Raw genomic sequence first — 112,219 nt, forward strand, 5'->3', positions numbered from 1 at the left:
CCTCCCGATGGGCCCGAAGCAGGCCGACCGGGCCGCCGCCGACCACTGGCTCGGCCTGGGCGCGGACCTGATCAGCTTCGGCCGCGCCTTCATCGCCAACCCCGACCTGGTCGAGCGGCTGCGCACCGGCCTGCCGATCGCGCCCGCCGACGAGACCACGTACTACCAGGGCGGCGACGCGGGCTACCTCACCTACCCGGCCTACCAGTACACCGCCTGACCCCGGTGCCCTCCGCCCGCACGGACGGAACGGTGTGTTCCCGGCCGGGCCCCGCGCTCCGCGGGGCCCGGCCGGGTCTCCGGGCGGCCCTCGCCGGAGGCCTCGCCCCCCGAGGGGCCGTCCCGTCAGCCGAGGGACTGCATCAGGTCCTCGCACGCCTGCTCGCAGGAGCGGCATGCCTCGGCGGACAGCCGGCAGTGCTCGTGCGCGTCGGCGTGGGCGGCGCACTCGTCGCCGCACGCCTTGCAGGCGGCCGCGCAGGCCGCCAGCATCGCGCGGGTGACGTTGGCGTCGTAGCCGGTGTGCCGGGACAGGACGCGGGCCGTCGCGGCGCAGACGTCGGCGCAGTCCATGTCGGTGCGGATGCACTTGGTCAGCTCGCCGACCGCGCCCTCCGACAGACAGGAGTCCGCACAGGCGGTACAGGTCTGCGCACAGGCCTGGCACTCCTCGATGCAGCGGGTGAGCCTGTCCCGGTCCACGTCCCCGAGGTCGGCCGGATAGGCGGCGAGCATGTCCTTCACGGTGGTCCTCACGGTCGCTCCTCCTTCGCGGGGCAGGGGGCGCCCGGCCGGACCGGTCGGATGCGTCACCCCCGGTATGGCGTGTGTGCGGACTCACCATCCCGCACCGGGGACGAGCGGGAGCGCCCGGCTCCGGAAGACCGCGCGGGCCCGGCCCGCCGGTCCTGCTCCGCCGGGGGCCGCGGGTGCGCGCGGACGGCGGTGGGGCGGCTGCCTCGACCCGCCGTCCGCCGTCCGGACGGGGTGGTGCTACGGCCCCCGTCCGGTCAGGCCGCCCGCGGTTGCAGCAGCCGTGCCAGCAGGTCGTCCAGGCTCACCATGCCGGTGAGGCGACCCGACCCGTCCCGGACGACGGCCAGCGAGGAGCGGCGGCGGCGCAGGACGTCGATCGCGTCGGCGACCGTCGTGTCCTCCGTCAGCTCCGGCACCGGCCGAGCCAGGTCGCGGGCGTTCACGGCGCGTCCGTGCGCGCGGGCGACCAGGGCGTCCCGGGCGTGGACCGAGCCGAGGACGGTGCCGTCCCCGCGGACCAGCAGCCGGGTGCGGTCGGTGCGCGCGGCGACGCGCAGGATGTCGTCGACGCCCGCGCCGCCGTCGACCGAGGTGATCCCGGAGGCCGGGACGCGCAGCTCGCGCACCGGGGTCCCGGGTTCGGTCAGCGAGCGGGTGAGCAGCTGCGAGTCGGTCTCGCTGATCAGCCCCAGGCGCCGCGACTCCGCCACGAGGTGGGTGAGCTGCTCCCGGTCGTGGACCGGGGCCAGCTCGTCGCGCGGGGTGACCCGGCACAGCCGGACGAGTCCGTTGCTCGCCTTGTTGAACACCAGGATCAGCGGCCGTACGACCGTCACGACGGCCCGGAACGCCGGGGCGAGCAGCATCGCGGACCGCTCGGGGTGCGCGATGGCCCACGACTTGGGCGCCATCTCGCCGACCACCATGTGCAGGAAGACCACCACGACCATCGCCACGGCGAACGCGACGGCGTAGCTGAGCGCGGTGGGCAGACCCAGGCTGTGCAGCAGCGGGTCGAGCTCGTGCGAGATCGCCGGCTTGGACACGGAGCCCAGGCCCAGGGTGCACACGGTGATGCCGAGCTGGGCGCCGGCCAGCATGAGCGACAGTTCGCGCATCCCGGCCAGTGCCGCCCCGGCGCCGCGCCGGCCCTCGGCCGCCGCCCTCTCCATCCGGTGCCGGCGGGCGGCCACCAGGGCGAACTCGGCGGCCACGAAGAAGCCGCTGCCGATCAGCAGCACAACGGTGACGAAGAGTGCCATGGGGAAGCTCACGCCTGTTCCTCCTTCCGCTCCACCGCGGGCAGCCGCGTGAGGCGGACCCGCTCCGGCACGTGCCGGTCCAGGGTCAGTACGTCGATCACCGCGCGGCCGCCGCCCGGCAGCTCGGCCGTGACGCGGTCGCCGACCGCGGGGAAGCGGCCCAGCCGGTCCACGATCAGTCCGGCGACGGTGTCGTAGTCCTCCTCCTCGGGCAGTCCCACGCCCGTGGCCCCGGCGACCTCGTCGAGGCGGCGGCCGGCGTCCACCAGCCAGGCATCCTCGCCGCCGGTCCCGGCCGGCACGGCCAGTTCGGTGACGGTGTCGGACTCGTCGGCGATGTCGCCGACCAGCTCCTCGGCGATGTCCTCGTAGGTGACGACGCCCGCGACGCCGCCGTGCTCGTCGAGGACCACGGCGAACTCGTCGTCGCGGCGGCGCATCTGCTCGACCGCTCGCGGCAGCGGCAGCGTGTCCGGCAGCAGCAGCGGGGAGCGGGCGAGCGCGCCCGCGGTCGCCCCGGCCGGCCGGTCCGCGGGCAGCCGCATCAGCTCGCGCACGCCCACGACGCCGGTGACGTCGTCGGGGTGGTCGCCGACCACGGGGTAGTTGGAGTGGCCGTGCCGGGCGATGAGGCCGACCGCCTCGTCGGCGCCGGCGTCCGCGCGGACGAAGACGGTGTCGGCGCGCGCCACCATCACCTCGCCCACCGTGCGCTCGGAGAACTCCAGGGCGTGGTCGAGGAGCGCGGCGGTGTCCGCGGGCAGTCCGCCCCGCTCGTGGGACTCGCCGATCAGGTGGCCCAGCTCCTCCAGGGTGGCGCCGTGGTGCAGCTCCTCGACCGGTTCGATGCCGACCCGGCGCAGCAGCTTGTTCGCGGCGCTGTCGAAGACCCGGACCACCGGGCCGACGACCTTGAGGTAGGCGAGGGTGGAGGGCGCCAGCGCCTTGGCCAGCCGCTCGGGCACGGCGATGGCCAGGTTCTTCGGGGCCAGCTCGCCCAGCACCATCTGCACCACCGTGGCCAGGACGAAGGCGAGCACGACGGAGATGCCGGAGACGGCACCGCCGGGCACGCCGGCGCCGGCCAGCAGCGGCTCGAGCAGCGCGGACACGGACGGTTCGGCGATGAAGCCGACGACCAGGCCGGTCACGGTGATGCCCAGCTGCGCGCCGGACAGCATGAAGGACAGCCGTTCGAGGACCGTCAGGGCGCGGGCGGCCCGCTCGTCCCCGGCCTCGGCGTCACGGGCCAGCGCGAGCCGGTCGGCGGAGACGTAGGCGAACTCCTGGGCGACGAAGTAGCCCGTGCCGGCGGTCAGGACGAAGACGGCCAGCAGGCCCGGCAGCGCGCTCGCGGCACTCATCGAACACCACCCCGCCGTGTGCCGTGCTCACCTTCGCCATGGCGGGATGGTCGGGGACTGTGCCCCGGGGGGTCCGTCGGTCTGGCGGACAAAGGGGTGACTCCTCTTGTTCGGTGCGTACCGGTCCAACGATCCGGGCCGGACGCGTGTTCCCGGCTCCGGCCCGGCCCGCGATGTCACACCTTTCGCGGGTCCGGATCACACCTTCGGAGCGGTCCGCCGGGGCCCGGCCGCCCGTGCCGTCGCCTCCGGGGACACGGGACGACGGTACGGGCGGCCGGGAACGCGCGGGACCGCCGGACGCCGTGCCGCCGGGCGCCGCACCGCCGGACGGTGTGCCGTCAGACGTTCACACCGAAGTCGGCGGCGATGCCGGCGAGGCCGGAGGCGTAGCCCTGGCCGACGGCGCGGAACTTCCACTCGGCGCCGTGCCGGTAGACCTCGCCGAAGACCATCGCGGTCTCGGTCGAGGCGTCCTCGGACAGGTCGTAGCGCGCGATCTCCTGGTTGTTCGCCTGGTTGACGACCCGGATGAAGGCGTTGCGGACCTGTCCGAAGCTCTGGCCGCGGCTGTCGGCGTCGTGGATGGAGACCGGGAAGACGATCCTGTCGACCTCCGCCGGCACCTCGGCGAGGTTCACCTTGAGGGACTCGTCGTCGCCCTCGCCCTCACCGGTGAGGTTGTCACCGGTGTGCTCGACCGAGCCGTCCGGGCTGGTCAGGTTGTTGTAGAAGACGAAGTGCCGATCGGACAGGACCCGGCCCGACGCGTCCAGGAGCAGTGCGGAGGCGTCGAGGTCGTAGTCGGTCCCCGTGGTGGTCCGCACGTCCCAGCCCAGACCGACCAGCACCGCGGTCAGGCCCGGCGCCTCCTTGCTGAGCGAGACGTTGCCGCCTTTGGACAGGGAAACTCCCACGCTGTTCTCCTCCTCGGTGAGCCGTGCGCCGGGGACCCGGCGGGTACGCCACCGGGTCCGTACGCCAAATCTACAACATTGTAGAAGTTACCGGTGGGGCGGAGGAGCGGAGCGGGCCGGGCGCGGCCGACATGACAGGACGGATCACGGGTACCGGGAGCCACTGTGGCGAGAAGAGGCGTCCCGGGTGCCGGAGGAGACGGCCTCGGGAGGAGCCGCGATTCCGGCCCGAAGGAAGGCGGGGGCGGTGTCGACGTCCTCCTGCGCGCGGCGGGGCCCCGGCTCTCCGACGGCCGCGGCGGCCGCCGTCCGGGCGCCGAAGCCGCCGGGGTCCGGACCCGCTCCCCCGCGAGGACGCGGACGCCCGCCTCGACGGCGCCTGCCGTGCGGGCAGCGCGATGCGGCTCGGAAGCACCAGGGAAAGGAAGGCGGACATGGCGTCACGCCTGTACGCGTGGGCCCAGTGGGTCGTACGCCACCGCGGTCCGGTCGTCGGGGTCTGGCTGTTGCTGCTCGCCGTGGTCGGCGGCCTCGGAGCCACCCTGCACGGCAAGCTGACCAACGAGTACTCGATCCCGGGGATCGAGTCCCAGCAGGCCCAGGACCTGCTCAAGAGGGAGCTGCCGCAGGCGTCGGGCGGCGTCGTGCGCGTGGTGTTCGCCGCCGACGGCAAGGGCGGTCTCACCGGGGCCGAGGCCCAGCGGGCCGTCAGAGCCGGCCTGAAGGAGGCCGCCGGGATATCGGACGTCAGCAAGGTCTCCGATCCCTTCGAGGCCAGGACGGTCTCACGTGACGGCACCGTCGCCTATGCGGACGTCGGCTTCAGCAGGACCGCCGAGGATGTCCCGCAGTCCGCCAAGGACGACCTCGTCGACGCCATGGAGCCGGCCCGCGACGCCGGCCTGGAGGTCGAGTACGGCGGTTCGGCCATGTCGTCCCAGGTCGAGGTCGGCGGCCCGGCGGAGATCGTCGGTGTGGTCGTGGCCTTCGTCGTGCTGGCGGTGACCCTCGGCTCGCTGGTGGCGGCCGGGCTGCCGCTGGCGACCGCGGCCGTGGGCGTGGGCATCGGCGTGCTCGGCGTGCAGTTCGTCTCCCGGTTCGTCGACATGACCGGCACCGCCACCGTGCTCGCCCTGATGATCGGCCTCGCCGTCGGCATCGACTACGCGCTGTTCATCATCGCCCGCCACCGCGAGCAGCTGGCCGAGCCCGGCGCGGACCTGAGGGACTCCATCGCCCGGGCCGTGGCGACCGCGGGCAGCGCCGTCGTCTTCGCCGGTGCGACCGTCGTCGTGGCCCTGGCCGCGCTGTCCGCCACCGGCATCCCCTTCCTGACCGTCATGGGCCTGGCCGCGGCCGGCACCGTGCTGCTCGCCGTCCTCGTCGCCCTCAGCCTCGTACCGGCGGCCCTGGCCCTGCTGGGCGAGCGGCTGCGGCCGCGCGCGAAGAAGGGGCGGGCCGGGAAGGCGGAGGAGACGGAGGAGACGGGGAAGGCCGGGGCGAAGCGCGGACGCGAGCCCGGAGCGTGGGGGCTCGCCTGGGGCCGCCTCATCACCCGCGCGCCCGTCGTCGTCCTCCTCGTCGGCGTCCTCGGCCTGCTGGCCGTCGCGCTGCCCGCCCGCGAGCTGCGCCTGGGCCTGCCCAGCAACGCCTCGCAGCCCGCCGAGACCACCCAGCACAAGAGCTACGACCTGCTGACGAAGGGCTTCGGGCCGGGCTTCAACGCCACCCTGACCGCCGTCGTCGACGCCGAGGACATCCCCGCCGCCGAGCGCCCCGACGCGCTGAAGGCGCTGCGCGCCACCCTGGCGAAGGAGAAGGGCGTCGCCGCCGTCGCCGCGCCGGTCGCGAACGAGGACGGCTCGCTCGCCGTCATCGGCATCGTCCCCACCACCGGTCCCGACGACGAGGCCACCACGGACCTCGTGCACCGGCTGCGGGACAACGCACCCTCGGTCGGCGAGGCGGGCGGCACCCTCCACATCGCCGGGGCCACCGCCGCCGCCATCGACGTCTCCGCCAAGCTGTCCGGCGCCCTGCCCCTGTTCATCGCCATCATCGTGATCCTGGCGCTGGTCCTGCTGGCCGTCGCGTTCCGGTCGCTGCTGGTGCCGCTCAAGGCGGTCCTCGGGTTCCTGCTGTCGATCGCGGCGGCCCTCGGCGCCACCGTGTGGGTCTTCCAGCAGGGGCACCTCAACGGCCTGCTGGCCGTCGCCGCCGCCGCGCCCGTCACCGCCTTCCTGCCCGTCCTCCTCATCGGTGTGCTCTTCGGCCTCGCCATGGACTACGAGGTCTTCCTCGTCAGCCGGATGCGCGAGCACTACGAGCACACCGGTGACGCGGCGGAGGCCGTGACACACGGTCTGGCACGCAGCGGCCGTGTGGTGTGCGCCGCCGCCCTGATCATGGTGTCGGTCTTCGGCGGCTTCGTCTTCAACCACGACCCGATCATCAAGTCCATCGGCTTCGCCCTCGCGTTCGGCGTCGCCGTCGACGCCTTCGTGGTGCGCATGACGATCGTGCCCGCCGTCCTGGCGCTCCTGGGCCGCCGCGCCTGGTCGCTGCCCGGCCGGCTCGACCGCGTGTTGCCGCACATCGACATCGAGGGGACCGGGCTGCCGCCGCGTGACACCGGCGCCCGTACGGCGGAGGCGGCCGACGCGGCCGGCACCACGGACACCACCGACACCGCCGACACCCGCTGAGAACGGCGGTTCCCGAACGCGCCGGCGGTCCTCTCCGGGACACGCCGGCGCATTCGCCGTTCCGGCCCGGTCCGTCCCTTCCGTAAGCGTCGAACGCGTCGAACGCCCCGGCCGGGCCGTCACCGGCCTGCCGGGACTCCCCTCCCCCGCGGGCGGGGCGACGGCGCGCACGGCCGGACGACGCCACCGGTCACCGGGCACCGGGCACCAGCCCCCGGCACCGTCTTGTCGGCGCGCGCCCGCGGTGCGACGATGCCACGCCACTGCCGCACCGCACCCGGGGGAGACACCGTGACCGACGACGAGCGCACACCACCGGCCGCGGCGGCGGTCTTCGACGCGCTGGGATCCGCGTACGAGGAGGCGTTCGCCGGTTCGGAGACCCACCGCGCGTCGCTGGAGTGGCTCCTGGCCCGGCTCGCCCCGGGCAGCCGCGTGCTGGACGTGGGCAGCGGCACCGGGTGCCCCACCGCCGCGACGCTCGTCTCGGCGGGCCACGACGTGCTGGGCGTCGACGTCTCCCCCGTCATGGTGGACCTGGCCTCCCGGCGGGTGCCCGGGGCGACCTTCCGCCGCGCCGACGTCCGCGGGATGCCGCTGGAGGACGGGGCGTTCGACGCGGTGTGCGTGTACTTCGCCCTGCTGCAGATGTCCCGCGAGGAGCAGGCCCGGCTCGTGGGACGGCTGGTGCGCGCGCTCACGCCGCAGGGCCACATGGTCCTCGCCACCGTCCCCCTGGACGTCGAGGACGCCGAAGGCGTCTTCATGGGGCAGCCCGTGCGGGTGACCAGTTACGCCGCCGGGGACTTCACCGCCATGGCGGAGGCGGCGGGCCTGACCGTACTGGACCGGCGCACGGTGGTGTTCACCCCCGCCCGCCCGGACGCCGTCCCCGAGCCCCACCTCTTCCTGCACTGCCGTCGCACCCTTCCGTAAGCGTCGAACGCGTCGAACGCCCCGGCCGGGCCGTCACCGGCCTGCCGGGACTCCCCTCCCCCGCGGGCGGGGCGCAGCGGCCGGGCGGAGAAGGACGGAGCGTCCGCCGCCGGGCGGACCCGCGGCGGACGCCGCGGGACGGCGGGTCCCCGCGAGGCCGCGGGACGGACTCGTACGGGGGCCGTGCGGCGGCCCGTGCGATGCCGCGGGCCGTGCGGACGCTCCCCGAAGACGTCCGCGCGGCCCGCTCCGCCCCTGTACGGCCGCCCCGTCGGGCGGCCCTGCCGCCGCGTCAGGCGGTGGCGCGCACCGCCTCGCGGATCAGGTCCGCGACCGCCGCCGGACGGGACACCGCGACGGCGTGCGAGGCCCCTTCGATCTCGACGGTGGTGGCACCCGCCCGCTTGGCCCCGAAGCGCTCCACCTCGGGGTTGATGGCCCGGTCCGCGGTGGCGACCAGGGCCCAGGAGGGCTTGGTCCGCCACGCGGCGGCGGAGGCCTGCTCGGTGAAGGCGCCGGCCGCGAGCGGGCGCTGCGTCACCGCGAGGACCTTCGTGACGTCGGCGGGCACGTCCGCGGCGAAGACCGACGGGAAGGCGTCCGCGGCGATGGTGACCTCGGTCGCGTCCTCGCCGCCCTCGACCGGGTACGTCCACTGCTTGAGGTTGCTGACCAGCGGGGAGTCGGGGAAGCGGCCCTGCAGCTCGCCGAGGCTCTCGCCCTCCTCCAGGACGTAGGCGGCCACGTAGACCAGGCCGACGACGTTCTCGGCCGTGCCGGCCACCGTGATCAGCGCACCGCCGTAGGAGTGGCCGACCAGGACGACCGGGCCGTCGATCTGCGAGGTGATCGCGGCGACGTACGCGGCGTCCGAGGCCAGACCGCGCAGCGGGTTCGGCGGCGCGACGACCGGGATGCCGTGGGACTGCAGCTCGGCGACGACGCCGGACCAGCTCGCCGCGTCGGCGAACGCCCCGTGCACCAGGACGACGGTGGGAGTTGAACCAGACATGTTTTCCTGTCTCCTCGTCGGCCACGCGGACGTGTGTCCCCGTGGCTCACGGTCTCGTGGTGGTGCGGATCAGCCGGCGTGCAGGGCCGAACGCAGCGTGGTGACCGCCAGGTCGATGGCGGCCTCGGCGGCGTGGGTCTCGCGCAGGGCGTTGAGCATCACGAAGTCGTGGATGATGCCCTGGAAGCGCACCGCGGTGACCGCGACGCCCGCCTGGCGCAGCTTGTTGGCGTAGGCCTCGCCCTCGTCGCGCAGCACGTCGGCCTCACCGGTGATGACCAGCGCCGGAGGCAGCCCGGTGAGCTGCTCGGTGGTGGCGCGCAGCGGGGAGGCGGTGATCTGGGCGCGCTCGGCCTCGTCGGTCGTGTACTGGTCCCAGAACCACTGCATGCCGTCGCGGCGCAGGAAGTAGCCTTCCGCGAACTGGTGGTAGGACGGCGTGTCGAAGGCCGCGTCGGTGACCGGGTAGAACAGCACCTGCTGCACCAGCGGCACGTCGCCGCGCTCCTTGGCCTGCAGGGTCAGCGCGGCGGTCATGTTGCCGCCGACCGAGTCGCCGGCCACCGCCAGGCGGGTGCCGTCCAGGTTCTTGCCGGCGCCCTCCTTCACCACCCACTGGGCGACGGCGTAGTTCTGCTCGACGGCCACCGGGTAACGGGCCTCCGGGGAGAGGTCGTACTCGGGGAAGACCACCGCGGCACCGGCCCCCACGGCCAGCTCGCGCACCAGGCGGTCGTGGGTGTGGGCGTTGCCGAACACCCAGCCCGCGCCGTGGATGTACAGGACGACCGGCAGGGTGCCGGTGGCGCCGGCGGGGCGGACGATCCGGGCCCGGACGCTGCCCGTCGGACCGCCGGGAACGGTGACCCACTCCTCGTCGACCGCGGGCTTCTCGATGTCGCCCGACTGCACCTCGTCGACCGTCCTGCGGCCCTCCACCGGCCCGAGGTCGAACAGGTACGGCGGGTTCGCGGTCGCCTCGACGAAGGCCTGCGCGGCGGGCTCCAGGACCGGTACGACCGGCTCGACGACATCGGACATGGGAATCTCCTGAAAAAACGTGTGCGTGCGCCGGACCTTTCCGGCGCGGCGGCCCGGACCTCCGTGACACGGGGTCCTCGGTGCCGCCGCCCCCGACGCTAGGGCCGTCCGGCCGTCCGGAGTTGACCGCCCGCGCACCGCTGGTGGCCCGACCGCGCACCGAGGGCCGCGCACGCCTTCGGCGAGGCGGCGGGCGGCATCCCGCGGGCGTACGTCCCCTCGTCGCCCCGCTTCCACTGTTCCGGGCTCCGCCGCTGGTCAGGCAGGTCGTCCGAGTCCGGCGCCCCCGCTCCTCCGATAAAATGTGGTCTCACAGTCGAAGGGAACGTGCTGCCGTGGTCGGTACACCACCACCGGAAGCACTGGGCCCGCTGCTGCGCGGGCTCAGGCATGCCGCGGGGATGACGCTGGAGGAGCTGGCCGAGGCCTCCGGGGTCAGCGACCGCGCGATCGGCGACATGGAGCGCGGCCGCAGCCGGGGACCGCGGGCCCGTACCGTCCAGGCCCTCGCCGACGCGCTGCGCCTCTCCCCCGAGGACGCCGACCGGCTGCTGGGCGCGGCCCGCGACGGCCGCCGGCGGGTGTACCGGGAGAAGGACGGGAGCCGCGGGCTGTGCGATCTGCCGCCCCGGGTGGCCGACTTCACCGGGCGGGAGGAGGAACTGGCGTGGCTGGCGCGGGACGGGGGCGCGGACGCGGGGGCGCGGGCCGCGATCGTCTCCGGCGGCCCCGGCCTCGGCAAGACCAGCCTCGTGGTCCAGGCCGCGCACCACCGGGCCGGCCGCTTCCCCGGCGGCCGCTTCCACGTCGACCTCCGCGGCCTGGACCCGCGCCCGCTCTCCCCGCACGACGCCCTGGCCCGCCTGCTGAAGTCCCTCGGCGTACGGGAGGACGACCTGCCCTCCGACCCCGACGAGCGGACGGTGCTGCTGCGGCGCACGGTGCGCGACAGGAACCTGCTGGTGATCCTGGACAACGCGGCCGACGAGGCCCAGGTGCGGCCGCTGCTGCCGGGCGAGGGCGCGTGCACGTTCTGGGTGACCAGCCGGCGCGCCCTGACCGGCATCGAGCACGCCCGGCGCCTCGCGCTGGCGCCGCTGCCGGCCGGGGCGGCCGCCTCGCTGCTGGCCGGGATCACCGCCGGCCGCCCCACCCGCACCCCGGCCTCCGACCCGGCGGCGCTGGCGCGGATCGCGGAGCTGTGCGGCGGACTGCCCCTGGCCCTGCGCATCGCCGGCAACCGCCTCGTCAGCCGCCCCTCGTGGAGCGCCGCCAACCTCGCCGACCGGCTCGCCGCCGAGGACCTCCGGCTGGACCGCCTCGCCGCCGGCGACCTGCGGGTCAAGTCCGCCTTCACCCTCTCCTACGAACAGCTCACCCGCCCCGCCCGGCTCCTCTTCCGCCGCCTCTCCCTCGTCCCCGGCCCCGACTTCTCCCCCGCGCTCGGCGCCGCGCTCACCGGCCTGCCCCTGGACCGGGTCGAGCAGATGCTGGACGAACTCGTCGAACTCGGCCTGCTCGACCCCGCCGTCGACGACCGCGCCCGCTTCCACGACCTCGTCCGCCTCTACGCCCACCAGCGCCTCGTGGAGGAGGAGACCGCCGGGGCGCGCGAAGCCGCCCGTACGGCGATGAACGCCTGGCTGCTGGCCACCGCCCGGGCCGCCGGACAGTGGTTCGAGCCCCGCGTCACCCCGCCGCCCGCCCCCGGCGGCCTGGCCGACCTCACCGACCGGCAGACGGCCGAGGCCTGGCTGCGGACCGAGAGCGCGAACTGGTTCGCCGCCCTCCAGGACGCGGCCGCCGCCGGACAGTGGCGCACGGTGGTGGACGTCGCCGAGTCCATGCACTGGTTCTCCGACCGCTGGGCCTTCTGGGGCCACTGGCACACCGTGTACCGGCTCGCCCGCACCGCCGCCCGCGCCCTCGGCGACCCCGCGCTGGAGGCCACCCACGCCAACTACCTCTCCTGGGCGTACACCTACTGCCTGCGCCGGCCGGGCGACGGCCTGGCGGTCGCGCTGGAGGCCGCCGAGCTGGCGCGGACGGCGGGCGACACCGTCCAGGAGGCGTGGGCGCTGGCCTACGCCGCGTACGCCGGACGGTGGCTGGGGAAGTTCGACCGGGCGCTGCCCTGGGCCGAGCGGGCCGCCGAGCTCTTCGCCCTGGCGGGGGACAAGGAGGGGCATCCGCAGGCGCTCATCACCCTGGCCCGCCATCAGCACGCCCTGAGACGGTTCCGGGAGTCGCTCGACGTCATGAACCGCGTCGTGGACCTGGTCACCGACCCGCGCACCGCCCCGGCCCCGCACATCGCCGACTACACGGCGATGAACGCCTCGGCCGGCGCCGCGCGCGCCCTCCTGGGCCTCGGGCGCTGGCGGGACGCGGTGCGGGCCGCGGACCGCGCCCTCGCCCTCGACCCCCGCGTCGGCGTCCCCTCCCTGCACGGCACGGCCGCGCTGTACAAGGCGCGGGCCCTGTGGGCGCTGGACGAGCGCGCGGAGGCGCTGCGGGTGCTGGAGGACGCCCTGGAGTCCTTCACGGCGGCCGAGGACTCCGGCTCCCTGGAGGAGGGCCGGGACCTCAAGGAGCGGTGGACGGCCGCCGGCCTGTCGCCCTGACCGGCGCGCGCGGCGGTGCGCCACCGGGCATCGGGGGGGTGCGCTGCGGGACGACCCCGGCCCGCGGGAGCGCCCTACCGTCGCTCCCATGTCCCGTACCGCCGCAGAACCCGCCGCCACCGCCCCTGTGCCCGTGCCGGGCGGCCGCCGCTGCGTCAGGAGGGCGAGGCGGTCCGGGAGTTCGGCACCGTGCCCGGCGGCGACGGGACCGGCGGCCTCCCGGTGTCCCGGGCGGTCGGGCCCGGCGGACCGCGGGCGTGGTGCCCGGCCGGGCGTCTCGTCGGCACCCCGCTGGTCCGCGCCTGACCCGCTCCCCGGAGGGCGGGCGGCACCGCCGCCCGCCGCGCGAGGAGGACTCCCCCATGCCCCGTCCCGTCGGCCCGACGGTCGTCCTGTGCACGGCGCCGCCGGCTACGCCGCGGTGATCCCGCTGCTGCTGCGGGCGGGGCCGGGCGTGGTGGCCCCGGCGGTGCCCGACCGCCGCCTCGGCGGCGACAGCGCCTACGTCGTCTCCCTCGTCCGCGCGATCCCCGGCCCCGCCGTCCTGGTCGGGCACGCCTACGGCGGCGCGGTCGTCACCGTGGCCGGCGTCCAGGACGACGTGACGGCCCTGGTGCACCTGGCCGGGTACGCGCCGGACGAGGGCGAGTGCCTGGCCGGACTGCAGGCCGAGTTCCCCGCTCCCCCGCCGGCCGGCGCCCTGGTGCGCACCCGGGTGCCCGGCCGCGGGCCGGACGGGACGGGGACGGAGGTGTCGGTGGACGCCGCGCGGTTCCCGGCGCTGCTCGCGGCCGACGTGGACCCGGCCGTGGCGCCGCCGCGTCACACCTTGACGCGCGCCGTGGCCTGCCACTGCCTCGGGGACATCCCGTAGGCGGTGCGGAACACGCGGCTGAAGTGCGCGGGGCTGACGAACCCCCACCGCTGGGCGACGGCCGCCACGCTCGACCCCACCGGTGCGCGCGCCAGGTCGCGCCGGCACATCTCCAGGCGCCGCCGCTGGACCCACCGGCCCACGGTCACGCCCTCCCGCTCGAACAGCTTGTGCAGGTAGCGCACCGAGATGTGGTGGGCGGCGGCGACGGCCTCCGGCGAGAGTCCGGGGTCGGGCAGGTGCCGCTCCAGGTAGTCCTTGATCCGTGCCAGCACGGCCCGGACCGCCTCCGGGGCCTCGGGCGCCGGCCGCCCCCGCCGCTCCTGGACGAGGACGGCCAGCAGGTCGCACGTCGTGGCGGCGAGCCTGCTGCCCACGCCCGGCGCGAAGTCCCCCGCACCCCGCGCCAGGCACTCCAGGTACGTCGCCACGACCGCGGCACCGGGCGAGTCCTCGGACAGCGCGGTCGCCGTGAGCGTCCGCAGGTCGCCGTCGGACACGCCGAGGGCGGCCCTCGGCAGCCGGAACGCGGTGAAGCTGAACGCCTCCCCCATCTCCTTGGTGAAGGGGCGCCCCGAGACCGACAGCGACAGCTCGCCGGGGCGCACCAGGACGCTGCGGCCGTCCTGGTCGAGCCGGGCGGTGCCCCGGTGCTGCATCGCCAGGGTCAGGTACTCCACACCGTCCCGGGCGATCATCCGCCGGCTGCGCACGACCGTCTGCGGCCCGGCCGAGACCCTGGAGATCTGCAGCGGCCCGAGCCGGTGGCTGACGATGGTCCCGGCGGAGGGTCTCTCCTCGTGCAGTTCGACGTCGAGCGGGACGAACGTCGCGGCGACGGCCCTGCGCCAGAACGCGGCGCGTTCCGGTACGGCGATCGAAGCGGTCGACAGGACGGAGGGCACGGCGTCTCCTCACCCACTCGTGCGGACGGAGCGGCACGCCGGCGTGCGGGTCGCCGGACGCACACGGTCCGGCCGGGCGACCTCATCGTCACGGACCCGCACGGCCGTCCGGACACACGGTGCGCGCACCGTGCCGCCGACCCCTCGGTCGCCGTGTCGCACGGTCCCGGCCTGCCGCCCCCATCACACCGTGCCGGGGCGGCGGGCACCAGGAAGAACAACAAGAAGAACCGCTCCTCCGCCGGGCGCCCGGCCGGGGCTCCGGGCGCCGCGTCCCCGGTGCGCCGGCTCCGCGTCCGGCGCGGCGGCGGTCCGCACGTCCGTGTGCCCCCGGTCCCGGCGTCCATGCGCGCGGCGCTCAGGACTTCCTGACGACGGTCAGCCGGACGCTGCCGCGGTGGCTGCCGTAGAAGCCCCAGGCGTCGTTGGCGTACGCGTAGAAGTAGCCGGGCCGCTTCACCTCGTGGGTCGTCCCGCGGCCGATGGGGATGCGCTCGTGGCCCTTGCCGCCGGGCACTCCGCGGACCCGCTCGGCGTCGTTGGCCACGTACCCGACGAGGTACATCCACGGCAGGTCCACCTCGCGCGACGCGCCGACGACGGTGGCCTCCCGCTGGCCCGTCAGGGCCCGGTAGACCCGCACGCCCTGGTCGATGACGTCGCCGATCCGGCGCGGGAGGGCGGTGGGCTCGAAGCGGCGCAGGCCGCGCACGCCGCCGGGGTCCGACCAGGTCCAGGCGGCCAGCCACTGGCCCTCGGCGCGGAAGGTGTAGCTGCCGGGTTCGAGGTGGAGGCCGGTGTCGTTCCACAGGTCGCGGGCGTGGATCTCGACGGTCGCCGTGTCGCCGGGCGTCAGGACGCGGGTGGGCCGGTAGGACCCGCCGGTGATCGGCTGGCGCTGCTGCCGCTCCCGCACCGAGGGGTCCAGCGTCTGGGTGGGGGGCAGGGGCTGCACGGAGTTGCCGGCCGGGAGGACGGGCGGCACGGCCCGCGGCCGCGACTGCCACACGACCTGCTCCAGCGTGCCCAGGACGGGTTCGGCCAGGAAGGGCACCGCTCCGGACACACCGCGGTGGTCGTCGTGCAGGACGTCGGCGGGGTCGGGGCGGATCTGGCTCAGCGCGTACTGGGAGAACCGCAGGCCGACGGTCTTCTCCGCCTCCTCGACCATCCACTTGAGGGCCCCGTCGCTCAGTCCGGCCCGCCGGTGCCCGCCGCCGACGTCCATGTGGCTGCCGGGGAACCAGCGCTGCTCGACGTCCTGGTGCGCCTCCGCGGGCTCCCACAGGGTGGCGGTGAAGGGGCGACGCGGCTCGTCCAGGGCGAGTGCGTGGCGGGCGTGCTTGACGTGCCGGTTCAGCCGTACGTCGTGGAAGCGCAGTCCCCGCGCCGGAGTCAGCAGGCCGATCCCGGCCAGGTTGCCGGGGATGCCGCGGGCGCCGACCGTGTCCCACACCCCGATGAAGTCCACCGGGAAGGCGGCCTCGTCGTCGGGGTCGAACCGGAAGCGCAGCCCCTTGCGCCAGCGCCTGCCGCTGTCGCCCGCCCGGTAGTGCAGGTGGGCGCGGGTCAGGTGCCGGCCGGCGGTCGGCGCGTCGTACGCGCCGATGTCGATCAGGCCGGACGCGGCGATCAGACCGGCGAGGCTGCGGGCGGTGTAGGCGCCGCGGCTGAAACCGAACAGCGCGACGGAGTCGCCCGGCCGGTAGGCGGCGGACAGCCACTGGTAGGCGTCGAGGACGTCGTTGGAGAGGCCCACGGCGAACCCCGCGCCGAGCAGCCGGCGCAGCACGCCGCCCTCGGTGCCCGCTCCCGGTTCGTAGTGGCTGAGCTGAGGGACTCCGTTGACGTCGGTGGGCATCAGGGCGTTGTACACACGGCGCACGTTGGACACCGACGCGACGTCCGGACCGAGCCAGGTGCCGTCGCAGCAGACGATGAGACGTTGGGGCATGGCGGTCGTCCCCCCTAGGTGACATCCCCTTACGCTCCCGGTCTATCGGAGGCGGTGTGCCCCCGTACAGTCGAGTTCGCGTGGATCTGCGACCCGGCGGTCCGGGGCGGAAAGGGCGTGCCGCCGCGGACGTCCGGGCGGGCGGCGCCCCCGCCGTCCGCGCCCCGGCCCGCGGCGGACACACCGTGTGCGCCGTGCGGGCGGCGCCCGTACGGGCCGCGACGTGACCGGCTCCGGCCGCGCTCGACCGCCGGGTGCGGGCCGCCCCGGAGCCGGTCGTGGTCCCGGAGCCGGTCGTGGCTCCGGACGCGCAGCGTCTTCGACGGGCCGGCGCGTCCCACCGGGGACGCGTGCCCGGCCGGGGCGCCACCGCCGCCTCCGAGGGCGGCGAGCGCGTCGCGCGGTCACGGTCCTGCGGCGCCGCGCCGGACGGCTCACCGGCGCCGTCCGTACGGCCGCGCGCCTGAGATCATGCGGAGGCGCCCGGGCGGGCGCGTCCGCCTCCGCCCCGGCCGCGCACGGCCGGGGCGGCGCCACCGCGTCCGCCGCGGCCGCGCGGCGCCGGACTCGGGACGGCGCCGCCGCATCGCACGAACACAGCGAACACAGGGAGCCGACCGCATGTCAGACAAGCGCACCGTGAGCGTCCTGGGCACCGGCATCATGGGGGCCGCGATGGCCCGCAACCTCGCCCGCGCCGGACACGCCGTCCGGGCCTGGAACCGCAGCCGCGACAAGGCCGAGCCGCTGGCCGCCGACGGGATCCACGTCGCCGACAGCCCCGCCGAGGCGGTGGAGGGGGCCGACGCCGTCCTCACCATGCTGTACGACGGCGAGGCGGTCCTGGAGGTCATGCGCCGGGCCGCGCCCGCCCTGCGCCCCGGCACCGTGTGGGTGCAGTCGACCACGACGGGCGTGGAGGCGATCGGCACGCTGGCGGACCTCGCCCGCGAGCACGGCCTGGTCCTCTTCGACGCGCCGGTGCTCGGCACCCGCCAGCCCGCGGAGGCCGGTCAGCTGCTGGTCCTCGCCGCGGGTCCCGAGGAGCACCGGGCGGCCGTCGCCCCCGTCCTCGACGCGGTCGGCTCCCGTACGGTCTGGACGGGCGAGGACGCCGCGGCCGGCAGCGCCAGCCGCCTCAAGCTGGTGGCCAACAGCTGGGTGATCGCCGCGACCACCGCGACCGGCGAGGCGCTGGCCCTGGCCGAGGCCCTCGGCGTCGATCCCCGGGGCTTCTTCGACGCGATCGCGGGCGGCCCGCTGGACATGGGCTACCTGCACGCCAAGGCGGACCTGATCCTCCAGGGCCGTCTGACGCCGGCGAGCTTCGCGGTGAAGACGGCCGCGAAGGACGCCCGCCTGATCGCCGAGGCCGGGGAGCGGTACGGCGTCCGCCTCGACGTGGCCGCCGCGAGCGCGGACCGCTTCGCCCGCGCCGAGGCCCAGGGCCACGGCGAGGAGGACATGGCCGCCGCGTACTTCGCCAGCTTCGACGAGCGGCCGTCCTCCTGAGGGCGGGCCGCCCCCGGGCGCCCGGGGGCGGTCAGCTCTCGGGGTGGCGGCGCGCGGCGGTGAGGACCGTGTCGAGCAGGCCGGGGAACCGTGCGTCCAGGTCCTCGCGCCGCAGCCGGTTCATCTTGGCGGTGCCCCGGTAGACCTGCCGCAGCACGCCGCTCTCGCGCAGCACCCGGTAGTGGTGGGTGCAGGTGGACTTGGTCACCGGCAGTTCGACGTCCGAGCAGGACAGTTCGCCGCCGTCCTCGGCGAGCGCGCGCACCACGCGCAGCCGCATCGGGTCGGCGAGCGCGTGCAGGACGGCGGTGAGCCGGATCTCGGCGCGCTCCGGATGGGGCAGCGGTCGCCGTGCCGTGGCGCGGGGGACGGCCACTGCCTGCTGTTTCGTCATGGTGGGTCGGCTCCCGGTGGGTGACGGACGCCTCATTGTACGAGGCTTCCCGTAATTTGACGCATGACGTACTACGAGGACTATCGTAGAAGGCCGCCGGCCGCGTACCGCAGCACGCGGCCGGCGGCCTTCCCCCCCTCTGAACCACGGGAGTCCTCTGTGAGCGCCCTGTTCGAGCCGTACACCCTGCGGTCCGTGACGATCCCCAACCGCGTGTGGATGCCCCCGATGTGCCAGTACTCCGCCGCCCCCGCGGGCGACGCGGCGGGCGTGGCCACGGACTGGCACTTCCAGCACTACGCGGCGCGCGCCGCGGGCGGCACCGGCCTGATCATCGTGGAGGCCACCGGTGTGGTCCCCGAGGGACGCATCTCCCCCAACGACCTGGGGCTGTGGAACGAGGAGCAGACCGCGGGGCTGAAGCGGATCACCGAGTTCCTCAAGGGGCAGGGCACCGTCCCCGGCATCCAGCTCGCGCACGCCGGGCGCAAGGCCTCCACGAGTCAGCCCTGGGAGGGCGACCGCGCGGTGGGCCCGGACGAGCACGGCTGGACGCCGGTCGGCCCGAGCGCGGTGGCCTATCCCGGCCTGCACCTCCCGGAGGAGCTGAGCACCGAGGGGATCCGCGAGGTCGTCGACGCCTTCCGCGCCTCGGCGCGGCGCGCCCTGGAGGCGGGCTTCCAGGTGATCGAGATCCACGGCGCCCACGGCTACCTGATCCACAGCTTCCTCTCCTCCCACAGCAACAAGCGCACCGACGCCTACGGCGGCTCCTTCGAGAACCGCATCCGCCTCGCGGTGGAGGTCGTGGACGCCGTGCGCGAGGTGTGGCCCGAGGAGCTGCCCCTGCTCTTCCGCGTCTCCGCCACCGACTGGCTCCAGGAGGGCGGCTGGACCCCGGACGACACCGTCGCCCTCGCCCGCGTCCTCACCGAGCACGGCGTGGACCTGATGGACGTCTCCACCGGTGGCAACGCGGACGGTGTGACCATCCCGGTCGGCCCGAACTACCAGGTGCCGTTCGCCGCCCGCGTCAGGAACGAGACCGGGATGCCGGCCGCCGCGGTCGGCGAGATCACCGACCCGGAGCAGGCGGAGAAGATCCTCGCCAACGGTGAGGCCGACGCGATCCTCGTCGGCCGCCAGCTCCTGCGCGAGCCCACCTGGGCCCGCCGTGCGGCCCGCGAGCTCGGCGGCGACGTCCGCATCCCGCCGCAGTACGGCTGGCGCCCCTGACCCCGGCGGACCCGGCGTGACGTCCCGGCGCGCGGTCCTTCGGGACCGCGCGCCGGACGCGTCCGGTCAGCGCGCCGCGCCGCGCTCCGCGGCCTCGTCGAGGAAGTCGGCCGACGGGACGAAGAAGAGGGTGCCGGTCACCGCGCGGGAGAAGTCCAGGATCGGGTCGTGGCCGGTCCCGGGCAGCCCGAGGAACATCCGCCGCAGCATGGTCTCGGGGACGTGCGGGTCGCGGGCGTAGCTGATGAAGTACGTGCCGAACTCCCCCTGGCCCGGCCGTCCGAACGGCATGGCCGCTCTCACGACGCGCTGCTCCCTGCCGTCGCCGTCCAGCACGGTGTTCACCTCGACGTGGGAGCCGGGCACGCCGAGTTCGAGGTTGGTCAGCTTGGTGCGGCCGATCACCTTCTCCTGCGCCTCGACCGCCAGCGCCTCCCAGGAGTCCACGTCGTGCAGGTACTTCTGCACGACGGCGTAGCTGCCGCCCGCGAACCCCGCGTCCTCCTCCCCCGTCAGCACGGCGTCCGCCGCCCCCTGCCCGACCGGGTTCTCGGTGCCGTCGACGAAGCCGAGGAGGTTGCGGGAGTCGAAGTACTTGAACGCCTGCACCTCGTCCACCACCACGACCGCGCCCCGCAGCCGCCGCAGGACCTCCGCGGCCAGCGCGAAGCAGAGGTCCGGGCGCCCCGCGCGGATGTGGAACAGCAGGTCGCCCGGTGTGGACACGGCGGTGTGCCGGGGCCCCCTCAGCTCCTCGAACGGGTGCAGCGCGGCGGGCCGCGGCGCGCCGAACAGGCGGTCCCACGCGTCGGAGCCCACCCCCGCCACGCAGGTCAGCGCCGCCTCCGGGCTGGCGAAGCCGATGGACCGCTGCAGTCCCGCGAGGTCCGGCAGCAGCCCGCGCACCGTCTCCTCGCCGCCGGGCGGGACGGTGACCACGAGGAAGAGGGCCGCGGGCGCCGGCGGGCCCAGCACCGGCTGGGGCTGCGGCCGTGACGGCGACCGGGGCACGGGCGGCGCCGGTCGCCGCGGCTGGAAGGGCGGCTGCGGCTGGGCTCCGGCCGACGAAACCGGCGACGACATGGCTCCTCCTCGTACCGACGAACACGGGCATCGGCGTGCGCACCGGGCGGCGAGGGCGGCCTCTCGGCGCGGTTCGTCCGTGGTCCCCTTCCCATCGGACGGCTTCACCATCCGTGACCCTGCCCTTGTCGTGGAGAAACGATGCGGACACCTACACGGCACATACACGTGATGCGTCCGCCAGCCGCCCCGCCGGTCCGTGCGCCGCTCCGGGCGGAGGCCGGGGACGGTGCGCGGCACCGCGCGCGACGGCGGCCCGGCCGTGCCGCGCGGTGCGCACGGGCCGGTGCGGCGGACTCCCCCCGGGGGGCGCGGGAGAGGCGGGCGGTCAGCCGCTGCGGTACAGCGTGGTGAGCAGGTCGACCACGGCCTGGGTGGCGGGGTGCGCGTCCTCCCGCCACCAGGCGAGACGCACCGCGACGGGCTCGGCGTCGCGCACCGGCCGGTAGACGACCCCGGGCCGCGGGTACTGGTGCGCGGTCGCCTCGGCCGTCATGCCGACGCAGCGGCCCGTGGAGATCACGTTCAGCCAGTCGTCGACGTCGTGGACCTCCTCGGTCGCCGGACGGATCTCCCGCGGCCACAGCTCGGCCGTGGTGGTGCCGGTCCGCCGGTCGATCGCCAGGGTGCGCCCGCCGAGGTCGGCGAGGCGCACCGAGCGGCGCCGGGCCAGCGGGTCGTCGGCGGCCAGGGCGCACAGGCGCCGCTCCAGGCCGACGACGGCGCAGTCCGTGCCGCGGTGGTCGGGCGCACGGCGGACGACGGCCAGGTCGCAGGCGCCCTCGGCCAGGCCCGCGGTGGCGGAGTTCACCCGGACCAGCTGCAGTTCCGTACCGGGGTGCGCCTGGGCCCAGCGGCGCTGGAAGGCCGGCGTGTGCCGCCCGAGGGCCGACCAGGCGTAGCCGATCCGCAGGAGCGTGTGCCCGGAGGTGGCCTCCCGGACCAGGTCGTCCACCTCGCCGAGCACCCGGCGGGCCCGCGCCAGGACGCGCAATCCGGTCGCCGTCGGCGTCACCTCGCGGGAGGTCCGCCGCAGCAGCCGTGCGCCCAGGGCCCGTTCGAGGGAGGCCAGGGTGCGGGAGACGGCCGCCTGGGAGACGCCGAGGGCGATGGCCGCGTCGGTGAAGGTCCCTTCGTCGGCGATCGCGACGAGACAGCGCAGCTGCCGCAGCTCCACATCCATGACGCCAGCGTATAGACGGCACCGCCGGCACATTTTGCGCAGGCGCGGGCCGCGCGCACGATCGGGCCATGTGCGCCGTCCCCGCACCTGCCGCCCCGCAGGAACCCTCGAATCCGCATCAGCGTCCGCATCCGTGCCCCGTCCCGCCGTCACGGCCCGCAGCGCGCTCCGCGGCACGGCCGCGCTCCGGACCGCGGCAGGAGGCCGGAGTGCGGCCGCGGGCCGCGGGCCGCCGCTTCGCCGGTGTCGCCACGATGGTCGGCAGCGGTCTGTGCAACCAGACCGGCGCCGCGCTCGGCTCCCTGGCCTTCCCTGTCATCGGACCCGTCGGCGTCGTCGCCGTGCGCCAGTACGTCGCCGCGGCCGTGCTGCTGGCCGTCGGCCGTCCCCGGCTGCGCGCCCTCACCTGGTACCAGTGGCGGCCGGTCATGGCGCTGACCGCGGTGTTCGCCACGATGAACCTCTCCCTCTACAGCGCGATCGACCGCGTCGGCCTCGGCCTGGCGGTGACCCTGGAGTTCCTCGGCCCGCTCACCGTCGCCCTGGCCGCCTCGCGCCGCCGGACGGACCTGTGCTGCGCCGTGGCCGCCGGAGCCGGTGTCGTCGTCCTGATGCGCCCGCAGCCCTCGGCCGACTACGTGGGCATGGGCCTCGGGCTCCTCGCGGCGGTCTGCTGGGCGTCGTACATCCTGCTCAACCGCACCGTCGGCCGCCGCGTCCCCGGAGCGCAGGGATCGGCGGCGGCCGCGGCCCTGTCCGCCGTCCTGTTCCTGCCGGTGGGCGTCGTCCTCGCCGCGCACCGGCCGCCGACCGCAGGGGCCCTGGGGTACGCCGTGGCCGCCGGTGTCCTCTCGTCCGCCGTGCCGTACCTCGCCGACCTGGTCACCCTGCGCCGCGTGCCGGCCCCGGCCTTCGGACTCTTCATGAGCGTCAACCCCGTCCTCGCGGCCGTCGTCGGGTGGCTCGGGCTGGGCCAGGGGCTGGACCGGACGGAGTGGTCGGCCATCGGCGCGATCGTCGCCGCCAACGCGGTCGCCGTCCTCGCGCGGCCGGCACCGCCCGCCCCTCAGGCCCGCTCCCCCCGGCCGGCCGCCGACAGCTGACGGAGCGTCCAGCCGCGCCCGTCCGGGTCGAGCGGGCGGGTGGCCGCCCCGAAGAGCTCCGCCGCCCGCCGGTACGAGAGCCGGCCGCGGCGCGTGGCGAACAGCGGCCCGCCGACCCGGCCGAGGGCCAGCAGGGGCAGCAGCCGGGCCGAGCCGTCGCCCCAGCGCAGGGGCGGGTGGCCGCGGACACGGGCGCGGCGCCCCGGCAGGTCGAGGTCGTCGACGTCGAGGGCGAGGACGCGTTCGATCGGCGCCCCGGTCTCGTACAGCAGGTGCCAGAAGGCCTGTTCGCGCAGGTCGGCGGGGAGCCGCAGGACCGCACGGACCTGGTCGGGCTCCAGGCGCGCGCCGCCGGGGCCCGGTCGCGGCGCGGCGCGGGGGCGCAGCCCGGCCGTGGGGTCGTGCCGCAGCCAGCCCTGGGCCCGCCACCACGTCACGGCGCCGACGAGGACGGACAGTTCGCGGTTGGCGGTGCGCGCTCCGACGGCTCCGGTCCGCGCGTCCAGGGCGGCGCGCAGCCGGTCCGCGGCGGCCGGTCCGTCCAGCAGGCCGAGCGGGAGGACGGGCGGCACGGCGTTGCGGCGGTCGTGCCCCGCCGGCGGCGTGCGGTCCGCCAGGGCCCAGGCCCAGGTGGTGAGGGCGATGCGGTAGACCCGGCGCGAGCCCTCGCCCAGGGGGACGGCGGACAGGAACCGCTCGGCGGCCACGGCGTACTCCACCGGCTCACCCATACGGCCGTCCTCCCCCTCGCCCCGTCGACGATGCACCGCAGTAAATCACGCATATGCCTGCGCCTCCTCCAGCATAAGTTGAGGAGAGGTGGCTCAACTTCTTTTCGCCTCGGTTCTGGCGTGTCGCGTCCGGGGCGCCGCACCCTGCGTCCATGCCCCTCGAACGACGACGCCTCTCGGTGCTGCGCGTACGCGACTTCCGCCGCTTCTTCATCGGTTACACCACCTCCCTGCTGGGGTCGGCGATGGCCTCGGTCGCGCTGGCCTTCGCCGTCCTGGGGACGGGCGGTTCGGGCACCGAGCTGGGCTGGGTGCTGGCGGCGCGGATCGTGCCGCTGGTGCTCACCCTGCTCGTCGGCGGGGTGGTCGGCGACCGCGTGGGCAGCCGGCCGGTGATGCTGGCGGCCGACGCCGTGCGCTGCCTCACCCAGCTCGGCCTGGTCGCGGTCCTGCTGGACGGCGCGCCCGAACTGTGGGCGCTCGTCGCCCTCGTGGCGCTCTGGGGCGTCGCGGAGGCGCTGTTCACACCGGCCCTCGGAGCCCTCGTCCCGCACACCGTGCCCGCCGGCCTGCTGGCGGACGCCAACGCGGTGCTCGTCCTGGCCCGCTCGGCCGCCTCCGTCGCGGGTCCCGCGCTCGCCGGTCCGCTGACCGCCGTGGCGGGCGCGCCGGCCGTCCTCGCCCTGGACGCCGCGAGCTACGCCGTCGGCCTCGCGACGCTGCCGCTGTTGCCGCGGACGGCGCGCACCGCCGCCGCGGCCCCGTCGTTCCTGCGCGAACTGCGCGAGGGGTGGGCGGAGTTCACCGCGCGGACCTGGCTGTGGGTCACCACCGTGCACGTGTGCTGCTTCAACCTCTTCGTGTGGGCGCCGTTCCTGGTGCTCGGCCCGGTCGTCGCCGACGCGCGGTTCGGCGGCGCGGCCGCGTGGGGCCTGGTCATGGCCCTGTACGGTGGCGGAGCGGTGGCCGGCGGGCTCGCCCTGCTGGGCCGCCGGCCGCGCCGTCCGCTGCTGACCGGCACGGTGGCCACGCTCGGCTGGGCGTTCCCCGCCGGTGCCCTCGCCGCCGGGGGGTCACTGCCGTGGATCTGCGCCGCCGCACTGCTCGCCGGTGTCGGGACCGCGGTCTGCAACACCCTCTACACCACCGCCGTCCAGCACACCGTCCCCGCGGACAGGCTGGCCCGGGTCGACGCCTTCGGCTCCTTCGGGGCCTTCGCGCTCGGGCCGGTCGGACTGGCCGCCGCCGGACCGGCCGCCGCCCTCCTGGGCACGTCGGCCGTGCTGGGCTTCGGCGCGGCGTGGCAGGTCGCGGCCGTCCTCGTGGTCGTCGCGCTGCCCTCGGTGCGCACCGGGCCGCCGCGGCCGCCCCGCCCGGCCCCCGCACCCCGCCCCGGCGACGGGCGCGAGCCCTCCGCGCCGCGGAGCCCGTGACGGACGACCCGTGACGGACGGCCGTCCCACCATGTGCCCCCTCGTCCCCCCCCTGCGCCCACCCGGTCACCGGGCTCGTCCTTCCGGGTGCGGCTGCGCCCGGATCGTCGATTACGCCCCGTCGAGCAGGGAACACGTGGATGGCCGTACACACCGACACGTCTGGAGAGTGCCATGAGTCTGTTGCGAGTGATCGGCCGCCCGATGCTGGCCTCGATGTTCATCACCGGGGGGCTGCACAGCCTGCGCGACCCCAAGTCCGTCGCACCGGCCGCGGAGCCGGTCGTGCGGCCGATCACCGAGCGCGTCCAGGTCCTCCCCGACGGCACCGAGCAGCTCGTACGGCTGAACGGCACCGTCCAGGTCGGCGCCGGCGTCCTGCTGGCCTTCGGCCGCGCGCCGCGGCTGGCGGCGCTGGCCCTGGCGGCGACGACCGTGCCCACCACGCTGGCGGCCCACCGCTTCTGGGAGGAGGAGGACCCCGGCGCCCGCGCCCAGCAGCGGATCCACTTCTTCAAGAACATGTCGATGCTCGGCGGACTGCTGATCGCGGCCGACGACACCGGCGGCGCCCCGTCGCTGCTGTGGCGCACCCGGCACGGCGCCCGCACGCTGCGCCGCGAGGCCAAGCTGGCGCAGCGGTCCGCCCGGGCGGGGGCGCGCCCGGCGGCGGCCGTGAGCGGCGTCAGGTCCGCGGTGGGCGGCGTGACCTCCACCGTCGGCGGCGGTGCCAAGGCCGCGGCCGGCGGTGCCAGGTCCGCGGCGAGCGGTGTCACGTCCACCGTCGGCGGCGGCGCCAAGGCCGCGGTGGGCGGCGTCAAGTCGGGCGTCGGCAGCGCCAAGGCCAAGCTGCCCGTCTGAGCCCCGGCCGCCGCCACCGCCCGCGGAGGTTCCTCCTCGGCGGGACGGTGGGTTCCGGGCGGCCACCGCCATCCATGGCGACGGAACCAGGAGCCCGGAGCAGCCCGTACGGCCGCCGGGGGCGGTGGCCCTCCCGGCGGCCGTACGGTGGGGCCGGCCCGGGCGGCCCCGACCCGGCCCCGGAGGCGCAGCGTCCCGCGGCCCGGGGGCTCCCGCCCGGCCGGGCGCGCAGCATGCGCTGGAGGGCGCCGCGGGAGGCGGCCTGTTCCCGGCACCCCGTCGGACCGCGGCAGCCCCGGTCCGTGCCCCGCCCGTACTCCGGACGGGGCACGGACCGGGGCGATCCGCGGGTGAACGGGTGGTCCTCAGGACGGCCGCGCGGTCGCGGAGGAGTTCCGGGAACGCATGGACAGCACCCTTACGCACAAGGAGACGTTCATGGGGACTCGAGTCGCCGTCATCTACTACAGCGCCACCGGCAACGTGCACGCCCTGGCCGACGCCCTGGCCAAGGGCGCGGCGAGCCGGGGTGCCGAGGTCAGGCTGCGGCGGGTGCCGGAGCTGGCGCCCGACTCCGCCATCGACGCCAACCCCGCCTGGCGGGCGCACGTGGACGCCACCAAGAACGAGGTCCCGGAGGCGACCCTGGAGGACCTGGAGTGGGCGACGGCCTACGCCTTCGGCACGCCCACCCGCTTCGGCAACGTGGCGTCGCAGCTGAAGCAGTTCATCGACCTCACCGGGGGCCAGTGGCAGGCGGGCGTGTTCCACAACAAGCCCGCCACCAGCTTCACCTCGGCGATGAACCGCCACGGCGGACAGGAGTCGACCCTGCTGTCCCTCAACAACGTCTTCTACCACTGGGGCTGCGTCATCGTGCCGCCCGGCTACACCGACCCGCTGCTGTTCAACGCGGGCGGCAACCCGTACGGCACGAGCTGGCCCAGCGGCGGCGGCGAGACCCCGGACGAGGCCACCCTGGAGGCCGCCCGCTACCAGGGCCGCCACCTGGCGGACGTCGCCGGCCGGCTGGTGGCGGGCTGACCGGGCGCACCGTCGCGGCGCCCGGCCCCCCGGCGCAGGGGGCCGGGCGCCGCGGTGCCGTCAGCCGTGGAACGCGATGTACCCGTTGCCGTCGCGGTCGTCGGCCCTCTTCGTGTAGGAGTGCACGTCGGCGCGGCTGCCGGAGGGCTTGTACAGGTAGATGGTGTCCTTGTCGTTGTTCCACATGAAGTTGCAGTTGTTGCGGTACACGACGTTGCCGGCGTCCGAGTCGGTGCCCTTGCCGCCGCGCAGCTTCACGTAGTCGCCCGGTTCGAGCTTGTGGCTCTTGGTGAAGGTGAAGCGGTTGCCCGTGGCGTCCTTGACCACGTACCCCTTCAGGTTCACGGTCGCCGTCTTCGAGTAGTTCTTGACGGTCAGGTACTCCTGCTTGGTGTTGCCGGTGGAGCAGCTGTTGGAGTCCCGGCCGGGCGCGTCGTACTGGACGCCGCGGACCTTGAGCGCCGACGAGTACTCGGCGGCCTGCGCCGGGACGGCGCTCAGGGCGGCGAACGCGCCGGCGGCCACGACGGCCACCACGACACTGTTCTTGCGCATGAGGAAATCCCCCCTCGGTGATGCGATTGAGACACAGATCGTACACAATTCATGCACATCTGATGACCCGTCGTTCCGATCAGTGGGCGACGGTGGGCGCGACCGGCTCGCGCCGTCGTCAGCCGTCCCCCGCCGGGGCCGCCGGTTCCGCCGCCGCCCGTACCGTCAGTGTCATGGTGAGGCCGCCGCCCGGGGTGTCGTCGGCCGTGAGGGTGCCGCCCATGGCCTCGGCGAAGCCGCGGGCGACGGCGAGGCCCAGGCCGACCCCGGCGCCGCGCGGGGCGTCGCCGTAGCGCTGGAACGGTTCGAAGATACGGTCCTTGGCCTCGTCGGGGACGCCGGGGCCGCGGTCGACGATCCGCAGCTCGACGCGGTCGCCGATGGCGCTCGCCGCGACGAGGACCGCCTCGTCCCGCGGGCTGTACTTGACGGCGTTCTCCACGAGGTTGGCGACGGCCCGCTCCAGCAGGCCGGGGTCGACCGCCACCATGGGCAGGTTCTCCGGTACGTCCAGCAGCACACTGTCCTCGGGGACGCCGCCGAGCGCCATGGGCACCACCTCGTCGAGGTCGATCTCGCGGATGAGGGGGGTGACGGTGCCGGTGTGCAGGCGGGACATGTCGAGCAGGTTGCCGACCAGGTGGTCGAGGCGGTCGGTGCCCTCCTCGATGCCCGCCAGGAGTTCGGCCTCGTCCTCCGGCGACCAGTCGACGTCGTCGGAGCGCAGCGAGGTGACGGCCGCCTTGATGGCGGCCAGGGGCGTGCGCAGGTCGTGGCTGACGGCGGCGAGCAGGGCGGTGCGGATGCGGTTGCCCTCGGCCAGCTCGCGGGCCCGCTCCGCCTCGTCGACCAGGCGCTCGCGGTCGACGACGACGGCGGCCTGGGCGGCGAACGCGCCGAGGACGCGGCGGTCCTCGGCGGGCAGGACGCGCCCGGTCAGGGCGAGCGCCATGTGGTCGCCGACGGGCATGTCGACGTCCGCGTCCTCGGGGCGCGCGGGCGGCGGGGCGCCGCCCGCACTGCCGGTGCAGGTCCACGGCTCCATGTCGCCGCCGCGCTCCAGAAGCGCCACGGAGTCCATGGAGAAGGTCTCCCTGACCCGGTCGAGGAGGGCCTGGAGGCTGGTCTCGCCGCGCAGCACGTTGCCGGCGAGGAAGGAGAGGATCTCCGACTCCGCGCGCAGCCGGGCCGCCTGGTGGGTGCGGCGGGCGGCGAGGTCGACGACGGAGGCGACCGACACGGCCACGGACACGAAGATGACGATGGCGACGATGTTCTTCGGGTCCGACACCGTCAGCCGGTGCAGCGGCGGGGTGAAGAAATAGTTGAGCAGCAGGGTGCAGAACGCGGCCGAGGCCAGCGCCGGGAGCAGCCCGCCGAGCAGGGCCGCGGCCACGGTCAGGGCCAGGAACAGCAGCATGTCGTTGGCGAGGCCGGGGTCGGCGTCGACGTGGGTCAGCAGCAGGGCGAGCAGCGTGGGCCCCAGGACGCCGGCGATCCAGCCCCAGATCACACGGTGGCGGCCGAGCCGGGCGCCGCGCGCCACGGGCAGCCCGCGCCGTACGCCGGCGGCCTCGTCGTGGGTGACGATGTGCACGTCGAGGTCGGGCCCGGAGCGTACGGCGACGGTGGCGCCGACGCCGCGCCCGAAGAGGTACTGCCACGTCCTGCGCCGGCTGGCGCCGAGCACGATCTGCGTGGCGTTGACCCCGCGGGCGAAGTCCAGCATGGCCTGCGGGACGTCGTCGCCGACGACGTGGTGGAAGGAGCCGCCGAGGTCCTCGACGAGGACGCGCTGGACGGCCAGCTCCTTGGGCGAGGCGGCCCGCAGGCCGTCGCTGCGCGAGACGTGGACGGCCAGCACCTCGCCGCCCGCGCCCTTCTCCGCGAGCCGGGCGGCGCGCCGGATGAGCGTACGCCCCTCGGGCCCGCCGGTGAGGCCGACGACGATGCGCTCGCGGGCCTGCCAGGTGGAGTGGATGCCGTGCTCGCCGCGGTACTGCCGCAGGTACTCGTCGACGCGGTCGGCGGTCCACAGCAGGGCCAGTTCGCGCAGGGCGGTGAGGTTGCCGGGCCGGAAGTAGTTGGACAGGGCGGCGTCGACCTTGTCGGCCGCGTAGACGTTGCCGTGGGCCATGCGGCGGCGCAGCGCCTGCGGTGACATGTCGACCAGCTCTATCTGGTCGGCCCGCCGCACCACCTCGTCGGGGACGGTCTCCCGCTGCCGTACGCCCGTGATGGACTCGACGACGTCGCCCAGGGACTCCAGGTGCTGGATGTTGACGGTGGAGATCACGTCGATGCCGGCGGCGAGCAGCTCCTCGACGTCCTGCCAGCGCTTGGCGTTGCGCGAGCCGGGGACGTTGGTGTGGGCCAGCTCGTCGACGAGGGCGACGGCCGGGCGGCGGCGCAGCACGGCGTCCACGTCCATCTCGGTGAAGACGGCGTCCCGGTAGGAGAGCTCCTTCCTCGGCACCTCTTCGAGGCCGTGCAGCATCACCTCGGTACGGGGCCGGTCGTGGTGCTCGACGTGGGCGACGACGCAGTCGGTGCCGCGCTCGGTCCGGCGGTGGGCCTCGGACAGCATGGCGTAGGTCTTGCCGACGCCCGGTGCCGCGCCGAGGTAGATCCGTAGCTTGCCGCGTGCCATGGTGTGTCGTTCCTGTCCGGAGTGCGGTGGGGCCGGGGCGCCCGCGCGGGGCGGGTGCGGGGCCGTCACGGCTCGAAGCGGTACCCCATGCCGGGCACGGTGATCAGGTGCCGCGGGTGCGACGGGTCGGCCTCCAGCTTGCGCCGCAGCTGGGCCATGTAGACGCGCAGGTAGTTCGTCTGGGTGCCGTACGTGGGGCCCCACACCTCCTGGAGCAGCTGCTTCTGGGTGATCAGCAGGCCGGGGTTGCGCACGAGCACCTCCAGCAGGTGCCACTCGGTGGGGGTGAGCCGGACGTCGCGGCCGCCGCGGGTGACCTTCTTGGCCAGCAGGTCCACCGTCATGTCCCCGGCGCTGACGACCGGTGTGTCCCCGGCCGGCGGTGCCACCGTCTCGGTCCTGCGGACCGCCGCGCGCAGCCGCGCGAGCAGCTCGTCCATGCTGAACGGCTTGGTGACGTAGTCGTCGGCCCCCGCGTCGAGCGCCTCGACCTTCTCGTCCGAGGTGCTGCGCGCGGAGACCACCAGGATGGGCGCCCGCGTCCAGCCCCGCAGCCCGCGGATCACCTCGATGCCGTCCATGTCGGGCAGGCCGAGGTCGAGGAGGACCACGTCGGGCGGGGCGGAGGCGGCCAGCCGCAGGGCCGCGGCGCCGTCGCGCGCGGCCTCCACCTCGTACGTACGGGCCTTGAGGTTGATCACGAAAGCCCGTGCGAGCTGGGGATCGTCCTCCACCACCAGCACCCGGGTCATCGCGTGCCGTCCTTTCCGTCGCCGTGACGTGCCGATCGTACGGCCGGGGGGCGGGGGCGCGGATCGGCGCCCCCGCCCCTTGACGACCCTCATACGGTCACGGCGACAACCTTGACGACTTCCTTACGCGGAACCCTCCGGCCTGGGGCGACGTGCGCGGCGCGCCAGGCGCAGCACCGTCCCCTCGCCGTTGGCCGACAGGAGCAGCGAGCCGTCCGGTCCGTGACGCCGCCGCTGGCGAAGCTGGAGACGAACATGCGGTTCTCCGCGTCGAACGCCGCGCTGTCCAGGTCCGTCAGGCCGCTGGTGACGACGGTGCGGGAGCCGGTGCCGTGGAGGTCGACGCGGGTGACGACGCCCGCCGCCCCGCGCGACAGCACGTGCAGGACGCCGTCTTCGTCGAAGCGGACCGCGACCGGCTCGTGGACGTCCTCCGCGACCGGTTCGGGCGTGCCGCCGTCGGGCGGGATGCGCCAGACCTGGCCGGTCAGCACGACCGGGTCGCGGCCGTCCGGGAACAGTTCGAGGAGCCGCCCGTCCACCCGCGTCTCGTTGACGAAGAGCCGGTCGCCGACGCAGGTGATGCCGTTGGGAAGCTTCACCCGGTCGGAGACGAGGGAGTACTCCCCGGCGGGGCTGCGGCGCCGCACCTTCCCCGGCACCAGGTCCGCGATGTACATCGAGCCGTCCGCGCCGAAGGCCAGGTCGTCCGGCGAGAGCACCGGGCCGTCCGCCTCCACCACCGTCTCGACGTCCCCGGTGGCGGGGTCGACGGCGCTGATCCGCCCGGCCAGGTACTGCGCCGCGCAGAGCCGCCCGTCCGGGCCGAACGCCACACCGTTGGAGCCCCACAGCGGGTTCGGCGGGTTGAGCCGGCGCAGGTCCCAGTGCTCGCTCCGGGCGCGGTGCCGGCCGGCGGCGCCGAAGCGGCCGGGCGCCGTGTCCGGCGTGTCCGCCCGCGCGCTGTCCCGGCTCACCGCGCGTCCGCCAGGACCTCGTCCATGCCGCCGCTCGCGCGCCACTCCCTCAGCAGCGCGTGGAACGCGACCGGGCCGTCGCCGTAGGACTCGCTGCGCTGCCGGGGCACGCCCTCGTCGTTGTAGTAGCCGGGGGTGCACTCGGCCTGGGACTCGTACAGGCCGGCCGCCTTCTTGCGGATGGTGTCCACCCAGGCGCGCTCGGCCTCCTCGGTGGGCTCCACGGCGCCCGCCCCGCGCCGGCGCGCCTCGGCGACCACCTCGGCGACGCGGGTGGCCTGCTCGTCGAGGACGTGGACGAAGTTGACGGCGCCGGCGTTCTGCAGCGGGCCCAGCTGGAAGAGGTCGGGGAAGCCGTTGCCGTAGAAGCCGTGCAGCGTCCGGGGACCGGTGCGCCACGCGCCGGTCAGCGCGACGCCGCCGCGCCCGTGCACCGGCAGGTTCCCGGAGAGGACGCCGGAGGCGCCGACGTCGAAGCCGGTCGCGAAGACGACGCAGTCGACCTCGTACGCGACGCCGTGGACCTCGTCCGGCCGGCCACCGGCCTCACGCAGGGCACCGCGGCCGGGACGGCCGGGGACGCCGCCGGCTGACGGGGGCCCTTTCCCGCCACGCCCGCCCGGCGGGCGGGGCGGGCGGCCGTCCCGCCCGCCGGGCGGCGGAGCACCGCCGTCCGCCCCGGGGGACCTGTCGCCGCACGCCGTCCCGGTGCTACGGTGCGGCCATGACCACGTACGCGATCACCGGTGGGACTGGGCCGTCGAGCCACGGCCCGCACGCGTGCGCCTCCCGCGGCCTGAGCTGTCTGTGCCGCCGCGGGCGGATCGGCTCCCCGCCGTGTACCCGCCGCGGCTGTCGCTGACCTCCGCGTCCGACCGCCGCGGGCCCGCTTCCCGCACGTAGCCGTCCTTCGCGCGACGGCCCGTGGGAGCGTCGGCCGTTCACACCGTTCCCCGCACACCATGCGCCGTCGGCGTCCGACGGCTCCCGCCCGGTGCGTTCCGTGCGCCGCCCCGCCGTCCGTGCGCCGCCCTCCCCCTTCACCGAGCCCTGCCACTCAGCGACAGGAGACCTCCCGTGACCGTCACCACGTCCGCCCCCGTTCCCGTCCTGCGCGACCACCGCATCCCCGCCGACGGCGTCTACGAGGGCGTCCGCGTCCTCGACCGGCTGCCCACCGGGGCGGAGGAACGCCCCTACGAACTCTTCGAGCCGGTGCCGCAGGCCCGCACGATCGGCGCCGAGATACGCGGCGTCGACCTCTCCCGGCCGCTGACGGACGCGCTGCGCGAGGAGCTGAACCGGGCGCTGCTGGAGTGGAAGGTCCTCTTCTTCCGGGGCCAGCACCTCACCTCGGCCGCTCAGCGCGCCTTCGCGCGCAACTGGGGCGAGCTGGAGACCAACCCGCTGCTGGCGACCGGTGACGCCGACGAGGTGGTGCGGTTCGACAAGGCCGCGGGCGCCACCCCCACCTTCGAGAACGTCTGGCACACCGACGTCACCTTCCGGGAGCGGCCCGCCCTGGGCGCCGTCCTGCAGCTGCGCGAGGTGCCGCCCTTCGGCGGTGACACCCTGTGGGCCGACATGGCCGCCGCCTACGACAACCTGCCGCGGGAGGTGCGCGAACGCGTCGACGGCGCGTACGCCGTCCACGACTACCTGCCGGGCTTCGCCCGCTTCTACCCGGCCGAGCGGCTCGCGCCGTTCCAGGAGCAGTTCCCGCCGGTCCAGCACCCGGTGGTGCGCCGCCACCCGGAGACCGGGCGCCGCATGCTCTTCGTCAACGCCTCCTTCACCACGCACATCGTCGGCATGGAGCGGCGGGAGAGCGACCGGCTGCTGCGGCTGCTCTTCCAGCAGGCGCACGTGCCCGAGTTCCAGGTCCGCTTCCGCTGGCAGCGGGGCGACGTGGCGTTCTGGGACAACCGGGCCACCCAGCACTACGCGGTCAACGACTACGCCCCGCACCGGCGCGTCGCCGAACGCGTCGCCATCGCCGGCGACCGGCCCTTCTGACACGGACTTCGCGATTCCGTCCCCTGACACCTGTCAGGTACTGCCACCCTCGTTCCGGCCCGTACGGTCGCCGTCAGCGGGGGCGCCGCGGGTTGGCCGACGAGAGCCGGCGGCCGCGCACCCGGTCAGCGCCGAACCGACCGGAAAGAGGGATCGTGTCACGACGTCCGCTCAGGACCCTGCTCGCCCTGGGGGGCGCCGCCGCCGTGGTGGCGCTCACTCCCCTGACCGCCCAGGCCGCCCCGGCCCAGGGCGGCAACTACGGGGCGTACGCGAACGAGGGCCAGTACCCGACGATCTCGAGCTGCGCGGGCACGTTCCGGCAGATCGGGAACACCCTCACCTTCGAGGGCATGTCCTTGAAGTACTTCTACTCCGACCGCTGCGGCTCCTTCGCCCGGATCGAGAACTCCCGGCAGAACTGCTCGGCAGTGCTGGAGCGCTCGAACTCCGGCGCGGGCAACGCCGACGCCTGGGTCGCCGAGTCCGTCGACCCCGGCATCAACTACGCCTACACGAAGATCGGCAACAACCTGAACGGCCGGGTGTCGCGCGCGCTGCTCGTCTGCGACGGTCACCCCCTGCTCAACACCGGCTGGTTCTGATCGGCGCCGGCCGGTACTGAGCCCGCACCACCGCGAACAGGATCGAGGGGCTCGCCACGGTGGCGGGCCCCTCGCCCTTGTTCGTCCCCGACGGTGTCGGGACCCAGCAGTCCGGCACACCGGCGACCTTCTCGCCGCCCCGGAGGTAGAGGCTGTTCACCCAGGCGACGTCGCTGCCGGAAGACTCCACGACCGCCGTCCGCCAGCTGTTGCCGCCGACGGCGGGGTCGTACACGTACGGCCCCCTGCGTCTGGCACACGGCGTCGAGCCGGTACCGCGAGCGGACGGCCAGGCGCGGCGAGTCCGCGGCCGGCTGCGGAGATCGACGTCGGTGGCCCAGATGCAGACATCGGTGAGGCCGGGTCGCCGCCGTTCGCGACGGCCGCTGCCGAGGCGCGGTCCGCCGGAACGGCAGCGGCCGAGGTGGTGAGGGCGCCAGTGGTGGGCGCGGCCACGGCCGGCGCCGTCGCGGAGCGGCGCAGCGGTTTCCTCACGAGTGTGTCCCCCCTGTCGATGCGATGCGGTCCGTCGGCGTCACGTGCGCGGTGTCCGGCCGACGGTCGACAGCTCCAGGCGGCCATACGGCTGTCCGGCCCCTGACAGCCGTCAGGGCGTCCCTGCCGTCCGCGGCGCCGGACGGCTCAGCGCGTGTACCGGGCGAGGTGCCGGCGGACCTCGGCGACATGGCCCTCGACCTGTTCCGGAACGCCTCCCGCCTCGATGACGGTCCGGTCGCTGGTGCGGTATCCGGCGGCGACGAGGGCGGGCATGTCGCCGGTCAGGCCCTCCTCCTCGAACCGCTGGGCGAGCCAGCACACGTACCCGCCCATCGTCATGATCGCGTCGGCGGGCGACATGTAGTCCTTGACACCGTCCTTGTCCCCGTCCACGGCCCAGGCGCGGAAGACGGCGGGTGTCCACAGGGCGATGCCGTACTCGTCGCTCCGCGGACGGGCCGCGTCGGCGTCGAAGCCGCTCTCCGCCTTGAGCATCGCGGCCAGCACGACCGGGGTGATCTCCTCCTCCGTGCAGCGGTGGGCGGCCCGGGTGATGACGTCGCGCAGCGGTACGGGGACGTCGGAGCCGGGCGGGATGGCGCCGTGCGCGGGCGCGGACGGCGTCGTCGCAGCGGCGGCCGGGGCGCTCGCCGTGGTGGGCGGGGCTCCCCCCGTCGTCGGGCGGCCGGTGCCATCGGGCAGCAGGACGGCGGCGCCGGCCGCGGCGGCCGCCAGGGCGAGGACCACCGCCCCCACCACCGCGCGCCGCAGCCGACGGGCGGCGGGCCGCGGTGCGCCCAGGGCGCGCACGCGTGTCAGGACGGCGGCGGCGTCGTGCCGCGAACGGCTCGCGTGGTCGGGCGTGAGGCAGTCGCCGACGAGGGCCCGCCACGGCGCGGGGACGCTCTCGTCCAGGCTCAGGGGCGCCGTCCCGCGCGCGTAGGCCTGGGCGGCCAGGGCGCGGGCGCGGGCCGCGGCGCCCGGGAACGGATGACGTCCACCGGTGAGCACCTGGTGGGCGAGAACACCGAACGCCCAGATGTCGGCGCTGGGCCGGACGACGGTGCCGCGTACCCCGGTGCGCTCCGACCACCACTCGGGCGGCAGATGGTCGAGGGTGCCGAGCGGGGGCATGTAGGCGTGCGTGCCGTCGAGTTCGGCGGTCAGGCCGAAGTCGGCGAGCCAGGTCTCGCCGCTCGTGGTCAGCAGGACGTTGGCGGGTTTGAGGTCGCCGTGCACCCGTCCCGCGGCGTGCATGTGCGCCAGTCCGGCCGCCACGTGGCGCAGGATGCGCTCGGCCCCGGGCACCGGCCCGGGCGTCTCCGGGTCCGCGGCGTCCAGAAGGTCCTGGAGGCTGTGGTCGGCCCGGTCCATGACCAAGGCGACGGCCCCGTCCAGCGGCGGCCGGTCCGGGTCGCTGATGACGCACACGGCACGGGTGCGCACGAGGTGCGGATGGTCGGCCTCCTGGCTGAACCGCACCTCCCGGGAGACGAGTTCGTCCAGTGCGGCCCGCTGTCCGGGAGCGAGCCGGTCGGTGTGCCACAGCTTCACCGCCACCGGCGTGCCGTCGGCCGTGGAACGGGCGGCGTACACACTGCCCCAGGCCCCCGTCCCGATCGGCTCGGTCAGTTCCCACTCCCCGATGCGGTAGCCGACGGGCACGTCGGGCACGGGGACGGAGTGACGACTCATGCCTCTCCCCCCGCGGGACACGGCCGGAGAGAACGCCGGGGCAGGACCGCCAGGTGCTCCTCGCGCACGAGGTTGAAGCGCAGGGCGAAGGTGACCAGATCCTCCCGTTTGGCGCCGACGCGTGCGCCGTCCCGGTCCGGACGGCCGTCGTCCTCGGCGGACCGCAGGCGCAGTTTGGCCGAAGCCAGGTAGTCGATGTGGTAGTTCACGGCGGAACGGGTCAGGTCGCGGCACGCCTCAAGGGGCCGCAGCCGCTCGACGATCTCCCCCGCACCCGGCAGGGCCGCGCCGGATGAGGTGCGCAGCCGCGGCTCGCACAGGGCGACGAGAACCAGGAAATACTTGGCCGTGGGGTCGAGCGAGAAGGGGCTCACGGTCTGCTCGCCGAGCGCGGGGCCCGTCCCGGCCTCGGCGTAGGCGTGCTGGGGCGCGAAGACCTTGAAGGACGCATTGCCCTCCAGGGCCGGCAGGACGACCCGGGAGAACTCGAACGGCACGGGTGCGCCGAGCCGCCCGGGAGCGACCTTGACGTATTCGCCCGCCCCTTCGAGGTTCTCGACGACGTACGTGGCGGCCGGGCTGAAGTTGGACAGCCGCCAGTAGTCCCCCGCGGCCTCGATCCGGCCCGCGTGCCGGGAGACGCCCGGGTCCGGCAGGACGACGGGCAGGGTGATGCCGGGCGAACCGCGCCCGAAGTCCTTGGTCTCTCCGGGTCCCATGTGCAGGAGCCGGGGTCTTCGGCGGTCCCCTCCGGGGCGGGTGCGGATGTCTTCGGGCAGCTGGATGATTACCGTGTCCATGACGTTCTTCCCCCGTGACGGTCGCCAGGATTCTAGTAGGACGACGATCTTCCGGAGCCGCCGGAACAAGCCACACAGGAGTGCGGTGGACAACCCCGGAGGGGCCTTGCCGATGGACACTACGGGTGTACGGCGGGACAGGGCGTGACGCGGCGTGTGGGGGGTGTCCTCGCACCGGAGAGCCGTCTTGCCCGGGTGTTCCGGGAACGGCACGACCGGGACGCGCGGGCGCCCCGCCCCGCCGAGGGTTCCGCGGGGCGGGGCGCGAGGCGGTGGGCGTCGTCGGGCCGGGTGGCCCGGCGGGTCAGACGGCCAGGTGCCGCCTGGTGCGCGCGTAGTGCTCGGAGGCGAGGACCGACGCCATGAGCTCGGCGTCCAGGGCGGACGCGTCGGCCAGGCGGGCCGGCGCGGCGTAGGACTGCAGCAGTGTCTTGGTGACGCGCAGGGCGGTGGGCGAGCGCCGGACGACGGGGCGCGCCCACGCCGCCACGGCCTCGTCGAGCTGCGCCTCGGGGACGACCCGCTGCACGACCGACAGGTAGTGGGCCTCGGCGGCGTCGAAGGCCCGCCCGGTGAGCACGAGTTCGCGCACCCGGGCCGCCCCGACCTCGCTGAGCAGACGCGGCAGGAGCCCGCCCCAGGCAGTCGGCAGACCGAGGGCGAGTTCGGGGAGCCGGAAGGAGGCCGTGTCGGCGCACACCCGCAGGTCGCAGGCGAGCGCCAGGGCGAGCCCCGCGCCGATGGCCTTGCCCTGGACCCGGGCGATGGTGACGGCGGGGTTGTCGGTCAGCGCCTCGCAGACGCGGCGGGCCCGGACACCGGAGGCGCGGATGCCGCTGCCGGTGGGGTCGTGCGCCAGGTGCTCGGCGAACTCGGTGCGGTCCCCGCCCAGACAGAAGTCGGTCCCCGCGCCGGAGAGCACGAGGACGCGTACCGCGGGGTCCTGGTCGTCGAGGACGGTCTGCAGGTCGTGCAGCATGGCCTCGCCGACAACGTTGCCCTGGTCGGGCAGGTTCAGCTCGATGTGGAGGACGGGGCCCCGCTGTTCGGCACGGAGGGTCTTGAGGACGAGGTTCGTGTGGACGGGCGGGGTCGGCGGGGCAGTCATGCTGTCACTTTCAGGGAGGTCATGCGCCGGAAGACCATGCGCGGCGCGTAGGCGGGGGCGGACGAGAGCCGCAGCGTGTCGAACCGCTGCAGCAGGCGGGTGAGAAGGGTGCGGGCCTCCAGGCGGGCGAGGGCCGCGCCGAGGCAGTAGTGGGCGCCCCCGCCGAAGGTGAGGTGGGTGCCGTTGCGGAGGATGTCGAAGGAGTCGGGGTCCTCGTTGCGCCGGGGGTCGTGGTTGGCCGCCCCGTACAGCACGTGGACCATGGTGTCCTTCGCGAGGGGCACGCCGGCCAGGACGGTGTCCTCGGCGGCGACCCGGGTGTTGAGGTGGATCGGCGGGTCGTAGCGCAGGGCCTCCTCGACGGCGTCGTCGACGTACCCGGGGTTGCGCCGCAGCCACTCCCACCGTCCGGGCTCGCTCAGCAGCAGCCACACGGCCACGGACATCAGGGTGGCCGTGGTCTCCAGGGAGGCGATGGTGATGAACATGGTGAGCGCGTACAGGATCCGGTCCGCGCTCTCGCGGTCGTCCGGGAGCTGCTCGTCCCAGTGCCGGATCCAGCCGGAGAGGACATCGTTGCCAGGGGTGGCCCGCCGCTGCCGTACCAGCTCGGTGAAGTAGGCCCTGAGTTCGAGCGTGGCCTGCGCGGACACCGCCAGCTCGCTCTTCGTGGGCAGCAGCTCCTGCGCGTACACCTGACGGTGGGTCATGTCCAGTACGTGCGCGTAGTCCCGCTCGGGGAGCCCCAGCCAGCGGCCGACGGTGTGGACGGGCAGCTGCTCGCTGACGGTGGTGACGAAGTCCGCCTCGCCGTCCGCGCGCAGCCTCCGGTCCAGGTCGTCCAGGAGGCGGGCGACGTGCTCCTCCACCTGGGGCCGGAGGTCCTCGATCGTCTTGCGGTCGAAGAGGTTGCCCAGACTGCGCCGTTGGCACGTGTGAGCAGGGGCGTTGAGGCGCGACAGGGTCATGCTCATCTCCCGGGTGGCGGGAGCGTTCCAGCGTTCGGCGTCGGGCCGGCGCTCCTGCCAGGCGAAGTCGGGTGTCAGCCAGTTCCGGCCGCGCAGGACCTGGCTGCACACCTCGAACCCGGTGACGAAGTACCCGCCCCAGGGGGCGGGCACGACGTCACCCATCTCGCGCAGTTCCCCGTAGAGAGGGAAAGGGTCGCTCTGACCCTCGGGGGAACGCAGGCGGCGGAGGACGGAGATGACGGATCGGCGATCGATGGTCAAGCCGCTTATGTCACCAACAGCGGTCACGCAGAGCTCCTTAAGGCTGGCGCTTCCGTTACTGGCGGAATCTACCCTTCCGTAGCAGCTCGTCATACACCGTAGTGTGTTGCTCCCGTCACATGCAGTGCATCACAGGCGGAAGACGTCGAGGAACGAGCTCCAGAAGCCCTTCTTCTTCGGCTCCTGCCGCGGCGTCCGCACCTGACCCGCCACCGGCACCTGGCCGGATTCGGCCGCCGCCGCCCGCGGCCGGGTGTTCATCGCCTGCAGCGAGGCGGCCACCCGGGTGGCCGGCGTCGGGCTGAACCGCACCGGCAGCGAGACGAGCGCCCGGTGGAACGGACCGGGCCGCCACTGCAGGTCCTTCTCCGGCACCTCCAGGACCAGGTCGGGCAGGGCGTTGAGGATCTTCTCGATCGCCGTGATCGCGATGACCTGGGCCGGGGACTTGGCCGGGCAGGCGTGCGGGCCGGCGCCCCACGCCAGGTGGGCGCCCTTGCTGCGGGCCTGCCGGGCGTCGTTGAGGGCCGGGTCGCTGTTGGCGCCGGCGAAGCTGATGACGACCGGGGTGCCCGCGGCGACCGGGACGCCCTTCAGCTCGACGTCCTGCAGCGGGAAGTGCGTCGCGTAGTTGGCGATCGGCGGGTCGTTCCACAGGACGTGGTCGAGGGCCTCCTCGATGAGCAGACCCGCGCCGCGCCCGGAGTCCTCGCCGGACAGCAGCAGGAGCAGCGCGTTGCCGATGAGGTTGCGCTCCGGCTCGACGCCCGCGCCCATCAGCATGACGAGCTGGTCCTTGAGCTCCTCGTCGTTGAGGCCCGCGGGGTGCTGGATCAGCCAGGAGGTCACGTCGTCGCCGGGCTCGCGGCGCTTGAGCGTGATCAGCTCCATCAGGCAGGCCGTCATCTCCTCGTTGGCCCGCATCGCGTCCTTGCCGTCGAAGATGGCGGACATGGTGCTGGTGAGGCGGTCCCCGATGCCGGCCGGGCAGCCGAAGATCTTGTTGAACAGCAGCAGCGGCAGCAGCTTGGCGTAGTCGTTGAGCAGGTCGGCCCGGCCGCGCTCGCTGAACTGGTCGATCAGGTAGTCCGCGATCGGCTCGACGTCCCGGCGGATGCGGCTGATGTCGAGCCGGTCCAGGCTGTCGGTGACGGCCTTGCGCAGCCGCAGGTGCACGGCGCCGTCGGTGAACAGGCAGTTGGGCCGGTACGCCATCATCGGCAGCACGGGGCTGTCGAGCGCGATGCGCCCCTCGTTCAGCGCCGTCCAGCGGCGGGAGTCGCGCGCGAACAGCGTGGTGTTCTGCAGCACCCGCAGCGCCGTCTCGTGCTCGACGACCAGCTCCGCCTCCACCCCGGGGGCGAGCTCGACGGGGCCCGCCGGGCCGTGCGCCCGCAGCCGGTCGTAGAGCTGGTGCGGATCCGCGGCGAAGTCCTCACCGTGCATCGGGCATCTGGCGGGCGCGCCGGGTATGGCGCTCTCCTGCTGAAAGTCCATGAGTGCTTCCTTCGGGTTCCCGGGGCCGCCGGCTCCGGGAAGGGGGTCGTAAGGGCCGGCGTCAGGCCGCGCGGGCGAGCAGGTGCCGGACGAGAGAGATCAGCGCCTGCGCGGAGGAGGCCCGGTCGCGGGCGTCGCAGTACACGACGGGGGTGTCCGGGAGCAGGTCGAGCGCCTCACGGATCTCCGCCTCCTCGTACGCGTGCGTCGTGTCGAAGGTGTTGACGGCGATGGCGTACTCCAGGCCGTACCGCTCGACCAGGTCGATGACCGGGAAGGTCTCCGCCAGCCGGGAGGGGTCCACCAGGAGCAGGGCGCCGAGCGCGCCGCGCGCCATGTCCTCCCACAGCTGCATGAAGCGCTGCTGGCCCGGCGTGCCGAACAGGTACAGCACCAGTTCGTCGCTGAGCGTCAGACGGCCGAAGTCCAGGGCGACCGTGGTCGTCACCTTGTCCGGTACGCCCTGGAGGTCGTCCACGAGCGCGGACGCCTGCGTCATCTTCTCCTCGGTGCGCAGCGGTCTGATCTCCGACAGCGAACCGATGAGCGTGGTCTTGCCCACGGCGAAGTGCCCTACGACGAGGATCTTCGCGGTCGTGGTGACCGCGTCGGAGACGTAGATGCTCTCAGCCGTAGAGGGATTCGAGTCCATGGAGCACCCTTTCGATGATGCCTCGGTCGACGGACTGGGCGCGCGGAGGCGCTGCGCGGCGCAGCAGGAGCCCCTGCTCGAATAAATCGGTCAGCAGCAGCCGGGCGACGCCCACCGGGAGTTCCAGGTGGGCGGCGACCTCCGCGACGGCGAGATAGCCGCCCGAGAGCAGGTCCCAGATGGCCCGCACCTCGGGGCTCGCCCCCAGGGGCAGCTCCTTGTCCGGTCCCACCGTCACCAGGGTGTGCAGGGACAGCTCGTCGGAGGACGGCAGGCGCCGGCCGCCGGTGATGACGTAGGCGCGGACGAAGTCGCCGGCGACCGGCTCTTCCTCTCCCGCCGTCATACGTCGACCCCGCTGTTCTGGCGCGGCGGTGTCGTCATCGCCTTGCCCAGCGCGTTCACCTGCTGGTGCATCCGGAAGGACATGGCCTCCATGTCCACGTCCAGCGCCGCCGAGACGGCGAGGTAGGCACCGCTGCCCGCGGCGATCAGGAAGATCCAGCCGCCGTCGTACTCGATCAGCGTCTGCTTCCACACGCCCTTGCCCGCACCGACGAAGGGGGCGACGGCCCGGCTCAGCGACTGCATGGAACTCATCGCCGCGGCGTTGGTCTCCGCCTCGTCACGCGGAATGTCGGTGGACCGCTCCAGCAGCAGGCCATCGGCCGAGACGAGAATGGCGTGGCGCGCGCCGCGCACCTGCAGCACGTCGTTCAGCACCCACGACAGATCGGCATTCACTGGTTCTCAGGTCCTTCCGTGGTGGTCGTGTCCCGCCCGAGCTGCGTCCCCCGCTGGAACGCGCCGATGCGCGAGGCCGTCAGCTCGCTGTTGCTCTCCGGCTCCGGCTGCGGCTCCGGCGGCGACGGAACCACCGCCACCGGACCGACGCGCCGGCGCTTGGGCAGACCGCCCGTCGTGGTGCCGAGCGAGCGGTCGACGCCGCGCTCGGCACCGCTCTGGCCGCCCGCCACCGGCGTCAGGCGCTGCGGCGGGGCGGTCCTCTCCTGCTGGTACGGCTCCTGCGCGGGCTCGGGCGCGGGCTGCGGAACGTCGGTCGTCAGAAGGTCCTCCGGCAGCAGAATGACCGCACGCACGCCACCGTACGGAGAGACGGAATCGACAGAGACCTTGAAGCCGTAGCGGGCGGCGAGCATCCCGGCGACCGCGAAACCGAACTTCGGCGGGTTGCCGAGGGCGGTGATGGCGATCGGCGCGGCCGGGGAGAGCAGCTCCGCGGCGCGGTCCTTCTCCTCCTGGCTCATGCCGAGGCCGGCGTCGTCGACGATCAGGCAGATCCCGGTCGGCACGGACTGGATGTTGATCTCGACGGGCGTGCCCGGGGCGCTGTAGTTGGTGGCGTTGGCCAGCAGCTCGGCGAGGACCACCGCGACCGGTTCGACCGCCTTGCTGGCGACCGCGACGTTCACCTGGTTGTGGATGTTGACGCGGTCGAAGTGCTTGATGCGGCCCTTGGCGCTGCGCGCCACGTCGTACACGGACGCGACGGCCTCGCGGCGGCCGAGCCAGCCGCCGCAGAGCACCGCGATGCCCTGGGCGCGCCGGCCGAACTGGCTGTTGGTGTGGTCCACCATCATCAGGTCGGCGAGGACCTGCTCGTCGTCGCCGTACCGCTTCTGCGCCTTCTCGATGATGAGCTGCTGCTCGTCGGCGAGGAGCTGCAGCGTGCGCATCGCGGACTTGAGAACGGCCTTGGTGTCTTCCTCCGCATCCTTGCGCACCGCCGCCAGTTCGTTGGCGTGCTGGTTGCGCTGCGCTGTGTTCTCCATGTGCAGCCGGTGCTGGTCGGCCTGCGCGGCGGTCAGGTCGCTCTGCAGGTCGCCGTTGCGCCTGCGGAGGGCCATGTTGGTTCTCCGCGCTCGGAGCACTGCGGCGACCGCAGCGACCAGGACCACGAGCAGGATCCACAACAACGGATCCTGGATCAATGACGTCATCAGACTCTCTTCAAGTCGCCTCGCGGCAGCAGTGGTTACCGCCCGCTCCGCCTCGGCCGAGAGCTCATAGCCCCGTCCGGCCGCGCACGTCACCGACGGACCACCAGCCACTCCCCCGCGGTGGGGGCCCTAGAGACTGTTTCCCCGTACGCGTGCGTGACGCGCCATCAGCCCACTGTAAGTACGGTGATCTTAGCAGGGCAGCTGTGCCGAACACCGTGCCCCGGCTCCCCAGTTGGAACCTTCACCAAGACTTCGCGAGCGCGTCGGAGATCTTATGACATACCTGCTCAGGACGGGGTTACCGAGAGTGAACCCGGTTGTGACCCGGTCGCGATCACAACGTTATCCGGGCCCCGTCCGCGGGTCACTGCGTCACACTATGTGTGGTTCGCACCGCTTGCCGCCCCCGTGAGGCCCGCGTACGGCACGGCTCCCGGGTGACGGGCCCGGAAACACCGTCCCGCGCCCGGCGGACCGGTCGGACCGAGGAGGACACCGGTCAGGCCGAGGAGGACACGGCCTCGCGACGGGCGTGGGCCGCCCAGTCCAGGATCCGCACCGCGGCCCCGGCGGCCTCCCGGTCCCGGCAGTCCGCGCGGTGCCTGCGGACGATGCCCTCCAGGTCCAGGTGGGCGCCGAAGGCGGGGATCGCGGTCAGGCGGCGGGCGTGGGCCCACAGCCGCGGGTGGCCGGCGATCCGGTGCACGGCGGCGGCGTCCAGGTGCAGCCGGTGCACGGTGTCCAGCCGCACCAGGCTCACCCACGCCTGCACGTCGGCGGCGGTCAGGGCCTCGCCCGCGAGCCACTCGCTCCCGGCGAGGCGCGCCTCCAGCGCGTCCAGCGCGCCGAACAGGGTGGCGAGGGCCTCCTCGCGCTCCTCGGCACCGGCCCCGGCCCGGCCCGCCCGCCGGGCGGCCCCGTCGACACCCCGCTCGCACAGCAGCGCCACGGCCTCGATCTCCGCCTCGGCGGCACGCGGGTACAGGTCGGGGCGGCCGGGCCGCTCGCAGCCGAAGCGCCGGGCCAGGTCGTGCAGGATGTCGGGGGTGTGGGTGCTGACGACGCGTCCGGTCCAGCCGTCGCCGAGCACCGGCGCCGCGGCCGGGCCCGAGTAGCGGTGCGCGCCGGCCTCGTACAGCGGGACCAGCGCGGAGTGGCCGCCGCCGGGCGCGTCGGGCACGGCGGGCAGCAGGGTGACCGGGACGGCGTCGGCGAGGCCGAGCAGACCGTGCGTGACGGCGATCCGCAGACAGTCCGGACAGGACAGGCACAGGTGGAGCCGGTAGCGGCGCGGCACGGCGTAGTGGCCGCTGCGCGCGTCGCCGCCGATGCGGCCGCGGAAGGGCGACGGGGACGACGGGGACGACGGGGACGGGGCCGGAGCCGCGATCGGGGGCACGACGGACATGGAGGTCTCCGGGGGGTCGAGGGGGCCGGCGGTGCGGACGTACGACACGGGGCGGGCGGGGGCGGCGGCGTCGGCGCGCACCCGCGTCACGCGGTGGAGGGGAGGTCGTGCCGGCGGGACCGGCCGGGCCGGGGCCGCCCGGCTCCTGGACGGGCGGAAGGCCCCTGGGAGGGCGGAAGGTCCCTAGGCGGACGGGGCACTCGCCGCGCTGCAGACGCGCAGGAGGTCGATGTGACGGCGGGAGGTCAGCAGGGGGGAGCGCCGACGCGTACGTCCCGTACGCCCGACGGCCGGCTCCGTGCGCCCCATGCTTTTCCTACCTGTTCACTGGGGAATCTGTTCAGGAGTGTCGGACGGCGTACGTGCGGCGTCAAGGGGGTGTCCGCACAGTGGCGAGCCGTCTCACGTCGTGGATGCCGCCGTCAGGCCGCGCGGGCCGCCCCGCGGGCCGCGAGCAGGGCGCGCACGGCCTCGACCATGGCGCCGTTGACCGAGGGGTCGGAGCCCTTGCGGGCCAGGACGCTGAGCCCCACCGGCGGCACCGCCGGGAGGTCGCGGCACGGGACGAGCCCGTCGGGGTGGGCGCCGGCGGGGACGGCGAGGAGCGCGGCGCCCAGACCCGCCCGGGCCGCGTCCAGGACGCCCGCGAGGTAGCCGGACTCGGCGACCACGGTGGCCGGGACGTGCTGGGCGGCCAGCGCGGTCAGGGCCCGCCGCCGGACCACGCACGGGGCGCTGATCGCCACCAGCGGCAGCGGGGCGGGCGCGGCGGGCGGGCGCCAGCCGGGTGCGGCGTACCAGGCCAGCGGCAGGTCGCCGACGGGCCTGCCGGCGGCGGTGACCGCGTCGGTGACGTAGACGGCGAGGTCGAGTTCGCCGCGGGCGACCGCCTCGGCCAGCCGCGCCGAGCGGTCGATGCGCACCCGCACCTCCGCCTCCGGCCGCACCTCCCGCACGGCCTCCGTCAGCAGCGGCAGGATGCGGTCGGCGCCGTGCTCGGTGGCGCCGACGGCGACGGTGGCCGGCCGCGGCCCGTTCTCGCCCAGGAGCCGGCTGACGGCGCCGTCGTGCGCGCCCACGATGAGCCGGGCCTCGTCCAGCAGTTGGGCGCCGTGCGCGGTGAACCTGGTCCTGCGGCCGTCGCGTTCGACGACGGGGAGGCCGAGGGACCTCTCCAGCCGCCTGATGTGCTGGCTGACGGCGGACTGGCTCAGCGCGAGCGCGCCGGCGGCCCGGTGGAACCCGCCGTAGTCGGCGACGGCGATGAGACTGCGCAGGGCCACGATGTCCAAGACCGGTCGCATCACCGCAGGCTAGCATCGATTGATTGCGTATCGTGATCGATTTTGATGGCGAATCGTGGTTGGACGGCACGCTCGCCCCTGCTCCATGCTGAGCACATGCCGCGTACAGCCGTTGCGACGGCCCCTGTGCCGCGCCCCCGCCGCACGGCGACCGGGGCGCCCGCGGCGCGCCGCGGCCCGGGCCTCCGGCTGACGCGGCGGCGCGTGGTCGACTTCGGCCGCACCGGCGCCGGCCGCTGTCGCTGACCCCTCCGCGCCCGCCCCGGACCACAGCACATCCGGCGCCCGACGGCTCGTGGCCGCACGGCCGTCGCCGCCCCGGACCACCGTGTGCACGGTGGCCCTCCGCCCTTCCCAGCCGCGTGGCCGCGCCCGCCCCCGTGCGAGTGCGGCCGCTGCCGACGAATCGAGTCGTTCATGACCTCTCCGCAGCCCGACGTCCACTCCTGGGACGAAGCGACGGGGGTGTCGCCGCGCGGCACCCTGATCGTCCTGCCCGGCCGCGGCGAACACGGCGGCCTGTACGAGCGGTTCGGCCTGCGGATGGCCTTCGACGGCTACCGGGTGCGGGCCCTCGGCGACGCCTCCCTCGACCCGGCGGGCGTCACCGACGCCGCGGCCAAGCTGCTGCGCGACGAGACCCTGCCGGGGCCGCGCGTGCTGGTCGGCGCGGACACCGGCGCCGCGTACGCGGCGGAGCTGGCCGCGCACGACGCCCCCGGCCTGGACGGGCTGGTCCTCGCCGGGCTGCCCACCGGCCCGTACCCCGCCGACGCCGCCGGGGAGTGGCGGGCGCACGGAGTCCCGGACTGGGAGGGCGAGTTGGAGCGGCGCACCGCGTGTTCCGCGCACCGGGACCGGCTGACCGCCGACCCGGTGTTCCGCCGGGGCGCCCTGGCGGGCGTGCTGCCGTACGAGTCGCCCGCCCTGGACCGCGTCTCGCTGCCGGTCCTCGGGCTGCACGGGGCCGACGACACCGTCAGCCCGCTGCCCGAGGTGCGCCGCGTCTACAGCGCGCTGTGCGGCGCCGAACTGGTGAGTCTGGCCGGGACCCGGCACGACGTGCTCAACGACGTCACGCACCGCACCGCCGCCGCGACGGTCGTCCTCTTCCTGGAGCGGCTGCGGCTCTCCCCCGACCTGCCGCCCGTCGCCGTCCCGCTGGACGTCGCCTGACGAGCGCGCGGCGCGTGCGCGGAGCGGCCCGTCCGGCGAAGCCCGCGCCCGGTCCCACACCGCGGGATCCAGGGGGCCCGGGCGCCCCGGAGGACACTCCGGTGAACCACGTACGAGGCGCCGCGGCCGGCCTCGGGGAGCCGGCCGCGACACACCACCCGGGCACGACCGGAGGAACCGCGCCCGCACCTCCCGACTGCCCGGGCCCCCCGGCCGCACACTGGCCCGTCCGGGTGATCGTTCCATGACCCGCCCATCCGCGTTCCGAAGGACCGGACGCGCTCCGCGGTCGCGTGGTCCGCAGTCGTGTGGTTCGAAACCATGTGGTCCGCGGTCGCGTGGTCCGCGGTCGTGTGGTCCGCGGTCGTGTGGTCCGCGGTCCGGGCGCGGCCTTGCGGGGCTCGGGGCTCCGGTTGCGCGGCCCGCCGCAAGGCGGCACCGTACGCCCGCCGCGCTTCACGGGGAGTGGCACACGGGCCGCTTCTCGTCATCCGGTGCGAGAACACACAGGTCAACCCGGTTCTCACAGCGCCGCATCCGCACCGCGGCACCTCTCGCCGTTTGAGGGCAGCAGCAGGGGTACTTCGGGACAGAGTCGGGCAAAAATCCCGAAACAGGACGAGGTGTACGCGTCACCCCGGTCCTCGGGAGCGGCCCGGCCGGCCGGACGACGTCCGCCGAGGTATTCGCCGCTCCGCGCCGCCGAGGCGCCACAGCTTCCGGACCCCCGGGAAGGACGGTTCCCATGACCCAGACCCGGCTTCCTACGACACGGAAAACCGGTATCCCCGACCTGCCCGAAGTAGCGATCACGCCTGTCTCCCCCCTGCTGCTGAGCGACACGATCGGAGCGGAGCGGAGCACCGGCCTCGACGCGGCCCTCGGCGGTCTGCGCGAGGCACTGGGCTCCCGCAGGGTCATCCATGTCAACTCCACCAGGTCGGGGGGCGGGGTGGCGGAGATGCTGCACCGCCTCCTGCGCTACACCCGCGGGAGCGGCGTCGACGCCCGCTGGTTCACCATCGAGGGCGACCCGCTCTTCTTCGACGTCACCAAGCGCCTCCACCACATGCTCCACGGGCACGACGCACCCGGCCCCAGCCTCGACCCGTGCGCCGCCGCCCACTACGCGGCGATCAGCGAGCGCAACGCCCGGGCCCTGCTGCGCACGGTGCGCCCCGGCGACGTGGTCAACCTGCACGATCCACAGGTGGCCGGGTTGACGATCCCGCTGCGCCGGGCGGGAGCGCGCGTGGTGTGGCGCTGTCACATCGGCACCGACACGCACAACCAGCACACGGCGCAGGCCTGGGAGTTCCTGCGGCCCTTCCTCGACACCGCGGACGCGTACGTGTTCACCCGGGCCCAGTACGTCCCCGACTGGCTGGCCGACCGGGACATCACCGTCATGCCGCCGTCGATCGACCCGCTCTCGGCCAAGAACCGGCCGCTGGAGCCCGGGGCCGCCGCGGCGATCGTCACCCGGCTCGGCCTGCGGGCCGGGCCGGACGTCCGGGGCCCGGTCGGCTACCGGCGCGGCGACGGCTCCACCGGCTCCGTCGGCGGCACACCGGTCCGGCTGGTCAGTATGGCGCCCCCGCCCGCCGACGCGCCGCTCGTCGTGCAGATCTCCCGCTGGGATCCGCTGAAGGACATGGCGGGCGTGATGGCCTCGTTCGCCGACGGCGGCGGCGGGCTGGACGCGGCGCACCTCGCGCTGGTCGGCCCGGACGTCAGCGGCGTCAGCGACGACCCGGAGGGCGGCCGGGTCTTCGACCGGTGCGTCGAGCTGTGGCGGCGGCTGCCCGCGCGCGCCCGCTCCCGCGTCCACCTCGTCTGCCTGCCCCTCGCCGACCCCGAGGAGAACGCAGTGATGGTGAGCGCGGTGCAGTACCAGGCCACCGTCGTGACGCAGAAGAGCATCGCGGAGGGGTTCGGGCTGACCGTGACCGAGGCCATGTGGAAGGGCCGCCCGGTCGTCGCCAGCGCCGTCGGCGGCATCCGCGACCAGATCCACGACGGCGTCCACGGCCTCCTGCTGCACGACCCGGCCGACCGCGCGGACTTCGTCGCGCGCACCGGCAGCCTGGTGTCCGGCCCGCAGCGGGCCCGCTCGCTGGGCGAGGGGGCCAGGCGCCGCGCGGGCGAGCACTTCCTCGACGACCGCCAGCTGCGGTCCCAGGCCGCGCTCTACAGCAGGCTCGCGGCCGCCTGACCGGCCGGGGCGGGCGCCGCCGGCCCGGTCACGGACCGGTGTCCGCCCCTTCCCCGGCCGGGCGGCGCGCCGTACGGCCGGAGGACCACGACGGGACCACCACGAGCGACGACAGGAGAGCGTCATGGTGCGCAAGAAGACGGAAGGCAGCGAGGAGCAGCGCCGGGCGGCGGCCCTGGAGGCCCGCCGCGCGGACGAGCTGCCGAGCGAGCGCCAGGCCACCACGGGGGCGTCCAAGCAGCGGACGCACCTGACCGGGCGGGACGCGCTGGACCACGAGGAGCGGACCGGCACCGTGCACCGCGGCAAGCAGCAGTGGCCGCCGCCCGGTCTCACCGAGGAGCGCGGGGAGCCCGTCCCCGACCGGACGTTCACCGACCGGACCGGCGACGCGTACACGGCCGAGCACGAGCGGGTCTTCGGCGCCCTGGCCGCGGCCCAGGAGGAGAACGGCGGCGAGGCCGTCTTCCTGGACGTGGTGGCCCGCGGGGCCGGCCTGCCGCAGGAGCGGACCCGGGCCCTCCTGCACGACCTGATGGAGGTCCACCGCCTGGTCACCGAGCTGGCGGCGCCCGACAACCCCGACCAGGGCCCGCGCTACGAGACCAGGCCCGGTCTGACGTCGATCAACACCCACCACCGGGGCGGGGCGTGACCCGGGACACGACCGGGCCGCCCGGGTCCGCCCCCGGGACGGCACCGGCGCCCGTGACGGCACCGTGTCACGGCGGAGCCCCCTGACGCGGCGGCGTCCCGCGTCCGCCGGTCCGGGGCCCGGCCGGACCGGGGCCCGCCGTTTCGTACGCCACTGCGGAGCCCGTCGTTTCGTACGCCGCCGCGGGGCACTCGCCCCGTGTGCCCCGGCCCCGTCCCGGCCGGGCCGGTGACGGGCGGCGCACCGCCCGGGCAGGAGGTTGCCATGAGTACGTCCCGCCTCCGGGACCGTTCCGGATCGGAGCACGTCACCGCGCGGTCGGCGCTCGGACTGCGGCTGCTGCTGTCCGCCGTCTTCGCGCCCCTCTTCCTGGCGGCCTGCGGGCTGCTGGCCTGGTGGTCGGCCGGGTCCGACGCCGATTCCGCGCCGAGCGACACCGTGACGGCCGTCCTGTCGGCCGTGTGCGGGGTCCTGTTCCTCGTCGCGGTCGCGGACCTCGCCGTCCTGGTGCGCCGCAGGTCGCGCGCGGGGCACGGCGCATAGGGGAGCACGCCGGGCGGGGGCGGGCGGGCCGGTGCGGTCCGCCCGCCCCCGCCCGGCGTGCCCGTTCAGACGTCGGGGTCGTCGGCCCTGCCGACGGGCAGCAGTTCGCGGATGTCCGGGGGCAGCGCCCGCGCGATCCGCTCCATCAGCTCCGGCGCGACCGCCGCGTCCAGCACCTCCAGCACGGCGGCGGACTCCCGCACCGCGTGGTCCTCGTCCGTGCCGGCGCGGGCCGCCACGCCCCCGGCGAACACCGTCGCGTCGAATCCCTCTCCCGCGGTCGAGGAGCGGACCCGGTCCTCGTCGGCGGCGACCACCGAGCCCAGCGCCGGCGGGAGCTGGGCCGCCAGGTGGTCGGCGAGTCCTCCGGGGACGCGTTCGGCCAGCGTGGTCAGCACCGCACGCGTCACGTGCTCGGCGGAGCCGCGGTCCGGCAGCTGGGCGAGCGCCTGGACCTTGCCTATCAGTTCGTCGTGGTGCACGGTTCTCACGTCCTCGTTCTCACGGTTCTCACGGTGCGTCACCGCCGTACGCGGTCCGTACGCCGTCCGGACGCCCGGCACCCGGCGTACGTGCACGTACACGCGCGCCGAGTACCCCTCGCCGCGCGGTCGACCGGGCCCCCTCCCGGACACGGCCGGCGCCGCCCTGCACCACGTACGGCGGCACCTGCCCCGGCGCGTCGTCCTCGGTGTCCCCGCGGGCAGTCCGCGCGCGGTCGGGGCGCTGCGGGGGAGCACCACGGCGCCGGTCCGACGGTCCGGGACCGGTGCGGGCGCCGGTCCCGGGCGGCCGGATCCCGTGTCCCGGCGGGCCGGAAAGCGCGCTTGTGGCGTGATCACCCGCGCATGGATACTTCTACAGCGATGTAGACAACCGAGGGGCGACCGGTACGATCGACCCATCGGCCACCCTCGGTCCCGGGAGAGAGCAGACCTGATGTTCGGCTTGAGTGAACTGGCCCTGATCCTCGTCGTCGTCGCGGTGGTCCTCGCGGTGAAGAGGCTGCCCGAGCTGACGCGTTCGGCCGGCAAGGCCGCCCGCATCCTCAAGAGCGAGGCGCGGGCGATGAAGGAGCAGGACGCCGCCCCCGCCGCGGCGGCCCCGGCGGACCGCGTGGTGGTCCAGGGCACCGTCGTCGACCGGGACACCCCCTCCCCCCGTTCCTGAGCGGTCCGCCCTCCCCCGTCCCCGGCCGGTCCGCCCTCCGGCCCCCGGCGGGCACGGCTCCGGTCCGGCCGGGCCCGCCGGCCGCGGCGTGCGGCCGTACGGGCGACGGCGGCCCCCCTCCCCCGGTCCCGCGCCCGTCAGGTGCGTCCGGGGGATTCGGGCATCTATACGATGTCCGATCGGGAAACGGACAGCGGCGGAAAGGAGACAGGACGTGATGACGGACCACCCGCAGCGTCCCCGACGGCGGGGACAGGGCGAGCTGGAGGCGCTGGTCCTGTCGGCGCTGCGCGAGGCGGAGGGCCCCGCGACGGCCGGCTGGGTGCAGGAGCGCCTGGGCGGCGGCCTCGCCTACACGACGGTGATCACGATCCTGACCCGGCTCCTCGACAAGGGCGCCGTGAGCCGGGAGCGGGCCGGGCGGTCCTTCGCCTGGACCCCGGCCGCGGACCAGGCCGGGCTCGCCGCGCGCAAGATGCGCAAGGTGCTCGACGGCGAGAGCGACCGCGAGGCGGTGCTGGCCAGCTTCGTCACCGGCCTCGGCCCCGACGACGAGCGGCTGCTGCGGGACCTGCTCGGGCAGACGAGGAGCGAAGGGGACGACTGACGGCTCATGGGGGTCTTCGTCTTTCTGCCGCTGGTACTGCCGCTGACCGCGTGGCCGATCGCGCGGCTGGCCGAACTGCATCTGCATCCGCGCACCGCGACCCGGCTGCTGACCGCCGTGGCGGTGGTGATGGCCCTGTGCAGCACGGTGTGCCTCGGACTGCTGATGGTGGTCGGGACCGCGCAGCTGCCGGGCAACCCGCTGCCCGACGGGTGGTCGGACCCCGAGGTCCGCGAGGCCGTGCCGTACGACGAGGTGGCGGGCAAGATCGCCATTCCTGCGCTGCTGGCGGTGGTCCTGGCCTGCGGCCGGACGCTGTGGCGGCACTCCCGTACGCACCGCAGGGCGCACCGGGCGCTGGCCGGGCTGCCGCGCACCGAGGTGGTGGTGCTGCCCGACGAGGCTCCGTACGCGTACGCGCTGCCCGGCGGCCGCCGCGGGCGCGTGATGGTCACCACGGCCCTGCTGTCCTGTCTCGAACCGGCCGAGCGGCGGGCGCTGTTCGCGCACGAGCGGGCGCACCTGGCCCGCCGGCACCACCGTTTCCTGATCGCCGTGCAGCTCGCCGCGCGTGCCAATCCGTTCCTGCGCCCGCTGCGCACGGCCGTGTCCTACACGGCGGAGCGCTGGGCGGACGAGGACGCGGCGCAGGCCGTCGGCAGCCGCCGGGCCGTGGCGACCGCGATCGGCAAGGCGGCGCTCGTGTCGCGGGGCACCCCGGTGCCCACCCTGGCCGGGCTCGCCGCGCCGGGACCGGTGCCGCGCCGGGTGGCGGCCCTGCTGGGGCCCGCCCCCACGGGGCGCAGCTGGCCGCCGGTGTTCACCTCGGTGGGCCTGGCGGCGTGGGGCGCGGCGGCCGGGGCGGCCGCGTCGGCGATGTCGTCCGCCAACTCCGCCGTCAGCATGTTCTTCATCCTGCACGCCGCCACGCCGCTGTGAGCCGGGCGGGGCACCGGGCGTCCGTGGGACCGGGAGGGGGTGCGGCCCGTCACGGCTCGCACCCCCTCCCCCTCACCGCCGGCCGCGGACCTCGCCGGTCCCCGGCCGGGTCGGGCCGGGACGGCGCCGGTGCCGGCCCCCTGGACCCCGACGCCGCGGTGCCCGCCCTCCGGGCGGACGCGGGAAGACGTCGGAGGACCTGGTCCTCCGACGGAGGGCCTAGTCCTCGCCGCCCTCGTCGTCGCCCTCGAAGAAGTCGCCGACCTCGTCCACGACCTCGGCCGCCACCATGCCGCCGACGACCCCGACCGCGAGCCCGGCCGCGCCCGCCGCGACGGCCGTGCCCATGCCGGGTCCCGAGCGGTGGCCTTCGTGGTGGTGCTCGTCGTACCCGTGGTGGCCGCCGTGGTGAGCGCCGTACGGGTCCGCGTACCCGTACGCGGCCTGCGCGCCGTAGGACGCCCGGTGCTCGACGAGCTGCCGGATCCAGCCGTCGACGACCGCGTTCCAGTCCTGGTGCGCGACGCCGTCGTGCGCGACGGTGAAGCGGGTCAGCGCGTCGTGCCCGGCGGAGAGGAGGCCACCGCGCTTGTCGGCCTCCAGGACCACCTCCATGCCGCCGGGGTGGGCGAGGAAGGTCACCTCGACCTCGTTCACCTGCTGCGCGTACTGCGGGGGCGGGAGCAGCTCGATCTCCTGGTAGAAGGGGAGCTGCTGGCCGGTGCCGCCGATGCGCCCGTACTCCAGGTCCGCGGACCGGAAGCCGAAGCCGAGCTGCCCCAGGGCCTCCAGGACCGCCTCCTGCGCGGGCAGCGGCGCGACGCTCAACCGGTCGAGGTCGCCCTTGTCCCTGGCGCCCGCCACCGACAGCTCGGTGCGCACGCCGAGGACGATGCCCAGGTCCTGGCCGTACAGCTCCGTGACGGGCGTCTCCCACGGCAGTGTCACACTGAACGGCACGCTGCGCAGTTCGCCCTCGGCGAGCCGGAAGCCGCCGCCGACGGTGAAGCGCTCGAAGGCGACGACGCCCTCGCTCTCGCCGTCCTCGTGCTCGGCCTCGACCCGCGCCACCAGCTCCAGCGTGATGTGCTCGATGTCGAAGTCCGCGGTGCCGCCCTTGAGGTGGACCCGGCCGGTGAGCGCGGCGCCGGGCCGGGCCGCCCCCGCGTCGAGGACCGTGTCGACGGTGGGGCCGCCCACGCCGAGCGAGCCGAGCAGTCGTTTGAACACCATGGTGGCGTCCACTCCTTTCTACAAACAAGTAGAAGCATAAGGGTGTTGGGGCCCGCACGGGGACCGTCCGCGGCGCGCGGCCGAAAGGACACCGGAGGGCGGACGCCGTGCTCGGGTCCCCGCTCCGCCCCCGGACGCCGCCATGTTCCGGACGCGCACCGGTCCTCGCCCCGGGCACGGCCGTGGTGCCGAGCACGCCGGTCCGCAGACGGCGGTCGTGAGCGGGGACACGCGCGCGACGCCGGGTCCCGCCCGGACGCTGCCGCTGCCCGCCGCCCTGGGCGGTGTGCGGATCGAGGGCCCCGCCGACGTCCTCCTGGAACGGCCGCCCGACCTGGAACAAGACGTCCGCGGGCCCCTCCTCGCCGCCGGTCACGGCCCCGCCGCGACCGCGGCCCCGGGCGGGAGCCTGTGATCCCCCGCGCACACGGTTTCCCACCGTGCGCGCGGGCTACTCGGCGCCCCATGACCGATGACCAGATGGCGCGGCCGCGGACGGACGCGCCGCGCGACCGGCTCGCGCCCGCCCTCTCGACGCGCCTGCTGTACTTCTTCATCCTCGGCGACGTGCTCGGAGCCGGCGTGTACGTACTGGTGGGGCAGATCGTCGACGCCTCCGGCGGGGCGGTGTGGGTGCCGCTGCTCGTGGCCCTGGTCCTGGCCCTGCTGACGGCGGCCTCGTACGCCGAGCTGGCGACGAAGTACCCGCGCGCGGGCGGCGCCGCCCACTACACGACCCGGGCGTACGGCCCCTTCACGGGCTTCCTGGCCGGGTACTGCATGCTGGCGGCCGGGATCGTCTCGGTCGGCGCGCTCGCCCGCGGCTTCGCCGGCGACTACCTGCGGGCCTTCGTCACCCTGCCGGTGCCGCTGGTCGTCGTGGTGTTCCTGGTCGCGCTGGCCCTGCTGAACGCGCGCGGCATCAAGGAGTCCACCCGCGCCAACGCCGTCGCCACCGTCGTCGAGGTGGGCGGGCTGCTGGTCGTCGTCGCGCTGGGCGCGTGGATCGTGCTGCGCGGCGACGGCCGCTTCGACGCGCTGACCGACCTGGGCACCCCGGAGAAGGGCGCCGCCGCCGCGGTGCTCAGCGGCGCCGTCCTCGCCTACTACTCGTTCGTCGGCTTCGAGACCTCCGTCAACGTCGCCGAGGAGACGCGGGACCCGGCGCGCTCCTATCCGCGCGCCCTGTTCGGCGCGCTCGGCACCGCCGGACTGGTCTACGTGCTGGTCGGGCTCGCCGCGACCGTGGCCGTCCCCGCGAGCACCCTGGCCGGCTCCAGCGGTCCACTGCTGGAGGTGGTCAGAGCGGCCGGGGGCGTACCGGAGCGGCTGTTCAGCGTGATCGCCCTGGTCGCCGTCGCCAACGGGGCGCTGCTCACCGGCATCATGGCCTCCCGGCTGGCCTTCGGCATGGCCCGCGACGGGCTGCTGCCGCGGACGCTGGCGAAGGTCCTGCCCCGGCGCCGCACCCCGTGGGCCGCCATCGCGGCCACCACCGCCCTGTCCCTGCTGCTCGCCCTGACCGGCGACGTCGAGACGCTCGCCGCCACCCTCGTCCTCCTGCTGCTGATCGTGTTCTTCCTGGTGAACACCGCGGCGCTGGTGCTGCGCCGCGAGCGCGTCGACCACCCGTGCTTCCGGGTGCCGGCCGTCGTGCCCGTGCTGGGCGCGGCCTCCTGCGTGCTGCTGGCCACGCGCGTCGAGGCCGACGTGTGGCGGCACGGCCTGGCCGTCCTGGCCGTGGGCGTCGTCCCGGCCCTGGTCGCGGCGCGCCGCCACGGGCGGGCGGACGAGCGGGCCCGAGCCGGGGCGCCGGCCGTCATCCGTCGTCGCGGATCCCGGAGATGAGCCGGGTGGCGAGGTCGGACTGGACCATCAGGCGGGTCTGGCGGACCTGGCCGCCGGAGCGCTCCCAGGTGAGGGTCACCCGGGTCCAGCAGTGCCCGAGGCCGGCGTCGTTGTAGACGACCCGCCACGCGGAGGGGACGCCGCCCGCGCGCAGCACGCCGTCCTTGCGGTGCTCGGTCTCCCACCGGGCGAGGTCGCCCCGCAGCCGCGGCGTCAGGTAGTGCCTGCGCAGGGCCTCGGACAGCGGCCCGCGGCCGGAGTCGTAGAGGACGTCGATGTAGGCGCCGTAGAAGTCGGCGACGTGGTCGACCGCGGAGTCGGGGGCCCCCGAGCGGCTCGGGGGCCCGTCGGCCGGGCCGCCCTCGCCGGCCGCGGCGGGGACCGGCCGGACCGCCGAGGACGCCTCGGTGCGCGGCGCGCCGCCGCTCCCGGCGAGCGGCAGGAGCAGGGCGAGGAGCAGTACGGACGCGGCCGGCGTCGCGTACCGGGCGGTGCGGGATGTGTACATGATGTCTGCCCCTTCCGTGGGCGAGGAAGGACGTGCCCGGTGCCACCTCCACTACAGCGCGCCTGCGCGCCGCCGGTGAGGCGTCAAGTGGCCAGACGGGGAACGGCGTGCACCCCTCCGCCTCTGCCGCCGGGCGGGCCGCCCGGCGCGGCCGGGCCCGGGCGTGCGGCCGCTCCCCGCGCGGCGGCGGGCGCACCGCAGCGCCCCTGACGAGGGTCTCCGTCCGAGAAGGGGCCCATCGGGCCCTGCCCGGCGGCCCGGGGCGGCGAGAGACTGTGCGTCCACCCTCGTGCTGAGCGGTTCCGCCGCTCCGGTCGCTTCCAGGGGGCATCATGGCGTGGCGCGTTCACCCCCGTCTCCGCCCGCCCGCGGCGTTCCTGCCGCGCCGTCACGCGCTGCCCGGGCGCCCCGCGCCGCATACCTCCGGGACGTGTCCGCTCCCGCCGCCGCTGTCGCTGCGCCACGACGGCGGGTGCCTGGTGATCGGGGTCGAGCGGGCGGTGGGCCCCGGCCACGAGCCGACCCTCGGCCGCCTCCTGCACGCCGCCATCCGCTCCGGCGGCTCCGTCGTCCTCGTCGACCTGCGCCGCGCCCCCGCCCTGAGCGGCAGCGCCCTCAGCGTGCTGCACCTGGCGCGCAGCCTGGCCGACCGGCACGGCCTGCCGATGGTGTTCCTGCGCGAGGTGGCGCCCCCGCAGGCGGTGCCGGCCGCGCCCGCGCCGCCCGAGGCACCCGCGGCGACCCGGCTCCCGGCGATCCCGGCCCCGGTACGGCCCGCCGCCGCGCGGCCGTCCGTACCGCTGGTCCCGGAGCGGGACCGGGACGCGCCGGCACCCGAACGGGCCTGCTGAAGGCTCCCGGCCGCGGCCTGCCGAAAACCCCGCGCCGGGCCGCGCCGGACGGGGACCGGGCGCACGACGGCACGGCACGGGGCGGCCGCCAGGCCGCCCGACCGCTCCGCGGTGTCGGCGGTGTCGGCGGCCCCACCCGCCCGTGCGTCCTGTCCGTCCCGCCGGCGCGAGGTGCCTACCGGGCGACGTCCGTGGCGTCGTGCGCGAGGGCGGCCTCCAGGGTCGGCAGCGGGCGGAACCGGCCGATCAGGCCGCCCGCCCGCAGGATCCTCAGCGTCAGCGGACGGTCGCAGACCAGCTGCAGCCGTCCGCCGCGCTCGGTGACCCGCCGCTCCGCGCGGCACAGCAGTCTCAGCCCGTAGCAGTCGAAGAACTCCACCGGGGTCAGGTCGACGACGACGCGCTGCCCGGCGGGCGCGGTCGCGGCGATCAGCTGCGGCAGGATCCCGACGGCGGCGGCGATGTCGATCTCGCCGTGGAACTCGATGACCAGATGTCCCTGCACCCGTCGCGTACGGATGTGTCCGACGGGCCATGCGATGCGCCGAGGCACGGCAGCCTCCCCCCGGCCGTACGCGCCCCGGGATCGCCGGGGAGCGCGTGGCGATGGTGACGACCGCCGAGGACCGGGGCGGCTGCGGAGAACGCGCGGAGGCCGGACGGTCCGGACGGATGCCCGGTGCGTCACGTCCTCGACAGCACCGTTCCCCGCGCGGAGCGGCTCGGAACACATCGATGCGACGCTGTGACCTCACCAATCCGGCGTAGCCGACGGACAGTTGTCCGGCCGTCGGCAGGGCGCGCCGTGAATGGGAGGGACCCGCGCATGGGTAGGCATGTTCGCCGACGCCCCACAGCGGACGACGTCCCCCTAGCGAAGGACTTCCTGCTTTGGACCCTGCATCCCCCCACCTCTCCCCGGCCCGCCGTCCCGGCCGGACCTGGACGGTCCGGCTGGTCGGCCAGCGGGACCGGTCGGCGGCCGTGACCTGCTCCGCCGCCTGCCGCATGCCCGCCCGCTCCCGCGACCTCGCCGGTCTGCGCCGATTCGCCGCCGCGCACGCGGCGGCCCACGCCAAGGCCGCCACCGTCCGCCCGGACGCGGCCTGCCAGTGCCGGGCGCGGCAGTGCTCCGCGCACCACGGCACCCGGGTGCGCTGCTCCGGCGGCGTCGTCCTGACCCTGCGGCACGATCCGGCCGTCGGCCAGGTGTGGACGGTGGCCGAGGTCTGCGAACAGTGTGCGTCGCTGTCGCCGCACGTACGGATCGTGGGCCGCGCCGTGCCGCCGCCCCGGCCGGGCGCGGTACGGGACGCGGGCGCGGACACGGGCACCGGACGCGCGGCGGCTCCGGCCGCTCCGGCCGCCCCGCTCGTCGCCGTGCCCGGGGGCTTCAGCTCCGCGGTCCCCGCGGCCGCCGTGCCGGGCGGCTTCAGCTCCGCCGGCGAGACGCCCCGGCCGGACGGGCCGAAGGACGTGCCCCGTGCGCGGCGGCGGACCGAACACGGGCGGCGCTCCGCTCCCGGCCGCGGCCGGGACGGCACGGGACGCGGCGTCTGAGCCCGCTGTTCCGCGGAGCCCGCCCCGTACGGCGGCCGGCGGCCGACGGACACCGTGCCCGGCGGCGTACGGCACTCGGACGGCACGGTACGCGGACGACGCGGCGCGGCATGCCACGGCACGGCACGCGGACGGTACGTGGCATGCCTCGCCGCCGACCGTACCGTGCCGCGCCCGAGTGGACGGCGGCCACGCGGAGGAACCGGGGCGGCGCGGACGGCGCCCGGCCGGAGCCGACCGGACCGCACCGGTCACAGACCCGACGGCGCCCGGTTCCAGGCCCGCCCACGCGCGGTCACAGGCCCGGGCGCGCCCGGTCTCAGGCCCGGGCGGGGAAGCGCTCGATGTTCTCCTCCACCCAGGAGCGCAGCGCCATGAGGGGGACGCAGGCGTCGCGCCCCAGGTCGGTCAGCGCGTACTCCACGTGCAGCGGGACGGACGGGTAGACGGTGCGGGTCACCAGCTCGCTGTCCTCCAGGCGGCGCAGGACGGCGGTGAGCACTTTCGGGCTGATGCCCTCGAGCCGGGTGCGTATCGCACCGAAGCGCAGCGGCCCGCTCTCCAGCGCGCCCAGGGCCAGGGCGCTCCACTTGTCGGCCAGCAGGTCCAGGACCGAACGGCACGGGCAGTTGGCGGCGTAGGCGTCGAAGTGGTCCTGCGCGGGGACACGCGGGCGCGCGGTACCTGCCATGTTCGGTTCCCTTCGGGAAGCAGTGGTTGTTGCGGGTAACTAGTATCCGGAGTCTACGCTCGGACCATGAACACACCGAACAGCACCCGTGCCATCGTGGCCCAGGCGGGCCCGCTCGACGACCCCGCCTCGTTCCGCGAGGTCGACGTCGACCTCGGCACACCCCGGCCGCACGACCTCGTCGTGGAGGTCCGGGCGGTGTCCGTGAACCCCGTGGACACCAAGGTCCGCGCCTCGCTGCGGGACGCCGGCTCCGCGCGCGTCCTGGGCTTCGACGCCGCGGGCGTCGTCGTCGCCACCGGCCCCGAGGTCACCGCCTTCGCTCCGGGCGACGAGGTCTATTACGCGGGCGACGTCTCCCGGCCCGGCTCCAACGCCCGGTACCAGCTCGTCGACGAGCGGATCGTCGGCCACAAGCCGGCCTCCCTGGACTTCGCCGAGGCGGCCGCGGTGCCCCTCACCACGCTGACGGCCTGGGAGACGCTCTTCGAGCACATGGGCCTGACCGCGGACTCCACCGGCACCCTGCTGGTCATGGCGGGCGCCGGCGGCGTGGGCTCCATGGCGATCCAGCTCGCGCGGCGCCTGACCGGCGTCACCGTCGTCGCCACCGCCTCCCGCCCCGAGTCGGCGGAGTGGGCGCGCGAACTGGGCGCCCACCACGTCGTCAACCACCATCGGCTCGTCGAGGAGGTCGAGAAGGTGGCGCCCCAGGGCATCGATCACATCCTCTCCCCCTTCTCCGAGGGCAACGTCCAGGCGTACGCGGACCTCATGAACGTCCACGGCCAGGTGGTCGCCATCGACGAGCCGGAGGGGCTCGACACCCTGCCGCTGAAGGCCAAGAGCCAGACGTGGACGTGGGAGCTGATGTTCAGCCGTCCGCTCCACGACCCGCAGAGCACTGCGCAGCGGGAGATCCTGGACCGGGCGGCCGCCCTGTTCGACGACGGCACATTGCGCTCGACGCTCGTCCGCCACCTCTCCCCGATCACAGCCGACACCCTGCGCGAGGCCCACCGATCGGTGGAGGGCTTCGGCGCGGTGGGCAAGGTCGTCGTGAGCGACGAGGCCGCGGACGGCGAGCAGGGCTGACGGCCTCGCGGCCGCCGCGCGCACGGCAGACACCTGACGAGCGCGCGGCGGCCGCACGCACGACGACGCACGGCGGACGTACGCACGACGACGCACGACAGATGTGCGCACATCGACGCACGGCGGACGCGCGCACGACGGGCCCACGAGGGGACGCGCGGCGGACGCGCGTACAACGGGCCCGCGAGGGGGGACACGCGGCGTACGCGCGAGGGGACACGCAGGACCGCGCGCGGAGGAGATGGAGTGACCGTGTGCGCGAGGGGCGCGGCGGTCGTGTGCGTTCCGTTCGCACGGTCCGGGGCGCCGCTCCCCGTCCCGCCGGACCCGGCCCGCGCGTCCCCCGCCGTGCCCCGCGCAACCGCTCCGACCTGCGAGAACGCTCTTCGGACGGGTCGGACGGCACTGTCTCGCAGCTCACGTTTCCGTTCGGGACACGGAGTTGGACTCCCCCGAGTGCTCGGGAAGCAGGCACGCCCCGCGGCAGGGGACGCCCGTCGGCACCGGACGGTGCCGTCCGTCCACGCCGCCCGGCGAGCGGCCCCGGCGCCCGCCCGTACCGCGGGCCCACCCGCCGACCGGTCACCGAGAGAGCGCCCATGTCACAGAATCCCGGCCCCGTTCCGGAGTTCCCCGACCCCTTCCCCGACCTCTACGGGGCCACCGCGGCGAGCACCGCCGGTTCGTCGCCCGAGGAGCTGGAGCGGCTCCGCCGGCACGCGTCCGACCTCCGGGGGCGGCTGCGCTCCCACGTACGGATATCGACCGCGCAGGGCGTCCTGATGGAGCGTTACCGGTTCGACGACCCGGACCTGGCGTTCGCGCTGATGCGGCAGGCCCCGCAGCACGCCAACATCAAGATGCACCAGCTCGCCGACGCGCTGATGCGCGTACCGGGGCCCGAGCGGGGGGCCGACGCCTGGTTCCCCCGGCGGTCGCGCACCGCGCCCCCGCCCCTGAAGGGCCTGGGGGTCGGGGACGAGAGCCGCGCCGACCAGGGCGCGGTGCTCGGCGCGGTCCTGCGGCAGGTCATGGAGGTCGCCGGCACCGACATGGGCAACGTCCAACTGGTGGACGCCGGCGGACTGCGGCTGACCAAGCACACCGGGCTCAGCCGTGACTTCGTCGACTTCTTCGCCTTCGTCGAGCAGCCCACCACCTCGTGCGCCCAGGCCGCGGAGCACCAACGGCAGGTCACCGTCCGGGACGTGGCCACCGCCACCGTCTTCGACGAGGACTCGCGCCGCGCCGTCCTGGAGGCCGACAGCCGCTCCTGCCACAGTGTGCCGCTGATCGACCACCAGCAGGTCCTGCGGGGCATGGTCTCCTCCCACCACGCCCGGCCCACGACCGGTTTCGGCCAGGCCGAACTGCGCCTGATGCAGGCCACCGGGCGCACGGCGGGACGCTGGCTGGCCTGCACCGGAACACGGTGGTTCTCGACGCCCTCGAAGAGGTGCACCGCCTCGCGCGCACGTCGTCCTCCTGATCCGGCCGACGGGCCCGTCCCGTCTCCGCACGGTGGCCCGTCCCCGCACGGCGGCCCGTCCCCGGGCCGGGGCGCGGGCACCCGCCGCCGTCCCCGCGTGGATCACCGGCCGGCGGCGGTCACCCCCGAGGGGTGAGGCTCCGCCCGGCGCGGGATGCTGTGCTGGCGCCGTGACCGGCCACGACGACCTGCCGGGCCCGGTGCCGACGGGCGCGGCCCCCACCGTGCGGCAGCCCGCGGGCGAGCCGCCGTCACGGACCGCACGGCCGGCCCCGGAGTCCTCACGGGCCACCCGGCCGGTCCCGGAGGTCCCGCGGGTCACCCGGCTGGTCCTCGGGGCCGCCGACACGGCCGCCCGGGCCGTCGCCGCGGCCTGCACGGGAATCCCGGGGCACCGCCCGGTGCTCGACACCGCGCTCCTGCCCAACGCCGCGCTGGGCCTGGCCCTGGAGGCGCAGCGCCGCTCGCTGGCCGCCGCGGCGGCCGCGTACGACCGGACCGCGCCCCTCCTGGGCCGCGCGGCCCGCGCCCTCCTCCCGTCCGGCTGGCCGGACGCGGCGGCCCGGCGGGCCGCGCACTGGAGCGAGCGGGGCCGGGCCGAACGGCGGCGGGCGCGCGAGGAGGCGGCCCCGGCGGTGCACGCGCTCCTGAGGTCCGTCGCGTCCGCCGTGGTCGAGCAGATGGACCTCGACGCCGTGGCCGACCGCGTGGACGTGAACCGGATCGCCCGGCGCGTCGACGCCGACGACGTGCTCACCCGCGTCGACCTGGTGGCGTACACCGAGCAGGTGCTCGACGCGCTCGACATCGGCCGGATCGTCCGCGACACGGGCGGCAGCATCACCGCCGAGACCCTGGACGCCGTGCGCGAGCAGCACGTACGCGCCGACCGCCTGGTGCAGCGGATCACCGCGCGCGTGCTGCGCCGGAACGGAACGGAGCCGCGCGGGGCGGCGGCGCCCGCGCCCCGGCCGGCCGCGGAGCGGGCCCCGGCTCATGCGGCGCCGGACGCCCCTGCCCGGCCGGCGTCCCCCGCCCCGCAGCAGCCGGCGCCGGACGCCCCGCAGCGGTCCGCACCGGACGCCCCTCCCCGGCCGGCACCGGTCGTCCCGCCGTCGCGGCCCCTGCCGGAGGCGCCGTGACGCCGCCGGTCCGGGGAGGCGGCGCGTCACCGCCGTTCCGGGCGCCCGGCCCTTCGGTCCAGGGGCTCCCCGCGGGGCTCGTCTCGCGCACGACGGCGGCCGTCCTGGACGCCGGCGTGCTGTTCGCCGCCGCGCTCACCGCCCACTTCGCCTACGCCGCGGGGCGCTACCTGCTGCTGGGGCCGCCCTTCGCGATGCCCGACCCCGCCGCCTGGCTCACCTTCTCCACCGCCGGCACGCTCGCCGTCGGCTATCTGGCGGGCAGCTGGGTCACGGGCGGGCGCACCGCCGGGAACCAGGTGATGGGCCTGCGGGTGACGAGCCGCTCCGGGCACCGGCTCACCCTCGCCACCGCCGTGGTGCGCGCCGTCCTGTGCGTGGTCTTCCCGGTCGGGCTGCTGTGGATCCCGGTCAGCAGGCGGAGCGCCTCGGTGCAGGACGTGGTCGTGGACAGCGCCGTCGCCCACGACTGGTACGGCAGGACCCGGCCGCCGGTCCGGCCGCGGGCGGCCGGCAGGGACGGAGGAGCCCGCTCATGACACGCACGGTCCCCTTCCGGTCCGCGGCGGAGGCCCGGCGGCACGTGCTGCCGCCGCTCGCCCTCGCGCAGTTCGTGTGCAGCTTCGCCGGGTCCAACATGAACGTGATGATCAGCGACATCAGCCGTGACCTGGACACCACGACACACGGTGTGCAGGTCGTCATCACGGTCTTCCTGCTGGTCATGGCGGCCCTGATGATCCCGGGCGGCCGGCTGGCCGACCTCCACGGCCGCAAACGGTGCCTGGTCGCCGGCCTTCTCGTCTACGGCACGGGCACCCTGCTCAGCGCCCTGGCCCCGGGCCTCGGCGTCCTCCTCCTCGGCTACTCCCTGCTGGAGGGCGTGGGCACGGCGCTGCTCATCCCGCCCGTCTACATCCTCACGACGCTGCTCTTCACGGAAGTGGCCTCCCGCGCCCGCGCCTTCGGGACCATCATGGCCATGGCGGGCTGCGGCGCCGCCGCGGGACCGCTGCTCGGCGGTCTGATCGCGTCCGCGCTCGGCTGGCGGGCGGCCTTCCTGTTCCAGACCCTGCTGGTCGTCGTGATCGTCGTCCTGGCCCGCCGGGTCCCCGACCCGCTGCCCCCGGACCCCGCCCTCTCCTTCGACACGCGGGGCGCGGTCCTGTCGGCCCTCGGCCTCTGCCTCGTCGTCACGGGCATCCTGGCCACCGCGCAGAACGCCTGGGCGGCCCTGGCCCTGTTCTGCCTGGGCGCACTGGTGCTGGCCTGGTTCCTGCGCTCCCAGCGGGAGAGGGAGCGGCGGGGCGGGCAACCCCTGCTGTCGACGAGCCTGTTCCGCAACCGCGTCTCCGACCTCGGCCTCGTCACCCAGGGCACGCAGTGGATGATGCTCATGGGCGTGTCGTTCACGGCGGCGGCCTACCTCCAGGTCGTCCGCGGATACTCCTCCATCGGGACCGGGGTCGTCTTCACGGCGGCCACCGTCGGCCTGCTCACCACCTCGCTGGCGGCCCAGCGCCTCGCCCGGCGCCGCCCGCAGCGGACGCTGATCATGGCGGGCTTCGCGGTCACGGTGGCCGGCATCGGCGTCCTGCTGCTGACGGGCGGCGCCCGCGGCGCCTGGGCCGCCACGCCGGGGCTGTTCCTGATCGGCGCCGGGCTCGGCGGGATGCTCACCCCGTCGGTGAACGTGGTGCAGTCCGCCTTCGACGAGTCCCGGCAGGGCGAGATCTCGGGCCTGTCGCGCAGCGTGTCGAACCTGGGGTCCTCGCTGGGCACGGCGGTCGCGGGCACCATCCTCGTGATCGGCCTCGACTCCCGGGCCTACGCCACCGCCCTGGCGGCGACCGCCCTCGCCGGCGCCGTCGGCTTCACCGCGGCCGCCCTGCTGCCCCGCACCCCGGCACCGGGCGGCCCGCCCGCCTCCCAGAAGTCCTCTGCCCCCTAAAAGTCCCCTGCTCAGGACCGCCTCTGCCGGTGTCCCACCGGGGCATACGGGTTCCGCGAGTCACACGGGTTCCACGGCGAACACGTGGCACCCCCGGCCGCCCAGGTCCACGAAGAGCCCCGGGCCCGTCTCCCCCGTGATCTCCTCCCCCGGCCTGACGTACTGGCCGCCCTCCAGGATGTCGGTCAACCGGGCCTCGGAGCCCGCGAGTTCGGGCCAGGGCAGGGGGATCCGCGCCTGGGACGGGTGGTCGGAGTGGTTGACCGCCACCAGGTACCGGCCCGCCGGACCCGCCCAGGACCAGGCGAGCAGGTCGCGGTGGGTGGGGTTGTCGGGCCAGCCCGCGGGCTCCAGCAGGCGCCACCGTCCGGTGCGCATGCCGCTGGTGGCGACCGCCGTCAGCAGCCGCTCGTGGAAGGCGCGCAGTTCGGCGTCGGGGGTCTCGTCGGGGCGCCGGGTGAGGAAGACCGGCGGCCGCGTGCGGCGGCCGGTGAACTGGCCCTCGTGCCACAGCGTCGCGCCGGGCAGCGTGGCGATCACGACGGCCGCCGCGCGCTCCGCGGCCGGGGACAGGGTCTGCGCGGCGCGCGGCTCGTCGTGGTTCTCCAGGAAGCGGACGAGGTGGCGCTGGTGGTCCGGGTCGGCCGCCAGGTGGGCGCGGACCGAGCCGGCGTCCTCGTGCAGCAGCCGGTCGTGGAGGCGCTTGTCGTAGACGAGGTCGAACCCCTGCTGCAGCAGGGCGCCTTCGAGGTCCCAGTACGCCTCCGCCATGAAGAGCGTGCCGGGGCGGCGGCGCCGCACGGCGGACAGGACCGCGGGCCAGAAGTCCTCCTCGGGCACGGGTCCGGCCCGCTCGCCCCACGTCCGGGCGAACACGTCGTTCATCATCAGCATCGCCATGTCGCAGCGGACGCCGTCGCACATCCCGCCGATGCCGGCGAGAACGTCGGCGGTCGCCGCGCGCAGGGCGGGGCTGAACGCGTTGAGCTGCACCACGTCCGGCCAGGGCGGGAAGAAGGGGTCCCGGCCGCGCGCCCGGACCGTGCCGTCGGGGCCCTCGTGGTACGCGGCCGGATCGCGGCGCAGGTCGTCGGCCGAGCCGCGGACGAAGCAGTCGGGCTCCTGCGGCCAGGGGCTGTCCGGGGCCACGTGGTTGGGCACGTGGTCGAGGATCAGGCCGACGCCGCGGCGGTCGAGCGCGGTGCGGGCCGCGGCCAGTCCTTCGGTGCCGCCGAGGGCCGGGTCGACGGTGTAGCCGCGGACGCAGTACGGCGAGCCGGCGATGTCGTCCGGCTCCACGTCGGGGAGGGCCTGCGCGAAGGACTCCCGCAGGGCCGGGTCCTCCAGGGCGATGCGCCGCCCCTCGGGGCTGCGCTCCCACACGCCCATGAGCCACACCGCGTCGACGCCGTGCGGAGTGATCTCGTCCCAGGCGTCCTTGGGGACGTCGCCGAGGCCGCCCGCGCGTGCGCCGCGGGGCCCGCGCGCGCCGCGTCCGCCGCGCCGGGTGCGGCCCGTGGCCGTGGCCCGCTGCACCTCCCGCAGCCACACACGCGTGTTGACCTCGTACACGACGGGCTGCTCGGGAAGGGCGGTCATCGTGTCGCTCCCGTTCCGGACGAGGGGTCCCGGAAGTCCTCCGGGCCGAGTTCCCCGAACACGATCATGAGGGTGGCGACCAGGCCGGTCCAGCCGGTCTGATGGGCGGCGCCGATGCCTGCGCCGTTGTCGCCGTGGAAGTACTCGTAGAAGCTGACCAGGTCCCGCCAGTACGGATCGGTGAACTTGTCCTGGCCGCCGTGGACCGGGCGCCTGCCGTCCTCGCCGCGCAGGAAGATACGGGTGAGCCGGGCGGAGAGCTCCTTCGCGACCTCGAACAGTGTCATCCGGTTCCCCGAGCCGGTCGGGCACTCCACCGTGAAGTCGTCGCCGTGGAAGGCGTACAGGTTCAGCAGGGCGCGGACCAGCAGGACGTTCATCGGCATCCACACGGGGCCGCGCCAGTTGGAGTTGCCGCCGAACATCCCCGAGTCGGACTCGGCGGGCAGGTAGCCGACGCGCAGCTCCTCGCCGTGCACGACGAAGGTGTACGGGTGCTCCGCGTGGTACCGGGACAGCGCCCGCACCCCGTACGGGCTCAGGAACTCCTCCTCGGAGAGGAGCAGGCCGAGGACGCGCTCCAGCCTCTTGTCGTCCACCACCGCAAGGAGCCGCGGGCCGCCCCGCGCCCCCGACCGGGCCGAGGCCCAGGTGGCCGCCAGCGACGGGTGCCGGCCGACGAAGCGGGTCACCCTCTCGCCGAGCCGGGCCACCCGGGCCAGCTGCGGCGGCCGGAACACCGTCGCCGCGCACAGCGGCAGCAGCCCCACCATGGAGCGCACCTTCAGCCGCACGGCCCGGCCGTCGGGCAGCCGCAGCACGTCGTAGAAGAAGCCGTCCTGCTCGTCCCAGAACTCGTCGTCCTGCCCGGCGGCGCGGTCCATGGAGGCCGAGATCCACAGGAAGTGCTCGGCGAACTTCACGATCAGCGGCTCGTACGCCCGGTTGTCCTCGACGAGTTCGAGGGCGATCTGCAGCATGGTCTGGCAGTACAGCGCCATCCACGCCGTGCCGTCGGCCTGCTCGATGCGGCCGCCGGTGGGCAGCGGGGCGCTGCGGTCGAACACACCGATGTTGTCGAGGCCGAGGAAGCCGCCCTGGAAGACGTTGCGCCCGTCGGGGTCCTTGCGGTTGACCCACCAGGTGAAGTTGGTGAGCAGTTTCTGGAAGACGCGCTCCAGGAAGTCGCGGTCGGCACGGCCGGTGAGCCGCCGCTCCAGCTGGTACACGAAGTACGCGGCCCAGGCGTGGACGGGCGGGTTGACGTCGGTGAAGTTCCACTCGTACGCGGGGACCTGCCCGTTGGGGTGCAGGTAGGCGTCGGTGAGCAGCAGTTCCAGCTGCTGCTTGGCGAAGCCGGCGTCGACCATGGCGAGTGCCACCGTGTGGAACGCCAGGTCCCAGGCGGCGAACCAGGGGTACTCCCACTTGTCCGGCATCGACACGACGTCGTCGCAGGTCATGTGGAACCACTCGTGGTTGCGCACGCGGGCCGCCGCCGGGCTCCAGGCGTCGACACCGTGCTCCGAGAGCCAGGTCTCCAGGTCGAACCAGTAGTACTGCTTGGTCCACAGCATCCCGGACAGGGCCTGGCGCAGCACCAGGGCCTCGTCCTCGGACAGCCCGGACGGTGTCACCTCGCGGTAGAACGCGTCGGCCTCCGCCCGCCGTTCGCGCAGCACCTCGTCGAAGCCGTCGCCCAGATCGGCCGGCGCCGAGACGGTCGCGAGCCGCAGGCGCACGCTCGCCGTGCCGCCGGGCGGGACGGTCAGGGTGTGGTCGGCCGCCGCCTTGGTGCCCGTCCGGGCGGGGTTCACGGCCCCGGTCTCGCCGTCGACGACGTACCGGCCGATGCCGTCCTTGACGTAGGGCGACGCGTTGGGCGTGCCGGAGATCCGCTCGGTGTTCGTCTCGTTCTCGGTGAACAGCAGCGGCACCTCCCCGGCGCAGTGCAGCTCGTACGTGCCGAGCGCCGGGTGCTCGGCACGGACGACGGACTCGCCGGGGCCGCCGTCGACCGCCGTCAGCCGCGGCCGGTCCGTCGGCTCCCCGCCCCAGGACCACGTGTTGCGGAACCACAGGGTGGGCAGCACCCGCAGCGTCTCCTCCTCGGGGCCCCGGTTGTCCACGGTGATCCGCATCAGCACGTCGTCGGGCGCCGCCTTGGCGTACTCCACGGTGACGTCGAAGTACCGGTCGCCGTCGAAGACCCCGGTGTCGAGCAGCTCGTACTCGAACTCGTTCCGGCCGCGTGCGCCGTTGACCGCCACCAGCTCGGCGTACGGGTAGGCGGCCTGCGGATACTTGTAGAGGTAGCGCATGTACGAGTGGCTGGGCGTGCTGTCGAGGTAGAAGTAGTACTCCTTGACGTCCTCGCCGTGGTTGCCCTCGGCGTTGGTGAGGCCGAAGGCGCGCTCCTTGAGGACCGGGTCGCGCCCGTTCCACAGTGTCACGGCCAGGCACAGCCGCTGCTTGTCGTCGCAGATGCCGCCGAGGCCGTCCTCGCCCCAGCGGTAGGCGCGCGAGCGCGCGTGGTCGTGCGGGAACGACGACCACGCGTCGCCGGAGGCGCTGTAGTCCTCGCGGACCGTGCCCCACTGCCGCTCGCCGAGGTACGGGCCCCAGCGTCGCCACGCCGCGTCGGCCGCCCGCGCCGGCCCCGTCCCCCGCGCCGGTGCGGTCCGCCGCCCCGCGCGCTGCCCGCGCTGCCCCGCCTGCTGCCTGGCCATCGTCCTCCTCCGTCCGGGTCGGTTGGGATCTCCGGCACGGCACAGTGTGGCCGCCCCCGCGCGGTCCGTCCTCCCCTGGGACGGGTGAGCGGGCGGCGTCCGTCCACCGCGGCCGGCCGCCGCCTCACCCGCCGGAGGTGAGGAGACCGTCCGCCCGGCACGGGAACGGGTACGAGTACGGGAATGGTCCCGGCCCGGACACCACTGACCGGTCCCGGCCCGGTCCGGACACCATGGCCCCGTCCCGGCCTGCCCGGTCCCGGCCTGCCCGGGCCGCCGGGCCGGGCCGGTCCGTGGCGCCGGGTCAGCCGGGGCCCGGCCGCCGGTGGGGGCCCACGGCGGGCCGGGCCACCTCGCGCCGGCCCATGGCGAGCCGGGCCACCTCGCGCCAGTCGACCGCCGAGCCGCGTGCGGGCACGCCGGGGCGGTGGCGGGGGACGCGCACGCGCAGGGCGCCGGGCGCGCTGCGGCACACGACGGGCGCCATCAGCACGACCGGCTCCCCGTCGAGTCCGGCCGGGACCGCGGGCGTGCCGGCCTCGACCACGACCTCCTTCGCGGTCAGCCGCCGCAGCGCGGAGGACCGCGGGCCGCGCACCGCGCCGGCCGCCCGGACGGTGTTGTCCACGCGCAGGCACAGCACGCCCAGCAGCCCCGAGTCCAGCCGCTCCCGGCGCCCGGGGCGGGCGGCGTCCACGGCGCGCCGGTAGGGGTTGTTGCTGATCAGCAGCGCCTGCAGCCCGTCGGCGCGCTCCTGTCCTGCCCGCATGCCCAGCCGGGGCACGTGTGCGCCGGTCAGCAGCTCGGGCAGGGTCCGCAGCAGGGTGCGCACCTTGTCGTCGCGGTAGGCGGGGTCGCGCACCACGGCCGCGTAGGTGCCGAAGGAGGCGTTGTTGACGAACACGCGGTCCGCCGCGTAGCCGAGGTCGACGCGCAGTTCCACACCGTCGTGGAGGGCGTCGAGGGCGGCCGCGGGGTCGTCGCGGTCCAGGCCGAGGTCCAGGGCGAAGTGGTTGCGGGTGCCCGCGGGGACCACCACGAACGGCAGGTCGTGCTCCGCCGCCACCTCGGCCACCAGCGCCTGCGTGCCGTCGCCGCCCGCCACGGCCAGCAGGTCGGCGCCGTCGGCCACGGCCCGCCGGGCCAGCGCGGCGACGTCCTGCCGTTCCTCCGGGTCCAGCAGGGCCACCGTGGCGCCCGCCGCCCGGGCCTTCTCCACCAGCCCGAAGCGCTCGGCCTTGCCGCCGCCGGAGCGCGGGTTCATGACGATCCAGGGGCGCCGCGGGGGCGGCGCCGCCTCCTGGCGCCCCGGCGCCGGGTCGTCGCCGGCCGCGAGGGCGAGGGCGGTGCGGCCCGCCGCGAGCGCCGGCGCCCACAGCGCCAGGCAGAGCGCGGCGGGCCACAGCAGCCCCTGCGCGGTGTACAGGACGAGGAGCACGACCGGCGCGGCCACGGCGAGGGCGAGGCCCGCGGCCCGCACCGGCCCGGTGTGGGCCAGGGTCCACCACACGCCGACCCCCGTGAGCCCCAGCGCCGCCACTCCGGCGGCCGCCCACAGCAGGCTCTCGAACCCGGCGGCGACCAGCGGTGCCAGCACGCTCGCCGCCAGGGCGAGCAGGGCGAGGCGTGCCCACCACACGGGACGCGCGTGCGCCACCCGCTCCCCGCGCGGCGCACGCGCGTTCCGACCGCCCTGGCTGTGCCGGCGCACCTCACGGTCCTTTCGCCCCTGGTTCCGCTCCCGTTCCGCCCTGTGCCGGCCCCGGGTGCCCTCCGGTCCCCGCCCGCGCGGGAGGCCCCGCCGGCCGTGCGGGCCGGCCCGGTGCCCCGCGCGGTCCACGGTCTACGACGCGGCGTACGAGTCGTCCCGCTTGACCACGCACAGGGCCCAGATGACGAACCCGGACAGCGCGATCATCACGACCGACCAGACCGGGTAGTACGGCAGGGAGAGGAAGTTGGCGATGATGATCAGTCCCGCGATGACCACGCCGCAGATCCGGGCCCACAGCGCGACCTGGAACAGGCCCAGGCTGACGACGACCGCGACCGCCCCGAGGATGATGTGGGTCCAGCCCCAGGCCGTCAGGTTGAACTTGAAGACATAGTCGGGTGTGGTGACGAAGACGTCCCTCGACAGGGCCGTGATGCCCCTGAAGATCTGGAGCACTCCGTCGATCGCCAGCATGACCGCTGCAAAGACCACGAGACCGCCGGCCCACTGCTGTGCCGTGCCTACACGGGAGTTGTGCGTCGTTGTCATCGTTCCGTCTCGATTCGTCCTGGAGGAAGGGTCGGCGACCGGGGCGGGGAGGGGGTGCGCCCCGCCGCCGCGCCGCCGGCACGGTGCGGTGCGGTGCGGTCAGTGCAGGATCTTCTCCTTCGCCCGGCGGAACTCCTCGTCCGAGATATCGCCCCTGGCGCGGATGTCGGACAGCTTGGCCAGCTCGTCGACCCCGCTCGCGGAGCGGGTGTCCGTCCCCGCCACCTCGCGGATGTGCGCGTCGAACGCCTCCTGCTGCCTGTGGAGGTGCGCCGCCTCGCGCCGCCCCATGTGGCGGCCGCGCGCGATGACGTAGACCAGGACGCCGAGGAAGGGCAGCACGATCAGGAGCACCAGCCAGGCCGCCTTGGCCCAGCCGCTGAGGGCGTCGTCGCGGAAGACGTCGACGACGATGCGGAAGAGCAGGACGAACCACAGCACCCACACGAAGAACCACAGCATCGTCCAAAAGGCGCTGAGCAGCGGATAGTCGTACGCGAGATGCACCTGCGCGGCCACTTCTGCCTCCTGTGTCCTGGGCGTGCGCCCCTCTGCCGGGCCGTGCCGATCTGCCGGTCCGTGCCGACTTCAGCGTGTGCGCCACCGGGCCCGGACACCTCACCCGAGGCGGGTGAGCGTCCGCGCCCGGCGCCCGCGGGGCCGCCGGGCGCGTGGTCAGACGGCCGGCCGCGCCGTCGGGGGCGGGGCGTGCGGCCGCCTGCCGCGCCCCTTGCGGAGCGCGGCCCGCAGGGCGAGCGCCACCACCAGTTCGGCCACCCCGAGCAGGACGAGCCAGAGCCCGAGCAGCCGGGTCAGGACGAGCGCGGAGCCCATCGGCACGGCGAGCACCACGATGCCCGCGACGACGCCGAGGAGGGCCGCGCCGAAGGCGAAGCCGCGGTGCGGCAGCCGCGGGTCGGCGAGGGCCGCGAAGGCGGTGACCATGCCGGACAGCAGCCACACCACCCCGACGACCAGGGTCAGCACGGTGACGGTCTGCAGCGGGTCGCGCAGGCACAGCACCCCGGCCAGGACGGCGGCCACGGCGAGCAGCAGCTGCGGGTACCGCTCGGCGCGGGCGTCCCGGGCGAACGCCCCGGCGAACTCCAGCGCGCCGGTCACCAGCAGGTACAGGCCGACGACCACCGCCAGGACGTGCAGCGTCCGGTCCGGCCAGGCCAGGACCAGGACGCCGGCCACCAGCGTCACCAGGGCCGACGTCAGCGCCCAGAACCAGGAGGGCCCGGGCACGGCCGGCACACCGGCGGGCGTCCCGGCGGGCGCGCCGACGGGCCCGCCCGCCCGGTCGGCGGCCGGTGGCCCGGGGCCCGGCACCGGGCGACGCACTGCGGTCATGGCTCCTCCTCGCGTGCCGTCGTACCGTCGTGCCGTCCTGACGTGCGGCGCCGCCCGTGTCCGCCGGCCGGCCGCGCGCCCGGGGACGGCGTCCCGTGCGGCCGCGGCCTCCGCGTCCGTCCGGCCGCGGCCTGCCGTACGGTCACGGGGTCCCGCACGGCCGCGGACTCCCCGTACGGCTGCGGGCCTCCGCCTTCCGCACGGCTGCGGGCTCCCGCCCGGCCGCGGACCGCCGGAACGGCTGCGGGCAGCTTCCTCCGCGCGGGCCGCCGCCCGGATCACCCCCGCCGGGTGAGCCGCCGCCCCCGCCGCCGGTACTGGGATGGCCCCGCGGCCGGGACGGGACGGGCGGCCCGGACGTCCGGGCACCGCGCCGGGCGGGCACGCGAGGGACCGGGATGGGGAGGGAGCGGCGGGCGGCGCGATGGACGAGTCTGCGGGCACGCGGAGGGACGGCCGTGACGCGAGCGACGCGAGCGGCCCGGGGACGCGCGACCCCCTGCTCCCCGACGCCGGGCCCGTCCCCCGCGCCGAGCGGCGGCTCGCCGTCGCCGCCGGCGCCCGCGCGGTGCTGATCACGGCCGGTCTCCTCACGGCGTACTACCTGCTGCCGCTGACCGGCCGCCTCACCGGCGGCACCGCGGCGCTCCTCGGCTGCGGGCTGGCCGCGGTCCTGCTGGTCTTCTCCTGGGAGCTGCGCGTCATCGCGCGCTCACCGCACCCGAGGCTGCGGGCCGTCGAGGCGCTGGCGGCCACGGTGTCGTTGTTCCTCGTGCTCTTCGCCGGTGCGTACCTGCTGCTGGACCGCTCCGCGCCCGGTGCCTTCAGTGAGCCGCTGACCAGGACGGACGCCCTGTACTTCGCGCTCTCCACGTTCACCACCGTGGGGTTCGGCGACATCGTCGCGCACGCGCGGGCGGCGCGGCTGGTGACGATGCTCCAGATGGTGGGAGGGCTGCTGCTGGTGGGCGTCGCCGCGCGCGTCCTGGCGGGCGCGGTCGAGACCGGGCTGCGCCGGCGCTCACGGCGGCCGCCCGGAGGAGCGGCCGCCTCACCTGCGCGAGGTGAGGCGGCGCCGCCGTCGCGGGGTGAGGATGGCGGGCAGGAGGTCCGGACATGACCGACGGCACCGCGTTCCCCGCCCTCCTGGAGCCCGGCGAGCGGGCGGCGTACGGCAGGAGGGCCCGGCAGCGCGTCTCGCGCTCGTACCACGGCTGGTTCGAGGCCGACGCCGCGCGTCCCGACCCCGTCGCGGTCCTGGAGCGGCAGTCCGCGCTGCGGCTGCCGGAGCTGGTGCCGCTCCGCTACGGCCGCATGCTGGAGTCGCCGTTCCGCTTCTACCGGGGCGCGGCGGCGCTCATGGCGGCGGACCTCGGCGCCGCCGCGCACACCGGTCTGACGGTCCAGCTGTGCGGGGACGCCCACCTGCTGAACTTCCGGCTCCTGGCCTCCCCGGAGCGCCGCCTGGTCTTCGACATCAACGACTTCGACGAGACCCTGGCCGGGCCCTTCGAGTGGGACGTCAAGCGCCTGGCCGCCAGCTTCGCGATCGCGGGCCGCGCCAACTCCTTCTCCCTCAAGGAGCAGAACGGTGTGGTGCGCGCGTGCGTACGGTCCTACCGGCGGCGCATGCGGAGCTTCGCCGGGATGCCCACGCTGGACGTCTGGTACGCCCAGGACGACGCCGACCGCGTCCGGGAGCTGCTCGTCCCGGCGCTCACCAGGGCGGCCGAGGCGCGCGCCGCACGGGCCGCGGCCAGGGCCCGTACGCGCACCCATCTGCAGGCCTTCGCCAAGCTCACCCGGGTGACGGCCGAGGGCCGGCGGATCGCCCCCGACCCGCCGCTGATCACACCGTTGCGCGAGCTGCTGCCGGACGCGGACGCGGCCGGGCAGGAGAAGGAGCTGCGGGCCCTGCTGGAGAACTACGCGCGCAGCCTGTCGTCCGAGCGCCGGCGCCTGCTGCGCCGCTACCGGCTGGTGGACGTGGCCCGCAAGGTGGTCGGGGTGGGCAGCGTCGGCACCCGGTGCTGGATCCTGCTGCTGCTGGGCCGGGACGACGGGGACCCGCTGCTGCTCCAGGCCAAGGAGGCCCAGGAGTCGGTGCTCACGCCCCACACGGGCGGCGCGCCGTGGGACAACCAGGGCTGCCGGGTGGTGTCCGGGCAGCGCCTGATCCAGACGACCAGCGACATCTTCCTGGGCTGGAACCGGGCCGTGGGCCTCGACGGGCGCACCCGCGACTTCTACGTGCGCCAGTTGCGCGACTGGAAGGGCATCGCCCGCCCCGACACCATGGACCCGCGCTTCATGGCCCTCTTCGGGCAGCTGTGCGGGGCCTCGCTGGCGCGGGCCCACGCCCGGTCGGGCGACCCGATCGCCCTGGCCGCCTACCTCGGCGGCAGCGACCGCTTCGACCGCGCCCTCGCCGAGTTCGCCCAGGCGTACGCCGACCGCAACGAGCGCGACTTCCGGGCCCTGGAGCGGGCCGCGCGGGAGGGCCGGATCACCGCGGCGACCGCGTGAGCGCATGTGCGCGCACCCGTACGGGACATGCGCGGGCACCCGGGGGGGGGACGAGGAGGGCCCGCCTCCCGTGTCCGCGCCCGGGCGCGTCGCGTCAGGACCCGGCCGCGTCGCCCCGGCCCCGTGTCTCGTGTGTCCCGGTCTCGTGTGTCTCGTCGCCCCGCTCCGGCATCCGGCGCATCTCCACGACGTGCAGTCCCAGCGACTGGCAGCGCGCCAGCAGGCCGTAGAGGTGCGCCTCGTCCACGACCGGGCCGAACAGCACGGTCTGGTGCGACATGACCACGTGGTCCAGCTCCGGGAAGGCTTCGGTCAGCATCCTCGACATGTGTCCCTCGATGCGGATCTCGTAGCGCATGAGCTGCTCTCCGAAGGGTCTCCGTGCGTGGGTCGGACCGTCCTCCGTCGCGCCCGGGCCGCCGGGAAGCGGAACCCGCGTCGCCGCTGCCCCCATCGCATCCGATCCGGCGGACCGGCACCTCACCCGGCGCGGGCGAGAGGGGCCGGCCGGGCGGTCCCGGCCGGGAGTCCGGCCGCCGGAGCACCCGCCCCGCGGCGCGCGCCTCACAGCAGGCGCAGTTCGCGGGCCCGGCGCACCGCGTCGCCGCGCCGGTTCACCGACAGCTTCCGGTAGACGCTCTTGAGGTGGGTCTTCACGGTGTTGACCGAGACGTAGAGGTCGGCGGCGATCTCCTCGGTCGACATCATCTGCGCCAGCCGCTCCAGGACGTCGCGCTCGCGTCCGCTCAGCCGCTCGACGACCACCGCCGGGTACGGGGACGGCTCGGCGGGCCGCCCGTGGGCGTCGGCGTCCGTCCGGGGGCTGAGCCAGTCCCAGGACGGATCGTGGCCGGGACCCGGACCGAGGAGGCGGCGCACCCACGGCCCCGCCTCCAGGAAGGGCCGCCGCAGGCGCTCGCGCCGGGCGTCGAGCAGCGCGCGGGCCAGCAGGCGGCGGGCGGCGGCGGTGTCGCCCCGCAGGTCGGCGGCGCGGGCCCGCACCAGCGTCGCCCGTACGGTGAGGGCCGGGCCGTGGTGCGCCCGCAGGGGCGCCGCGTCCAGCAGGCGCGACGCCTCCTCGTGCTCCCCCAGCTCCAGCCGCGCCCGGGCGGCGGCCACCGCGCGGGCCGGGCTCCGCTCCGCCGCGGCCTCCAGCGCCTTCGCGGCCGTCCCGGGGCGCCCCTCGGCCAGGTGCACGGCCGCGGTGACCAGGGCCGCGCAGTCCTCGGCCCACGGCGAGGGCACCGTGACACCGGTGGCCGGGACCGCCGCGTCCAGCGCGACGAGGGCGGCCCGGAGGTGGCCCCGCGCCAGCAGCAGCCGGGCCCTGACGACGGCCTGCGCGGCGGTCGTGACCGGGTCCGGCGCCCGGCCGCCGCACGCTCCCGCCGGCGCGCCGCGGCGGACCGTGCTCCGGTCCAGGTGCGCCTGGGCCACGTCCAGTTCGCTGCGGTCGGTGGCGACGGCGGCCAGGACCAGCCACGCGGTGCTCGCGTGCGGCGGCGGGGCGAGACTGAAGCGCTCCGCCTCCGCGAGCGCGGCCCGGGCCTGCCGCTCCGCCCGGTTCAGCCAGCCGTCGAGCAGGTCGGCCCAGGCCAGGTAGCCCAGGCACTCCTGGCGCAGCGGTGCCGTGGCCGCGGTCCCCGGGCAGCCCGCCGCCGCGGTCAGGGCCGTACGCGCCTCCTCGGCGTGCCCGGCCCACAGGCGGACCGCGCCGAGGTTGGTCAGCAGCAGGGCGGTGAACTCGGGATGGCCGTCCAGCTGTTCGTCGGGCACGCTCCGCCGCAGCTCGCGCGCCGTGCGCACGGCCCGTTCTGCGGCGGCCGGCGCACCGGTCATCCGGGCCGCCAGCACCCGCAGCAGCACATGGCTCAGGCGTGCCGGCACGGACTCCCGCTCCTCCCCGCCCGGTTCCTCCTCGGCGCGGCGCAGCCGGGCCAGGCCGCCGTCCACGTCGCCCCGGGACAGTGCGAGGGCGGCCCGGACGAGGTGCGCGCAGCGGCCCGGCGTCCCGGGCGGCATCCCGGAGAACAGCCGGGCCAGGCCGTCCGAGCGCAGGCCGGTGAAGAGCTGCCCGATCGCGAGGCCGTCGACGAGGGCGCGGGCGGTGAACTCCCAGTCCCCGGCGGCCGCTCCGTGCTCCAGCGCCTCGGCGAGCGACCCGGAGCGGCTCAGCCAGTGCGCGGCCCGCCGGTGCAGTTCGCCCTCCAGGCCGGGGAACCGCACCCGCAGGTGCGCCCGGAGGATCTCGGCGAACAGGGGGTGCAGGCGGTAGCAGGAGTGGCCGAGGTGCGCGACGAAGGCGTTGTCGCGGTGGAGTTCGCCGAGGAGGGTCTCGGCGTCGTCGCGGCCGGTGAGCGCGTTCACCAGCTCGGGGCGGAAGCGGGTGAGCACACTGCTGCGCAGCAGCAGGTCCTGCGTCTCGGCCGGCCGGCTCTTGAGCACCTCGGCCAGCAGGAAGTCGGCGACCGTGCTCTGCCCCGCCTCGAACTCCTTGAGGTAGGCCTCCGGGTCGGGGCTCTGCTGCGCGGCCAGGGCGCACAGGCGCAGGCCCGCCGCCCAGCCCTGCGTCCGCTCCACCAGGGCGCGCACACCGGGTGCGGCGAGGTGCAGGCCGTGGGCGGCGAGCAGGGCGGCGGCCTCGTCGTCGGCGAAGGCGAGTTCGGCACCGCGGATCTCCGTGATGTCCCCGGCCGCCCGGTAGCGGTGCAGCGGGAGCAGCGGTTCCGTGCGGGTGACCAGGACCAGGCGCAGACCGGGCCCGGCGTGCTGGAGCACGAACTGCACCTGGTCGGCGATCTCCCCGGAGCGCACCCGCTCGAACTCGTCGAGCACGAGGGTCACCGGCCGGTCCCGCTCGCTGAGGTGCTCGGCGAGCCGGACCAGCAGGGTGTGGTCCACCCGCCCGGCGTCCGCCGGGCCCCCGATGCCGGGCGGCAGCCCGGTCCCGCCGAAGCGCAGGGCCTGCAGGACGTACGCCCAGAAGACGCCCGGGGTGCGGTCCGTGCCCTCGGCGGTGAGCCAGGCCACCGGCCCGCGCAGGGTGGTGGCCCAGTCGGCGACGAGCAGCGTCTTGCCGGCGCCCGCGGGTCCGTCGACCAGCGTCAGCGAGGTGCTGAGCGCCTGGTTGAGGTGGCCGACGAGGCGCCGGCGGCGCAGGAAGGTGGCCGGGCGCGCGGGCACGACGAACCGGGTGTGCAGGAAGGGGTCCCCGGCCGGGTCCACGCCGGGGGCCGACCGCTCGCGTCCGTCGTCGCCAAGGGTGTCGGTCACAGTGTTCACCGCCACGGTCCGCTCGGGCCTCGCCACCGCTGTCCGCCGGAGCCGAAGACGCGGCTCCCCCTGAGCTCCCCTCGCTCGGGGTTCAGTCTCGGCACTCCCGCGGGAGCCGCCAAGGGGCCGACGGGCCAGAGGGGGCCCGTCCGGCGGCGGTCCCCGGGCCGTCCGGCCCCCTCGCGCGCGTGCCCGCGCCGTGTGCCACGGGCACGCCGCCCCGGCAAGGGCGCCGTACCTCGGACGTCCTCCGGCGCGGGCGGTCCGCGCCGCGCGGGACGTCGTGCGGCCGGCGCAGCCGGGGCGGTCCCCGCCGTCCCGCCGCCGCGCGGCGCATCGGCGTAGGGAAAATCCCCCGCCGGATGCGGGAGGAGCGTCGGGACCGTCGCCGCTCACGCCCGGAACGGCGTCCTCCGGGGAGGGTCCGCGGCACCGTGCCGCCCGCCGGCGCACCGCTTCCCCACCCGCCCGCGGGGGACACGCTTGTGCCGGCGATCTGCGATGTGTCAAGTTTCCGTCTGGCGTACGGGAACGGGGACACTCTCCGGTGCCCCTCCCTCCCGGGGAGTCCGGGGCGCCACGAACCGGTAGGACGATGCCCCCGGCCGCGGCCGGTGCCGACGGCGGGGGTGGAAGGGATGCCATGAGCACCGAAACGCTGGAGTTTCAGGCCGAGGCCCGGCAGCTCCTGCAGTTGATGGTCCACTCGATCTACTCGAACAAGGACATCTTCCTGCGTGAACTGATCTCCAACGCCTCCGACGCCCTCGACAAGCGGCGCCTGGCCGGCCTCACCGACGCCGCGCTGAAGACGGACGACCCGCACATCGAGCTCGTGGCCGACCAGGAGGCCCGCACGCTGACCGTGCGGGACAACGGCATCGGGATGACGCGCGAGGAGGTCGTGGGGCTCATCGGCACCATCGCCCGCTCCGGCACGGCCGAACTGCTGCGCCGCCTGAAGGAGACCAAGGAGTCGGCCGAGCTGATCGGCCAGTTCGGCGTCGGCTTCTACTCCACCTTCATGGTGGCCGACAAGGTCACCCTGGTGACCCGCAAGGCCGGCGAGGACACGGGCACCCGCTGGGAGTCGGCGGGCGAGGGCACGTACACGGTCGAGGACGTCGCCGACGCGCCCGTCGGCACGGCGGTCACCGTCCACCTGCGGCCGGTGAACGAGGAGGACGGCCTCCACGACTACACCGACTCCTGGAAGATCCGCGAGCTGGTCAAGAAGTACTCGGACTTCATCTCCTTCCCCATCCGGATGGGCGAGGAGACCCTGAACTCGATGAAGGCGCTGTGGGCGCGCCCCCGCTCCGAGGTGAAGGACGAGGAGTACCACGAGTTCTACCGGCACACGAGCCACGACTGGGCCGAGCCGCTGGAGATCGTCCAGATGCGCGCGGAGGGCACCTTCGAGTACGAGGCGCTGCTCTTCATCCCCTCGCGCGCCCCGCACGACCTGTTCCAGCGCGACGGGCGGCGCGGCATCCAGCTGTACGTCAAGCGCGTGTTCATCCTGGAGGACAGCCGCGAGCTGATCCCCGACTACCTGCGCTTCATGCGGGGCGTCGTGGACGCCGCCGACCTGTCGCTGAACATCTCCCGCGAGATCCTCCAGCAGGACCGGCACATCCAGATGATCCGCCGCCGGCTGGCCAAGAAGGTCCTGTCCACCGTCAAGACCATGATGACGAAGGACCAGGAGAAGTACCGCACCTTCTGGCGGGAGTTCGGCCGCGCGGTCAAGGAGGGCCTGCTCGGCGAGGCCGAGGAGCAGAAGGCGATCCTGGACATCGCGTCGTTCGCCTCCACCGCCTCCGAGGAGCCCACCACGCTGGCCGGGTACGTGGGCCGGATGAAGGAGGGCCAGGAGGAGATCTACTACATGACCGGCGAGAGCCGGGCGCAGGTGGAGAACTCCCCGCACCTGGAGGCGTTCAAGGCCAAGGGGTACGAGGTCCTGCTGCTGACCGACCCCGTGGACGAGATGTGGGTCGAGACGGTCCCGGACTTCGAGGGCAAGAAGTTCCAGTCGGTCGCGCGCGGCGAGGTCGACCTGTCGGCCGACGGGGACGAGAAGGTCTCCGAGGAGCGGGCCGGTTCGTACGCGGCGCTGCTGACCTGGCTCGGCGAGCAGTTGGAGGAGGTCAAGGAGGTGCGTCTGTCGACCCGGCTGACCTCCTCGCCGGCCTGCCTGGTCGGCGACGCCGGGGACCTGACGCCGACCCTGGAGAAGATGTACCGGGCGATGGGCCAGGAACTGCCCCCCGTCCAGCGCATCCTGGAGCTGAACCCCGAGCACCCGCTGGTCGGCGGCCTGCGCGCGGCCCACGAGCAGCGCGCCGACGACCCGGCGCTGAAGGAGACGGCCGAGCTGCTGTACGGCACGGCCCTGCTCGCGGAGGGCGGCGACCTCGCCGACCCGGCCCGCTTCGCGAAGCTGCTGGCGGACCGGCTGGCGAAGACGCTGTGACGGCGGGGACCGCGTGACGGCGGGGACCGCGTGACGGCGGGGACCGCGTGACGGCGGGGACCGCGTGACGGCGGGGACCGCGTGACGGCGGGGACCGCCGCACCCCTGTGGCGCGGCGGTCCCCGGCCCTGTCCGCCTCCGGGCTCCCCTCGTCCCGTGCGCCCGGGCCTCAAGGCGCCCCGCGCCCGGGGCGCCGTCCGGCGCGGGGCCCGGTCCAGGAGGCCCGCCGCCGTCAGGGCCGGCAGGTGGGGCGTGACGGTCGCCGGTGTCCCGGTACGCCGCCGCGGTGTGCCGGGGTCCGCGGGCGAACGGGTGGTAGCGGACGGACTCCCCGATGCCGTCGTCGATGCCGTGGAGGGGCCGCCGGTCGGGGAAGGCCTCCCGGAAGCGGTCGAAGCGCACGCGCGGGTGCGGTGGCCGCCGGGCGGGCTCCGCAGGACGTCGTCAGCCGCGCCCGCGGCCGTCCTGTCCGGGCCACGACTGCGGGTCCCAGAGGGCCGAGCGGCGCAGGGACGCGGGGCAGTGGAGGTAGATCTCGTCGATCTCCAGCAGGAGGGCGAGCTGGGGGCGCCTGCCGTCCGGGGCGGTCATCGCGTCGAAGAACGGGGCGTCCGTCAGGATGCGGGCGCGGCCGTTGACGCGCAGGACCTCCTTGCCTCCCGGGATCAGGTAGAGCAGGCCCGCGTGCGGGTTCTCCAGGATGTTGTGGAAGCTGTCCGCCCGCCGGTTGCCGGGCCGGTCCGGCAGCGCGATGGTGCCGTCGTCGACGACGTGCGTGAAGCCGGGGCCGTCGCCGCGCGGCGAGACGTCGCAGTTGCCGAGGGCGTCGGAGGTGGCCAGCAGGCAGAAGGGCGAGCGGGCCAGGATGTCCCGGTCGTCGTCGGTCAGCTCGGCGTGCACCTTGTCGATGACGATGCGGTACGGCTCCCCCATCAGCTCGCGCAGCCGGCCGTGCGAGCGAAGCTCCACGTAGCCGTCGGCGGGGGCGGTGGCCGGCCGGTCCGCGGTCGCGTCGATGGTGTCAGGCAAGCCGGCTCCCGGGGTCGAGGCGTCCGGCGCGCCGGACGGAGGTGTGACGGGCGGAGGGCGACCGGGCTGCTCCGCGCCGCACACCGCTGATTGCATGTAGCACCTTATCTGATGTTAGGTTCGCCTTACCTAAGCAACCGGATGCGTCCGCTCCGGCGATGTCGGCCGCCCTCGCGCACCCACCCAAGGAACCAGCACATGCGCCCTGTCCCCCGTCCCCGGCCGGCCCGCGCCCCCCGGCGCGCCGGACGCCCGTGAGCACCGCCGTCGCCGCCCCCGGGCCGGCCGGGCGGGAGCGGGCGCAGACCGGGCGGCGCCACGGCGCCAAGGCCCTCACCACCGGCCTCTTCCTGCTGGCGGTGGCACTGCTGGCCGCCGTCGCGCTCAGCCTGGCCGTCGGCTCGGGCGACGTGCCGCTGCGCGACGTCGTCCACGGCGTGTTCGACCCGGACCGCTCCGTGCGCGGCCAGCTCGTCGTCCAGGAGGTGCGGATCCCGCGCACGCTGGCCGGCCTGCTGGCCGGCGCGGCCCTCGGACTGGCCGGCACCGTGATGCAGGGCGTCACCCGCAACCCGCTCGCCGACCCCGGCCTGCTCGGCATCAACGCGGGCGCGGCCGTCACCGTCGTCTTCGCCATGAGCGTGCTGTCCCTGACCGAGCCCGAGCAGTACATCTGGTTCGGCTTCCTCGGCGCCTGCCTGGCGGCCGGACTCGTCTACGGGGTGGCGAGCCTGGGGCGCGAGGGCGCCACGCCCGTCAAGCTCGCCCTCGCCGGAGCCGCCGCCACCGCGCTGCTGATCTCGCTGACGGACACCATGCTCCTCACCGACGGCAGGACCTACGACCAGTACCGGTTCTGGCAGGTCGGCGCCCTGGACGGCCGCGACCTCGACGTCCTCCTCCAGGCGCTGCCCTTCATCGTCGCGGGCGGCGTCCTGGCCCTGTGCATGGGGCCGCGGCTCAACGGCCTGGCCCTCGGCGACGACCTGGCCCGCGGCCTCGGCCAGCGGGTCTCCGTCGCCCGGCTCCTGGGAGCCGGCGGCGTCGTCCTGCTGTGCGGGGCGGCGACCGCGATCGCCGGGCCCATCGGCTTCGTCGGCCTCGCGGTGCCGCACGCGGTGCGGATGTTCACCGGACCCGACTACCGCTGGATCCTGCCCTACAGCGCGGTCCTCGCACCGACGTTCCTGCTGGCCGCCGACGTCCTCGGCCGCGTCGTGGCCCCGCCCGGCGAGGTCCAGGTGGGCGTCGTCACCGCCGCGGTGGGCTGCGTGCCGTTCATCCTGCTGGTCCGTCGGCGCGGGCAGGTGGAACTGTGACCGGCACCGGGACCACCACCGTGGAGGCCGCCGTCGCGGGCACCGCGCCCCGGGACGCCGTCGCGCGCGTCGAGCGGCTGCACCGCGGCCGGCGGATCCGCTTCGCCGCGGTCTGCCTGGGCCTGGCGCTCGTCGCGCTGGCCGCGCTGCTGCTGTCCCTCGCGGTCGGCGACATCGACGTACCGCTGCCCGACGTGTGGGCCGTCCTCACCGGCGGCGGCGACCCGGGGAGCCGGTTCGTCGTCCACGAACTGCGGCTGCCCCGCGCCCTGCTGGCCCTCGTCGTCGGCTGCTGCTTCGGCCTGTCGGGAGCCGTCTTCCAGGCCCTGCTGCGCAACCCCCTGGCCAGCCCCGACGTCATCGGCGTCACCTCCGGGGCCGGCGCCGCCGCCGTCCTGTCCTCGATGGCGTTCGGCCTCAGCGGCCTCGCCCTGTCCGGCGGCGCCCTGGTGGGCGCGCTCGCCGCGGGCACCCTCATCTACCTGCTGGCGTGGCGGGGCGGGGTCGGCCGGTTCGTGCTCATCGGCATCGGTGTCGGCACCGGACTGGTCAGCCTGCGCTCCTACCTGATGACCCGGGCCGAGGTCACCGAGGCGCAGAACGCGTTCCTGTGGCTGACCGGCAGCCTCAACGGCCGCTCCTGGACCCAGCTGTGGCCCCTGCTCGGCTGCGTCGCCGTCCTGCTGCCGCTCACCCTGGCGGCCTCCCGCGGCCTCGGCGCGCTCCAGCTCGGCGACGAGGCGGCCGCCGGGCTCGGCGCCCGGGTCGAGCGCAGCCGCCTCGCCCTGCTGGCCTGCGCCACCGCCCTGGTGGGGGTGGGGACGGCGGCCGCGGGTCCCATCGGCTTCGTCGCCTTCGTCTGCCCGCCCGTCGCCCGGCGGCTGCTGCCCGGGCACGGCGCCGCCCTGGTGCCCTCCGCCCTGACCGGCGCGGCGCTGGTCTGCCTGGCCGACTTCGTCGCCCAGCACCTCCTGCCGCACACCCAGCTCCCCGTGGGCGTGGTCACGAGCATCGTCGGAGCGCCGTACCTGCTGTGGCTGCTCGCCCGCGCCAACCGTGTGGGCCGGGGCGGCTGACGTGCCCCGCACCCCTTCCACCACCACCCCGGCCGCGCAGGCCGGGTCCGACAAGGAGACGACGGTGACGTCCCAGCACACCCTCCAGGCCCGCGGCCTCGGCCTCGGCTACGGGGAGCGCGAGATCATCTCCGGCCTGGACGTCGAGCTGCCGCCGGGCCGCTTCACCGTCGTCGTCGGCCCCAACGCCTGCGGCAAGTCGACGCTGCTGCGCGCCATGGCGCGGCTGCTGACCCCGACGGCGGGCACGGTCCTGCTCGACGGCCGCGACATCCACCACACGTCCACCAAGGAGGTCGCCGCCCGTCTCGGCGTGCTGCCGCAGACGCCCGTGGCGCCCGACGGCATCACCGTCGCCGACCTCGTCGGCCGCGGCCGCTACCCGCACCAGGGCTGGTTCCGCAGGTGGACCGCGGCCGACAGCGAGGCCGTCGGCGCGGCGATGCTCGCCACCGACGTCCTCGACCTCGCCGGCCGGTCCGTCGACGAGCTCTCCGGCGGGCAGCGCCAGCGCGTGTGGATCGCCATGGCCCTCGCGCAGGAGACCGACGTCCTGCTCCTGGACGAGCCCACCACCTACCTCGACATCAGCCACCAGCTGGACGTCCTCGACCTGCTGACCGACCTCAACCGGAAGCGCGGCGTCACCCTCGCCGTGGTCCTGCACGACCTCAACCTGGCCTGCCGCTACGCCGACCACCTGATCGCCATGAAGGCCGGCCGCGTCGTCGCCGAGGGCGCACCGTCCGACGTCGTGACCGAGTCCCTGGTCCACGACGTGTTCGGGCTGCGCAACACCGTCGTCCCCGACCCCGCGTCCGGCACCCCGATGGTGGTGCCGCTCGGCCGGCACCACGTCACCAGCCCCGCCCCGCAGTAAGCGCACACGGAAAGAGTTCCCATGTCCTCGCACCTCCCCGGCAGACGCCGCCTCGCCTCCCGCCTGCTCACCGGCCTGTTCGCCCTCACCCTCGCGGGCGCCGCGGCCGGCTGCGGCTCCTCCGACGACGACAGCGCGCCGGCCTCCTCCTCCAAGAGCACGGCGTCGTCCGGGGCGTTCCCGGCGAAGGTCGCCACGAAGTTCGGCACCGTGACCGTGGACGAGCGGCCCGAGCGCGTGGTCGCGCTCGGCTGGGGCGACGCCGAGACCGCGCTGGCCCTCGGCGTGCAGCCGGTGGGCCAGAGCGACTGGCTCGCCTTCGGCGGCGACGGCGTCGGCCCCTGGGCCGAGGGCAGGTACGACAGGAGCCCCGAGAAGATCGGCACGCTGGAGCCCGAGTACGAGAAGATCGCGGCGCTCAGGCCGGACCTGATCCTCGACGTCAAGTCCAGCGGCGACCAGAACCGCTACGACACCCTCAGCAAGATCGCCCCGACCATCGGCGTGCCGAAGGGCGGCGACCAGTACAAGACCGGCTGGAAGAAGCAGACCACCATGGTCGCCCAGGCCCTCGGCCTGGCCGACGAGGGCGACGAGCTCATCGCCGAGACCGAGAAGGAGTTCGGGGCCGCGGCCGAGGAGCACCCGGAGTTCAAGGACAGGACGATCACGCTCGGGTCGCGCACCTCCGTCGGCTGGGGCGCCTACGTGCACGGCACGGACCGGGTGGACTTCGTCGAGCGGCTCGGCTTCGAGAACAACCCGAAGGTCGAGGCGGAGGCCGGCGAGGGCTTCTCCGTGACGGTCTCGGAGGAGAACCTGCAGATGCTCGACGCGGACCTGGTGGTGATGGCGCCGATCGGCATCGCGGCCTCGAAGATCAGCGACGACGCGCTGTACAAGGCGGTGCCGGCCGTGAAGGACGGACACGACGTCGTCTTCGACGACTCCGACATCAGCCAGGCGTTCGCCACCAACTCCGTGCTGTCCATCGGCTACGCGCTCGACAAGGTCGTCCCGCTGTTCGCCGACGCCCTGAAGTAACCGGCCGTACCGCCACCGGTCGGGGGCGGACGCCGTCGCCGCGGCGTCCGGCCCCGACCGGCGAACAAGCCGCACACCGTAACCAAACGGACATTCCCGCTCGACGGTTCCCGCCGGGCGGGTCCGTGCGCAGCCTCACGCCGGTTCCTTCGGCGGTGTCTGCTGGCCGTTCCCCATGCCGGAAAGTACGATCACCCAATGTCTGACACGACCGATACCGCACCCGGCTGGCTGGCCCCCGAGGAACTCGAGATGGCCCGCGCCCGTATGCCGATCCTGTACGTCGAAGCAGTGCCCGTGCGGGTGGACGACACCGGCGAAGTGACACAGGTCGGACTGCTGCTGCGCATCGGGCCGGACGGCACGGTCAGCCGCACCCTCGTCTCCGGCCGGGTGCTGCACCACGAGCGGGTCCGCGACGCCCTGCTGCGGCACCTGGAGAAGGACCTCGGACCGGTGGCGCTCCCCCGGGTCCCCGCCTCCCTGCAGCCCTTCACCGTCGCGGAGTACTTCCCGACGCAGGGGATCACACCGTTCCACGACCCGCGCCAGCACGCGGTGTCCCTCGCCTACATCGTCCCGGTGACCGGCGACTGCCGGCCCCGCCAGGACGCGCTGGACCTCGTCTGGTTCAGCCCGCAGGAGGCGGCGTCGGCCGTCGTCCAGAACGACATGCCGGGAGGCCAGGGCGTCCTGCTCAAGCAGGCCCTCGCGCACGTCGGCTGCCTGCCCTGAAGGGGCCGGGCCGCCGGCCCGGCGAGAGCCGGCGGCTCCGCCGGCCGCACACGCCGCGCGGCCCCGCGCCGCGCCGACGGGCGGTCGCCGCGACGGGCGGCGGCCGCCCGTCCGCACGCCGCGGTCCGGCACCGAAGCCCCTGGAATCCTCAACTCCGTTAGTGAGAAAGGGAGTTGGGGAGCGATCCACCCTCTCCTGACCATCGGCACGGCCCACCTCGCCGACCTACGGTACGCACTGTCCCCTCGGCACGGCCCGCCTCCCGGGCCGCCACCGGGGACGCGCGACCCACTGTTCACACGCGAGAGAGGGACGACTCCATGCGCACTGCCACCCGTGCGGGCCTCGCCGCCGCCGTGACCGCCGCCGTGACCGTCGGCCTGTCGACGGCCGCGGGCGCGGCCCACGCCACCCCGAGCGGTCCCGGCGTCACCGGCAGAGTCATCGCCCACACCACGCACGGCGGCACCGACTACATACTCCGCGAGATCACCGTTCCGCCCGGCGAGGGCACCGGCTGGCACTACCACGACGGCCCCCTGTACGGGTACGTCGCGCGGGGCACGCTCAGCCACTTCGACACCACGTGCGCCTCCGACGGCGTCCACCCGGCCGGCAGCACCCTGGAGGAGCCGTCCGGGGCCGGCCACGTGCACATCGGCCGCAACCTGGGGGCGGACCCCGTGGTGCTGAAGGTCCTCTACGTCCTCCCGCACGGCGCACCGCTGTCGCGGGACGCCCCGAACCCGGGGTGCGACTTCGAGTGACACCGGGCCGCCCCGAGACCGGTGTCACCGGGAGCGCGTCGTACGGCACGCCGTCGGCCCGTCAGCCGCCGTGGCCCTTGCGCACCGCCGCGTCCGCGAGGTCCCACAGGCGGTCCGCTGCCTCCGGGTCGAGGGCGTGGGCGGCGACACCGCCCGGCCGGTCCGCGCCGGGCCGGACGACCGGGGCTTCCTGGTTGTCCTCGAAGTAGCGGCCGGTCACGCCGTCCAGCAGCGGCGACGCCGCCAGGAGCGCGGAGGCCGCGGCCCCCTGCGGGGCGCTCTTGCAATACGGCTGCCGGACGATGTCGCCGTTGTCGTCGATCGCCCCCATCGCCCGCAGGGTGTCGTCGTCGAGGTGCCGCTGGAGGTTGGTGGTGATCCAGCCCGGGTTGAGGGCGTTGGCGGTGACGCCGTCCGCCGCCCAGCGGCGGGCGGCGCCCACGGCGAACAGCACGTCGGCGGTCTTGGACCGGGCGTAGGCCGCCCAGCGGTCGTACGGGCGCCGCTCGAAGTGCGGGTCGTCGAAGTCGAAGGGGGCGTCGCGGTGGGCGCCCGAGCTGACGACGACGAGGCGGGCGGACCCGGCGGCGCGCAGCGCGCCGTGCAGCGCCGAGGCCAGGGCGAAGTGGCCGAGGTGGTTGACGGCCAGGTGCATCTCCCAGCCCTCGGCGCTGGTCCGGCGGCTGGGCAGGGCCATGACCCCGGCGTTGGCGACGAGGATGTCGAGGGGGTGCTCCCAGGCGCGGGCGAAGGCCGCGACGGAGGCCAGGTCGGACAGGTCCAGGGCGCGTACGTCCACCGAGCCTGCGCCCGCGGCGGCGGCCAGGTCGCGCACGACGGGTGCGGCGGCGCGCGGGTGGCGACGGTGACGTCCGCGCCGGCCGACGCCAGCGCCCGGACCGTCTCGGTCCCGATGCCGGAGGCGCCGCCGGTCACCACGGCGCGGCGCCCGGTGAGGTCCGCCCCGGCGACGACCTCGGCGGCCGTGGCGTGGGAGCGGAAGGGTGTGGTGGTACGGGTGTGCTCGGACACGGTGGGTCCTTCTCCTGCTCACGCTGTGATCGGTACGTCCACGACGCTACCGAGCGCTTTCCGTAGTCTGAATAACACAAGCTCCGAGAAACTTTCGCCATCGTCCAGACACGGAGAGAGGCGCCATGGACCGGACCGATCCGCTGGAGGACGTGCTCGCCCTGCTCGACACCAGGGGCCACCTCTCCACGAGCCTCGTGGCGGGCGGCGCGTGGGCGCTGCGGTTCGACCCTCCGGTGGACGTGAAGTTCAACGCCGTCCGGCGCGGACGGTGTCTTCTGGAGGTCGAGGGCGCGGGGCCGCCGCTCGCGCTGGGCACCGGCGACTGCTTCCTGCTCACCCGGGCCCGGCCCTTCGTCCTGCGCAGCGCACCGGAGGACGCCTCGGGGGACGCACCGGCGGCCGCGCCGGAGCCGGTGGCCGCCGGTCCGGTCTTCGCCGCGGCCCCGGACGGTGTCGCCCGCGTCGGGGACGGCGACGACGTGCTGCTGATCGGCGGCCGGTTCTCCTTCGGCGACCGGGCACGGGCGCTGCTGCTCGACGCGCTGCCCCCGGTGATCCACGTGCCCGCGGGCACCCGCCACGCGGAGACCGTGGGATGGGCCCTGGCGGAGATCGGCCGGGAGCTGCAGCACCGGCCCGCGGCCTCGACGCTCGTGGCCGAGCACCTGGCCGTGGTCATGCTGGTCCACGTGCTGCGCCTGCACCTCGCGGACGGGACGAACGGCGCCGCGGGCTGGCTGGTCGGGCTCGCCGACCCCGTGGCGGCCCCGGCCCTGGCCGCCCTGCACGGCCGCCCGGCGCACCCGTGGACCGTGGCGGAGCTGGCCGCGGTCAGCGGTGTGTCGCGGTCCACGCTCGCCGCGCGCTTCCGGCGGACGGTGGGTCAGGCGCCGCTGGACTGCCTCACACGGGGGCGCATCGAGCTGGCCTCGCGGCGGCTGCGGCAGGGCTCCGACACCGTCGCCGCCGTCGCCCGCGCCGTGGGCTACGGCTCGGAGAGCGCCCTCAGCACCGCCTTCAAGCGGGTCACCGGGAACTCGCCCCGCGCCCACCGCGACCGGAGGCGGACCTGACGGGCCCGGGGGAAGTCCGGCGGGCCCGAGGAGAGCCCGGCGGGCCGGGCGGGACCGGCGGGCCCGGCGGTCCGGCGCGTCAGCCGGTGGGCGCCTTCCAGCCGAGCGCGGGTCCGAGCCGCTCGGCGATGTCGGTGAGGATCTGCTCGTAGTCCTCGTGCCCGAAGGTGAAGGGCAGGGCGAACGCCACCTCCTCCACCTCGCGGAACGCCGCGTGGGCGCGGAGGCGTTCGGCGATCTCCTCACAGGGTCCGACGAGGTCCGGGGCGAACAGCATCCGGGCCGGCCCCTGCGGCTGCCGGGTGCGGGGCAGCCGGCTCGCGGCGTACTCCTCGTACCTGGCGCGCTGGGCGGCCGTGGCGGAGTCGGTGGGGATCACCACGAGCCCCTGGGAGACACGGGCGTCCTCCCCCTCGGGGTGGGCCGCGCGGAAGGCGCGGATGTGGGAGAGCTGGACGGCGGCGAAGTCCGCCGCCTGCCCGGGCTCCTCGGCCTTGACCACACTGCTGGTGAGGAAGTTCATGGCGTTCTCGCCGGCCCAGCGGGCCGAGCGCAGGCTGCCGCCGCCGTACCACATGCGGGCGCGCAGGCCCGGGGCGTGCGGCTGCACACGGTCCGAGTAGGTCTCGATGCCCTCCGTGCCGCGGAAGTCGGTGACGGGCCTGCCCTCGACGTGGTCGAGGAGCCGCCGCACCCGCTCGTAGCCGAAGTCCTCCGCGTCGGCGGTGTCCGGGTAGAGCGCGTCCTTGACCCGGTCGTAGTGCAGCGGCGGGCCGACGCTCACGCCGGGGTTGAGGCGGCCGCGGGACAGCACGTCGACGGTCGCCCAGTCCTCCGCCAGGCGCAGCGGGTTCTCCCAGCCCAGCGGGGTGACGGCGGTGCCCAGCTCGATGCGGCCGGTGCGCTGGGTGGCCGCCGCGAGGACCGCCACCGGCGAGGAGATGCCGTACTGCAGGTGGCGGTGGCGCAGCCAGGCGCTGTCGTAGCCGAGGCGCTCGCCCAGTTCGATCAGGCGCAGGGTGGACTCGTGCCCCCGGCCCGGATCGTCCTCGTCGAACAGCCCGATCGTGAGGAACCCCAGCTTCTTCAGCGGCCTGTCGCTCATCTCCACCCGGCTCCCACCGTCGTCCGCAGTCCGTGTACGCCCGTACAACATCCGTGTACGCCCGTACAACACATGACACGGTGGTGATTCTTCCTGCGGCCCGGGGCGGGCCGCCCCGTCCGCGGGCGGGCGGTACGGGTGCGGATGCGGACGCACCGGGACACGGAACACCGGGTGCGGGTACGTGTGCCGGGCGCGGGTGTGCTCGCCGGGACGCGGGACGTCGGGCGCGGCCGGTGGCGGCCGCGTCCCCGACCTCGACGGACCTTGCGCCTACTCGGCCTTGGCCCGGTACAGCCCGCGGCCGGTGCGCTGGATGCGGGAGGTGCCGACGAGCCGGTCGAGCGTGCTGCGGACGGCGTTGATGCTGCCCGCGTCGGTGTCACGGCCGAGCACCGCGGCGATGTCACGGGCCCGGACGTCGGTGTCGCCCAACGTGGCGAAGTGGTCGAGGATCTGCTCCGTCAACCGCCCGTACGTGCCCTGCTCCTTGGCCCCGGCCTGCTCCTGGGTCCGCGCGCGTCCCCTCGGCCGGGTCCGCCCCTCCGTGGCCTTCGACGGCGCGGAGGGCCTCTGCCGCACCTTCTTCCCGGCCTTCCCCTCGGCCTTCCCCTCGTTCGTCTTCCCGGCCGCCTTCCCCGTCGCCTTCGCGGCCTTCTTCTGCGCGGGCTTGGCCGCCGTCGCGCCCGCGGCTTCGCCCGCACCCTGCTGCACGGCCTGCTGCGCGGCCTTCTCTGCGGTCCCGCGGCGTCCGGCGCGCTGTGCGGCGCTCCCGCCCGCCGCCTGCTGGTCCGCCGCCGGTTCGGCGGTCCCCTCCCCGCCCGTCTCCTGCTTGCGCGTGGAGCGGCGGGAAGCGGGCTGCTGCGCGGACGGTGCGTCGCCGGCCTCCGTGTGCGGCACCTGGGCGGGGACCGGGACGGACGTCGGCGCCTGCTCCGGCGCGTCCGACGTGCCCGCCGTCACCGCCGCCGCCACCGACGCGGGCCCCGGCCCGACGGCGATGAGGCCCTGGAGTGCGTCGAGAGCCTTCCGCACGGAGCCGAGATGGGCCACGACGGCCGCCAACTCCCGCTCCAGCGACTGGCGTTGGGCTTCCAGGCGGTGCAGTTCCTCCTGGAGGCTCTCCGCGGTGACCTCGATGTTCTGCGCGGCCTGGGTCACGGGGCTCATGTTCCCTCTCATTTCCAGCCTTCCTGCCGCACCGTCGGTGCGCGGAGTTCGTCGCCCCCGAACACCCAGTGTTGTGTTCGGATGCGCGTCCGGCCCGGCGGACACAGCGGATCAGTACAGGTGGGATCGGTAAGAAAGCACTGCACGGCAGCGTTGCACACCCTTGTCGGTGCTGCACAGTGGGAAGCCGGTGCCGACCGTGGTGCCGTGAACTCGGTCCGTCCGTTCCTTTCTCGCGGCTTCGTGCGGTCCAACGCGCGGACGGCGCCGCCGTGACGGCCGCCACCTGCGTTTTCAGTCCTTCGGGGTCAAGCGTGCCAGGAAATCGTGGTGTTGTGCCGCCCGGGCCCGCCCACATGATGTGAGACGGTCCCGCAGGGCGCCCGGCACACACCGAGCGCCCCATGTCATGTCGTACACGCCTGGAGCCCCGCAGGCCATGGGAACCCCGCGGGCCATGGGGCGTCTCGCGCGTCGTGAAGGACCCCACGGACCGTGGGCGGGCCGCCGGTCCCGCCGAAGGCGTCGCGCGGCGAAGGCAGTTCATCACACCGTGTCAGGCGCCGGGACGGTCCGAGCGGCACGCGTCCCCGCGGCGCGCGTCCCCGCGGTGACCGGTCCGCCGGGCGGTACGAGCGGCGCGCGCCCCCGCGTCGACCGGCCTGCGGCACGGCGCGGACGCCGCAAAGCGGCCACCCCGTCCGTGCGCCTCCTCCCGCCCGGCGCCCCTTCCCCGCACCGCGGGCGCAGCTCGGCGACGGTCCGCCGGGCGCGCGGCCGCCCGGCGGACCGTGTCGGAGAAGGCTGTTCCGTGCCGCACGGCGGCGCGGTACGACAGCACCGACCGCACAAGGGGTGTGCGCACACACAAGGGATGCAGCCATGAGTGAACCGGTTCTGGAACCCGCCGCCCAGGAGATCGCGGACGCGACCTCGCACCCGCCCTTCCTGTACGAACTGGGCCCCGAGGGCGCCCGCAAGGTCCTGGACGACCTCCAGGCGGGACCGGTCGGGAAGCCCGACGTCGACGAGAAGTGGATCACCGTGCCCGCCGAGGCGGGCGACGTCCGGGTGCGCATCGTCAAACCCGTGGGCGCCGGCTCGCCGCTGCCCGTCGTCCTGTACGTGCACGGCGGCGGCTGGGTCCTCGGCAACGCGGGCACCCACGACCGCCTGGTGCGGGAGCTCGCCGTCGGCGCCGGGGCCGCGGTGGCGTTCGTCGAGTACGACCGCTCCCCCGAGGCCCGCTACCCGGTCGCCGTCGAGCAGGCCTACGCGACCGCGCGGTGGATCACCCGTGACGGCGCCGGGGAGGGCCTGGACGCCGCGCGGCTCGCCGTGGCCGGCGACTCGGTCGGCGGCAACATGGCCGCCGCGCTGGCCCTCATGGCCAAGCACCGCGGTGACGTGGCCTTCGTCCACCAGTCGCTGTACTACCCGGTCACCGACGCCGCCCAGGACACCGACAGCTACCGGCGCTTCGCCGACGGGCCGTACCTGACCGCCGCGGCCATGGCCTGGTTCTGGGACTCCTACACCACCGACGCCGGGCAGCGCGCCGAGATCACCGCGAGCCCGCTGCGCGCCACGCTCGACGACCTCGCCGGTCTGCCGCCGGCCTTCGTCGTCGTCGACGAGAACGACGTCCTGCGCGACGAGGGCGAGGCGTACGCCCGCAAGCTCACCGAGGCCGGCGTGCCCACCACCAGCATCCGCTACAACGGCACCCTCCACGACTTCATGATGCTCAACCCCCTCCGCGGCACCCGGGCCACGACGGCGGCCGTCGAACAGGCCGTCCACGTCCTGCGCGAGGCCCTGGGAACCGCCTGACACCGCACGGGCCGGTGCCGCGAAGACCCGTCCCGCACACCGGCTCCGCACCACGCCGGTCCGGTGCCGCACCCGGCCCCGTGCCGCACCGTCCCCGCGCCGCGTCGCACGTGACGCGGCGCGGGGTCGCGCGCCGCCCCGCCGTTTCCCGACACCGTTGTGACACCGTTGGTTTCACCCCCCGCTCAGGACCGCTCCCCTCCCCCCGGCACATCAGACTGCCGATCCTGGGAAGTCATCTGAGTGATCATCACACCGAGCCGCAGGGGGTCGACCACGATGACCGCACCACGCAGCCGCATACCGAGAGCCGGACGCGGGCGGTCCTTCGACCTCCGGTCGACGGCCCTGTTCTTCGGCCTCCTCGCCGTCGTCCTCGTCCTGCTGGGGTTCGCGGTCCGCACGGCCGCCGGCGTCTTCGAACGGCGGCCCGTGCTGGCGGCCGCCGTCTGCCTCGTCGGCGTGTCGGCCGTCTTCACGGTGCGGCGCGGCAGGCGGCGCTTCTCCGCGGCCCGGCTCGCGCGCAGGGCGGCCGCCGCGCTGGACGAGGCGACCGAGACGGCCGTGCACCAGCTGGACGTCACCCCCGCCCCGGCCGCCGCGGCCCCGGTCGCCGACGCGCTCGCCCACGTGCCCGGCGCGCCGGGCACGGTGAGGACACCGGACGCACCGGGCACGACGGGGGCCCCGGGCGCGACGGACCGGACCGTGCCCCTCACCCCGGCGGACCCCACGGCCGCGTACACCGCGCCCGCGGCGCCCGCCGGGGCACCGGACGCGGTGCCGGCCGACACGACCCGGACCGACCCGGCGACGGCCGGGACCACCGTCCCGCCGGACTCCGGGGCCGCCGAGGCCGGCGAAGCGGCCGAACCTCCGGTGTACGAGACCGTGGACACCGTCCTCGCCTACGACCTGCTGGACCCGGACGAGTTCGAGCGGGCGGTAGCCGGGCTGTGCGAGCGCGACGGGTGCGCGGACGTCGAGGTGGTCGGCGGCGCCGGCGACCTGGGCGCCGACGTGCTGGCGACCGCGCCGGACGGGCGGCGCACGGTCGTCCAGTGCAAGCGCTACGGCGACGGCAACAAGGTGGGTTCACAGGACCTGCAGCGCTTCGGCGGCACCTGTTTCACGGTGCACGAGGCCCATGTCGCCGCCGTCGTGACCACCAGCTACTTCACGGAGCCCGCCCTGGAGTACGCCGAGCGGTGCGGCATCCTCTGCTTCGACCGCGACGACCTGCGGGCCTGGAGCGACGGCACCGGCCCGGCGCCGTGGTCGCGGACCGCCTTCGGTGAACCGGCCGCCTGAGGCGGGCGCGGCCCCGCCCCCGGCCGGGGCCCGGCCCTCCTCCGTTCCCCCGGCCGGACTCCGGGCCTCTCCGCTCCCCGGCCGGGCACACGGTCCCTCCGCGAAGCCCTCGCTCCGTACGGTCCCCGTTCCCCAGAGCCCCCGCTACGACCGCCCGCGCGGCCGCCCCCGCCTGGCGCCACCGCCCTTGGGCGAGCCCTTGCCGCCGCCCTTGGAGCCGCCGGAGCCGCCGCGCGCGCTCCCGGCGGCCGGCTTGCCGCCGGTCCGCCTGCCACCGGCCGGCTTCGCGCCGCCGGACCTGCCGCCGGAGCCGCCCTGCTTCGGACGGGCACCACTCCGCTCCGGACGCTCGGCCCTCTTCGCCTTGTCCGCGGCCGCCGACCGCCCCCGCGTGCTGTTCACCGTGCGCCCGCGGACGATGCCGATGAAGTCGTCGACCGCGTCCGTGGTCGCGTCCTCCGGCCACGACAGGGCGACGCGCGACTGGGGGGCGTCCGTGACCGGGCGGTAGGTCAGGTCCTTGCGGTGGTGCAGCCGGGCGAGGGACTGCGGGACGACGAGCAGGCCGATGCCGGCCGCCACCAGCTCGATCGCGTCGGCCGTCGTGGCGGGGCGCTCGAACGCGGGCCGCCCCGGCGGGCGCTCCCAGCCGAGGGTGTCGTCGAGGGGGTGCAGCACGATGTCGTCGGCCAGGTCCCCGGTGGTCACCTCGTCGGCCGCCGCCACGAGGTGGTCCTTGGGGGCCACGACCACCGTCGTCTCGGTGTAGAGCGGGATCGCGCTGAGGTCGGTGCCGTCCACCGGCAGCCGCAGCAGGCCCGCGTCGGCGCCCCGGTCGCGCAGCACGCCCTGCGCCTCGGTGGACGGCACCTGCAGGAGCTCCAGCGGGACGTCGGGGAACCGTTCGTTCCAGACGCGCACCCATTTCCCGGGTGTCACTCCGGGCACGTAGGCGAGGCGGAACGTGGGGGAATCCTCCGAGGCTGTCACCCCGCCAGGTTACCGGCCGTGGTCGGCGGCCCCGTCCGCGCTCGTTACCCTGGACGGCATGACGTCGCACCAGACCACCCAGACGATGAAGCCCGCGACCGCGGCGAAGAAGCTGGGTGTGTACCTCGAGGCCACCCCCGCCGAGTTCCGGGAGGGTGTCGTCTCGCGCGCCGAGCTGAACGCTCTGCAGACCGATCCGCCGCAGTGGCTGCGGGAGCTGCGGCGCGACGGCCCGCACCCCCGCCCGGTGGTGGCGGCCAAGCTCGGTGTGTCCATCTCGGGTCTGGCGCGCGGCGGAGTGACCGAGCCGCTCACCACGGAGCAGATCGAGGCGCTGAAGGCGGAGCGTCCCGAGTGGCTGGAGCGCGAGCGCGCCACCCAGGCGGAGGTGCGCAAGGAGGCGGCCCGCATCAAGAAGAGGGACGCGGAGCGCGGCGAGCGGGCCGACGCGCAGGCGTGACCCCGGGCCCGGTCCTCCCGTACGCGCAGCGGGGGCCGGGCCCGCGACGGAGCGGCCGCGGTGAGGGACCACCGGGGCAGGGAAAGGCCAGGGTGACCGCACCAGATGAGACGAGTGTCGACCGGTTCCGGCAGTGACGTACGGCCGCCGTACGCGGACGCAGGGCGGCGCCCGGGCGTGCGTCCGGCCCCCGACCCCCCCGGCCCCTGGCCGCGGGAGCTGCTCGCCCATCTGCGCCCGGCGTCGCGGGACGTGCGCCGGGTGGTCGCCTGGCTGGGCTCCGCCCTCGGCGGCGGCGCCTCGCTGCGCGACGGCGACGGCGGCCTCGTCGCGGGCCCGGACCTGCCCGGCCACGAGGAACTGGCGTCCGACATCGCCTCGGGCCGCATCGCCTCGGCCTCCGTGGAGCACGGGGGCCGCTCGGTGCGCCTGGTCGCGGTGGGCCGCCCGCCGTCCCCCCGGGTGCTGATCGTCTGGCGCTCCGAGCCCTTCGACCAGCGGGCGGGCGAGATCCTCGCCCACACGGCCTGGGTGCTGGAGATGCTGCTGCAGGAGCACGAGATGGCGCGGGAGACCCGGCGCCTGCGGCGGGCGACCGCCGACCTCAGGCTGGCGATCCTGCAGCTGCTGATGGTGGAGGACACGGTCTCCGCGCGCCGCGTCGCCGCCGGGCTCTGGCCGGGGCTGCTCGACACCGACGGCGCCTGCGTCTACATCCTGGAGGGGCCGCCCGGCCACCGCGACGTGCTCGCCGAGCAGTGCGTGGAGCTGACGACGGGGCGCGCGCTGGTGGTGCGCTGCCCGGCCGAGGACAACCACGTGATCACCGTGACGCCGGCCGGGGAGCACGACGAGGCGGCCCGCGCCGCGCTGCGGACCGTGGTCGCCGGGCAGCCGGGAGCCTTCCTGGGCGGCAGCGTCCGGCACGACCTCGCCCGGGTCGCCACGGCCTACGGCCAGGCGGCCAGCGCGCTGGCCGTCGCCCGCTTCCACCCGGACCGGGCCGCGACGTACTCCGAGCGCACCCGTCCGGAGCGGCTGATGGACCCGGTCCTGGTCCGGCGCTGGGCCGCGCACGTCCTGCTCCCCCTGGACGCGCTGCCGCCCCACACGTACGCCGAGCTGCTGTCGACCACGCAGCTGGCGCTGGAGTTCACCGCCGTGAAGACCGCCAAGGTCATGGGTGTGAGCCGCAACACCGTCCGGGCGCGGGTGGACCGCATGGCCGAGCTCCTGTCGGCGGACCTGTCCGACCTGCGGGCCCGGACCGCGGTCCGGCTCGCCCTGAACACCCAGGCGTACAGCCCCGACCGGATCGGCCGCCCCGCGGACGACGCCGCCGCGGCCGGTCCGCCCGTGGGCTTCGCCGAGCTGCTGGCCGGTACCGAGCTGCGGGCCTGGGCGCACGACCTGCTCGACCGGCTCGCCGCCGACGCCCGGGACCTGCGCGCGACGCTGTGCGCGTGGGTCGCCTGCGGGGTCAACGCCGAGCAGGCCGGCCGGCGCCTCGGGCTGCACGCGCAGACCGTCCGCGAGCACGTCCGCAGCGGTGAGCAGCTGCTGGAGCGGCGGCTGTCGGCCGGGGGCGGCGATCTGCACGACGTCGTCCTGGCCCTGATGGTGGCCGGTGACCTGGCCGTACCCGGGTTCAAAGGGGTCTGAGCCGGTCACATCGGACGCGACTGTGCACAGGTGAGCCTCACCTGTGCCCGGGTTGGGCACGGACGCGGTACCCAATGGCCGGAACGAACACGTAGTTTCGGTGCGTCCCCGGCCCGTACAGGCGGAGTCGCACCGGCAGGTCGCGTCTTCCGCACCGGGCGCGGCCGGAAGCGGACCGGACGGCCCCGCGGCTTCGGCGAGCCGTCCGCCCCTCCGCCTCCCCGGCCGGGACACCGGGCGAGAGCCGGCACCGCCGGTCCGCCCGAGGAGCCCGTGCGCGCGGGACGGGCGGCCGGAACAGGGGACCGGCCGCCCCCCGCGCCACGCCTCGCTCCCTCCGTCCTCCGACGCGCCTCCCCCGCCGTGCGGCACGCTGCTTCCGCCACGCCCGCCCGGTACCGCGCACGCCGCGCCCGCCCTCCCGCCTCCTCCCGTTCCCGCCGCGGCCGCCCCCATGCCCGCCGGCCGTCCGCGCCATCGCGCCCGGCCGTGCCAACCGGTGCTCCGCACCCGCCGTGACGTGCGAAGACGGGGGCCGCGGAGGTGACCGCGGCGTTTGGCGCGGTACATCCCGGGCACTGCGATACACCGGTGCGGCTCGTGCGCGACGACGGGCCCGCCGTACGACATCCGAGGCCATCGAAGTGCGAGGTACTCATGAGTGACGACCCCATGGCGGACGACGCCTACCAGCCCACGGGAGACAACGAGCAGCAGGAGGACGCCTCCCCGCTGGACCTCCAGGACGCGCTCGACGAGCCCACCTACGACGAGCAGCTCGACATGGGGTACTCGCCGCCCGAGAAGCCGCTGGGCGTCACCAAGTACGGCACCACGGCGGCCGAGCAGCACGAGGGCGAGACCCTCGACCAGCGGCTGCGCCAGGAGGAGCCCGAGCCGCCGCTCGTGCCGGAGGGCAACGGCATCGGCGACCTGCCCGGCGGCGAGGGCGAGCCGATCGACCCGGAGGCCGGGGAGGAGCGCGCCGGGCGGCTGAAGGCCCCCGACGAGGGCGCCCACCCGGACCGGGTCAAGGAGGCGATCGCCGAGGACGAGGGCATCGACGGCGGCGCGGCGAGCGCCGAGGAGGCCGCGGTGCACGTCGTGGACGACGACCGGCTCCCCCCGGTCGGCGGCCCGGACGACCGGTTCTGACCTCACGGCCCGGACGGCCGGGGCCCGGACGATCGGAGCCCGGACGGAGCCCGGACGGCCGGAGCCGGCCTCACGGCGCGTCCGGCGCCCCGCCGCCCCGGCGAGTCGCCGTCCGGGCACGCCACCGCCCGCCCGCTCCGGGCCTCGCCCGGGCGGCGCGGGCGGCCTGCGGGAGCGGACGGCGCAGACGGGTGGCGCGGGGCGCCCGCGCCCTCCGGACGGCGCCGCGGGACGGACGGGAGCCGCCGTCCGCCCCCGCGGGCCGTCCGGAGACTGCCCGGAGGCCGTCCGGAGACTGTCCGCAGGCCGTCCGCAGGCCGTCCGGTGAGCGTGCGCGGAGTGCGTACGGATCTTCGGGCCATGCGGTGGACGACCGGGGCATCCGCGTATAAACCCTCCCCTGTCGGGCACGCGTAATGGGCACCTATGTCTAGCGAAACAGTGCGTTCCAGTCGGCCGCCGGCGCCGCCCGGTCGGCCGGGGCGTCGGAATGGACGGTCATGAGCAGCGGTTTCACAGGATCCGAGGGCTTCGGGAAGGACCCCTTCGGGGATCTCATCGCCCGGTTCCTCGGCAGCGGCCGACGGCAGATAGACATCAGCAGGCTCATGAGCGGGCCCGCCCGGCAGCTGGTCGCGGCCGCCGCCTCCTACGCCGCGGAGCACCACAGGAGCGACCTCGACACCGAGCACCTGCTGCGGGCCGCGCTGACCATGGAGCAGACCCGCGAGCTGGTCTCCCGGGCGGGCGTCGACCCCGACCAGATCGCCGCCGAGATCGACCGGCACTCGGGCGAGTCCGACCCCTCGACGGCCACCCAGTCGCTGTCGGTGACCCCGGCCGTCAAGCGGGCCCTGCTGGAGGCGCACGAGGTGGCCCGGGCCATGGGCGCCGGGTACATCGGCCCCGAGCACATCGTCATGGCCATGGCCGCCAATCCGGACTCGGCCGCCGGGCACATCCTCAACGCGGCCCGGTTCGATCCGGGCGCCGCGCCGCAGTCCGGCGCCCCGGGCGGCGGCGCGCACGGGCACGGGCACGGGCCCGAGCAGCGCCAGCCCGGCCGGCCGCAGTCCGGCGGGAGCGGCACACCGAACCTGGACCGGTTCGGACGGGACCTGACCGCGCTGGCCCAGGAGGGCCGCGTGGACCCGGTGATCGGCCGCGAGGAGGAGATCGAGCAGACCGTCGAGGTGCTGTCGCGGCGGGGCAAGAACAACCCCGTGCTCATCGGCGACGCGGGCGTCGGCAAGACCGCGATCGTCGAGGGCCTGGCGCAGCGGATCGCCGACGGCGACGTGCCGGAGACGCTGTGCAACCGTCGCGTCGTCTCGCTCGACCTGTCGGGCGTCGTGGCGGGCACCCGCTTCCGGGGCGACTTCGAGGAGCGCCTCAACGGCATCATCGAGGAGGTCCGCGCACACTCCGACGAGCTGGTCGTGTTCATCGACGAGCTGCACACCGTGGTCGGGGCCGGCGGCGGTTCCGAGGGCGGCTCGATGGACGCGGGCAACATGCTCAAGCCCGCGCTGGCCCGCGGCGAGCTGCATGTCATCGGCGCCACCACGCTGGAGGAGTACCGGCGTCACATCGAGAAGGACGCGGCGCTGGCCCGGCGCTTCCAGCCGATCCTCGTGGCCGAGCCGACGCCGTCCGACGCGGTGGAGATCCTGCGCGGCCTGAGCGACCGCTACGAGGCGCACCACCAGGTCCGCTACGCCGACGAGGCGCTGCTGGCCGCCGTGGAGCTGTCCGACCGCTACCTCACCGACCGCTACCTGCCCGACAAGGCCATCGACCTGATGGACCAGGCGGGCGCGCGGGTGCGGCTGCGCGCCCGGACCAAGGGCACGGACGTACGGGCGCTGGAGCGCGAGGCGGAGCGGCTCACCCGCGACAAGGACCAGGCGGTGGCCGCCGAGCAGTACGAGCGGGCCACCGAGCTGCGGGACCGGATCAACGAGCTCACCCGGCGGATCGAGGCCGCCCAGGAGGACCGTGCGCCGGGCGACGGGCACATCGTCGAGGTCACGGCCGAGGACATCGCCGAGATCGTGTCCCGGCAGACCGGCATCCCCGTCAGCAGCCTGACCCAGGAGGAGCGGGAGCGCCTGCTCGGCCTGGAGGAGCACCTGCACCGGCGGGTCGTCGGACAGGACGAGGCCGTCACCGCGGTGGCCGAGGCGGTGCTGCGCTCGCGCGCCGGGCTGTCCAGCCCCGACCGCCCGATCGGCAGCTTCCTCTTCCTCGGGCCGACCGGCGTCGGCAAGACGGAGCTGGCCAGGGCGCTCGCGGAGTCCCTGTTCGGCAGCGAGGACCGCATGGTGCGCCTGGACATGAGCGAGTTCCAGGAGCGGCACACCGTCAGCCGGCTCGTCGGCGCCCCGCCCGGCTACGTGGGCCACGAGGAGGCCGGCCAGCTCACCGAGGCGGTCCGGCGCCACCCGTACAGCCTGCTGCTGCTCGACGAGGTGGAGAAGGCCCACCCGGACGTGTTCAACGTCCTGCTGCAGGTGCTGGACGACGGCCGGCTCACCGACTCCCAGGGGCGGACGGTGAACTTCACCAACACCGTCATCGTGATGACCAGCAACCTCGGCTCCGAGGCGATCACCGGGCGCGGCGCGTCGCTGGGCTTCCGGGCGGGCGGCTCCGAGGCCGACGAGGAGGCGCGGCGCGAGCAGGTGCTGCGGCCGCTGCGCCAGCACTTCCGGCCGGAGTTCCTCAACCGCATCGACGAGATCGTCATCTTCCGCCGGCTCTCCGAGGAGCAGCTGGACCGGGTCACCGACCTGATGCTGGAGGAGACGCGGCGCCGGCTGCACGCCCAGGACATCACCGTCGAGTTCACCTCCGAGGCCGTGGACTGGCTGGCCCGGCGCGGCTACCAGCCCGAGTACGGGGCCCGTCCGCTGCGCCGCACCATCCAGCGCGAGGTGGACAACCCGCTGTCGAAGATGCTGCTCGACGGCGGCATCGGCGCCGGCAGCCGGATCCGGGTCGACGTGGAGGACGGCAAGCTGGCCTTCCACACCACCGTGGGCGCGTCGGCGTCCTGACCCCGGCCCCCGTCGACGGTGGGGCCGCACCCGGCCTGGTGCGGCCCCACCGTCCGCCGTACGCGTGGTCCCGCCGCCGTCCGCGCGGCGCCACCGTCACATGTCCGGACCCGCTGTCGCACCGCCCGCACGGGACCCACTGCCGCGCCGTCGCGCGCGGGACCCGCTGTCACACCGTCCCGCGCGGGTCCCGCCGTCGCGCGGTGTCAGCCCTGGGTGCGGCGCACGCACTCCGTCACGACGGCGCCCAGGCTGCCGGTGCGCTCCAGCAGCTCGCGCTGCGCCCGGGCGCCGTTGCCGTGCCGCAGCAGCTCGGCGGCCGTCTTCTGCGCCCGGTCCAGGTCGCCGGTGTCGGTGAGCGCGTCCCCGACGTGGTCCAGGAGCGCGTGGACGACCTCCTCGGCGGGCCGCGGCTCCATGGTGAGCGGGTGCAGCAGGTCGCCCTCCAGACCCGAGCGGGCCGCGCGCCACGAGGCGAGGCGCAGCAGTCCCACGTTGTGGTCCACCGGCTCCCGCCCCGCGCGCCACTCGCGGGCCGCCGTCTCGACGAGACCGCGGACCAGGGTGGCGACGAGCACGGTGGTCGACGCGTCCAGGCAGACGTCGGAGACCCGGATCTCGACGGTGGGATAGCGCGCGGCGATCCGGGCGTCGAAGTAGACCATCCCCTCGTCCAGGACCGTGCCCGTGGCGACCATGTCGGCGACCCGGCGGTGGTACGCCTCGGGCGTGCCGAAGAGGTCGGTGGGGCCCGACATCGGCCAGCGCCCCCAGACCCGGCTGCGGTAGCTGCTGTACTGGCTGTCCTTGCCCTGCCAGAACGGGGAGTTGCCGCTCAGCGCGGTCAGCACGGACAGCCAGGGCCGGATGCGGTCCAGGACCGCGACCCCCTCCTCGTCCGAGTCGACCGCCACGTGCACGTGGCAGCCGCACGTGAGCTGCTCCTGCGCGGAGAGCCCGAACTCCCGGGCCATCCACTGGTACCTGCTGTTCATGCCGATGGCGGGACTGGTGGGCAGCGGCGAGGTGGCCAGCGCCACCACGGCGGCCCCGATGTCCCCGGCGAGCCGTCCCGCCTCGTTCCGGCAGCGGACGATCTCCGCGCCGAGTTCCGTCATGTCGGCCTGCGGGTGCGTGGCGAATTCCAGCTGCTGGTCCTGCAGCTCCTTCTCCAGGTTCTCCTCGCCCGTGCCGTCCTGGGCGGCCCGGGCGAGGACCGCGGCGGACAGCGCGCGCGGCTCCCCGGTCACGGGATCGACCAGGAGGAGTTCTTCTTCCACTCCGACAGTGCGCACGTGTCGCTGCCTCTCTACTACGGATCGTGCCTGGTGGGTCGCGTGAGGGCGACCACCGTACGCAGTCGGATGCCCTGTTCGGCGGAGTTCAAGTACGCGGGTCCCGCCGTATCGCGACGCGGCCGAGGATGGCCCGAAAGAGCGGGTGCCGACCGGGTCACCGGGGCGCGCCCGGCGGCAGCCGCAGGGGCGTACGGGTCACCGCCGCGCCGGCGGCCCGGGCGGCTCGGGCGAGGACGACGGCGTCGCGGACGGCGGCACCGCCGGGGTCGTTGTTGAGGTAGGCGAAGACGTCCTCGGTCCCCGCCCAGGTCTGCGTCAGCCGCCGCGCCCAGCCCTTCAGGGCCTGCCGGCCGTAGTGGGGCCACGGGCGGGCGCGGCCGGAGTGCAGCCGCAGATAGCCCCAGTCCGCGGTGCGCCACAGGGGCGTGACGGGCCGGGAGCCGGCGTCGGCCCAGCACAGGGCGGCCCCGCGGTCCTCCAGGACGGTGCGCACCGCGGGCGTCCACCAGGAGTCGTGGCGCGGTTCGACGGCCACCCGCGTACCGGCGGGGAAGCAGGCCAGGCACCGGTCGAGGAGCCCGGGGTCGGCCCGCAGGGTGGGCGGCAGCTGGAGCAGCACGGGCCCGAGGCGGTCCCCCAGGCCCGCCGCGTGGTCCATCAGCCGCCCCACGGGCTCCTCCGGGTCGCGGAGCCGCTTGATGTGGGTGAGGAACCGGCTGGCCTTCACGGCGCAGACGAACCCCTCGGGGGTCCGCTCGCGCCACGCGGTGAAGGTCTCCCTGCTCGGCAGCCGGTAGAAGGCGTTGTTGCTCTCGACGGTCGCGAACGACTCGGCGTACTTTTCCAGCCAGAGGCGCTGCGGCACTTCCTCGGGGTAGAGCACCCCGCGCCAGTCCTTGTACTGCCACCCCGAGGTGCCGACGAACAGGGTCATGTCCTCATCGAAACACGGTTCGGCGCGCCGTGCGGGGGCCGGCGTCCGGCCGGCTCAGTGGCCGGACCCGTAGTGGCCGCCGAGCTGGTCGCGGTAGCGCGGGTCGCCGAGGTGCTTGTCCTCGTCGAACTCCGGCGACATCTCGATCTCCTCCTTGGTCCGGGAGACCAGGATCCGCCGCTGCCCGTGGTCCACGTCGGTGATCGTCCCCGCGGGCAGCATGACCTTCCTGCCGAAGATCCACATCCCGGTGTCGACCACGATGTACTGCGATCCGACCACGTCGGAGTGTTTGTCCACCTTCCCGACGTGCCCGTCCGTCGCCTCCACCCGATAACCCGTCAGATCGTCGTCCGGGGTGTGGCCGCTGGTCGGGGCGTAGGCCCACAGGTTGTCCTCCACGCCTGCTCCTCCACGTGTCCGAAGGTGGCCCGCACGGTGGGTTCCCGCCACCGCGGGAGGGCGGCGGGACCGGCGCACCGAGGGGGACCGGTGCCGCCGGGACGGTGTGTTCCGGCGGCGTTCGACGGCGTCCGGCTACCCGGGGAGGAGGAGGTCAATCGGCGCGGCGGGCCCGGCGCGGCCGGACCGAAACGTTCCGCGCGAACGCCTTAGAGGATGACAAGTACAGTCCGCAAGTACAGACGGCGGTTTGGCTGATATTGGGCGGTCTGTTGTGTCATGGGCAGGGCATCAGAGAGATACGCACATGATCGGTACAGCGGGACACGAACAGGCGGAGGTGCCCAGCCGTGAGCGAAGAGTCGATTCTGAAGTCGGTGCCCGCAGGCGGACCTTACGGCAGCTGGCCTGCGGAGCAGTACGCGGCACAGCGGCGGGCGATGGGCGAGGACGTGAGGGTCGTGATGGACCTGGAGCGGGACGCCTTCCTCGTCGTGCGGCACTCCTCCGAGGAGGAGAGGGCGGCCGCCTGAGCCCTCCCGGGGTGCGGCCTGATTCTTTCCGGTGTGCGATTGCGACATCCGGGCACATGGATCTCGTCCGCCCGCGCAGCGGGTACGGAGAGCAAGGAGGGATTCTGCCGTGCTGATGGCCCACCCCGCGGTCCTGTCGGATCTGATCAAGCAGTACGAGGCGCTGACGGCACTCAACGCCCAGGACGGCGACGAGACCGCGCGTCAGCGTCTCGAGGACGTGACGTACACCCTGTGTGTGGCCACCGGCACCCGGGACATCGACAGCGCGCTGGTCGCCGCGCGTCATCGGCTCCCGGGCGCCCGCCCGCACGACGACTCCCAGGTTCCCTCCCCCGCCGCCGGGGTCCCGGCGCAGGCGTCCGCCGAAGCGGTGCCGGCCGTACCCGTCACCGAGGTCGCGGAGACGGCAGCCGTCGGTGTCGGCCACGCGGAGGCCACCACGGGCGACGTCACCCCGGCGGCCTGACCGCTTTTCACCGAAGCCCCGTGCCGGGGCCGGGACCCGTGTCCCGGCCCCGGCACTTAGCGTTTCCGGCCCCGGCATTTCATGTTCTCGGGCCCGGCACTTAGCGTTTCCGGCCCCGGCATTTCATGTTCTCGGGCCCGGCACCTCGCGGTGCCGGGCCCGAGAACATGATCCCAAGCCCATGCCCTCCCCTGCCGGAAGGCGGCAGCGAGCACGGGCGGCGCGCGCCCCGGACGAGCGGTGGACGAGGGCCCCAGCGGCGGCACGGCGCGCGAGCACGGCATGGAAGACACCGTGAACACTGCCGGAACACGGCAATGAACCACTCCGTCCCTCCATGTGAGCATCTCGTCAACGCCGGAGATCAGCGAGGGGCGGGAGGGGGAGGCACACATGGCCTGGTTTCTGGGAATCGGCATCACGGGGGTCGTGCTGCTCGCTCTCTCGCTGGTCTTCGACGGGGTGCTGGACGGCGTGCTCGACGGAGCCTCCGGCGGTCTCCTCGACGGGTGGCTGTCGCTGCCGGTCGTCGCCGGGTTCCTGGCGATGACCGGCTTCGGCGGGGCGATCGTCCAGGGGACCACGGGGGCCGGCACCGCGGTGGCCGCCGGGGCCGGGGCCGGCGCCGGGCTGGCCACCGCCTGGCTCACCTACCGCTTCGGCCGCGCCCTGGTGCGGGACCGGTCGGCACCCGTCCCCACCGGCGCCGACCTGGTGGGAACGGCGGGCAGCGTGGTGACCGCGATCCCCGCGGACGGCTTCGGCGAGGTGCTGCTGCGCCTCGCGGGCCAGCCCGTGAAGTACGCCGCCCGCAGCGCCGTCCCGGTGGCCCGGGGCACCGAGGTGTGGGTCGAGGCCGCGACCTCCGCCACCTCCGTCCTGGTCCGCCCGGTGGAGCGCTAGCCCGCACCGCCGTCGGGCCGCAAGTCCCTCGGACCGTCGGGCCGCAGGTCCACCAGGCCGAAGGGCCGCAGGTCCATCGGGCCGCAGGTCCACTGGACCTCAAGTCCACCGGGTCGTCGGGGCGGGTGCGCCGGCTTTCGTCCGTCGCCGCCGAGCACCGATCCCCTCTCGTCCCGAGCCCTCACGGGCTCCTCCTCCACCCTCTTGTGGGTACTACGTGTCTGGGGGCACCGCCATGAATCCTGTCGTCGTCGCCGTCGCGGGGGTCGTCGTACTCCTCGTCCTGCTGGCTCTCGTCGTGATCACCCGCTACAAGGTGGCGGGGCCGAGCGAGGCGTTCATCATCACCGGACGGCGTGGCAAGAAGGCCACGGACCCGGAGACCGGGCGGGTGTTCACGGACAACAGCGGACAGAAGGTCGTGGTCGGCGGCGGCGTGTTCGTCGTGCCGTTCGTGCAGCAGCGGTTCACCCTCGACCTGTCCTCGCGGCACATCCCGGTGGCCGTGCGCGGCGCGGTCACCCTGCGCGGGGTGAAGGCCAACCTCGAAGGCGTCGCGATCGTGAAGGTCGGCGGCACCGAGGACTCCATCCGCGCCGCGGCCCAGCGGTTCCTGATGCAACAGAACGGCATCGTCGGCTTCACGCAGGAGGTGCTGTCCGGCGCGCTGCGCGCCATCGTCGGCCGGATGTCGGTGGAGGACATCATCCGCGACCGCGCCGCGTTCGCGGGCCAGGTCGCCGAGGAGGCCGAGGCGAGCCTGTCCGGGCAGGGCCTGGTGCTCGACGCCTTCCAGATCCAGGACATCACCACCGAGGGCTCGTACCTGGAGGACCTCGGCCGGCCCGAGGCCGCCCGCGCCCGGCAGGAGGCCGACATCGCGGAGGCCGTGGCCCGGCGCGCCGCCGAGCAGGCCCGGCTGAAGGCCGAGGAGGAGATCGCGATCGCCCAGCGGACGTTCGCGCTCAAGCAGGCCGAGATCAAGACGGAGACGGACGCGGCGGCCGCCCGGGCCGACGCCGCCGGACCGCTGGCCGAGGCCGCCCGCCGCCAGGAGATCCTCGCCGAGCAGGAGAAGGTCGCCGCGCGCCAGGCCGCACTGAAGGACCGTCAGCTCGACACCGAGGTGCGCAAGCCCGCCGACGCCCAGCGGTACGCGGCCGAGCAGGAGGCCGAGGCCAGGCGGGTGGCCCGGGTCAAGCAGGCCGAGGCCGAGCGGCTCGCGGACATCGCGGCGGCGCAGGCGGAGGCCGAGCGGGCGCGGCTGACCGGTGAGGGCGAGAAGCAGCGGCGTTCGGCGCTGGCCGAGGCCGAGGCGCTGGAGGGTCTGAAGCAGGGTGAGGCCGAGCGGGCGCGGCGCGCGGCGGTCGCGGAGGCGGTGCGCCTCGAGGGCGACGCGGAGGCGTCCGCGATCGCGGCGAAGGGCGCTGCCGAGGCGGACGCGATGCGGCAGAAGGCGGAGGCGTTCGCGCGGTACGGCGACGCGGCCGTGCTGCAGATGCTCATCGAGGTGCTGCCGCAGGTCGTCGCCAAGGCGTCCGAGCCGCTGAGCGCGGTCGAGAAGATGACCGTGATCTCCACCGACGGGGCGGGCCGCATCCCGCGCGCCGTCGCCGACAACGTCGCCCAGGGCCTGGAGCTGCTCGGCTCCACCACGGGCATCGACCTGGCCCAGCTGCTGAAGGGCATCACCGAGCGCGGTACGGCGCCGGCGTCCGCGCCGGCCGGGGACGGTCCGGCCCGCCTGAACGGCAGGGTCGAGGTCGGGGACTGAGCCGGACGCGGACTCGCGCGGAGCGCTCACGGGCCCCCGCCGACGCTGCGGCTCGGCGGGGGTCCCGGCCGGATCAGGACAGGCCGGATCGGGACGGGCCGGTCGGACCGGCTCAAGCCGGGCAGGATCAGGTACGGGGCGTCCCGGACCCGATCCGGCCCGGTCTAGGACGCCTTGGCCAGCAGTGCCGCCGGACCGATGGCGCCGGGGCCGAACCTCTCCCGTATGCGGTCGCCGACCCGCTCGGCCGCCAGGCGGGACTCCCGGCCCCGGTCGAGGCTGAGCTGCCGGGTGACCCGGTCGGCGGCGACGAGGTCCTCGGCCCTGAGCGCGATGCCCGTGAGCCGGCCGCGCTGGAGGCCGGCGGCGTCCATCAGCCGGTAGGCCAGGGCGCGCAGGTCGTCGTCGTGGGCGGAGGGCTCCGGCAGCCGCCGGGTCCGCTCCCAGCCGGTGCCGCCCGCGAGGCGCAGCGTCAGCGTGAGCCCGCGGGCCGCCTGCCCCCGCCGGCGCAACTGGTGGCCGAGGCGGACCACCAGGTCGAGCAGGGCGCCGCGGACCGCCGCGCCGTCGAGGGTGTGCCGGGCGAAGGTACGGCTCACGCCCGCCGAGGCGGGCAGGGCGCGCGGCGTGACGGGGCGCGGGTCGACGCCGCGGGCCCGGTCCGCGGCCAGCCGCCCCGCCCGGCCGCCGAGGACGCGCTGCACCGTGGCCGGCGGGACGGCGGCGAGCAGGCCGACACTGTGCACGCCGTACTCGCGCAGGGCACGGGCCTGGCGCGACCCGATGCCGTGGAGCGCCTCGACGGGCAGCGGTCCCAGCCAGTCGGCGGCCTCGTCGGGCGCGACGGCCAGGACGCCGCCCGGCTCGTCCACCTGCCCCGAGGCCGTGGCCGCCACCGTGATCGTCGGCCCGATGCCGACACGGACGTCCACGCCCAGCCGGGAGATCGCCCGTACCCGCAGGATCTCCCCCAGGTGCCGGGCGCCGACGCCGTGGTACGGCAGGGCGCCCGTCAGGTCCACCAGCGCCGCGGCCGGCGGGAGCGCCTGCACGACCGGTGAGAGCTCGGCCAGCAGCTCCAGCACCTGACGGTACGTCTCCTCGCCCGGCCGCTCCGGGCAGCGCACGTGCATCACGCTCACCCGCTCCGACGTCGTCCGCCGCGGTTCCATGCCGTCACCCCTCTCCCCGCCACCTTATCGAACAAGAATTCGAACACGCGAGAGGGAAACGCCCGCGCCCGTGTGACGTTCAGCGACAGTTGGCCCCCGTGCCCGCGCGGGACACGGGGATGAGTCCCGCTCGGGGCTCGGACAGCCGTTTATCCTTCGGCCGCCTCTGGCAACGTGGCCGTATCGCCTGTCCGGCCAGGATGGTCCGACGCGACGGTGAGCGGCAGTCCGCGCACCTTGCCTGCGGGGCTCAACGCCAGGACCAGCCAGGAGGCGGCCATCGGTACCGTCATCACCCGCATTGCGGGACGAACACCAATGGCCGAGCCCAGAAGGCCGCCCAGTGCAGACCGCCGGCCCGCGACGAGTAGGCTGATCGTTCGTCATCGGACCGGGGAGGTCGGCGTGGACTATGGCGACAAGCTCTTCTGGCTCTCGGTTGTGATCCAACGCAAGTACGCGCAGATCTGCGCCGGGTTCGACCTGACC

General features: G+C 75.1%; 94 protein-coding genes and 8 pseudogenes. 50 read left to right on the forward strand and 52 right to left on the reverse strand.

Translation table 11 applies throughout. The features are described from left to right. Positions 1 to 220: pseudogene (locus IE271_RS24390) on the forward strand (alkene reductase); the annotation flags it as partial. Positions 221 to 345: 125 nt separating this feature from the next. On the opposite strand, the gene IE271_RS24395 reads toward IE271_RS24390, so the two are convergent. The 4 genes from IE271_RS24395 to IE271_RS24410 all read right to left on the reverse strand — a co-directional run bounded on the left by IE271_RS24395 (position 346) and on the right by IE271_RS24410 (position 4,299). Next, the gene (locus IE271_RS24395) at positions 346 to 756 is read right to left on the reverse strand and encodes a four-helix bundle copper-binding protein (protein ID WP_229919538.1); all 411 of its coding nucleotides are present in this window, start codon (positions 754 to 756) and stop codon (positions 346 to 348) included. Between the two features lie 254 nt (positions 757 to 1,010). Then, entirely contained in the window at positions 1,011 to 2,030 is a 1,020-nt protein-coding gene (locus IE271_RS24400; RefSeq protein ID WP_190192570.1) for a hemolysin family protein, read from the reverse strand. Beyond that, complete coding sequence (locus tag IE271_RS24405) at positions 2,027 to 3,382, reverse strand: hemolysin family protein (protein ID WP_190192571.1); 1,356 nt, start codon at positions 3,380 to 3,382, stop codon at positions 2,027 to 2,029. The genes IE271_RS24400 and IE271_RS24405 overlap by 4 nt, the downstream gene beginning before the upstream one ends. A 341-nt stretch (positions 3,383 to 3,723) precedes the next feature. Next, positions 3,724 to 4,299 (reverse strand): TerD family protein, encoded by a 576-nt coding sequence (locus IE271_RS24410; RefSeq protein ID WP_190192572.1) that lies wholly within the window; start codon positions 4,297 to 4,299, stop codon positions 3,724 to 3,726. Positions 4,300 to 4,733: 434 nt separating this feature from the next. Between IE271_RS24410 and IE271_RS24415 the strand changes: the two genes are divergently transcribed. Together IE271_RS24415 and IE271_RS24420 are read left to right on the forward strand one after the other, a co-directional pair. Further along, entirely contained in the window at positions 4,734 to 7,004 is a 2,271-nt protein-coding gene (locus tag IE271_RS24415) for an MMPL family transporter (protein ID WP_190192573.1), read from the forward strand. Between the two features lie 252 nt (positions 7,005 to 7,256). Then, the gene (locus tag IE271_RS24420; protein WP_190192574.1) at positions 7,257 to 7,940 is read left to right on the forward strand and encodes a class I SAM-dependent methyltransferase; all 684 of its coding nucleotides are present in this window, start codon (positions 7,257 to 7,259) and stop codon (positions 7,938 to 7,940) included. A 292-nt stretch (positions 7,941 to 8,232) separates the two neighbouring features. Here the strand turns inward: IE271_RS24420 and IE271_RS24425 are convergent, their stop codons facing one another. Together IE271_RS24425 and IE271_RS24430 are read right to left on the reverse strand one after the other, a co-directional pair. Further along, positions 8,233 to 8,952 (reverse strand): alpha/beta fold hydrolase, encoded by a 720-nt coding sequence (locus IE271_RS24425; protein ID WP_190192575.1) that lies wholly within the window; start codon positions 8,950 to 8,952, stop codon positions 8,233 to 8,235. A 69-nt stretch (positions 8,953 to 9,021) separates the two neighbouring features. Next, positions 9,022 to 9,993 (reverse strand): alpha/beta hydrolase, encoded by a 972-nt coding sequence (locus IE271_RS24430; RefSeq protein WP_190192576.1) that lies wholly within the window; start codon positions 9,991 to 9,993, stop codon positions 9,022 to 9,024. 335 nt (positions 9,994 to 10,328) lie between these two features. Here IE271_RS24430 and IE271_RS24435 point away from each other — a divergent pair, with 335 nt between their 5' ends. Beyond that, complete coding sequence (locus tag IE271_RS24435; RefSeq protein WP_190192577.1) at positions 10,329 to 12,617, forward strand: helix-turn-helix domain-containing protein; 2,289 nt, start codon at positions 10,329 to 10,331, stop codon at positions 12,615 to 12,617. Positions 12,618 to 13,011: 394 nt separating this feature from the next. After that, positions 13,012 to 13,491 carry a hypothetical protein gene (locus tag IE271_RS24440; RefSeq protein WP_190192578.1) on the forward strand — a complete coding sequence of 160 codons (480 nt, stop codon included), beginning with the start codon at positions 13,012 to 13,014 and terminating at the stop codon, positions 13,489 to 13,491. Here the strand turns inward: IE271_RS24440 and IE271_RS24445 are convergent. Both IE271_RS24445 and IE271_RS24450 read right to left on the reverse strand, forming a co-directional pair. Next, positions 13,440 to 14,396, reverse strand: a complete 957-nt coding sequence (locus IE271_RS24445; RefSeq protein WP_190192579.1) for an AraC-like ligand-binding domain-containing protein — start codon at positions 14,394 to 14,396, stop codon at positions 13,440 to 13,442. The two genes, IE271_RS24440 and IE271_RS24445, sit on opposite strands and share 52 nt — an antisense overlap. A gap of 358 nt (positions 14,397 to 14,754) precedes the next feature. Next, positions 14,755 to 16,350, reverse strand: a complete 1,596-nt coding sequence (locus IE271_RS24450; protein WP_190192580.1) for a T6SS phospholipase effector Tle1-like catalytic domain-containing protein — start codon at positions 16,348 to 16,350, stop codon at positions 14,755 to 14,757. 621 nt (positions 16,351 to 16,971) lie between these two features. Here IE271_RS24450 and IE271_RS24455 point away from each other — a divergent pair. Next, entirely contained in the window at positions 16,972 to 17,862 is an 891-nt protein-coding gene (locus tag IE271_RS24455) for an NAD(P)-dependent oxidoreductase (protein ID WP_190192581.1), read from the forward strand. Between the two features lie 31 nt (positions 17,863 to 17,893). Here IE271_RS24455 and IE271_RS24460 read toward each other — a convergent pair whose 3' ends face one another. Beyond that, complete coding sequence (locus IE271_RS24460) at positions 17,894 to 18,256, reverse strand: ArsR/SmtB family transcription factor (protein WP_190192582.1); 363 nt, start codon at positions 18,254 to 18,256, stop codon at positions 17,894 to 17,896. 159 nt (positions 18,257 to 18,415) lie between these two features. Between IE271_RS24460 and IE271_RS24465 the strand changes: the two genes are divergently transcribed. Continuing rightward, on the forward strand, positions 18,416 to 19,492 hold the full coding sequence (locus tag IE271_RS24465) for an NADH:flavin oxidoreductase/NADH oxidase (protein WP_190192583.1): 1,077 nt from the start codon (positions 18,416 to 18,418) through the stop codon (positions 19,490 to 19,492). Positions 19,493 to 19,558: 66 nt separating this feature from the next. On the opposite strand, the gene IE271_RS24470 is transcribed toward IE271_RS24465, so the two are convergent. Together IE271_RS24470 and IE271_RS24475 are read right to left on the reverse strand one after the other, a co-directional pair. Further along, on the reverse strand, positions 19,559 to 20,467 hold the full coding sequence (locus IE271_RS24470; protein ID WP_308435210.1) for a Dyp-type peroxidase: 909 nt from the start codon (positions 20,465 to 20,467) through the stop codon (positions 19,559 to 19,561). 436 nt (positions 20,468 to 20,903) lie between these two features. After that, a complete protein-coding gene (locus tag IE271_RS24475; RefSeq protein ID WP_190192585.1) occupies positions 20,904 to 21,758 on the reverse strand; it encodes a LysR family transcriptional regulator in 855 nt (284 codons plus the stop codon). A gap of 254 nt (positions 21,759 to 22,012) precedes the next feature. Here IE271_RS24475 and IE271_RS24480 point away from each other — a divergent pair, with 254 nt between their 5' ends. Continuing rightward, positions 22,013 to 22,861 (forward strand): EamA family transporter, encoded by an 849-nt coding sequence (locus tag IE271_RS24480; protein ID WP_229919550.1) that lies wholly within the window; start codon positions 22,013 to 22,015, stop codon positions 22,859 to 22,861. Here the strand turns inward: IE271_RS24480 and IE271_RS24485 are convergent. Further along, positions 22,825 to 23,592 (reverse strand): site-specific integrase, encoded by a 768-nt coding sequence (locus IE271_RS24485; RefSeq protein WP_190192587.1) that lies wholly within the window; start codon positions 23,590 to 23,592, stop codon positions 22,825 to 22,827. The two genes, IE271_RS24480 and IE271_RS24485, sit on opposite strands and share 37 nt — an antisense overlap. 152 nt (positions 23,593 to 23,744) lie before the next feature. Here IE271_RS24485 and IE271_RS24490 point away from each other — a divergent pair, with 152 nt between their 5' ends. From IE271_RS24490 to wrbA, 3 genes and pseudogenes are all read left to right on the forward strand, one after another. After that, a complete protein-coding gene (locus IE271_RS24490) occupies positions 23,745 to 25,025 on the forward strand; it encodes an MFS transporter (protein ID WP_190192588.1) in 1,281 nt (426 codons plus the stop codon). Positions 25,026 to 25,199: 174 nt separating this feature from the next. Next, positions 25,200 to 25,727 (forward strand): annotated as a pseudogene (locus tag IE271_RS24495) (DoxX family protein); the annotation flags it as partial. Positions 25,728 to 26,324: 597 nt separating this feature from the next. After that, positions 26,325 to 26,930 (forward strand): NAD(P)H:quinone oxidoreductase, encoded by a 606-nt coding sequence (gene wrbA / locus IE271_RS24500; protein WP_190192652.1) that lies wholly within the window; start codon positions 26,325 to 26,327, stop codon positions 26,928 to 26,930. A gap of 60 nt (positions 26,931 to 26,990) precedes the next feature. Here wrbA and IE271_RS24505 read toward each other — a convergent pair whose 3' ends face one another. The 5 genes and pseudogenes from IE271_RS24505 to IE271_RS24525 form a co-directional block, all read right to left on the reverse strand. Continuing rightward, positions 26,991 to 27,485, reverse strand: a complete 495-nt coding sequence (locus tag IE271_RS24505; protein ID WP_190192590.1) for a lamin tail domain-containing protein — start codon at positions 27,483 to 27,485, stop codon at positions 26,991 to 26,993. Between the two features lie 118 nt (positions 27,486 to 27,603). Next, positions 27,604 to 30,135 carry a DUF4118 domain-containing protein gene (locus IE271_RS24510; RefSeq protein WP_190192591.1) on the reverse strand — a complete coding sequence of 844 codons (2,532 nt, stop codon included), beginning with the start codon at positions 30,133 to 30,135 and terminating at the stop codon, positions 27,604 to 27,606. Between the two features lie 65 nt (positions 30,136 to 30,200). Continuing rightward, positions 30,201 to 30,887, reverse strand: a complete 687-nt coding sequence (locus IE271_RS24515; RefSeq protein ID WP_190192592.1) for a response regulator — start codon at positions 30,885 to 30,887, stop codon at positions 30,201 to 30,203. 218 nt (positions 30,888 to 31,105) lie between these two features. Further along, a pseudogene (locus IE271_RS24520) lies at positions 31,106 to 31,768 on the reverse strand (SMP-30/gluconolactonase/LRE family protein); the annotation flags it as partial. A 92-nt stretch (positions 31,769 to 31,860) separates the two neighbouring features. Continuing rightward, positions 31,861 to 32,388 (reverse strand): annotated as a pseudogene (locus IE271_RS24525) (monooxygenase); the annotation flags it as partial. Positions 32,389 to 32,941: 553 nt separating this feature from the next. On the opposite strand from IE271_RS24525, the gene IE271_RS24530 reads away from it, so the two are divergent. Both IE271_RS24530 and IE271_RS24535 read left to right on the forward strand, forming a co-directional pair. Next, positions 32,942 to 33,880, forward strand: a complete 939-nt coding sequence (locus IE271_RS24530; protein WP_190192593.1) for a TauD/TfdA dioxygenase family protein — start codon at positions 32,942 to 32,944, stop codon at positions 33,878 to 33,880. A 155-nt stretch (positions 33,881 to 34,035) separates the two neighbouring features. Next, the gene (locus IE271_RS24535) at positions 34,036 to 34,485 is read left to right on the forward strand and encodes a hypothetical protein (protein WP_229919539.1); all 450 of its coding nucleotides are present in this window, start codon (positions 34,036 to 34,038) and stop codon (positions 34,483 to 34,485) included. Here the strand turns inward: IE271_RS24535 and IE271_RS42250 are convergent. The 13 genes from IE271_RS42250 to IE271_RS24595 form a co-directional block, all read right to left on the reverse strand. After that, positions 34,466 to 34,720 (reverse strand): hypothetical protein, encoded by a 255-nt coding sequence (locus IE271_RS42250; RefSeq protein ID WP_229919540.1) that lies wholly within the window; start codon positions 34,718 to 34,720, stop codon positions 34,466 to 34,468. The genes IE271_RS24535 and IE271_RS42250 overlap by 20 nt on opposite strands. A gap of 407 nt (positions 34,721 to 35,127) precedes the next feature. Continuing rightward, positions 35,128 to 36,678, reverse strand: a complete 1,551-nt coding sequence (locus IE271_RS24545; RefSeq protein ID WP_190192594.1) for a serine/threonine-protein kinase — start codon at positions 36,676 to 36,678, stop codon at positions 35,128 to 35,130. Continuing rightward, the gene (locus IE271_RS24550) at positions 36,675 to 37,478 is read right to left on the reverse strand and encodes a serine/threonine protein kinase (protein ID WP_190192595.1); all 804 of its coding nucleotides are present in this window, start codon (positions 37,476 to 37,478) and stop codon (positions 36,675 to 36,677) included. Before IE271_RS24550 ends, IE271_RS24545 begins: the two co-directional genes overlap by 4 nt. Positions 37,479 to 37,782: 304 nt before the next feature. Beyond that, complete coding sequence (locus tag IE271_RS24555) at positions 37,783 to 38,586, reverse strand: enoyl-CoA hydratase/isomerase family protein (protein ID WP_190192596.1); 804 nt, start codon at positions 38,584 to 38,586, stop codon at positions 37,783 to 37,785. Then, positions 38,583 to 39,845: a cytochrome P450 gene (locus tag IE271_RS24560; protein WP_229919541.1), complete on the reverse strand. Its 1,263-nt coding sequence runs from the start codon at positions 39,843 to 39,845 to the stop codon at positions 38,583 to 38,585. The genes IE271_RS24555 and IE271_RS24560 overlap by 4 nt, the downstream gene beginning before the upstream one ends. 102 nt (positions 39,846 to 39,947) lie before the next feature. Next, entirely contained in the window at positions 39,948 to 41,264 is a 1,317-nt protein-coding gene (locus tag IE271_RS24565) for a cytochrome P450 family protein (protein ID WP_190192654.1), read from the reverse strand. Between the two features lie 112 nt (positions 41,265 to 41,376). Continuing rightward, positions 41,377 to 41,967, reverse strand: a complete 591-nt coding sequence (locus IE271_RS24570; RefSeq protein ID WP_190192598.1) for a GTP-binding protein — start codon at positions 41,965 to 41,967, stop codon at positions 41,377 to 41,379. Then, the gene (locus tag IE271_RS24575; protein ID WP_190192599.1) at positions 41,942 to 42,313 is read right to left on the reverse strand and encodes a DUF742 domain-containing protein; all 372 of its coding nucleotides are present in this window, start codon (positions 42,311 to 42,313) and stop codon (positions 41,942 to 41,944) included. The genes IE271_RS24570 and IE271_RS24575 overlap by 26 nt, the downstream gene beginning before the upstream one ends. Beyond that, entirely contained in the window at positions 42,310 to 42,711 is a 402-nt protein-coding gene (locus IE271_RS24580) for a roadblock/LC7 domain-containing protein (protein WP_190192600.1), read from the reverse strand. Before IE271_RS24580 ends, IE271_RS24575 begins: the two co-directional genes overlap by 4 nt. Next, a complete protein-coding gene (locus IE271_RS24585; RefSeq protein ID WP_190192601.1) occupies positions 42,708 to 43,928 on the reverse strand; it encodes an ATP-binding protein in 1,221 nt (406 codons plus the stop codon). The genes IE271_RS24580 and IE271_RS24585 overlap by 4 nt, the downstream gene beginning before the upstream one ends. A gap of 502 nt (positions 43,929 to 44,430) precedes the next feature. Further along, positions 44,431 to 45,339, reverse strand: coding sequence for a glutathione S-transferase C-terminal domain-containing protein (locus IE271_RS24590; protein WP_190192655.1), 909 nt, complete (start codon positions 45,337 to 45,339; stop codon positions 44,431 to 44,433). A gap of 183 nt (positions 45,340 to 45,522) precedes the next feature. Then, complete coding sequence (locus tag IE271_RS44000; RefSeq protein ID WP_351280754.1) at positions 45,523 to 45,648, reverse strand: putative leader peptide; 126 nt, start codon at positions 45,646 to 45,648, stop codon at positions 45,523 to 45,525. Positions 45,649 to 45,761: 113 nt separating this feature from the next. Further along, positions 45,762 to 46,643, reverse strand: a complete 882-nt coding sequence (locus IE271_RS24595; protein WP_190192602.1) for a LysR family transcriptional regulator — start codon at positions 46,641 to 46,643, stop codon at positions 45,762 to 45,764. A gap of 417 nt (positions 46,644 to 47,060) precedes the next feature. Between IE271_RS24595 and IE271_RS24600 the strand changes: the two genes are divergently transcribed. From IE271_RS24600 to IE271_RS24615, 4 genes are all read left to right on the forward strand, one after another. Beyond that, entirely contained in the window at positions 47,061 to 47,819 is a 759-nt protein-coding gene (locus IE271_RS24600) for an alpha/beta fold hydrolase domain-containing protein (RefSeq protein WP_190192603.1), read from the forward strand. Between the two features lie 745 nt (positions 47,820 to 48,564). Next, positions 48,565 to 50,034, forward strand: coding sequence for a glycosyltransferase (locus tag IE271_RS24605; protein ID WP_190192604.1), 1,470 nt, complete (start codon positions 48,565 to 48,567; stop codon positions 50,032 to 50,034). Positions 50,035 to 50,158: 124 nt separating this feature from the next. After that, on the forward strand, positions 50,159 to 50,689 hold the full coding sequence (locus IE271_RS24610; protein WP_190192605.1) for a hypothetical protein: 531 nt from the start codon (positions 50,159 to 50,161) through the stop codon (positions 50,687 to 50,689). 264 nt (positions 50,690 to 50,953) lie between these two features. Further along, the gene (locus IE271_RS24615; RefSeq protein ID WP_190192606.1) at positions 50,954 to 51,232 is read left to right on the forward strand and encodes a DUF6343 family protein; all 279 of its coding nucleotides are present in this window, start codon (positions 50,954 to 50,956) and stop codon (positions 51,230 to 51,232) included. A 65-nt stretch (positions 51,233 to 51,297) separates the two neighbouring features. On the opposite strand, the gene IE271_RS24620 is transcribed toward IE271_RS24615, so the two are convergent. Further along, positions 51,298 to 51,714 carry a DUF2267 domain-containing protein gene (locus tag IE271_RS24620; RefSeq protein WP_190192656.1) on the reverse strand — a complete coding sequence of 139 codons (417 nt, stop codon included), beginning with the start codon at positions 51,712 to 51,714 and terminating at the stop codon, positions 51,298 to 51,300. Positions 51,715 to 52,171: 457 nt separating this feature from the next. Between IE271_RS24620 and IE271_RS24625 the strand changes: the two genes are divergently transcribed. The 3 genes from IE271_RS24625 (at position 52,172) to IE271_RS24635 (ending at position 53,948) form a co-directional block, all read left to right on the forward strand. Next, the gene (locus IE271_RS24625; protein WP_190192607.1) at positions 52,172 to 52,402 is read left to right on the forward strand and encodes a twin-arginine translocase TatA/TatE family subunit; all 231 of its coding nucleotides are present in this window, start codon (positions 52,172 to 52,174) and stop codon (positions 52,400 to 52,402) included. Between the two features lie 217 nt (positions 52,403 to 52,619). Beyond that, positions 52,620 to 53,009, forward strand: coding sequence for a BlaI/MecI/CopY family transcriptional regulator (locus IE271_RS24630; RefSeq protein WP_190192608.1), 390 nt, complete (start codon positions 52,620 to 52,622; stop codon positions 53,007 to 53,009). Between the two features lie 6 nt (positions 53,010 to 53,015). Continuing rightward, positions 53,016 to 53,948, forward strand: a complete 933-nt coding sequence (locus tag IE271_RS24635; protein WP_190192609.1) for a M56 family metallopeptidase — start codon at positions 53,016 to 53,018, stop codon at positions 53,946 to 53,948. Between the two features lie 219 nt (positions 53,949 to 54,167). Here the strand turns inward: IE271_RS24635 and IE271_RS24640 are convergent, their stop codons facing one another. Next, entirely contained in the window at positions 54,168 to 55,181 is a 1,014-nt protein-coding gene (locus IE271_RS24640; RefSeq protein WP_190192610.1) for a sporulation protein, read from the reverse strand. A gap of 217 nt (positions 55,182 to 55,398) precedes the next feature. On the opposite strand from IE271_RS24640, the gene IE271_RS24645 reads away from it, so the two are divergent. Both IE271_RS24645 and IE271_RS24650 read left to right on the forward strand, forming a co-directional pair. Beyond that, positions 55,399 to 55,596 (forward strand): hypothetical protein, encoded by a 198-nt coding sequence (locus tag IE271_RS24645; protein ID WP_190192611.1) that lies wholly within the window; start codon positions 55,399 to 55,401, stop codon positions 55,594 to 55,596. Positions 55,597 to 55,661: 65 nt separating this feature from the next. Then, entirely contained in the window at positions 55,662 to 57,029 is a 1,368-nt protein-coding gene (locus IE271_RS24650) for an APC family permease (protein ID WP_190192657.1), read from the forward strand. Here the strand turns inward: IE271_RS24650 and IE271_RS24655 are convergent. Continuing rightward, the gene (locus tag IE271_RS24655) at positions 57,001 to 57,537 is read right to left on the reverse strand and encodes a hypothetical protein (protein ID WP_190192612.1); all 537 of its coding nucleotides are present in this window, start codon (positions 57,535 to 57,537) and stop codon (positions 57,001 to 57,003) included. The two genes, IE271_RS24650 and IE271_RS24655, sit on opposite strands and share 29 nt — an antisense overlap. 332 nt (positions 57,538 to 57,869) lie before the next feature. Here IE271_RS24655 and IE271_RS24660 point away from each other — a divergent pair, with 332 nt between their 5' ends. After that, positions 57,870 to 58,388, forward strand: a complete 519-nt coding sequence (locus IE271_RS24660) for an STAS domain-containing protein (protein WP_190192613.1) — start codon at positions 57,870 to 57,872, stop codon at positions 58,386 to 58,388. 175 nt (positions 58,389 to 58,563) lie between these two features. On the opposite strand, the gene IE271_RS24665 is transcribed toward IE271_RS24660, so the two are convergent. Then, positions 58,564 to 58,941, reverse strand: coding sequence for an anti-sigma factor antagonist (locus tag IE271_RS24665; protein WP_229919543.1), 378 nt, complete (start codon positions 58,939 to 58,941; stop codon positions 58,564 to 58,566). A 338-nt stretch (positions 58,942 to 59,279) separates the two neighbouring features. Here IE271_RS24665 and IE271_RS24670 point away from each other — a divergent pair, with 338 nt between their 5' ends. Then, complete coding sequence (locus tag IE271_RS24670) at positions 59,280 to 59,948, forward strand: hypothetical protein (protein ID WP_190192615.1); 669 nt, start codon at positions 59,280 to 59,282, stop codon at positions 59,946 to 59,948. 319 nt (positions 59,949 to 60,267) lie between these two features. Here the strand turns inward: IE271_RS24670 and IE271_RS24675 are convergent, their stop codons facing one another. After that, entirely contained in the window at positions 60,268 to 60,639 is a 372-nt protein-coding gene (locus tag IE271_RS24675) for a winged helix-turn-helix transcriptional regulator (RefSeq protein ID WP_190192616.1), read from the reverse strand. 66 nt (positions 60,640 to 60,705) lie between these two features. On the opposite strand from IE271_RS24675, the gene IE271_RS24680 reads away from it, so the two are divergent. The 5 genes from IE271_RS24680 (at position 60,706) to IE271_RS24695 (ending at position 66,316) form a co-directional block, all read left to right on the forward strand. Next, positions 60,706 to 61,734 (forward strand): zinc-binding alcohol dehydrogenase family protein, encoded by a 1,029-nt coding sequence (locus IE271_RS24680; protein ID WP_190192617.1) that lies wholly within the window; start codon positions 60,706 to 60,708, stop codon positions 61,732 to 61,734. A 599-nt stretch (positions 61,735 to 62,333) separates the two neighbouring features. Further along, the gene (locus IE271_RS24685) at positions 62,334 to 63,359 is read left to right on the forward strand and encodes a GAF and ANTAR domain-containing protein (protein WP_190192618.1); all 1,026 of its coding nucleotides are present in this window, start codon (positions 62,334 to 62,336) and stop codon (positions 63,357 to 63,359) included. Between the two features lie 34 nt (positions 63,360 to 63,393). Next, on the forward strand, positions 63,394 to 64,365 hold the full coding sequence (locus IE271_RS42255) for a hypothetical protein (RefSeq protein WP_229919544.1): 972 nt from the start codon (positions 63,394 to 63,396) through the stop codon (positions 64,363 to 64,365). After that, positions 64,362 to 64,904 carry an RDD family protein gene (locus IE271_RS42260; RefSeq protein WP_229919545.1) on the forward strand — a complete coding sequence of 181 codons (543 nt, stop codon included), beginning with the start codon at positions 64,362 to 64,364 and terminating at the stop codon, positions 64,902 to 64,904. The genes IE271_RS42255 and IE271_RS42260 overlap by 4 nt, the downstream gene beginning before the upstream one ends. After that, entirely contained in the window at positions 64,901 to 66,316 is a 1,416-nt protein-coding gene (locus tag IE271_RS24695; protein WP_190192619.1) for an MFS transporter, read from the forward strand. Before IE271_RS42260 ends, IE271_RS24695 begins: the two co-directional genes overlap by 4 nt. A 60-nt stretch (positions 66,317 to 66,376) precedes the next feature. Here IE271_RS24695 and IE271_RS24700 read toward each other — a convergent pair whose 3' ends face one another. From IE271_RS24700 to IE271_RS24725, 6 genes are all read right to left on the reverse strand, one after another. After that, positions 66,377 to 67,915 (reverse strand): alpha-amylase family protein, encoded by a 1,539-nt coding sequence (locus IE271_RS24700; RefSeq protein WP_190192620.1) that lies wholly within the window; start codon positions 67,913 to 67,915, stop codon positions 66,377 to 66,379. After that, positions 67,912 to 70,644, reverse strand: a complete 2,733-nt coding sequence (locus IE271_RS24705) for an MGH1-like glycoside hydrolase domain-containing protein (protein WP_229919546.1) — start codon at positions 70,642 to 70,644, stop codon at positions 67,912 to 67,914. The genes IE271_RS24700 and IE271_RS24705 overlap by 4 nt, the downstream gene beginning before the upstream one ends. A gap of 304 nt (positions 70,645 to 70,948) precedes the next feature. After that, positions 70,949 to 72,283: a diacylglycerol/lipid kinase family protein gene (locus IE271_RS24710; protein ID WP_229919547.1), complete on the reverse strand. Its 1,335-nt coding sequence runs from the start codon at positions 72,281 to 72,283 to the stop codon at positions 70,949 to 70,951. Positions 72,284 to 72,487: 204 nt separating this feature from the next. Continuing rightward, positions 72,488 to 72,907 carry a DUF7144 family membrane protein gene (locus IE271_RS24715; RefSeq protein ID WP_190192622.1) on the reverse strand — a complete coding sequence of 140 codons (420 nt, stop codon included), beginning with the start codon at positions 72,905 to 72,907 and terminating at the stop codon, positions 72,488 to 72,490. A 99-nt stretch (positions 72,908 to 73,006) separates the two neighbouring features. Then, positions 73,007 to 73,426, reverse strand: coding sequence for an SHOCT domain-containing protein (locus IE271_RS24720; RefSeq protein ID WP_190192623.1), 420 nt, complete (start codon positions 73,424 to 73,426; stop codon positions 73,007 to 73,009). 156 nt (positions 73,427 to 73,582) lie between these two features. Further along, positions 73,583 to 74,263, reverse strand: a complete 681-nt coding sequence (locus IE271_RS24725; RefSeq protein WP_190192624.1) for a DUF308 domain-containing protein — start codon at positions 74,261 to 74,263, stop codon at positions 73,583 to 73,585. Between the two features lie 424 nt (positions 74,264 to 74,687). Between IE271_RS24725 and IE271_RS24730 the strand changes: the two genes are divergently transcribed. Further along, positions 74,688 to 75,383, forward strand: a complete 696-nt coding sequence (locus tag IE271_RS24730; RefSeq protein ID WP_190192625.1) for a potassium channel family protein — start codon at positions 74,688 to 74,690, stop codon at positions 75,381 to 75,383. Continuing rightward, positions 75,380 to 76,789, forward strand: a complete 1,410-nt coding sequence (locus IE271_RS24735; RefSeq protein ID WP_190192626.1) for a DUF2252 domain-containing protein — start codon at positions 75,380 to 75,382, stop codon at positions 76,787 to 76,789. The genes IE271_RS24730 and IE271_RS24735 overlap by 4 nt, the downstream gene beginning before the upstream one ends. Before the next feature lie 163 nt (positions 76,790 to 76,952). On the opposite strand, the pseudogene IE271_RS24740 reads toward IE271_RS24735, so the two are convergent. Beyond that, positions 76,953 to 77,147 (reverse strand): annotated as a pseudogene (locus IE271_RS24740) (DUF8691 family protein); the annotation flags it as partial. 206 nt (positions 77,148 to 77,353) lie between these two features. Continuing rightward, complete coding sequence (locus IE271_RS24745; RefSeq protein ID WP_229919548.1) at positions 77,354 to 80,062, reverse strand: winged helix-turn-helix domain-containing protein; 2,709 nt, start codon at positions 80,060 to 80,062, stop codon at positions 77,354 to 77,356. A 643-nt stretch (positions 80,063 to 80,705) separates the two neighbouring features. Between IE271_RS24745 and htpG the strand changes: the two genes are divergently transcribed. Continuing rightward, on the forward strand, positions 80,706 to 82,541 hold the full coding sequence (gene htpG / locus IE271_RS24750; RefSeq protein WP_190192628.1) for a molecular chaperone HtpG: 1,836 nt from the start codon (positions 80,706 to 80,708) through the stop codon (positions 82,539 to 82,541). A gap of 444 nt (positions 82,542 to 82,985) precedes the next feature. Here the strand turns inward: htpG and IE271_RS24755 are convergent, their stop codons facing one another. Next, complete coding sequence (locus tag IE271_RS24755) at positions 82,986 to 83,570, reverse strand: MSMEG_1061 family FMN-dependent PPOX-type flavoprotein (protein WP_373308825.1); 585 nt, start codon at positions 83,568 to 83,570, stop codon at positions 82,986 to 82,988. 254 nt (positions 83,571 to 83,824) lie between these two features. Between IE271_RS24755 and IE271_RS24760 the strand changes: the two genes are divergently transcribed. From IE271_RS24760 to IE271_RS24785, 6 genes are all read left to right on the forward strand, one after another. Then, positions 83,825 to 84,889: a FecCD family ABC transporter permease gene (locus IE271_RS24760; protein WP_190192630.1), complete on the forward strand. Its 1,065-nt coding sequence runs from the start codon at positions 83,825 to 83,827 to the stop codon at positions 84,887 to 84,889. Beyond that, positions 84,886 to 85,965, forward strand: coding sequence for a FecCD family ABC transporter permease (locus IE271_RS24765; protein ID WP_373308826.1), 1,080 nt, complete (start codon positions 84,886 to 84,888; stop codon positions 85,963 to 85,965). The genes IE271_RS24760 and IE271_RS24765 overlap by 4 nt, the downstream gene beginning before the upstream one ends. Positions 85,966 to 86,029: 64 nt before the next feature. Then, complete coding sequence (locus IE271_RS24770) at positions 86,030 to 86,845, forward strand: ABC transporter ATP-binding protein (RefSeq protein ID WP_190192659.1); 816 nt, start codon at positions 86,030 to 86,032, stop codon at positions 86,843 to 86,845. A gap of 21 nt (positions 86,846 to 86,866) precedes the next feature. After that, positions 86,867 to 87,889, forward strand: a complete 1,023-nt coding sequence (locus tag IE271_RS24775; RefSeq protein WP_190192631.1) for an iron-siderophore ABC transporter substrate-binding protein — start codon at positions 86,867 to 86,869, stop codon at positions 87,887 to 87,889. A 198-nt stretch (positions 87,890 to 88,087) separates the two neighbouring features. Next, positions 88,088 to 88,624 (forward strand): NUDIX hydrolase family protein, encoded by a 537-nt coding sequence (locus tag IE271_RS24780; protein ID WP_190192632.1) that lies wholly within the window; start codon positions 88,088 to 88,090, stop codon positions 88,622 to 88,624. Positions 88,625 to 88,945: 321 nt separating this feature from the next. Beyond that, on the forward strand, positions 88,946 to 89,392 hold the full coding sequence (locus IE271_RS24785) for a cupin domain-containing protein (RefSeq protein ID WP_190192633.1): 447 nt from the start codon (positions 88,946 to 88,948) through the stop codon (positions 89,390 to 89,392). A 61-nt stretch (positions 89,393 to 89,453) separates the two neighbouring features. Here the strand turns inward: IE271_RS24785 and IE271_RS24790 are convergent. Continuing rightward, positions 89,454 to 90,424 (reverse strand): annotated as a pseudogene (locus IE271_RS24790) (SDR family NAD(P)-dependent oxidoreductase). Between the two features lie 125 nt (positions 90,425 to 90,549). On the opposite strand from IE271_RS24790, the gene IE271_RS24795 reads away from it, so the two are divergent. After that, positions 90,550 to 91,500 (forward strand): AraC family transcriptional regulator, encoded by a 951-nt coding sequence (locus tag IE271_RS24795; protein ID WP_190192634.1) that lies wholly within the window; start codon positions 90,550 to 90,552, stop codon positions 91,498 to 91,500. Positions 91,501 to 91,579: 79 nt separating this feature from the next. On the opposite strand, the gene IE271_RS24800 is transcribed toward IE271_RS24795, so the two are convergent. Continuing rightward, entirely contained in the window at positions 91,580 to 92,605 is a 1,026-nt protein-coding gene (locus tag IE271_RS24800) for an LLM class flavin-dependent oxidoreductase (protein ID WP_373308827.1), read from the reverse strand. A 273-nt stretch (positions 92,606 to 92,878) separates the two neighbouring features. Further along, positions 92,879 to 93,775: a hypothetical protein gene (locus tag IE271_RS44005; RefSeq protein WP_373308828.1), complete on the reverse strand. Its 897-nt coding sequence runs from the start codon at positions 93,773 to 93,775 to the stop codon at positions 92,879 to 92,881. An 882-nt stretch (positions 93,776 to 94,657) separates the two neighbouring features. Between IE271_RS44005 and IE271_RS24810 the strand changes: the two genes are divergently transcribed. Together IE271_RS24810 and IE271_RS24815 are read left to right on the forward strand one after the other, a co-directional pair. Continuing rightward, positions 94,658 to 95,608, forward strand: a complete 951-nt coding sequence (locus IE271_RS24810) for an alpha/beta hydrolase (protein WP_190192636.1) — start codon at positions 94,658 to 94,660, stop codon at positions 95,606 to 95,608. Between the two features lie 279 nt (positions 95,609 to 95,887). Further along, positions 95,888 to 96,919: a restriction endonuclease gene (locus tag IE271_RS24815; protein WP_190192637.1), complete on the forward strand. Its 1,032-nt coding sequence runs from the start codon at positions 95,888 to 95,890 to the stop codon at positions 96,917 to 96,919. A gap of 144 nt (positions 96,920 to 97,063) precedes the next feature. Here IE271_RS24815 and IE271_RS24820 read toward each other — a convergent pair whose 3' ends face one another. After that, complete coding sequence (locus IE271_RS24820) at positions 97,064 to 97,909, reverse strand: LysR family transcriptional regulator substrate-binding protein (RefSeq protein ID WP_190192638.1); 846 nt, start codon at positions 97,907 to 97,909, stop codon at positions 97,064 to 97,066. Positions 97,910 to 97,967: 58 nt separating this feature from the next. Here IE271_RS24820 and IE271_RS24825 point away from each other — a divergent pair, with 58 nt between their 5' ends. The 4 genes from IE271_RS24825 (at position 97,968) to IE271_RS24840 (ending at position 104,245) form a co-directional block, all read left to right on the forward strand. Then, positions 97,968 to 98,369, forward strand: coding sequence for a DUF5997 family protein (locus tag IE271_RS24825; protein ID WP_190192639.1), 402 nt, complete (start codon positions 97,968 to 97,970; stop codon positions 98,367 to 98,369). 105 nt (positions 98,370 to 98,474) lie between these two features. Continuing rightward, entirely contained in the window at positions 98,475 to 100,031 is a 1,557-nt protein-coding gene (locus IE271_RS24830) for a helix-turn-helix domain-containing protein (protein WP_190192640.1), read from the forward strand. Between the two features lie 657 nt (positions 100,032 to 100,688). Beyond that, positions 100,689 to 101,186 carry a DUF5709 domain-containing protein gene (locus IE271_RS24835; protein WP_190192641.1) on the forward strand — a complete coding sequence of 166 codons (498 nt, stop codon included), beginning with the start codon at positions 100,689 to 100,691 and terminating at the stop codon, positions 101,184 to 101,186. A gap of 500 nt (positions 101,187 to 101,686) precedes the next feature. Continuing rightward, entirely contained in the window at positions 101,687 to 104,245 is a 2,559-nt protein-coding gene (locus tag IE271_RS24840) for an ATP-dependent Clp protease ATP-binding subunit (protein ID WP_190192642.1), read from the forward strand. A gap of 206 nt (positions 104,246 to 104,451) precedes the next feature. On the opposite strand, the gene IE271_RS24845 is transcribed toward IE271_RS24840, so the two are convergent. From IE271_RS24845 to IE271_RS24855, 3 genes are all read right to left on the reverse strand, one after another. After that, a complete protein-coding gene (locus IE271_RS24845; RefSeq protein WP_190192643.1) occupies positions 104,452 to 105,540 on the reverse strand; it encodes a glutamate--cysteine ligase 2 in 1,089 nt (362 codons plus the stop codon). Positions 105,541 to 105,697: 157 nt separating this feature from the next. After that, positions 105,698 to 106,477, reverse strand: coding sequence for a DUF72 domain-containing protein (locus tag IE271_RS24850; protein WP_190192644.1), 780 nt, complete (start codon positions 106,475 to 106,477; stop codon positions 105,698 to 105,700). Between the two features lie 54 nt (positions 106,478 to 106,531). Continuing rightward, positions 106,532 to 106,879: a PRC-barrel domain-containing protein gene (locus IE271_RS24855; protein ID WP_190192645.1), complete on the reverse strand. Its 348-nt coding sequence runs from the start codon at positions 106,877 to 106,879 to the stop codon at positions 106,532 to 106,534. 350 nt (positions 106,880 to 107,229) lie between these two features. Between IE271_RS24855 and IE271_RS24860 the strand changes: the two genes are divergently transcribed. The 4 genes and pseudogenes from IE271_RS24860 to IE271_RS24875 all read left to right on the forward strand — a co-directional run bounded on the left by IE271_RS24860 (position 107,230) and on the right by IE271_RS24875 (position 110,558). Then, positions 107,230 to 107,412: a DUF8839 family protein gene (locus tag IE271_RS24860; protein WP_190192646.1), complete on the forward strand. Its 183-nt coding sequence runs from the start codon at positions 107,230 to 107,232 to the stop codon at positions 107,410 to 107,412. A gap of 109 nt (positions 107,413 to 107,521) precedes the next feature. Next, positions 107,522 to 107,734, forward strand: a pseudogene (locus IE271_RS43620) (DUF5133 domain-containing protein); the annotation flags it as partial. Between the two features lie 540 nt (positions 107,735 to 108,274). Further along, positions 108,275 to 108,784, forward strand: coding sequence for an NfeD C-terminal domain-containing protein (locus tag IE271_RS24870; protein WP_190192648.1), 510 nt, complete (start codon positions 108,275 to 108,277; stop codon positions 108,782 to 108,784). Positions 108,785 to 109,019: 235 nt separating this feature from the next. After that, positions 109,020 to 110,558: an SPFH domain-containing protein gene (locus tag IE271_RS24875; protein WP_190192649.1), complete on the forward strand. Its 1,539-nt coding sequence runs from the start codon at positions 109,020 to 109,022 to the stop codon at positions 110,556 to 110,558. A 164-nt stretch (positions 110,559 to 110,722) separates the two neighbouring features. Here IE271_RS24875 and IE271_RS24880 read toward each other — a convergent pair whose 3' ends face one another. Continuing rightward, positions 110,723 to 111,730 carry a DNA polymerase Y family protein gene (locus IE271_RS24880; RefSeq protein ID WP_190192650.1) on the reverse strand — a complete coding sequence of 336 codons (1,008 nt, stop codon included), beginning with the start codon at positions 111,728 to 111,730 and terminating at the stop codon, positions 110,723 to 110,725. A 216-nt stretch (positions 111,731 to 111,946) separates the two neighbouring features. On the opposite strand from IE271_RS24880, the pseudogene IE271_RS42265 reads away from it, so the two are divergent. Then, a pseudogene (locus tag IE271_RS42265) lies at positions 111,947 to 112,219 on the forward strand (hypothetical protein); the annotation flags it as partial.

It is taken from the genome of Streptomyces minutiscleroticus, from assembly GCF_014650875.1.
Lineage (GTDB): Bacteria > Actinomycetota > Actinomycetes > Streptomycetales > Streptomycetaceae > Streptomyces > Streptomyces minutiscleroticus.

Bases quoted from the DNA above. Each gene is read 5' to 3' on its own strand.
- IE271_RS24405 (WP_190192571.1), bottom strand. From the start codon at position 3,382: ATGAGTGCCGCGAGCGCGCTGCCGGGCCTGCTGGCCGTCTTCGTCCTG.
- IE271_RS24415 (WP_190192573.1), top strand. From the start codon at position 4,734: ATGGCGTCACGCCTGTACGCGTGGGCCCAGTGGGTCGTACGCCACCGC.
- IE271_RS24420 (WP_190192574.1), top strand. From the start codon at position 7,257: ATGCCACGCCACTGCCGCACCGCACCCGGGGGAGACACCGTGACCGAC.
- IE271_RS24425 (WP_190192575.1), bottom strand. From the start codon at position 8,952: ATGTCTGGTTCAACTCCCACCGTCGTCCTGGTGCACGGGGCGTTCGCC.
- IE271_RS24430 (WP_190192576.1), bottom strand. From the start codon at position 9,993: ATGTCCGATGTCGTCGAGCCGGTCGTACCGGTCCTGGAGCCCGCCGCG.
- IE271_RS24450 (WP_190192580.1), bottom strand. From the start codon at position 16,350: ATGCCCCAACGTCTCATCGTCTGCTGCGACGGCACCTGGCTCGGTCCG.
- IE271_RS24455 (WP_190192581.1), top strand. From the start codon at position 16,972: ATGTCAGACAAGCGCACCGTGAGCGTCCTGGGCACCGGCATCATGGGG.
- IE271_RS24460 (WP_190192582.1), bottom strand. From the start codon at position 18,256: ATGACGAAACAGCAGGCAGTGGCCGTCCCCCGCGCCACGGCACGGCGA.
- IE271_RS24475 (WP_190192585.1), bottom strand. From the start codon at position 21,758: ATGGATGTGGAGCTGCGGCAGCTGCGCTGTCTCGTCGCGATCGCCGAC.
- IE271_RS24480 (WP_229919550.1), top strand. From the start codon at position 22,013: ATGGTCGGCAGCGGTCTGTGCAACCAGACCGGCGCCGCGCTCGGCTCC.
- IE271_RS24485 (WP_190192587.1), bottom strand. From the start codon at position 23,592: ATGGGTGAGCCGGTGGAGTACGCCGTGGCCGCCGAGCGGTTCCTGTCC.
- IE271_RS24490 (WP_190192588.1), top strand. From the start codon at position 23,745: ATGCCCCTCGAACGACGACGCCTCTCGGTGCTGCGCGTACGCGACTTC.
- wrbA (WP_190192652.1), top strand. From the start codon at position 26,325: ATGGGGACTCGAGTCGCCGTCATCTACTACAGCGCCACCGGCAACGTG.
- IE271_RS24505 (WP_190192590.1), bottom strand. From the start codon at position 27,485: ATGCGCAAGAACAGTGTCGTGGTGGCCGTCGTGGCCGCCGGCGCGTTC.
- IE271_RS24510 (WP_190192591.1), bottom strand. From the start codon at position 30,135: ATGGCACGCGGCAAGCTACGGATCTACCTCGGCGCGGCACCGGGCGTC.
- IE271_RS24515 (WP_190192592.1), bottom strand. From the start codon at position 30,887: ATGACCCGGGTGCTGGTGGTGGAGGACGATCCCCAGCTCGCACGGGCT.
- IE271_RS24545 (WP_190192594.1), bottom strand. From the start codon at position 36,678: ATGAGTCGTCACTCCGTCCCCGTGCCCGACGTGCCCGTCGGCTACCGC.
- IE271_RS24550 (WP_190192595.1), bottom strand. From the start codon at position 37,478: ATGGACACGGTAATCATCCAGCTGCCCGAAGACATCCGCACCCGCCCC.
- IE271_RS24555 (WP_190192596.1), bottom strand. From the start codon at position 38,586: ATGACTGCCCCGCCGACCCCGCCCGTCCACACGAACCTCGTCCTCAAG.
- IE271_RS24565 (WP_190192654.1), bottom strand. From the start codon at position 41,264: ATGCACGGTGAGGACTTCGCCGCGGATCCGCACCAGCTCTACGACCGG.
- IE271_RS24570 (WP_190192598.1), bottom strand. From the start codon at position 41,967: ATGGACTCGAATCCCTCTACGGCTGAGAGCATCTACGTCTCCGACGCG.
- IE271_RS24575 (WP_190192599.1), bottom strand. From the start codon at position 42,313: ATGACGGCGGGAGAGGAAGAGCCGGTCGCCGGCGACTTCGTCCGCGCC.
- IE271_RS24585 (WP_190192601.1), bottom strand. From the start codon at position 43,928: ATGACGTCATTGATCCAGGATCCGTTGTTGTGGATCCTGCTCGTGGTC.
- IE271_RS24590 (WP_190192655.1), bottom strand. From the start codon at position 45,339: ATGTCCGTCGTGCCCCCGATCGCGGCTCCGGCCCCGTCCCCGTCGTCC.
- IE271_RS44000 (WP_351280754.1), bottom strand. From the start codon at position 45,648: ATGGGGCGCACGGAGCCGGCCGTCGGGCGTACGGGACGTACGCGTCGG.
- IE271_RS24595 (WP_190192602.1), bottom strand. From the start codon at position 46,643: ATGCGACCGGTCTTGGACATCGTGGCCCTGCGCAGTCTCATCGCCGTC.
- IE271_RS24600 (WP_190192603.1), top strand. From the start codon at position 47,061: ATGACCTCTCCGCAGCCCGACGTCCACTCCTGGGACGAAGCGACGGGG.
- IE271_RS24605 (WP_190192604.1), top strand. From the start codon at position 48,565: ATGACCCAGACCCGGCTTCCTACGACACGGAAAACCGGTATCCCCGAC.
- IE271_RS24610 (WP_190192605.1), top strand. From the start codon at position 50,159: ATGGTGCGCAAGAAGACGGAAGGCAGCGAGGAGCAGCGCCGGGCGGCG.
- IE271_RS24615 (WP_190192606.1), top strand. From the start codon at position 50,954: ATGAGTACGTCCCGCCTCCGGGACCGTTCCGGATCGGAGCACGTCACC.
- IE271_RS24625 (WP_190192607.1), top strand. From the start codon at position 52,172: ATGTTCGGCTTGAGTGAACTGGCCCTGATCCTCGTCGTCGTCGCGGTG.
- IE271_RS24630 (WP_190192608.1), top strand. From the start codon at position 52,620: ATGACGGACCACCCGCAGCGTCCCCGACGGCGGGGACAGGGCGAGCTG.
- IE271_RS24635 (WP_190192609.1), top strand. From the start codon at position 53,016: ATGGGGGTCTTCGTCTTTCTGCCGCTGGTACTGCCGCTGACCGCGTGG.
- IE271_RS24640 (WP_190192610.1), bottom strand. From the start codon at position 55,181: ATGGTGTTCAAACGACTGCTCGGCTCGCTCGGCGTGGGCGGCCCCACC.
- IE271_RS24650 (WP_190192657.1), top strand. From the start codon at position 55,662: ATGGCGCGGCCGCGGACGGACGCGCCGCGCGACCGGCTCGCGCCCGCC.
- IE271_RS24655 (WP_190192612.1), bottom strand. From the start codon at position 57,537: ATGTACACATCCCGCACCGCCCGGTACGCGACGCCGGCCGCGTCCGTA.
- IE271_RS24660 (WP_190192613.1), top strand. From the start codon at position 57,870: ATGGCGTGGCGCGTTCACCCCCGTCTCCGCCCGCCCGCGGCGTTCCTG.
- IE271_RS24675 (WP_190192616.1), bottom strand. From the start codon at position 60,639: ATGGCAGGTACCGCGCGCCCGCGTGTCCCCGCGCAGGACCACTTCGAC.
- IE271_RS24680 (WP_190192617.1), top strand. From the start codon at position 60,706: ATGAACACACCGAACAGCACCCGTGCCATCGTGGCCCAGGCGGGCCCG.
- IE271_RS24685 (WP_190192618.1), top strand. From the start codon at position 62,334: ATGTCACAGAATCCCGGCCCCGTTCCGGAGTTCCCCGACCCCTTCCCC.
- IE271_RS24695 (WP_190192619.1), top strand. From the start codon at position 64,901: ATGACACGCACGGTCCCCTTCCGGTCCGCGGCGGAGGCCCGGCGGCAC.
- IE271_RS24700 (WP_190192620.1), bottom strand. From the start codon at position 67,915: ATGACCGCCCTTCCCGAGCAGCCCGTCGTGTACGAGGTCAACACGCGT.
- IE271_RS24705 (WP_229919546.1), bottom strand. From the start codon at position 70,644: ATGGCCAGGCAGCAGGCGGGGCAGCGCGGGCAGCGCGCGGGGCGGCGG.
- IE271_RS24715 (WP_190192622.1), bottom strand. From the start codon at position 72,907: ATGACAACGACGCACAACTCCCGTGTAGGCACGGCACAGCAGTGGGCC.
- IE271_RS24725 (WP_190192624.1), bottom strand. From the start codon at position 74,263: ATGACCGCAGTGCGTCGCCCGGTGCCGGGCCCCGGGCCACCGGCCGCC.
- IE271_RS24730 (WP_190192625.1), top strand. From the start codon at position 74,688: ATGGACGAGTCTGCGGGCACGCGGAGGGACGGCCGTGACGCGAGCGAC.
- IE271_RS24735 (WP_190192626.1), top strand. From the start codon at position 75,380: ATGACCGACGGCACCGCGTTCCCCGCCCTCCTGGAGCCCGGCGAGCGG.
- htpG (WP_190192628.1), top strand. From the start codon at position 80,706: ATGAGCACCGAAACGCTGGAGTTTCAGGCCGAGGCCCGGCAGCTCCTG.
- IE271_RS24775 (WP_190192631.1), top strand. From the start codon at position 86,867: ATGTCCTCGCACCTCCCCGGCAGACGCCGCCTCGCCTCCCGCCTGCTC.
- IE271_RS24780 (WP_190192632.1), top strand. From the start codon at position 88,088: ATGTCTGACACGACCGATACCGCACCCGGCTGGCTGGCCCCCGAGGAA.
- IE271_RS24785 (WP_190192633.1), top strand. From the start codon at position 88,946: ATGCGCACTGCCACCCGTGCGGGCCTCGCCGCCGCCGTGACCGCCGCC.
- IE271_RS24795 (WP_190192634.1), top strand. From the start codon at position 90,550: ATGGACCGGACCGATCCGCTGGAGGACGTGCTCGCCCTGCTCGACACC.
- IE271_RS24800 (WP_373308827.1), bottom strand. From the start codon at position 92,605: ATGAGCGACAGGCCGCTGAAGAAGCTGGGGTTCCTCACGATCGGGCTG.
- IE271_RS44005 (WP_373308828.1), bottom strand. From the start codon at position 93,775: ATGAGCCCCGTGACCCAGGCCGCGCAGAACATCGAGGTCACCGCGGAG.
- IE271_RS24810 (WP_190192636.1), top strand. From the start codon at position 94,658: ATGAGTGAACCGGTTCTGGAACCCGCCGCCCAGGAGATCGCGGACGCG.
- IE271_RS24815 (WP_190192637.1), top strand. From the start codon at position 95,888: ATGACCGCACCACGCAGCCGCATACCGAGAGCCGGACGCGGGCGGTCC.
- IE271_RS24825 (WP_190192639.1), top strand. From the start codon at position 97,968: ATGACGTCGCACCAGACCACCCAGACGATGAAGCCCGCGACCGCGGCG.
- IE271_RS24830 (WP_190192640.1), top strand. From the start codon at position 98,475: ATGAGACGAGTGTCGACCGGTTCCGGCAGTGACGTACGGCCGCCGTAC.
- IE271_RS24835 (WP_190192641.1), top strand. From the start codon at position 100,689: ATGAGTGACGACCCCATGGCGGACGACGCCTACCAGCCCACGGGAGAC.
- IE271_RS24840 (WP_190192642.1), top strand. From the start codon at position 101,687: ATGAGCAGCGGTTTCACAGGATCCGAGGGCTTCGGGAAGGACCCCTTC.
- IE271_RS24850 (WP_190192644.1), bottom strand. From the start codon at position 106,477: ATGACCCTGTTCGTCGGCACCTCGGGGTGGCAGTACAAGGACTGGCGC.
- IE271_RS24870 (WP_190192648.1), top strand. From the start codon at position 108,275: ATGGCCTGGTTTCTGGGAATCGGCATCACGGGGGTCGTGCTGCTCGCT.
- IE271_RS24875 (WP_190192649.1), top strand. From the start codon at position 109,020: ATGAATCCTGTCGTCGTCGCCGTCGCGGGGGTCGTCGTACTCCTCGTC.
- IE271_RS24880 (WP_190192650.1), bottom strand. From the start codon at position 111,730: ATGGAACCGCGGCGGACGACGTCGGAGCGGGTGAGCGTGATGCACGTG.